The sequence below is a fragment of the Ectobacillus sp. OTK genome (genome assembly GCF_059698935.1).
Genome location: NZ_AP048547.1, coordinates 1,017,501 through 1,132,843, shown reverse-complemented (window position 1 = coordinate 1,132,843; position 115,343 = coordinate 1,017,501). Strand labels below are relative to the sequence as shown.

Sequence of the window (115,343 nt, the reverse complement as noted above, 5' to 3'; positions counted from 1 at the left end):
ATGCAAATCCCTTATTTTTGAAGCGGTTTTGTAGCACATGGAGCGCCTGCACAGACTGTTGATAACTCATGTAATAATCCTGAATCGATTCTGTTTTCCCTCCAATCCCAAGTTTAACCTGGCACTTTACAGAAACTTTTTCGGTACACTTCTTAATAAAGCTATAAAAATTCTCCCAAAATTCCTTTGTCTTATCTCGTTCGTAATCTATCGGCACGATTAAGACATATGTATCCTGAAACGAAGCAGATAAAATCGATTTATCCTTTTCCGTAATCCTTGATTTTATGTAATCCCAAAGAACTGCTTTTTTTGCCTGCTGCTCAAGAAGGTTACAGCCATGCAGCTCCCTTTCCGACAGTATCATTGATAGCACGACGAGCCGGTGATGGCGAAACGGATTCCATTGAAATAAATTCGCATATTGGAGAACACTTTCTTCATTTTCTACCCTTTCAACAAGCAGTTTACTAATAAAGCTGTCTTTCATTTGCTCCTTTGCATCAAGAACAAGCTTTTGCTTAATAAATTGAATGGAGCAAATATTACGTGCCAACTCAATCGTTAGCTGGTCAAATTCATCCATTTCACGACCTGATGCATGGATGGCAAGATAGCCAAGCAGATGGTCTCCTCCGCTAACCGGCCATACATAAAAACATTTTCCATCCTCCTCCAATACAGTGAAGACGTTTATTTTCTGTCTATACTTAGAAAGCACAGCTGCTGCTTCCTCAAGCTTTTCTATTATTTCTTCCTGATGTATTTTATAAGAAATCGGCCGTATGAACCGGTCAAATAAGATAACTGAATCTTTGAATAAATCACTAAGCATAGCTGTGATACTATCAAAATCATTATGCCGAACCGTCTCTTTTACTAATGCCTGCTGGTAATCTAGCAAAAAGTGAAGACGTTGCTTATGCTCTTTTTCATTATTATATAGTCTCGCATTTTCAAGCATTGTTGCAATATGCTCGCTAAGCAGACCGAGCATTCGTAAGTCGTCTTCTGTAAATTGTCTATCTTTTTTATTTTCTACATGCAAAACACCAATCGGTTTTAAATCAATGACAATTGGGATCGTTAATTGCTTTCCTCCTGATATCTCCAAAAAAGGAAAGTATTCTCTCAATACATAGTTCTCTTCAATCATTATTGTATGCGGTTGTTCCATCTCCCCGTATGAAGGCAGCTGAAGGACAAAATTATTTTCCTTTTCATTATAAAGATAAATACAAGCAAAATCGGCATTCGTTCCTTTAGCCGCTCGTAAAGTTAACTCCATAATATTCTCTTCAAGTGATGAATCAAGAGAGAGATTTTTACTGATCCATTCAATTCCTTCGATTTTTTTTAATTGTGTTTCCTTTTGGCGGACCATTGCTATTGATACGGCAATATCTTTTCCAAACTCTTCAAAGCTTGTTTCCATATCAAACAGTGGAACATAGCTTAAAAAGCCAATGATACAAAAGCCAAAATAATGAGTTTCATCTTTAATTGGCACAGTAAACCACGTTTTAACGCTCACTTTCTGTAGAACGTAGGAAAGGCGACATACATTTGGGCTATCTGCTTTTTCATATGTCAAACTCTGATGCAGAATTTTTGGTGAACATTCTTTTAATAGCAGTGGAAATAATGTATCTACTACAGCAACATCTCCACTCCATGCCTTTGGAATGAGTTGTCCATCTTCATGCAAAATAACGCCAACAAAATCACAATAGAGCCTGGAACGGAATGAGTCGGTTAAATATTGAAGCGCTTCCTCTTCTGTGTCTATTTTAATTAACTGTCTTGACGTAATTCTCAAGTGATTTTCCACTTTTTTCATTAATTTTTCTCTTTGACCATCAGCCATCAGCTCTCACACCCCTTCTTGTTCTATTATACTTGGATCAAAGGTGAAACCCGAAAAGAAACTCTTTTCGGGTTTTTGTTTATTATTCAGCTGCAATAGTACGAGACTCAGCATTTTCTAGCTTCGTTTCTTCCTGCTGATTATAGCTCGCATATTTTTCTTGAACAAAGAACATAGCAAGCCCTCCAAGCAAAGCTGCTGTTCCGATTACACTAAAGTTAAACTGCGGCTGTAAATTCATAGTCAATAAGATTCCTACAAATGTTGGTGCGATAATCCCTCCGATACGGCCGAAAGCCATTGTACTCCCCAATGCTGTTGAACGCATTTGTGTCGGATAATATTGCGACACAAATGCTTGAGACAGATTTTGAACGCCAACTGAAGCTGCTCCGATGATGAAAATAAGAGCAAAGACAACTATGGTATTTTTCGCAAATCCAATTAACGATAAAGCAAGGGCACCAGCAAGAAACAAGGGGACAATCACTTTTTTAAATCCAATTCTATCTACAAGGCGACCAAAAACTATGGTTCCGATAATTGCACCTAGCTGCATAACAGCCGTAAACATCAAACTTGAGCTTAAATCATATCCTGCCTTCATCAGCAATCGAGGCAGCCATGTATTCATCGAATAAATTAATACAAAGGCACTGAAGCAGGCAATCCAGAACATGAGCGTACTAAACGCCCGCTTGTTCCCAAATAGTTGAACTACCGGAGACCCAACAACTTCTGTTACATCTGATTTTTGCAGTTCGAAATTATCTATTGATGTTAAAGAAGGATCGATTTTCTTCAGTACTTTTTTTGCTTCTTCAATCTCTCCTTTTTTAAGAAGAAATCCCAATGATTCTGGAACACTTTTCATGATAAATGGAATTGTGAATAGTGGAATGGCCGCTATCCAAAATATCGGCTCCCAACCAGCTGTTGGCAACAGTGATCGGCTTGTTAATGCTGCTGTAATTGCTCCGATTGAATAGCCTGTAAACACAAAAGATATAAGCGCAGAACGTACTCTTTTTGGAGCATACTCGGTTGTTAATGCAGTTACGTTCGGCATAACTCCACCAAGACCAAGTCCAGCAATGAAGCGGAGGGCAATAAACATTGTTGGACCATTCGCAAAACCAGCTAAAAACGTAAAGAGACTGAACAGAACAGTTGAAAGAATAATGACTTTCTTCCGGCCAATTTTATCCGCTAGTATTCCAAATGAAACTGCTCCAATCGCTGTACCGATTACTGTGTAGCTACCGATTGCCCCGGCCATCACATCAGAAATTCCCCACTCTCGAATAAGTGACGGAACCGCAGATCCATAAATGACCACATCATACCCATCAAAAAGGATGATAAAAAAGAGCCACATAACGAGGAGAACATGAAAGGAATGAATACGACTCTCATTAATAGTATTCATTGGATTAACGGTTTTCATAGTTTATAGCCTCCCTAATTAAAGTTTTAAAACAGAAAACGCTTTCAATAAACACTACAATCCTTCTGTCTCTATCTAAATGTTCTTAGCCTCATTATAATAGCTCGATATTCTTTATATTAGGGACTTTATGTAGGAAAACAAAAACGAGTTTTCCTTTATTATGTTGGTTTTCTCGTGAATGACCCCTCCTTACCCTTGGCCTCCTTACCCTTGGGCTTCGCCCTTCACGGGATTGAAGAAGGGGAATTCTTTCGGAAGTCTGTTAAAACACTCGCCATATCTAGTTAATCTGAGACTCTTTCTTCGTGATATTATACTCGGCACTAAATTAAATAGTCATCTTCATGCCTCCTAGAATTTATTTATTTTCTATCAACTTAAGCAGCAAACGGAAGTTATGACTTTAAGCAAATGATCCCAGAAGTAATGCCACAGCTACTGACGTATTAGGAAGCTATAAACTAACAGAGACCTTATTGGTCTTTTAGATGCTCAAATATTAAAAAGAATACATAGAGAATATAAACAGTATCTATACTGTCTAAGAAAGTAAGATCTAAGCTCCTGTTGTAACCTTCATACCAAGAACAAAGTAAAATAATTGTAAAAGAAGCGATTTTACAATTATTTTACTTTTACTGTTACTAAATTTATAAAGAATACCTAGATACACTAAAAAACCAATGCTTCTGTAAGCATCGGTTGAAGAATTTTGTATCTTTTGGTTTCATTATTCCATAGTTCTTGTAATATGTTTTTCTAAAAATTCTTCAGCTTGATTTGCTGGTAACGGTCGACTAAAGTAATAGCCTTGCGCCCCATCACACTGTTGCAGGCGAAGGAATTCCAGCTGCTCCTTTGTTTCCACTCCCTCTGCAATAACAAGCTTGTCTAAGGTATGCGCTACCTGAATAATAGCTTTCACAACATCCTTACTGTGCTCATATTTATTGAAATCCTGGACAAACGATTTATCTATTTTCACAAGATCCACAGGCAATTTAACCAGATGGCTAAGTGAGGAAAATCCTGTTCCGAAGTCATCTAAAGCCAAACAAACCCCAAGCAATTTTAATGTATTTAATATTTCTATAGATTCTTCAATATTAAATAGGGCTAAGGTCTCTGTTATTTCAAGTTCTAAGTATTTTGGCTCCAGATTTGTTCCTTTTAATACTGAACTAACAGTACTGATGAAATGCTTATCTCTTAGTTGACGGGCTGATATATTTACACATATCCCAACAGATGGGTACCCAGCATCTTGCCAAGCCTTATTCTGTTTACAGGCTTCCTGCAGGATCCAATTCCCGATAGGAATAATTAAATCTGTTTCTTCTGCTATGGGGATAAATTCAGCTGGTGAAATGATTCCCAGCTCTGGGTCATTCCAACGGATTAAAGCTTCGAATCCCATAATATCACTCGTATGTATCCCAATTTTAGGTTGGTAAAACACTTGAAGCTCTTGGTTCTGCAGGGCTTTTCTTAACTTTGTTTCTAGCTGTCCTTTCCTAATATTGTTTTCATCCATCTGGGGCGAATAAAATTGATAATTGTTTTTCCCTTTGCTTTTAGCATCGTACATAGCCATATCAGCATTTTTAATTAAGCATTCCACATTAAGCCCATCTTGAGGATACAAACTGACTCCGATGCTTGGGGTAATATACACTTCATTGCCAGACAAATTAAAGGGATAGGATAAGATTCTAAGTATTCTATCTGCTATCAGTTTCGTCTCCTCTTTGGATATACCATGATCTAATAAAATAATGAATTCGTCTCCCCCTTGACGTGCGACTATATCTGTCTTACGAACACAATTCACAAGTCTCACTGCTACTTGTTTCAGTAAAAGATCACCTGCACTATGTCCCCATGTATCATTAACCACCTTAAACCGATCTAAATCGATAAATAAGATGGCTATGATTAGATTATTTTTTTGAGCATTACATATCAACCCTTGAAAAGAATCCCACAAAAAATTTCTATTTGGCAGTCCTGTTAATTCGTCATGATAAGCCATATACTTTATTGCTTCTTCAGATCTTTGTTGCTCTGTAATATCAATGACTATCCCGTTAACCTTTACAATCCTTCCAGAGGGATCTGCTATAGGAGTTACGCTATTTTGGAGCCACCTAATTTGGTCATCAGGTTGAATAATACGATATTTGTACCTTTTCGTTGCATGCAATCCACCCTTGATTTGGTTAATTACTTTATTGATTATTTCTCTATCATCTGGGTGAATATTTTCTTGCCAAATACTTAGAATCTTATCTAAATCATCCCCAAAATGACCATATATATTTTGAAAACTTTCTGACAGTGTTACAGTTTTTGTTTTTAAGTCAATAGACCAAAGCGCAGCATCTACATTGTTAAAGATATGCCGCAGATCCTCCTTCTTTTTCTTGAGCTCTTCACTGAAAAACTTCGCGCGATCATATTGTGTACCTGCAAACCATAAAAAAGACAATCCTATCAGCGCACCTATACTATCCGCTAAAAGTAATGCAAATTTAGAATGGCCTTCACGTGCATGAAAAGCAATAAAAAATAAGGTAAAAATTATGACAAAAACCATTGATATGATTCTTCCTGTATACTTCACCTGTGTTCCTCCTGAAACAAAACTCCTTCAATTAGAGAGAATAAATCCAGCCTGCATTTTATATATAAGCAATATTAAAAGTATTCCCTAATCTGGAAGAAAAAAGACATTGTGATATAACAGGTGATTTTGTGTAGTAGCATACTGATCATAGCTCTTTTAATGGACGTAAATCACACCAAAGCATATAATATTTCCCGTGAAAAACCACGTTATGCCCATTTGTCACGATCAACGATGGCACAAAGAAAGAGCGCCATTCTCCTGGCGCTCTTTTTATCTTCTCAAATTCACTTTTGGACTGCCAGCATACTCTGCCGAAATGCTGCTCGATTGCTCCAAATAAAATCTACAACCTCTTTTTCACTTAAGAAAGTTTCTTCCTCGTCACAGTACTGAGCTCCTTTACCATGTACACTCCATTGCCCTTCCTTCAGCATCAGCGTCCATAGTCCTTGCCTTTTCCGATCTTCAAACACAATATAATGCTTTCGCAGTACTTCATCAAATGAAGCAAACTGAGCGAATTTAGAAAGCACAGCCGCGATATCTTTTTTCGTCTTCATCTCCCGTCAGCTCCCTTAAATAAATTTTGCAAGTTGGGCAAGCAACTTCATCCATAAAGAAATCATTTAGACAATGATAGAGCAGATTCCTGCTTGCTGCATACTTCACAATTCATTGCTAATAACCCCGTTCTTCGCTCTCTGGCTTGACGGAGTGGCTTTGTTCGTTTATCGCACGCAGACAAGACGATTTTTTTATATGCAAAAGAGCTGCCCGCACGTCAGTTTATACCGACCTGCAGGGCAGCCCCGAGGAAATTAATTTTCCCATTTTGCCTTATAAGGGTAAAGCGGCTCAGAAGCAAGCTGAGGTATATCCTGTTTACTCACCGTACGAGACACTTGCACAAGCTTACGATTTTTTCGGCCTTCCGACTCAGACCGAAGATGCGCAGTTCGATACAGCAATGTCTCAAAGCTTGTCTTTGAAATGCCTGCTTCAAAACTTTGAGCGTTTGTGAATGTAATAAGAACATTGTTGTGAGGAATTGCTTTCATACCAGCAACATGAAAATGGGAAATCCAAGCACATTCTTTGCGGGTGTAGGAAAATGTAGAGAAAAAATAAAGGCTTTCTGTGGTGCTGATCGCAATGGGTGGTTTATGGGTAATTCCTGTTAATTCCCTCGTTCCTTCTTTGCGGCCTTCGAAGCTCGAGCCGTAAAATTTGCAGCTGTTCTCAATAACCTCTTGTGGTTTTAGAAGCGCAATAATGCTATCCTCTTCCTCCAAAATACCGGATACAATGCGATTATCCTCCGTCGGCACAGGTACAATTGCCATCGTTTTTCGATTTACGACGTAATCATACACATTTCGTGATGCTTTAAAATAATTCATACAAATTCTCCACCTTTCTACATTAAGAGTCAGGAAAAATATCCATATGGAGAATTATATCACCCTTTTATAAAAAAATGGAGGATTTTTTCTTTTTTGTTTTTAAAAATAAAATTCATTTTTCATTTAGGGAAAGTGGAAACCAACTACTTTTTTAAAGCCTCGATAGCTAACATAAAAAAGATAATGTTATAAAAATCAAATACAGGTATAGAAAATGATTTCATACAACCTGGTTTGTTCTATTTTCTTCGTAAAAAATAAAAAGCTAAAGACGATAGCATAATAGGAATACTACTTATTATAAGATCTAATGTATTCTTCCAGTTGCTCAAGCGCTTTGCAATATTCTCTTTTTTTAAGTATCATAGCAATTTTCCTTATTTATTTAGTAACTCATACAACAAAAACGAACCAACAGATCATATAAGCTTGTCCTACAGAGATAGAATAAGCTTATATACCTTCGCGAAATAAAAACTCTAATATAGCCGCAATAAGGGCACCTATGACAAAACGGAGAATCCACGTGGTATTACTTTTGATTCCTTGGAGATCTTCCTTAATCTCATTGATGTCTCTTTCATCAAGAAGTATTTTTGTTTCTAAAGAGCGAACATCCTGAGATAGTTTCCTTTGTTCTTCCTTAATCTGTTTCATCTCTTCTTTGGCACATTCCCTTTCCTCCATCTCCTCCCCTCCTAACACTATCAGCTTGTCTTATTATTAATATGTAAGGGAAGCCTTACAGATGATAAGGGATGTCCTGGGATTTCCAATACTTTTATATGATCCCTTTCATAAGTAGCCCAAGTAAGCCAGCTACTATAGCACCAATGATAATACGCAAAATCCATGTTGTATTGGCGTTGATTTTCTCCAGCTGCTTGTTCATATTTGCGATATCCTTCTCGTTTCCGATAGTTCTCATTTCTAGGCTGCGGATATCTCGCTGCATATCTTTTTGCTCCTACTTTATAGTTTTGGAGCTCTTGTTTCAACTCTTTGATTTCTTCTACTTTCTCAATCCCTTTCTCAAAAGAAAAAAAGAGCTATGCAGCTCCCTTAAAAAAGTATTTATGCACTAAAAAAGAGCGACATAAATCGCCCTCTGAATCAATATGAAAAGGTGTTGCAGTCTTTGGTTGTTCCTATTCAATTAAAGCCCCCGATAGCGGAATAAACTATAAGTAAATATATGTTTCATCAACAAAATACCACCCTCGATGTGACAGCATTTAAAGTAAATCATCCTTGGATTTGATTTTGCCTTTTCTTCTTAATCACCATTGTGGTGACGACGATTGAACTGATTAAAAGTAAAAGAGTCCCAAGATTATAAAGAATATTTGAATAGATATAACGTCCAACCCCGTCTTCTACAATCCTTGGAATATGATCAGCTAACATATGATTGCCTTCTAAGAGGAAGAAAAAAAACAACAATCCTGCTTTAATCCAACCATTCATCCATCGCCACAAAGCTAAGATAAGAACGTAAGGGATTAAAGTAATAATGGCAAAGGGATCAAATCCATCAAGAATGATGTTATCAATATTATGACTTGTGATCAAAAAGATTGAAAGTAGAAACAATTTTAATTCGAGACTCATAGAAAACCTCCCTTCCATATAACTTAAATTTATGCTTTTAATTTGCCGTATATATCCAATGAAAAAATGCTTTTTCCATCGCTACTGCCATATAGCCTCGCCCCTTTCCGCCTTCTTAAATTCGACAAAATAGAAGGAATTTCCTTTTATCTATCGAAATATAACGATTACAATTCAGAGGAGGGGATACCTATGATTATGAATCGTGTAAATTCATCTAAATTGGTCGCTGTAGGTTATGATACATCAGCGATGATTTTACGTGTTGAATTAAAAAACGCTACCTACGATTATTACAATGTGCCTGAGCATATCTATAAAGGACTTATGAGTGCTCCTTCTCATGGGCGTTATCATTCAGCATATATCAAGGATGCATATCGCCACCAAAGAGTTCGCTAATCAACAAAAGGAAAACATACCCTTATTTAACCGCCTGAACGGATGGCAGGCGATAAATAGGGAATAAATATGCTGTATTCGTTTTTGATAAACTTATCTGGCAGAGAAAAGTTCATATTGTTACAGCTACATTTGATATAGAACAATTACATATTCAGGATGCAGCAAGGTGGCTTAAAAATACTACCGGGGATACAAATTACCGTTGGACTCCAATAGTTAATGGATTAATAGATGGTAAACCGTATCATTGCAAACTTAATCATACAACCTATTATTATAAGACAACAGAAGAATCGCCAATACATGATAGAAATACGAAAAAACCGTAAAAACAATCGTGGTATGAAACAAGGTAAGGACACTGCTCAACAGGTAGAAAAATAGAACAATCGCCCTGCAAAGAGCGATATTTTTTCTGCAAAAACACTGTAAGATAATCTCACAATAAATTGGTTGAGAAGTTAAACTAGCCCTATAATGAAACTATCCCAACTCAAAGTGCTTCTCTTTTTACCACTCAGCATTGCTGTTGAGTGATCTGTTTTGTTGCAAACGCCAAAAAACAAAAAGCCGCCTCCAATAAGGAAGCGGTTTTTTGTTTTACATAAAAAGAAAACGCCCTAGCTGACAGCTAGAGCACTCTTCTTCAAACGATTGGAGACCGCCAATATTTGAAGATTTGATCTGTTTTAATTATATCACCATCTCCATTTTACCGCAGCATTGCCTTATGTGCTTCTTGGATGTATTTATCCCGACTACGAAGCATTTCATCAAATTCTAAGCATGTCCGAAAATTTTGTGTGAACGAGGAAAGTTGAGCCTTCATTTCAATCATAGGCTGCGTTAGGTTCTCTAGTTGTACTTCAAGCTTTGCTAATTGTTCATAGTTCACCTCTCCCTCCCCTCTCGCAAACGAAAAAGAGAGCTATGCAGCACTCTTCAAAACACTAATATGAAAATTACTCTACACGGCCTTTCCTAGACGCTTCAGACTCCCGCCCTGCTTCTTGTAATAGTACCTTCCGTCTTCCTGATCCTTAAAAACAGATATACCCATCCACTCTAGAGGTGTCCAAACCCGTTTCAAGTACATGGTTGGCACTTTCATCACCACCTAATTGAAAAGTTTTAATAAATATATAAAGCTATTGTATGAGACTAAAATGAAAATACTATGAAATTTTTATCATATATTCCTGTATATCCATTCTTTGTTTAAGGCTGCCTTCGCAGATATTGTTGCTTTTGCATCTCCCTAGCAGCACGTATACCGCACTGTGAGAGGAGATGGGAAATTAGAAATGAGAGGTCGGTTGCAAGAGCCGAATAGCCTCTTGCTTGTATCGAAACACGTTCTTTGATTCCTACTGCAACAATTGTTTAGAAAAGAGCCTTGTTTAAAAGAAAAAGGGAGCTGTATATGTGCTCCTTTACGACAATTGTTTAATTGGGATGTCTTGAGCACCAGAACCATCCAAATAGAATGGAACCCATTAAAAAAATCCACCTACTATCATCGTTATAATCACAACTGCATCAATTCGTTCGATAAAATTTCCAACGGAATAAAAATGGAACATTTTATTCCTTTATGGTGTATGATTTATTTTTCCACTTCTTCTGTATAATCGAGATAAATAGCAACACGATCGGAATGAGCGTAAAAATAGATGATTCCAAAACGGGAATGACGGTTTCAATAAATTTGGACAGTTCCTGCATGTTAGGAGATGTCCATATGCCGAATAAAACCATCAAAAAACCGATTGGAAATACAAGGGGGCGGTAATCAGACAGATGTAACCATTGGGCCGTTCCCAGAACAAGTACATAATAAAAAATTGAAAGTTTAATGAATACTCCCATTACCCAAATCACGATTACGAGTGACTCAAGATGTTCAAAAAAAGTAGAGATGCTAATGTATCGGAAAGCAGTAAACACTGGATGGGTATAAATGGTTACTGATTCTCCAAACAACAAAAGGCTAACGATATTGATATAAATCATGACCAACATACTGAAAACCACCGAAATCACACTCCATTTCCTTCCTTTTTCACGATCTGTCAAAAAAGGAAGCAGCATGGAGGTAAGAAAAACTTGACCGAACCAAAGCGATGGCTGAATTGCTCCTCTGATCGAAGGGCCTATACCATGCTCCATGATCGGAAACATATTCTCTAGTTTTAAGTTAGGCAGGAGCAGTACAAATAGTACCAGTGTAAGCATATAGATTGGAACAAATATTTGGGCAGTCCTTCCCAGCACTTCCACACCGCCTCGTACAGCGAAGCCGCAAACAAGGACCATGCTCCCAATGACTACGATCATCGGGGTTTTGGGGAGAAAGGAAGTCATAATAAAATCTGCATATTCCCTATTGATCAAGCTGGATACATACAGGAAATAGAATAAGAAGATGAAGCCAAGTACTTTTCCTATAATCCGTCCTACAATGTGTCGGCTGTATTGAATGATGGTTTCCTTTGGGTATATTTTATGTAGCTGATATACAACAAACGCTGTCAAAAATCCATTAAAGGACGCCCAAATTGGCGAAATCCACATATCACGAAGCGCATGCTTGCCCGTAACAGTCGGAATGGTAAGAATAGCGGTTGATATCATTGGCGGTAATATGAGAAATGCCATCTGTAATGCAGAAATTTTCCCTTTTTCGATCATGTTCTTTTTACCCCATTACATTATTCTTTTATTATCTTTATGAAGTATTTTAATGTATAAAATACTATATATTTCATTGATTTATAAGCGTATGATTTCGTTTTTCCTTCCGATTCTTTTTCCGTATGATTGCGATGAGCAGCAGCATCATCGGAATGAACGTCATAATAAATGGTATATAAAAAGGGTCAATTGTTCCCAAAAAATGGGCCAGTTCCTGCAGATTAGGAGCTGCCCATATACCAAATAGAAGCACAAGAAGACCAAGTGGAAGTACAATGGGCCGGTAGTCAGACAGATGCAGCCATTGGGCAGTTCCTAGAACAAGTGTATAATAGAACACGGAAAGTTTGACGAATAGTCCCATTAACCAAAGAGTAATTACGAATGATTCAAGATGTTCAAAAAAAGTAGAGACGCTAATGTATCGAAAAGCAGTAAACACTGGATAGGTATAAGTGGTTACTGATTCTCCAAACAAGAGAATACCCACCATATTTCCAATAATCAGGAATGACATAGCAGCAACCACTGAGATTATCCCCCATTTTCTTCCTTTCTCACGATCTGCTACAAAAGGAAGCAGCATAGAGATAAGAGAAACTTCGCTGAACCAAGCCTGCGGTACAGCTGATCCGAGGAGCGAGGGCATCACACCATGTCCCATAATCGGAAACATATTCTTTGGTTGTAAGTCAGGCAGGAGCAAAATGAACAGGAACAGCGGAAGTATAGATAGCGGGAATAACAGCTGGGCGGCTCTTCCCAATGCTTCCACACCACCCCGTACTGCAAAAGCACAGACCAGAACCATGCCTCCGATGATAACGATCATCGGGGTTTTAGGCAAAAAAGAAGCAATAACAAAATCCGCATACTGCCTAGCTATAAGGCCGCATGCATGCAATAAGAAGAACAGATAGACAAATCCAACGATTTTTCCTGGAATCCGGCCGACAATATGTCCGCTGTATTGAATAATCGATTCCTTCGGGTAGCGCTTATGTAATTGATACACGATAAACACTGTAAAAAGTCCAGTGAGGGCACCCCAAGCGGGCGAGATCCACGCATCGCGTCCTGCGTACTTGCCTGTAATGGCCGGAACGACAAGAAGAGCAGTTGCGATGATCGTTGGTATGATCATAAGCGCCATCTGTAATGCAGAAATTTTCCCTTTTTCGATCATTCTCTTGTCTCCTTCTTTTTGACTCATATTCCACGACCTTACTGTTTCTCAAACATCTTCCCAAGCGGTTTGAATAGCTTTTCAATCATCTGCGTAGGACCCGGCATATCCGGAAAGAACAGAAGGAGGATGGCAAGCAGCCATCCCGTCATTGTTAAGATTACAAAGGCCGATTTTTCCTTTTTCTGATTCCGATCCATTTTCGGCCATTCATACAAAGTGATAAGAACCACACATACTGTTATCCCTATTATCATTATCCATTTCATTTCTTTTCTACCTCTTCTTCTTTCAAACCCGCCGGTGTGGTAGATAAACCAGGTCGGCGTATATGTGTTTTAACATCTATTTTCACGTCTACTTTTGGAAGGACCGTATCCCAATGCTCTTTGACTTTCTCCCATTCTTTAGGATATTTGCGGTGAAACGCATCTGCGAAACCGAACGGGTCTACATTCATCTCCTCCTTTACTTTTTTCAGAGACAGATTAATGCGTTGTGTGATGTCTTTTTCTAAGTCCTTTTCTACCCTCTTCGTAATTTGTGGACTCATAATGTCAAGACTGGTTCCATTTTGCACAATCGTACCTTCCGCTGTGATCTTCGCTAAGATCCTCCATTTTCCATTCTTAATGGCAGGGACGAGCTTCGTCGTTTGCTGAATAGGATCCAATGATATGGATCCCTCTTTCTTCGATTTTACTGTAACTGCAGTCGCTTGGATTTCATTTCGCAACCACAACAATCCCCTTGTTAATTTAACATCAATTTGACCAACCATTTTATCCTTCTTAAAAATAGCAGTCCCGACTATGTAAGCAATCGTTTCTTCTTTTTTTCCACGCAGTGGCGGTAAAACTTTAATGAAAGGCAGGAGAGCTGCTCCTGCATCACCTGTTAACATCTGTTCGAAATCTTTCACGGTTATATCTACACCAATCTGCATCTCAGATAGCTTTCGGAGCGCTTCTCCCACGTACCGCTCTAAAGGCGGTTTTAATGCTAGAATATTGGCGGCCATCCCATCACTGACAAACAAATAAGCGCGTTCCCGAGGCTCTGGATGGCGAAGTAAATAGTCAATTTGCTGATGAACACCTCCTTCTTTCGCGAGCTTCTCTCCGATAATGTACATTTTGCAGTGCCCCCAAAAGATTTTACGTGGAAACTTTGTCTGGAGCTTCGACGTAGCATCTGCCATATTTTCTCCGATCGCCGATCTTACCAGGACATGAGTGTCTCCCCCTCCCCCTCCCAGCGGCCCGCCGCTCACAGCCCGAGGAATCAAAATTTGAGCGGTAAGCCTGATATTTTTCCCCTTTTCCTTGTCAATGGCAGCCCCTAACACCAGTGCTGTGTCATTCGTTTCTCTTCTATCCCAGCAGCCGGCAAGCAGAAAGCTAGCTGAAAACAAGAGAAGAACGGTAAATATTTTTATGATGTTTTGAGATAGAAAGAGCTTCATCCTTTTTCACAGCCTTCCCGTAATGCCTCCACTCTACTGTTCATCTCCTTTACTCGGATTCGGTTTTTGTCCGGGGGCCTGTCGATATTGGTTGAATTCTCCAGTTAAATGGGGACGCGTGTTCATCATCCACCACGGAGCCCGAATCAAGGTATCTTTCAACTCACGCCCCTTCATGGGAGCGAAGGGTTGAAGGTATGGAACCCCAAAAGAACGCAGCGTGCATAGATGGACAACGATCGCAATCACTCCAAGCATAACCCCAAGCAAACCCAGCGAACCGGCAAGAAACATAATAGGAAAGCGCAGCATCCGTAATGCAATCCCTTGCGTATAATGCGGCACCATAAAGGACGAAACGCCTGTAATCGCAACAACGATGACCATCGGAGCGGAAACCAGACCGGCTTGAACGGCAGCTTGACCGATGATCAAGGCGCCAACAATACTAACCGCAGCACCGACCTGTCTCGGAAGCCGAACCCCAGCTTCACGCAGTGCTTCAAATGTAATCTCCATCATTAATGCTTCCACAAGCGCCGGAAAGGGAACGGTTTCCCGTGAAGATGCCGCACTAATCAACAAGGCCGTTGGCACCATCTCCTGATGGAAGGAAAGGACCGCTACATAGAGAGAAGGTAAAACGAGAGAAAACACCATAAAGATAAAACGCAACAAGCGGATGGCTGAGCTGATTAGGTAGCGCTGGTAATAGTCTTCTGCCGACTGCAGTAAGGAAAAAAAGCTAATCGGAGCAATTAAAACAAAAGGAGTGCCATCCACTAGAATCACCACACGCCCCTCTAGGAGATTAGCAGCAGCTGCATCCGGCCGTTCCGTATTGATGAGCTGCGGAAAAGGCGAATAGGGATTATCCTCAATCAGTTCCTCAATATACCCGCTTTCCAGTACACTTCCTATGTCGATGCGCTGCAATCTGTTTTCGACTTCCTCAATAAGGGTTTGATCCGCAAGTCCTTCTATATAAGCGATCACAACATGGGTATCAGTATAGCGCCCGATTGTCATCGATTTCATTTTAAGATTAGGACTTTTGATTTTTCGCCGGAGCAGGGAGGTGTTGACTCCTAATGTTTCTACAAAACCTTCCCGCGGTCCCCGTACAACGTTCTCTGCCGCCGGCTCTGCAATCGAACGCTTTTCCCACTTAGCCAACCCCAAGGCGAGTCCGGACATTTCTTGTTGCATGAAAAGCACGGCATTCCCAATGGAGATATTCTCTATACAATCCGCGAACGTCTTGACTTCTTTCACCTTTGAAACGTGTATCTTTTTCTCTAACATTTCCCGTGGACTGCGAATCATTCCTTCTGTTTCCGACGTAAGCGGGGCGAGCACATGATTATCAATCTCCTCCGTATTAGATAGACCCTCTACATAAATAAGAACGGCTTTCGTTTGTCCGCCAATCAAAAACTCCCGGAAAACCACGTCAAAGCAATCCTGATACACAGAGCGAAGAACCTGCAGATTTTCATCCAAGTCTGCAGAAAGCGGTACTTGTTGCCTGGTATCTTGTTGTTGCATATAGATTTGTTTTGGCTTATGGAATCGTTTTTGACCCTTTCGAAACAACATGAACCGCTCCTTTCTCCGTCTGAAAAGCGTGATGAGACCTATTCTTTTCTTATCTTGTGACATATCTATCAAGCCTATTCTATCTAATTGGGAATTTCATTAACTGTTTCATAATGTTAGTTTCAGATTATCTTGTGCATATGAGGGGCGAGTTAAATCTGTTTTCTTGTTTTGAACATTGAGACAGTCAAAAGTAACAGTGGAATCAGGATTTGAAATGGGATTGAATACCATTGCCACACTTTAGTTGCAAAGTAGACCATCTCCGCTAAATTAGCATAAACCCACTGGGACAGCTCGATCATTAGAATAGCGAGGGGTATCAGGTGAATTTTGTAATTTTTTGTCCCTAATGTTTGAGTAAGGCATACAGCGCTAACGTACAAGCAAATACTGATTTTGATAAATAAGCATATTAGCCACACGATGAATATTACAGAATCAATACCAGAAAGGAAGTGACCTATCTCAATATATTTAACTGCCGTATAGGTAGGATGAGTAGCAGTGGATGCACGAGCGCCTAAAACTAAAATATTTTGAATGTCGGCAATTAAAAGAAATACTCCTCCTCCTCCAATCGCCTGTAAAAGCGTTTTTTTAGTTTGGGCAACATTGTTTATATGAGGAATGACCATACTAAATAGAATAGTCTCTCCGAAAGGAAAGCCGACTAATTCAGTCATCCCCTGTACTACAGGTACCCACCCTTTATCCAATATAGGAAGCAAGTTAGTAAATTTCATATCTGGAATCAGAAGAAAGAAGGTGATTAAAATTGATATAATCACACTTCCGAACCAAAATTGTCCGAATCGTCCTAGCGCTTCGATTCCTCCGTGAACTGCCCATACAACAATGGCAATCAGTAATGAATCAATCACTATAGACGGAGTTTTGGGCAGTGCAACCGTCACGCTAAACTCCGAAAAGTTTCTTAAAACGAGCGCACCAAGGTGTAAACTATACCAAGCATATAATATCCCGATGATTTTTCCGGCCCATTTCCCCAGTAATAATTCGCTAATCTCAATAATGGATTTACTTGGATGTAACTGGCATAGGTATCCATAAATCCAAACAATTCCCCCTCCTATAACTACAGCACCTATGATTGAAATCCAAGAATCGTGTCCAGCACCAGCAGCCAAAGGTAATACTATGGAACTTCCAATAATATACAGGATCATCAAAATTTGCAGCTGTGCGTTAGATATTTTTGTTTTTGCACTCATGCCATTTCTCCTTTGGATAGAAGATCCTATTCATTGAAAGTTATATTACCCTGAAAAAGGGGGACCTAAACGGAAAATACCCTTATATGTTTGACATACTACACCACCAATGGCCGGCTTCTGAATTTGGTCACATATTTTTATCACCCCTTTTAAACAAAAGGAGCAGCCAGAGGCTACTCTTGAAATACATCTATATAAAAATGACAACTGATAGCTACCCTCCAAATCACTAAAAAATGGTGGTTTAGCAAAAAATGTTCTTAAATACGTATCTAAAGAAGATTATTTTATACCCTGAAATGATACTTCCAATGCTAATGTTTGCCTAGATTTATAGAAAAAACCCCTTCCTCAGAAGGGGCTCATCGCTTTCTTTATTTCGCAAACTGCTCTTCCTCTGTAGATCCCTTTAATGCCGTTGTTGAGGATGTTCCGCCTGTAATTACCTGTGCTACTTGGTCAAAGTAGCCTGTTCCAACCTCACGCTGGTGGCGGGTTGCGCTGTAGCCATATTCTTCAGCAGCAAATTCAGCCTGCTGCAGCTCGGAGTATGCTGCCATACCGCGCTCCTTATAGCCGCGCGCCAATTCAAACATACCGTAGTTTAGGGAGTGGAAGCCAGCTAATGTTACGAATTGGAATTTGTATCCGTATGTCGCAATTTCGCGCTGGAAGTTCGCGATTGTTTCATCATCCAATTTCTTCTTCCAGTTGAAGGAAGGCGAACAGTTATACGCTAATAGCTTACCTGGGAATTTCGCGTGAATAGCATCTGCAAAGCGCTTCGCATCCTCTAAATTCGGCTCGGATGTTTCACACCAAATAAGATCGGCATATGGCGCATAGGCAAGACCGCGAGCAATCGCTTGATCGAGACCTGCACGAGTACGGAAGAAGCCTTCTGTTGTTCTTTCACCTGTAATGAACGGCTTGTCGTTGTCGTCGATATCACTTGTGATTAGATCCGCTGCGTCAGCATCTGTACGGGCAATGATAATTGTTGGAACGCCCATCACATCGGCTGCAAGGCGTGCAGAGATTAAATTACGTACTGCTGTTTGCGTCGGAAGTAACACTTTTCCGCCCAAATGACCGCATTTTTTCTCCGAGGATAATTGGTCTTCAAAATGTACACCGGCAGCGCCCGCTTCGATCATGCCCTTCATCAGCTCAAAGACGTTTAGTTGACCTCCAAAGCCGGCTTCTGCGTCAGCTACAATTGGTACGAAGTAGTCAATCTCGCCGTTTCCCTCCATGTGCTGAATTTGGTCAGCGCGCTGAAGCGTCTGGTTAATACGTTTTACGACAGCTGGAACGCTGTTTGCCGGATATAAGCTTTGATCTGGATACATTTGACCAGCAAGATTGGCATCTGCAGCTACCTGCCAACCACTCAAATAAATTGCTTTCAAACCAGCCTTTACTTGCTGCATCGCTTGGTTACCAGTTAGTGCACCGAGGGCATTGATGTAATCCTCTGTATGAAGGCCTCTCCAAAGCTTTTCTGCACCGCGTCGAGCAAGCGTGTACTCAATATCGATGGAACCGCGCAGGCGAATTACATCTTCAGCAGTATATGGGCGTGTAATGCCTTTCCAACGAGAGTCCATTTCCCAGCTTTCTTGTAATTGTTGAATTCTTGCATGTTTCATTATCATTCATCCCCTTTAATAGTTTAAAAGATTAATTGTTCGTAAATGGCTTTCTTATAGAATGTCGTAAGCCGGCAGCGTTAAGAAGTCTACGAATTCATCGTCACGCACGAGTTTCGCGAATAGCTCTGCCGCCTCCTCGAAGCGTCCGTTCGCAAAATTGCCGCTTCCGATCTCCTGCTGAATTTTCCGCATTTCTTCCTCCTGCAGCTGCTCTACAAGTTCCAATGTAATTTGTGTACCATCTTCAAGCTTGCCATCTTCATGGCGTACCCATTGCCATACCTGAGCCCGGGAAATTTCTGCTGTCGCAGCATCCTCCATCAAGTTATGAATGGGTGCAGCACCTCTACCGCATAGCCATGATGCAATATATTGAATCCCGACATTAATATTGGTACGCAATCCTTGTTCTGTAATCGTTCCAACAGGCACCTCGATTAGCTGCTCCTCTGTCACATGAACATCATCGCGTTTTACATGAATTTGGTTTGGCGTTGTCATAATCCGGTTAAATACTTCAAGCGCCACCGGTACAAGTCCCGGATGGGCAACCCATGTCCCATCATGCCCCTCCGCAGCCTCGCGTTCTTTATCGGCACGCACCTTTTGGAACGCTTGCTCATTCGCCGCAGGATCATTCTTAATCGGAATTTGTGCTGCCATGCCTCCCATCGCTGGTGCATTGCGGCGATGACAAGTTTGAATCACCTTTAGACAATATGCTTTCATAAATGGAACTGTCATTGTCACCTGAGCTCTGTCTGGAATCAGGAACTGTGGCAGCTTGCGAAATGTTTTCAAGAAGCTGAAAATATAATCCCATCTGCCGCAATTTAGTCCTGCAGAATGATCACGCAGCTCGTACAGAATTTCATCCATTTCAAATGCAGCATGAATGGTCTCTATAAGTACAGTTGCTTTAATCGTACCGTTCGGAATACCGATGTACTCTTGCGAATAGACAAACACATCATTCCAAAGTCTTGCTTCTAGATGGCTTTGCAGCTTTGGAAGATAAAAATACGGACCGCTGCCTCTTTCAAGCAAGTTCTTCGCATTATGGAAGAAATATAATCCGAAGTCGAACAAACTTCCTGAGATTTCTTCCCCGTCTATGAGAATATGTTTCTCGTTTAAATGCCATCCTCTTGGTCTTACAAGAAGAACAGCTGTTGTTTCGTTAAGCTTATATTTCTTTCCATTTGGGTGGCTGAGTGAGATTGTTCGATTGACGGCATCGCGTAAGTTGATTTGGCCTTCGAGGTTGTTGTGCCATGTAGGAGAGTTAGCGTCTTCAAAATCCGCCATAAACATTTTTGCGCCTGAGTTTAAAGCATTGATGACCATTTTACGATCAACCGGACCGGTAATTTCTACACGGCGGTCTTGCAGATCCGCTGGCAATGGCGCGATTGTCCAATCACTGTTTCGTATGTGCTCTGTTTCCTTCAAAAACCTAGGAAGCTCCCCATTATGGATTCGCTCCTGTTTTTCTTTGCGAAGCGCAAGTAATTCTTTTCTCCGTTCATTAAATCTCACATGCAGAGACTTAATAAACGTTAGTGCTTCAGGTGTTAAAATTTCGGAAACGGCAGCTGCTGTGTCTTCAGTAATTGTAACCCCAGACGTTTGTGTTGGCATATAACCAACTCCTTTCCATACCGACTGTATTATAACACATCTGTTTTATAACATATTCCCTTTACCTGTTTTATATTATATAACAGATTCCCGGAAATGGAAGATATTTTTTGAAATTTTCGGTAATTTTTTATGTAAAAGTTGAAAATCAAGGAAAAATAAGCCTAAAGCAAGAGAGAAAGGTCACTTTAGAGAAGAGAACACCAACATCTGTATTAACACAGAATAAGAATTAGAACACCCCTGCTTATCTGCTGCATTCTATACTCTTTCCCCCTAAAAACAAAAGTGACCCGAAAAGGGAATATGCCCCCCCCTTTTTCAGGTCATTGTTGGATAACAATTAACTGTTCCAGCTCCCATACACGAAGGAAAATTTCCGAAAACTTATATACTCCAATCAAAATTCCTTTCTCTCTTTATCTTTTCCATACTCTTCCAAATAAGTAATCCTCTCAAGCATCGTTGGATGTGTATATAAGAAAAGCTTTACAAGCTCCGGTGGATTTACCTGACTTAAGCTTGTTTTGGAAAGGTCTTGAAAGGTCTTCACAGCCGCTTCACTATCCTCCGTCATTTCCATTGCGTACCGATCAGATACTCGTTCCTCTATACGAGATACGTAATTTTCCACCGGACTGAATGCAAAGGAAAGCACTGAGGAGATAAGGAAAAATAATGGAAGCACCGAAAAGCTGGCAAGGGTTCGAATGTTCAGTACGCCTCCCCACTTTGCAATCATAAACTGCAAGATGCGGTTGATGAGATATAATCCAACAAAGGATACGGCGATAGAGCTGGCTACAGCCCAATAAATATGCTTTTTCACGTAATGCGCCATTTCATGAGCCATAATAAATAAAATCTCGTTCTCGCCTAACTGCTTAAGAGTCGTATCCCATAGTACAATACGGGAATTCGATCCGATACCTGTTACATATGCGTTTAAAGACTTCGTTTTTTCGGACATATTTACTTCATACACATTATCAGCAGGAATGTCTGCTTCACTGGCGAGAGATAAAATTTTCTGCTTCAATTCCTGGTTCTGCAGCGGCTGGAAGTCATTATAAAGCGGGTCCAACACAACAGGCTGGATAAACGTTAGAAAAATTGTAAACGGTACAGACAAAGCCCAAGCATAGAACCACCATCTTTTTTCGTTTTTTCGGATCAGCCAAAGCAGAGTAGTAACAACAAGCAGCATAATACCGAAGCTGACCCAAAAATCAATTACAATATCCTTCATCCAGCTTGCAGGTGTTTGTGTTGAGATGCCATACGACTTTGACACCTGATAGCCCATCCATTTAAACGGAAGCGCCAAAGCTGTCGTTAACAGTGATAAGTAAAAGAAATAAATAGCAGCCTGCCCAATGCGCAGCTTTGTAATCTGTTTAGACCAATTCTCAAATCGTTTGGAGATACCAAGAACAAGAATAAGGAATAAAACGAGCCATTCAAACGGCGTCGACAAAAAGAACAGCAAATATTTCGTTCGAGAAAACTCCTCACTTAGCATAAGCTCTCGGGCATTCATAAACGTTGCTGGATCAGCGCTTGTTCCTTTATATGCTTCTGGAATAGCTGTGCTTGTTCCATAAAACAAATACCAATATATAAATAGCCCGAAACATACATACATAAAAAGAGACCAACTCACCGCTTTGCGCATCTGTTCCCCTCCCTTTGATGTACAAACTAGTGCACGTACTATTATTGTAGCGCGCAGCAAGAAAATTAGAACAAGCAATGCCAGATTGTTCACGCAATCTTCAATCTCCTCTTTTCTATTTCTTCTTCATCTCTTGTAAGATAAAGATCGGAGGAGATGGCATATCAAAAAGCTGTACATAACCCTTGTCGTTCTTTTAGCATCTACAATCGGCGCAGTATTTTTTATTTCACTAAATATCGAAACATGATGTGGGAGCTTCCTATACCATGATCCTGGCGACGGAAAGTATAACACATACTTGCTAGGCAAAAAGAATTGCTTAATTGAAGTATTTGGTATGGGTGAAAAAGAGTTTAATAGAGAAAAAGTGTTGAAGAAAATTGAAGGTACGATATAAGCTGGATGAGATGTGTCCGGTTTTTTTATATTATTTTTAATTTCGTTGAAACTTTTTTTATTTTTATCCGTTGATATACATGAAGGGAGGGGGAGAATGACAAACATTGAAGCAATGTACGAAGCATATGGGAAGGATGTATTTCACTATTTACTCTCCCTTACTGGTAAACGGGAAGTCGTGGTAATATAATTTGCTCCTTGAGGCCTAAAAGCTATTACAATCACAACTATGTATGGTGTGGAGAAAGCGCAAAAGCAAGGCCGGAGTCGGCCTTGCTTTTCCTTACGCCTTCATAAACTGTTGCCTCAACGCTCTTCGCAAAATCTTGCCCGTCGTATTTTTTGGCAGCTCCTCTAAAAATTCAATGGAAGCTGGGACCTTGTATTTCGCCAGGTGAATCAAGCAATATTGAATTAGCTCTTCTTCAGTAATAGCTGTATCCTTCCGTACAACAAACGCCTTCACAACTTCTCCCTGCTCCTCATCAGGTATGCCGATCACAACTGCTTCCGTAATGGAAGAATGAGCGTATAATACCTCCTCCACTTCGCGAGGATAGACATTATAGCCTCCAACAATAATTGTATCCTTTTTCCGATCCACAATATAGAAATAGCCGTCGTTATCCATGCGTGCCAAATCTCCCGTATACAGCCAGCCATTTCGGATAGTCGCCGCTGTGTCCTCCGGCATTTTGTAATAGCCCTTCATAACATTTGAACCACGGACAATAAGCTCACCTATCTCCCCCGGGGGCACTTCTTCTCCCAGTTCATTCACTACCTTGTTTTCCACGTTGGAAATGTTTGTCCCAATTGATCCCGGCTTACGAGGACGATCAAGCGGATTAAAGCATGTGACTGGTGACGCTTCCGATAGACCATACCCCTCTGAAATCATTACATTAAACTTCTTTTCAAAGTTTTCAAGCAGCGCCAATGGCATCGAGGCTCCCCCAGAAGCACAAAGACGAAGCGTTTGTAAGTCTTCAGCATTTCCTTCAGGATACTGGTAGAGAAAATTATACATAGTCGGCACACCGGCAAATACAGTTGCTTCATATTCTCTGGCAATACGGAATACCTCTGCCGGGCTGAACCTTTGGACAATCAGCATAGTCGCACCACTTACAATTGGCGCATTGAGCACAACCGTTAAACAAAATACATGGAACATTGGCAAAGCCGCTATTACTTTATCATTCTCTGTATAGCGCAAATAGGTAGTCGTATCCTTTGCATTGCTGTATAGATTTCTGTGTGTCAGCATAGCTCCCTTTGGCTTGCCCGTCGTACCAGAAGTATACAAAATAACCGCTGTATCATCATCTTCGAGGCTTGGCATTGCGGTCGGAGCATCACCTAATTGCAATATATTTGAAAACGGTTTCATTTTCTCGGTATAAGCAATCTCTTGATTTGCGGAGGTTGGACAAATGATAATTTGTTCCAAGGAAGGAAGTGTTGGAAAAATGGTATGAATGGTTGGGAGGAGCAAATCTAGCATAATAATAGCCTTTACGTCACCATTGTGCAGAATATACTGTATTTCACCTGCCGTATAAATTGGATTGATAGGGATAACGGTTGCACCGATGCGCATCGCTCCATACAAACCGATAATAAAATGTGGAGAATTGCCGACAATAAGCGCAACATGATCCCCCTGCTTCACGCCGAGCTTTGATAAACCGCTTGCAAATCTCTCAACTGCAGCGGCTAGCTCTGCATAGGACGTTTTCTCATCCTGAAATATGTAAGCCGTTTTCTCACCCTTTGTTTTTGCCGTCTGTAGTAACGATTGAACGAGATTCACAATAAGCTCCTCCTTTTTGAACAATTCAAAAAATTCTAAATCTATTATACTTGGAAGAAAATAACTAATGCAAGAGGAATATTTTGCACCACGATTTAGAAGAAAAATGGACTGCCATGCAAAACCTAGCAAAATCAAAGGTTTGTGTGACAGTCCATTTCGCATTTCCTCTTATAGGCATGCTTGTTTTCGTTAGCCTTTTCTACCTCTCAAACAATCGACATTGTACTTTAGAGCTGATTATTTCGTACGCAGACGATCTAACAAAACAGCTAGAATGATAACTGCCCCTTTAATGACAAGCTGCCAATAGTAGCTCACATTCAGCAAAGTAAGCCCGTTACTAAGGACTCCCATAATCAGTGCTCCGATAATCGTTCCGCGAATGGTTCCAACCCCGCCGGTAAAGCTCGTTCCGCCGAGAATAACAGCGGCAATCGCATCAAGCTCGAAACCATTACCGGCTGTTGGCTGCCCGGAGTACAGTCTGCCCGCCAGTACTACACCCGCAAGCCCTGATAAAAGACCGCTGATTACATATACCTTAATGAGCGTGGCTCCTACTTTAATCCCAGTCAGACTGGCAGCTTCTTCATTTCCGCCGATAGCATAGACATGACGTCCAAACATCGTATATTTTAAAACAAAGAAAGTAATTACATAAATGAAGGCCATAATGAAAATCGGTGTAGGAATGCCTATAATATCACCCGCACCAAAAAACTTAAATAACGGATCTGCCAATACGATTGGATATCCTCCGCTAATTACGTAAGCAAGTCCTCTGATATATGTAAAGCTTCCTAACGTTACAATAAATGCCGGAAGTTTTACTTTAGCCGTTAAATAGCCATTCACAAATCCAGCCGCCACACCAATTGCCACACCGGCTGCCATGGCAACGATAGCATTGACTCCCTGCTGAGAAAGCATAACAGCTATAACACCGGACAATGCAACCGTAGATCCTACTGATAAGTCGATACCGCCAGTCAAAATAACAAATGTCATTCCTGCTGCTAAAATAGCGATAATAGAAATTTGCTTTAATACATTAAGAAGATTATTCACTTCTAAAAAATTTGGCGTAAGAATTGACAGAACAATGCACATTAACACAAGAATCACGATCGTGCTATACTGATTCCATAGCTCTTTAACATTTAATTTTCCCTTTGCACGATTAGTCTGTAAAACCGGCATGTCTGTTTTCATGCTATCTCTCCTGTCGCATAATACATAATTTTTTCCTGCGTCGCTTCAGCTCTTGGCAAGTTCGCTCTGATTTTTCCTTCATGCATAACTAGAACCCGATCACTTACACTCAATATTTCTGGAAGCTCGGAAGAGATCATAAGAATAGCCATTCCCGACTTCGCCAATTCATCAATAATTTTATAAATCTCAGCTTTGGCCCCTATGTCAACACCGCGAGTCGGCTCATCCAGAAGCAGCACTTTGGGCTGGATAAGAAGCCATTTCGCCAACACAACCTTTTGTTGATTGCCGCCGCTTAAATTGATTACCTTTTGTTCAGGAGATGAAACTTTAATACGTAACTTCTGAATATAATCCGTTGCCTCTTGATGAATTTCTTTCCAATTTAAAATTCCTGCATTGCTGTACTTTTGCATCATTGTCATTGCTATATTTTCCTTAACAGACAAATCGAGAAACAAGCCTTGTTCTTTTCTGCTTTCTGGTACAAGAGCAATACCATTCTCAATTGCATCCCGATGACAAGCAATTTCTGTCTGTTTCCCATTAATCCAAATTTCACCTGATTTATTGGCAACAGATCCAAAGATGGTTCGAACGAGCTCCGTTCGTCCCGCCCCGACTAACCCGGCAAGTCCTACTACTTCCCCGGGATATACCTGCAGGTTAATCTTATCTATCACTTTATTATCAGATAACCCCTTCACTTCAAGAACAGGAACCTTCTCTGCTACCTCTACACTGCCATTCAGTTTTCGTTGGAATATATCCTTCGGTTCACGTCCTACCATTAATTTCACTAAATGATCTGGATTCGTCTCTTCAATCGGCATACTGCTGACCCATTGGCCATCCCGAAATACAGTACAGCGGTCGGAAATTTTGAAAATCTCATCCATTCTGTGCGAAATATACACAATCGCGACACCTTTGGCTTTTAACTGATCAATAATAACAAATAGCTTATCAATTTCTTTATCTGTAAGCGTTGCTGTTGGTTCATCCATGATTAATACTTCCGCTTGAAACGACAGTGCACGCGCAATTTCAACCATCTGCTGCTCTGCAATACTCAAGGATGACACGAGCGTTTTGGAATCTAACGTTGAACCGATAGATTCCAAAACCACAGCCGCTTTCTCATACACTTCCGCCCATTTCACCATGCCAAATTTATTTTTCGGCAAAACGGTTCCCATGAAAATGTTTTCAGCAATTGTTAAGTTAGGAGATAACTTTAATTCCTGATGGACAACACTAATTCCATTCAATTTCGCCTCTAAAGGATCTTTCCATGTCACATTTTGATTCTTATACTCTATCATTCCGGAATCCGGCTGATACACGCCACATAAAATTTTCATCAAAGTAGATTTTCCTGCGCCATTTTCCCCCATAAGCGCATGCACTTCCCCTTTATACAGCTCCAGCTGCACATTATCAAGCGCTTTCACTCCAGGGAATGCTTTGCTTATACCCGACATTTTAAGAATAGAATTACCTTTCGTCAGAGGACGATCTGTCATCTTAGAATGTTTCACAGTATCCCTCCTTCTATGTATCATTGCAGTACGAACACTCGGTAACCGCTAATACAACCCCCTGATCTTACCAGCCTTTATAGCTGTCAACTGTATCTTGTGTGACTAGTTCTACCGGCACCTTAATCTCAGACTCTACTTTTTCGCCTTTAATAATTTTCATACCAATATCAACAGCTTTTTTCACAATTTCGTCAGGATGCTGCGCAGATGTTGCCACAAAGCTCTTTTTCTCCTTAAGAGCGTCTACTGCTTCCGGAGCACCGTCAACTCCCACAATAAAGAACTCCTTATCACGTTTAGCTTGCTCAGCAGCAATCTTTACTCCAAGTGCTTCAGGGTCATTAATTGCAAATACCGCATCAATTTTCCCTGATGAATTCGCTTGCAAAATATTTTCCATTACTGTTAACGCTTTTTCTCTGTTACCTTCACCGTTTTGCTTTGCTACAACTTTCACATCTGTTCCTTTGATCGCATCTTCGAATCCTTTAATACGATCTGTTACAGCAGTTACTGGAGGTCCATCAATAATTGCAATATTCCCTTTGTTTTGTAAACGCTTTAGAAGATATTCGCCAGCAAGCTTCCCTGCTAAGTAATTATCAGAAGCTACAGTTGCATCTACTCCGCCGTCTGCACCAACATCAACTGCAATAACCGGAATACCTGCTGCCTTCGCCTGTTGTACAGCAGCTGCAATTCCTTTTGAATCTACTGCATTTAAAAGAATCATATCTACCTTTTTCGTAATAAAATCTTCCACTTGTGCCATTTGCTTCGATAAATCATAGTCAGCGCTTACAACAATCGCCTCACCGCCAAGTTCCTTAGCAGCCTCTTTAGCCCCTTTTGACATAGAAACAAAGAATGGATTACTTAATGTACCCACTGTTAGGCCAATTTTAATCTTTTTGTCCTTTGAATCTGAAGCGGATGAGCTAGCTGTGTTACTGCTTCCATTACTGCAGGCTGCCATCATAAGCAGCAATAAAACCATGAAAGGTGCCAACACTTTGTACATAGCTTTTTTCATTTTTCTTTCTCCCCTTTTTTCTTTTAATAGTTCCCCTTGCCTCTTCTTCCTCAACCCCCGATATTTACTGGTAACGCTTTCACTCCTTTGCTCATTTTTAATCATTTTTCACCATATAAATCTCTCTCGGTGCTCAAATATGATTATTTATGATTATAATTTACACATTCATAAATTACAATCATTTTCTATGAACTTTTTACCATAACGTATAATTAATTCCATTGTTGGTTTATTTAACAAAAAAAAAACCACATAAGGCCGACTCGGCCTTATGTGGTTTAAAAATAGCTATCATGTACTACGGACAAACAATATACACATCAATTCCAGTTTCTTTGAGCTTCTCCACAAACGACTCAGGAACACCGTCATCGATAATACATTTATCTACTTCATGAATATCGGCAAATTTTGCAAAGGCCGATTTCCCAGCTTTGCTGTGATCTGCCAACAAGATAACTTGCTTTGATATTTGAATCATCTTTCGTTTCGTTCCCGCCTCGATAAGATTAGGAGTTGTTAACCCATCTTCGGCTTCAAGCCCATTCGTTGCGATAAATGCCTTATCTACTCTCATCATTGATAATCCAGCTTCGGCAATCGGACCTACTAGCGCACATGTCTCTTTTCGTAAGTTTCCTCCTATTGTCACGACATCAATTCCGGGCACATCCTGTAACTCCTGCACAAAAATAAGCGAATTTGTTACTACTGTTAACCTCGAAAAAGCCCGCAGCTCCTTTACAAGCTGGAAGGTTGTTGTTCCAGCATCAAGCAAAATTGTATCGCCTTCTTCAATAAATTCCAACGCTTTTCTTGCGATTGCTTTCTTCTCCTCCTGAAACTTATCTTCCTTCTCATTAAAAGTTGGTTCAAAGTTGACGTTCTGAAGTGCAATAGCTCCTCCATGCGTTCTTCTCAATAATTTTTCTTCCTCCAGCTCCGTTAAATCCCTGCGAACTGTGGATTCAGATACTTGAAAAAATTGACTTAGTTCTTGAACAGAAGCCCTTAAATTTTCTTGTACATATTGAAAAATTTTCATTTTTCGTTCTTCGCCATACAACATAGAAATACTCCACTCCCTATATAATCTCTCTCTTTTACTCTCCCCACATATAGCCGCTGCTCGCCAATTCAACTGGTCCGTCAAAGATGGCCTTTGCCTGCTGAACTAAATTAGCAATGTTCCCAGCATGAGGAAGGTGCGTTAATAACAGTTGCCCTACAGCAGCTTCTTTTGCAATAATCCCCGCTTCCGTGCTGTTCATGTGCCCAGCTTGCGTTCCGTCCTGGTCCGCATACATATTGCACTCGCAAATAAACAAATCCGCCTCCCTTGCAAACTCCATAAACTCCGATACATAGCTCGAATCTGCTGTATACACAATCGTTTTTCCTCCAGCCGTGATTCGCATCGCAAAGCACGGAACAGGATGCTTCGTTTGCAGAAATGAAATCGTAAATGGGCCAATTTCAAGTGTTTTCGTTGGATCATATGCTACACCCTTCGTATATGGCTTATGTGTTAATGAAGCAAAGCCTCTCTCATCCAACATATGACCGTAAATTGGCATCTCCGGCACATTGCCGACTGTTAAGCTCTTAATTAGACGTCCATATTGAAGCACCCCGATATCTGCCACATGATCATGATGATAATGAGACAAAATGACTGCATCAAGTTCTTCAACCTTTATATACTTTTGCAGCTGTGATAATACAGCACTCCCGCAATCAACAAGAAGACGAAAGCCATCATGCTCAAACAAATAACCGGAAGTAGCCTCTCCTCCCTCTGGATAGCCCCCCCAAAATCCAATTACCGTCATTTTCATACCATTCACCCTCTCTTATTCTTTCCATTCGTTAGTTTTATCACTATCTTCCACTATAACCGGTAAATTGAGCGTTTTCATTATTTTTTATTTTGTTATAAAACAGTTGTTGACTTTTTCTAGTTGTGTTAATACAATGATAATAACAAAAGAACATTAAGGGGGAACACACATGTTACAAAAACCATTGGAATTCTTCAGAAATTTACCAGCAAAAAAATGCTGTGAGTGCGGAAGAGAAATTGAGGAGCTGCACGAAGTGTATCAAAATAAATGCGACGACTGTACACATACAGCGGAATAAAAAAAGCCCAGCATATTTGCTAGGCTAATACAGTCCTATGTTTCATGGTAGAACCTTTAATCATTAATTCCAATTCAAACTCGTATACTTCTTGTCTTCTATAGTTTTTTGTTCGAATTTTCTCCATCATTAATTCAATTACTTTCTTTGCCATCTGATCAACGGGTTGACATACTGTTGTAATTGTCGGCTCCATAATTTCTGATAACAGCTGATTATCAAAGCCGACAACAGCAAGCTGCTCGGGAACGCTCCACCGATGGCACTTGGCTTCCAATATAATTCCTGCTGCTACTTCGTCCCCACCGGCGAAGATAGCAGTAGGATTTCCTTTTGCATCAAGAAGATCCCGAAATACTCTGCGGCCATCCTCCATATTATAAGCGTCCTCTACAAATTCAACAGAATCCACCTGCTCTTTATACTCTGATACAGCACGTAAAAAACCTGTTTTTCGATGCTGCACAACCATACTCTTATCACTGCCGCTGCAAAACAGCAGACGGCGATGTCCCTGTTCCAGTAAATGCTTCGTTGCTGCATATGCACCTTCCGCTTGATTAAACTTCACCATCGGAATATGCGCTTCATCTGTATACTCATTGCACATTACAATCGGCCCATGCTGCAAATACGGCTCCACAATAGACCAATCATTTTGCAGCGAACATAAAATAATACCATCGACTTGCTTCGTTGACAATAACTCCAAATATTCTAATTCCTTTTCAGGTAAATACCTCGTTTGACAAATGATTAGCTTGTACTTATGCTCTGAAGCGAAAATTTCCAATGATTCTATTAATCTACTGAAAAAGGGATTTGTGACACGAGGCACGAGTACGGCAACTGTCTCAGTTCTTTGCTTCCGCAATCTGCGCGCAGCGGAATTCGGCACAAAGCCAAGCGTATTCATCGCAAACTTTACTCGTTTTTTCTTATCCTCAGATACATATGGATGGTTGTTAATCACTCTCGATACAGTCGTTCGTGACAGACCCGCCAACCTCGCAACGTCCTCGATCGTCGACACCACATTCTCCCCCTTTTACTGAAAGCGTTTTCTGTTTTTACATTATATAGGATACGGTAAGAACTTTCAATGGAAAGAGGTATTTTTTGTTACATTGGAAATGTGACATTTTTTTGAACTTCTGTACAAGAAGTATACCTAGAGCACACCTTAGCCCCTCTATGATTGCTGTATGCTATAATGTACAAAGCTACAATAAAAAGAAAGGACTAGAGATATCCTTATATATCAACTCAGGAGGTCATCTTATACATGAAAAAAGCAGCAATAATACTTCTTATCTCTCTATCTGTGTTGCTAATATCAGCCTGCGGATTGTACAAGCTAATGAATTCCCGTACGTTTCAGCTATTTGGAGAGCTTACCTCCAGCATAGATACAGATCAAAAAATTGTGGCACTCACCTTCGATGACGGCCCGAATGATAAGACAGATCACATTCTACATATGCTAGAGCAAGAAAATATAAAAGCAACCTTTTTTCTCATTGGAGAAAACATGGAAAACTATCCGGAGGCACCGAAAAAATTAGTGCAAGCGGGTCATGAGGTCGGAAATCACACCTATTCTCATCAGCGCATGATTTTCAAATCTTCATCCTTCATTGCAAATGAGATTGAAAAGACGGACCAACTCATTCGAGAAGCCGGTTATGACGGTGAAATCTTATTTCGTCCCCCAAATGGAAAAAAGATTTTGGGACTACCTTATTATCTGAGCCAACATAACCGAAAAACGATTATGTGGGATGTTGAGCCCGAATCCTACCCCGAGGCAGCGAAAAGTCCAGAAACGATTGTTCAATATGTGCTTCAACATACAAAGCCTGGTTCTATTATCCTGCTTCATATTTGGCATTACTCTCAAGATGAGCAAAGCTATATTATAGAAGGCGTAGCAAAAGGATTGAAAGAAAAGGGCTATACATTTGAAACAGTTTCACAAATGCTACAATAGAAAGCTTTCCAAAAACAAGAAGAATAAAGCAGAAATAAAGAAAACTCGCCGATTGGCGAGCCGTTAGGTGAAGACAGAAGCATAGTTGCACTGATATTTTATTCCTAAAATTTCCTACTGCGTCGAATTGCTTCCAGCTGGAAATTTATACATTTTGAAATTATAACAAATTAGGGGACACATAGTTCCCCCTTCTCCTAACTCTCCTAATCTTATAACTTCCCAAACACCTATACATTCCATTACAATCAAGGTGCTAGTTGTTGAAAGAAGACACATAGGGGGATGAGAAATGCGATCCAATCATACTGTAAAGCTTAAGCCACTCATTTTGGCGTTTCCAATTCTATACCTCATTCACGATCTAGAAGAAATTTTCACCGTCGAACCATTCCTGCGGCAGCATACAGATCTCATACCATTTCATGTTACAACGCTTCAATTCACTATCGCCTTTCTGCTTTTATGGGCTTTAACGTTCATCGGATGCGTGCAGGCTGTCAAGAACAGACAATTTCTAGGCATGAAGCCTGATACATTCTTTGCATTTTTAGTTCCTGGCATTTTTTTCGCAAATGGCGTCGGCCACTTTCTTCAGTTTCTTTTCTTCCGCAGCTATGTCCCTGGTCTTGTTACAGCTATTTTGGTTATCTATCCGTATTCTCTGGTTGCTTTAAGGCGGCTGTTGAGAGAAGATGTATTGACAATAAGGAGATTTTTCTTGTTTTTTTGCTTGGGATTTCTTTTACAAGCTCCATTTGCAGCAGCTGCACTGTTTCTTGCAAAATTGTTACCTATTTGAACTTCAAAAACATCAGCGCATTACTCTATATGCTTTCAAAAACCAAAAAGGTAAGCAGCTATATTAGATCAACTAATACGTGTGCTTACCTTTCTCTCCAATCTCTTATTCCTGCATCAAATCCGCTTGCACAACTTTTTTGAAATATCGTCTATGCAGTATTGTAAAGCAAGTGATCGTTCCAATTACAGAAGCAATCGCCCATCCTGCCAATACAAAGGAGTTATCCCACATAAACGGAATATTATCAGCCGAAATGATCGCTCGGAATCCGCTAACCGAATACGTCATCGGCACGTATGGAGCTAATCCCTGCAGCGCATCCGCTATAAGCTCGACCGGATACGTTCCGGCACTTGCAACGAGCTGAATAATTAATAACAGAATCGCAGCAAAGCGTCCGACATCGCCAAATGTTGTAACAAGGAATTGAACCAGTGATAAAAACGTGATGCTTGTCAGAAACGTAAACAGCATAAAGTGCGGTACGCTTGTTACATGGATGTCAAGACCGAGCAAGACAACACCATCAACAATTAAGGACTGCATGGTTCCCATAATAAGAATAACCGCATATTTGCTGATAAACCATGAGAATCCGGATTTTGGAATCCCCGCTGCCTCACGCAACGGGTAAATTACCGTTAGCATAATGGAGCCGACATATAAGCCAAGGGACATAAAGTACGGCGCTACACCTGTTGCATAGTTAATGGCTTCTCCGAAGTCTTTTGTCACAAGGTTCACAGGCTTAGCAAACATTTCGTATGTTTCCTTGCTCCCGCTTGCAGCGCTCGTTTCCTTTGCTGCATCGCTCAATTTAGTGGACAGCTCATCTGCTCCGTCTGTGATTTGACTTAAGCCGTCGGTCAGCTTGCCGGAGCCGTCCGCTAACTGCTTCGTACCGTCAGCAAGCTTATCAGAGCCATCCTTTAATTGAGCAACGCCTCCTGTTAATTGAGCCGCTCCGTCCGCTAATTTTTGGGCACCTGTTTCCATTTGCGCAGAGCCTGATGTTAATTGTCCCATACCATGATCCAAATCAGCTGCCCCCGTTGCTAAAAGAGAGGAGCCTTTCGCCGCTTCTGCTAATTTTGTTCCAAATAGCTCAAAGCCCTTCACATATTGTGTTTGACCATTGACTAATGCTGATGTTCCAGTCACTAGCTGTTCCTGCGCCTTGGTTACTGCTTGCAGTCCAGCTTGCAGCTGCGCAAGCCCGTTTTGCAGATCGTTCGCAACCGCCGCAAGTCCGTTTGCCCCTTCGGCAATTTCTCCCGCTTTGGCTGCCAGCGTCTTTGTTCCTTCGGCTACTTGCGCTGTTCCGCCCTTCACATCTTGGCTCTCAGCAAGCAGCTGTTCAACTGTCGGCTGCAGTTGGCTTTTGTACGGCTCCGGCATTGCCTCTACTTGCATTTGCAGCTGCATTAAATCATCCGTTAGTCGGTCTGCTTCTGCTGCTGTCCTATTTGCACCATTACTCACTTGTTCGGTACTATCCTTCCAAACTAAGCTGCCCTCTGCTAATGAGGCTGATCCCGCTGCCAGATTATCTGCTCCTGTCTTTAATGCAGGAAGCTTACCATTAATTTCATTTAACCCAGCAAAAGACTGTCCCAAACCGTTAGAAACATCAGTTGTTCCTTTTTGCAGCTTCAACGCGTTTTCATACAATGTCTCTTGTCCGTCTTGCAGCTGCCCTAAACCGTTAGACAATTGTCCAAGTTTGCCGCTTAATGTATTCAAACCTTCCGCTTCTTGCTTCATTCCTTGCTGAAACTGACCCGATTTTTCTGTTAGTAGGTTTAAGTTTGCCGCAAGCTCCTCAGATCCATTCTTCGCATCGGATAATCCGTTTTGAAACGAGATGGATTTTTCTGCGAGCTCCTGCAAATGTGTATGAAGCTCCTCTGCTCCATCCTTGGCATCACTGCCGCCGTCACGAAGCTTGCCTGCCCCGTCTCCAGCCTCTTGCAATCCCCCAGATACATTTGCAATAGAATTAAACATATCCTCAGCATATGTTTCTGTAATAGTTGCGGAAATCTCTTCCTTCATCTTCTCCACTGCGCTGTTTCCAATTTGTGCTGCCAGGAAATTATATGCCTTATTTGGAATATAATCTAATTCTAAATGCTTCGGATGCTCATCCATAAGTGTTGTTGCATTCTCAGAGAAGTCCTTCGGAATGCGGATTACCATATAATATTTATTATCCTTAAGTCCTTCCTCAGCCTTCTCTTCACTAACGAAGTGCCACTGGAAGCTATCCTTTTCCTTTAATTTCTTAACAAAGTCCGCTCCAATCGTCAGCTCTTCCCCTTCATATGTTGTTCCCTTATCAAGGTTCACAACCGCCACCGGCAGATGGTCAAGCTTTCCGTATGGATCTTTAAATGCATATAAATATGTCCCTGCATACAAAACGGGAATAAACATAATCGCAATAAGAGCAATCACTGTCATCCGTTTTTGAAAAAGCGAGGCGAATTCCGCCCGTAACGTTGTAAATCTTTTCATATTCTCCTCTCCCTCTACGAATGACCATTTTGTTCATTTGGTCATTTTATTTCAAAAAAGCAGGATTATCTACTTAGACAATCCTTCAAGTAAGTATAATTGAAAGAGTTCGGCAATGTGCTGCTCCCCAAGCGGCTCATGATGCCGTTCCCAATCAGAAATCAGTGCAATGTATAAACGAAGCATTACAAATGCAGTAATTTCAGGATCACATTCGCGAATTTCACCTTTTTCAATCGCAAGCTGAAGCTGATGCTTAATAAAAGAGAGAACTGCTTTGTCCATTCTTCGTAATACATCCTGTACAGCCGGTGTTCCAATGTCTCGCTCCTCCTGAAATAGCTTCACAGCAAGCTGATGGTCCTTTCGAAATGCCAATATACTGGAGAGGGCTCGGTGGACATTTTCAAAAAATGGATCCTCCGTGCGAACCGCTTCTTCTGCTGCCTGCTTCATTTCCAGCATTAGGCGTGTCACAATTTCATCCAGCAGCTCTTCTTTGTTTTTAAAAAACGTATAAATCGTTCCTTTACCAACATTGGCCATTTTAGCAATCTGATCCATCGTTGTTGCTTTATAGCCAAACGATGCAAAGGATGCCGTTGCCGCCTCTATAATGGCCCGCCTTCGATCTATTGTCATATTACTTCACTCCCTAAATTGACCAAATGAATATTTTAGTCAATCAGTATAGATGTATCTTATCATATGAATTTAGAGTGAGCAAGTGTGCTCTAGTGCGAGGTAATTCATAACCATCATATTAGTTAGCGGGGACACTGAAAAAACCTTATTTAAAAAGAAAAAGAAGCTAACCATCTACGTATAGATATTTAACTTCTTTTCAATCTCTATATCATGGTAAACATGTAAAACAGGAACAAGTTACAAAACAAATATCCAACCACCTCTATCTTTTTGGTATGTTTCGACAGTAAAGTGTGGCAAATAAATGAGTCTTTGATAAACTGATTAGGTAAGTAAAATTTCCTCCTGTGATTGTCTCGACAACTCTTACAATACTGGGAATTCCACTTTTTTCATGTCTAAAAGATTTTGTCAACTATACGTTTTGGTGATGAACCTTCTAAACTTATAAATCATATATGCTGTGTAAGCGAAAACAGATAGTGCTGATACTCCCATCGATATATATAATATTCTAGGTACATAATCTAAGGAGACTATATGTGTTCCTTTGTTTAGCTTAACTCCTATAAATCCGCCTACTTTTTCATATTCGGCGGAGCCCCCATCTATTTTTAATTTCCAATTTTTGTCATAAGGTATACTTAGAAAGAGCATTTTTTGATTGTATGGGACTGTAATTTCACCCGTTAATTTTGTATCTGAGTAATCTCTAATCTTAAGGGAGCTTTCATTTAGCTTGCTTACTTCTTTTTCTAGCTTGGAGTAATTCAACGTATAAAGTTTGGGCATTTGAAAGCTTTGCATATTATCTTTTAACAAAATTGTGACCGTGACATCCTCATTCTCATACGTGCCCAAATCAAGTAAATTCATATATCCTACCTTTAACGCATGAATAGGAGTGTGATTTACTAAAATTTCAACTTTATCCTCATAATTCTCATATGTTTTGCTATCTAATTGTATATACAGTTCTCTTATATCTGAAATGCTTATAGAGCCTTCTACTGACGAAGCAGCCTTGCCTTGTTGTCTTTGTAATACTTGATTTCCTTCATTATCCGTTCTCTTTTCTAAGTAATGTAAATTAATTTTCAGCTGCTGCTGTTCATAATAACTATCATTGCTAGTTAAGCCATTCATTAAGTTATTTTGAATACTGAAAAAATCTGCTTGGGTATCTATATCCATAAATCCTTCATTAACGATATAACCTAATGGAAGATTAATATTTATCTTATATACCTTTACACGCCCTCTTTCTAATACTTTTGTATAAACTCTTTCGTCCAACTCCTTTGTAGTCACTGCATATTTAAATCCTAAAAGAGCATCACTCAAAAAGATTCCATTGTTCATAGAGACTCCTCTTGTGCTAGCAGAATATCCCATTTTTCCCAAAAACAGATTATTCTCTCCCTGACCAGTAGAGGTATAAATATTCATCCCCTTGTATTTATACCTTAAAGAATCATTTGGAAATAAAGTTAAGTCAGGATCAACCTTCATTCGATAAAATGATGGGTCTAATGTTTGTGTCTCAGCTACGGCTCTCTCATAAAAAGGGCTGTTCATACTATACCAATTATAAGGACCAGATGAAGCAGCATAGTTTCGCAAAATACATTGACTGTTCAGCAACATATCTCCTAAAACAAGAAGACATAATCCTATCTTGGAAAAGGTATGGACTTTTATTAGGAATTGCTTTCTCATTAAAAAGAAAAGACATAACGTATAGCACGAAAGAATGAAAATATTCTTGTTCATAAGTGCTGGTGTAAAGATCGCTCGATTCAATAACTTGGTTGAAATATATAGCAGTATGAAATTAAATACAACTATTCCTAACAATTGCTTAGGCATATTCTCTTCCAACTTATTTAACGCCTTCACCGACAAAATAATCATAAGGAAGGATACCGTAAAGGCATACCTGTAAAATGCACCATTTGGCACTTCAAAAACATGCCATACCATGTTTAGGAAGGTATTTGTCATGGAAAATAAAATAAATCCTAATAGCAGTCCATAAGCAATACGTTCCTTAATATGGTATTTTTTATTCAAAAAATATAAAGGCACTAAAAGAATCGTTCCTAATCCTGTATATATACTTAAATTTTGTACTTCAGTCGAACCATTAAAGAAATGACTGTACAAAGCTAACGGATTAAGCAGTGGAGCAAATAAGTCTATAGCTTCTGACGTATATTTGTTTTCTTTCAACTCTAAATACGTAGGTATCGTTACAAAGGATGTAAATAAGAAGGCTAAAAAGACACTTTTAAAAAACAGAATACCTCTCTTTATTAGATTCTTTGTTGTAAACTGATTTATATAGCACTCCACCAAAAAGTAAAGAAAGACAAATATTCCAACTGCATAGGAAATATAGAAGTTGGCAAAAAATAAGATAGTTAAACTAATCAAAAACAGGTGGTACTTTTCTGATTTTAAAATGTCATGAATACCTGCAATGATAATCGGTAATAAATAAACAGCATCCAACCACATAGGCAGGAAATAATAAGTGATGGAAAATGACATTAAAGCATAGCTCACAGAAGAAATAAAAATTGTAGCCTGATTTTGTGTAAAGTGCTTTTTCAATAAGTAAGACATGGCTATCGCACTTAAACCAATTTTTACCATCCATATAATTAGTATGGCAGAAGGAATAAAAGACCTAGGGAATAGAAGTATTAAAATAGATACGGGCGATGTTAAATAGTAGCAGATTGTTGCCCAGAACGGTGTCCCCATTCCATAATTCCATGTATAAATGGCGCTGCTGCTCCCTCTAAAGACATCATATAAATGATGATAAAACATGGTTATCTGGGCTGGTAGATCGATATACCAGATTGATCCTGTTCCGAATGGAGATATTTTGAGCCTCATAAATACAATGGCTAAAATTATGATGGGGGTCGAAAATAAGCTAAAATATCTCAATGAGTTTTTCACTTTCTCCATATATTAGAACTCCTTTCTTATTATCACTTACATATTTAGAATGTATAACTCAATCCTCTAGACACTAAGGGTTCATTTTAGCAAACCCTCATATTATAAACTATGTACGAAACCATATACATAAAATCAATTTCATAACCCTCAGCCCTTACGTGCCAAGGGTTTCTAGAACATAAAAAAGGAGTACCTCCCCACATTCTTGTATACTGTTAGTGACCAAACCAACAAGAATAGAGGTTGACTCCCTATGTTCGTTATACGACAGGAAAGTCTGTTTGACATGCGAGATTTATATGAATTAGAACCAACCAAGCGATTTGAAGCTATTTTTTCCACGCTCCGTATCGAACCGTTGTTGTTCACTGTATCCAAGAAAACAGTGTATAGTGCTCCGGCTGAATTGAATTATCCAGCGATGATCTATGCCCTCGTGGTTTGAACTGTGGAATGAATCCCGACAATTAAAGATCTCGTGAAACGATTACGTCATGATTTTATCTTTCATTTAGAGTGTGGTTTTTTTATTTTCTGACCGTATCGCGATTGAAAAATGAGATAAAACAGTTTTATCAAAATTTACCGAAAGAACACCCTTCCCCAAGGAGCGTGAAGGGCAAAACCTAGTGAGTAGTAGGGAGGGGATGAATTTCAGTTTTTGCGTAGCAAAACATTTGTTTGTATGGTGTAATCTTCCTGTACAGGATGTTCTTTGAAAACTGAAGATATGAGGTTGGTTGCAGGAAGTCGTTGCAACCGTAAAATCTTCAACGTTCTATCTCCCACGCCTACCGAAGTAGAGCGAAGACCAAGCCGAGTAGGAGGCGTGCGAGTCCAACGTACAAACTATAATTTTCAGGGACGGTTCGTAGAGCCTGCTAAAATAACTGAGCGTTAGCTTGGTGTTCGCAGGAAGAATCTCCTTCTTCAAGCGAAGCTAAGGAGGGGTAGTTCAAACCGTAGCCTAGAGTAACAAAAAAATGGAGTTACCCATCTGAAGTGGTCTAGATTCATAGAAAGTTCTAAAAATGCATTTCTTTTCCTTAGTTAAAAACTTCTCATAAACATACCTCATTAAAGTTTGTATTCTATGGATTGGAAGCTTTATCGCTCGCTTCAAGTTCAGTCCGTCCCTCATTGAGAAAATCCTTTTTCTTTACCTAGCCTCTACATAGCTTGTGAATAGATTAGTAAACTCAATACTATTCATAACTAACCTTCTTTTTAAAAATTACATATTTACTTATAAAATAGTTCACAAGAACCACTAGTACATTTGCCACACATTTCGCAATAAAATCATCGATGTGCATCTGCGCGACTAGTAATAGCATGGTTCCAATATCCAGGCCATACGAGAATAAGCGCGCAATAAAGAAAAGAAACATTTCCTTTAGCACGAACTGCACACTATATCCACTACTCTGAAATACGTACAGCTTATTCGTGACAAAAGCGAATAAAACAGATATGATCCAAGCAATCGTAGTTGCCAGCTTATACTCTATCTGCAGTAGTTTTGTGCAAAGAAGATAGGTAACAATATTAATGACTGTTGTCAGCACACCAAACACGACGTATAAAACAAATTCCCTTCTGCTACTCATCTGCCCTGCCTACCCCTACACCTGTTCTTCTCTCCAGCCTTCTTCCCTCATTTGTAACCTTTTGACCATTATATTCATCTACAAAGTATAGCGGTCTTTTTTTCGTCTCATTGAAAATTCTTCCTAAGTATTCGCCTATAATTCCTAATGAAAGAAGCTGAATTCCCCCTAAGAATAAAATAACAGCCATGAGAGAAGGATAACCTTGAACAGTTTCACCAAACAAAATTGTTTTTGTTACAATAATAATTAAATAACAAAAAGCAACAAAAGAAACAATAAAACCACTTATAGCCGATAAACGCAATGGAGCTGTAGTAAATGAAGTAATTCCTTCAATAGCTAAATTGAATAGCTTAAGGTAATTCCATTTTGTTTCACCGGCCGCTCTCGGTTCCCGATCAAATAAAATTTCCTTCTTATTATAGCCTATCCAGCTAAACATTCCTTTTGTATACCTTTGTGACTCACGCAGCAGCTTCAGTGCATTAATACAACGTCTATCCAATAAGCGGAAATCCCCTGTATTCTTTTGAATGGGTACATTCGTAATTTTATTTAGGATGTTATAAAAGCTGTTTGCGGTCCACTTTTTTAGCCACGTTTCACCCGCTCGACTGCTGCGCTTCGCATACACGTCATCGTATCCTTGTTCCCAATAATAAATCATTTCCGGGATTAATTCTGGCGGGTCTTGCAGATCCGCATCAATGATAATAACAGCATCTCCCGTTGTATAGTCTAGTCCCGCGATCATCGCCGTCTCTTTACCAAAATTTCGCGACAAGTCTACATATGATATTCTATGATCAAATTCCTTTAATTCTTTAATAATGTGAAGTGTATGATCTTTACTACCGTCGTTAACAAATAATATCTCGAATTCATAGGAACGAATTGTATTTAGTACATTGCTTAAACGGTCATGCAGCTGATATAACACTTCTTCTTCATTATAAGCTGGTACAAGAATGGTAATTTTCTTCACATGTACCCCTCCTCAATTCTAAACAAATAGCAAAATCTGATTCTTATATACATTTAAGAAAGGAAACAGAACAACTATTATATTGTATCGTTCCTAGGTTCTCTATTTTCCACGAGTAAACTAGGATATGCCCATCATCTTATGATTGTTTATAGATAATGGATAATCGGTATGTAGTTATATAAAATAAAAAAATAGAACTTGCTATGGACAGTATCATTTTCAACCGATATACAACAATCACTAGAGATTATAAACCGTCATTTTACTCTTACTCCTAAAACCTGAGTTCCTAACTTACAAATCATATATGAGAAGAGGAGAATAACTCATGTAGCGATAATTGCTTGCAAACTGACTATCCTAAAAATTCTTTTTCTTTTTTCTGAATAATAATATATAAAGAATTAACATTGTAACGAACCCGCCATGTACATGATAGTTAAGCGTGCATTTCTGATTTATACTTAATACATCACAAAAAAGCAAGCTTATATCACATCCTGTAACTGCATTTGCAATCACCATATCTAATTCAAATAAACGTATTAGTAATGATAAAAAACGAAAAAGTTTCACTTCTAATAAATATAATAAGCGAAGTTAATCTTTCCATATCTATATGTTTTCAGTCTAACCACCGTATTATAGCACTTAACCCATATATTAACAAGGTCCAATTTAAAATCCATATTGGAATATTAAGAAAAAAAACAAACATAAGCCTCTCCCTTTTAGAAATACAGATTTAACATCAGGAGAGACTTACATTTTTCAATTGAAAACTGAATATGTTTCGTAATCATTTAGAACCGAAAAATAAACTTGTTTCATGCATTAATCACTATATGAGAGAATGTCTTGCCCCCTTACATATTATGCTATAACGAAACCACAAGATCCCTTTGGATACCAACAAGAATTTTCTCCACTACCGCCTCTGCTTGATCAATGCAATCCGGCATTCCCGCACCGGCATAAGAGCTGCCTGCCAAATACACTCCCGGCAATTCTCGTTCCATAAACCCATACAAACTTGCCATCCGCTCCCTATGACCGACCGTATATTGCGGCATTGCTTCCTTCCAACGGCTAATAACGGTAAATTCTGGCTCCGCATCAATATCCATCGTTTTCTTTAAATCTGTTAGGACAGCTTGGATAATCTCTTCGTCCGATTGGGAGACGATTTCTTCATCTCCCGGACGACCGACATAGCATCGCAGCAGCACCTTTCCTTTTGGCGTTGTGTGCGGCCACTTCTTATGCGTCCACGTACAGGCTGTAATTGTGAAGTCACTGTTCCGGGACACGACAAACCCAGTTCCATCAAGATCCTTTTGAATCGCATCCTCGGAAAAGGCAAGGGCAACGTTCGCAACAGATGTAGAGGGAATGTTGCGAAAGAACTGAAATTCTCGATATTGTGAAAACATCGCCGGCAGCATCTTATGCGGCGCTGCTATAATCACCGCAGCCGCTTCGATTTCTTTTCCATTGCTTAGTATAAGACGATAGCCCAGCTCTGTTTTGTTGATTTTCTCAACACGCGTAGATTTCATAACCGTTCCTGCTTCAAGGCGCTCCTCCACTGCTTCTACGAGCGATTCTAGTCCTGTTTCCAATGTTAAGAAAATTCCTTTTTTCTTCCCTGCCCCCGACGGCATGTTTGGTGCAAGCGTCCGCATACCGCGGACGATACTGCCGTGCTTTTGCTCCACCTGATAAAATTGCGGAAACGTCGCCATTAGGCTCATTTGGTCAATATCACCTGCATAAATGCCTGATAATAACGGTTCAATTAAATTTTCAACCACTTCATTTCCGAGACGTCTACGGAAAAACTGTCCAAGTGATTGATCTGGAACCTCCTTAGAACGTGGTAAAACAAAATCAAAGCCGGCACGCAGCTTGCCGAGAGGAGAAAACAATCCAGATGTAACAAAAGGAGTGATCTGCGTCGGAATTCCCATCATGGAACCGCTTGGAATACCGTGAAGCTTGCCATTTACAAGAACGTATGATTTTCCTGTTGCATTGTTTACAAGCTCGTCGCCTAAGCCAACTTCCCTTGCCAAACGGGATGCGCTTGTTTTTCGCTCTAAAAACGAGTCGGGTCCGCGTTCAATGATGAAGCCGTCGCGGCGAACGGTCTGAATTTTTCCGCCCAGTCTGCCGGAGGCTTCAATCAGCAATGTTTCAATTGGGAGCTGCTGCTCTCGTATATGTTTTTGCAAGTAATATGCAGCGGTTAATCCAGCAATCCCGCCGCCGATAATCACTACCCTTTGTCCCATATTTGTTTCCTCCTTGTTGCTAAGACAAAACGCTGTTCAATTTCTTCAACACAACATCCGCTAAACATTCCATAAACTCATTCTGCGCATTCGGCATCGCCGGACGATAGTAGCTGGCACCGATTCTATCGGTTACCGCTTTACATTCAATATCGTTATCGTATAAAACCTCGAGATGATCCGCTATAAATCCAGCTGGAACATAAACAAATGCCTTATACCCATGCTTATCATACAACTCCTGCGTCAAATCCTGCACATCTGGTCCAATCCATGGCTCCGGCGTATTACCAGCGCTTTGCCAGCCAACCTCATACCGTGCAATTCCCGCTTCCTTCGCGATAAGATCTGCCGTCTCCTGCAGCTGCTGAGGATATGGGTCTCCTGCTTCAATAATTTTCTCTGGAAGGCTATGTGCTGATACAATCAAAACGGCATGATTTCGTTCCTCTTCCGTCATGCTCGCATACGTCTCTCTTACCTGCTTTGCCCAGTAAGAAATAAATTTCGGCTCTGCATACCAGCTCTCAATATCATAAATGACAGGGCCGCCAAGCTTTGCTGCCTCTTCCTTTGCGCGGCCGTTATAGGACTTCACGCTAAAGGTAGAATAGTGCGGAGCAAGAACGATGCTAACAGCCTCTTCAATACCATCAGCATGCATTTGCCGCACTGCATCCTCTACAAACGGCTCGATATGCTTTAACCCAAGATACATTTTAATTTGCACCTCATCTTGGATCGTATTTAATTTTTCCTCTAGCTTTTCCGCTTGCTCAAGCGTAATTTTCGCAAGCGGGGAAATACCTCCGATTGCGCGGTAACGTTCTGTCAATTCTTCAAGAGCCGCCTCGCTCGGTTTGCGTCCTCTGCGAATATGTGTATAATACCGCTCAATATCCTCCTCTTTATAAGGAGTGCCGTATGCCATTACAAGTAAACCGATAACCTTTTTCATACGTATGATTTCGTCTCCTCTGTACCTTTACTTGGAAATAAAAAATCTAGATATCTAGCTGCCAAGGCCTGCTTCCTTTGGGTGAAGACCCTTCTCCTGCAGGAGCAAGCCAATCTATGTCCAGTTTTTTCTTTAGGATAACTGCTGCCTGGAATATTCGTGTACAAATTTGGTTAGAAGCTGCAGTGTTTCTGGCTTTACCTCTGGGAATACGCCGTGACCCAAGTTAAATACATAGCCTGGCTGCTTCATACCTTGATCTAAAATAGCTTTTACGCGCTCTTCAATTACATCCCACGGACAGAGAAGAATCGCAGGCTCTAAATTTCCTTGAACTGCCTTTTGAATGCCGCGCGCCCGTGCCTCTTCAATTGGCAAGCGCCAGTCTAGCCCTACAACATCAAGCGGCAGATCATTCCATTCGTTAGCTAAGTGGCTTGCCCCTACGCCGAACATGATAAGCGGCACGTTCGTAGCGCGAAGCTCTGCAAAAATACGCTCCATCGTTGGCTTAATGTATACGCGATAATCCGCCACGTTTAATGCTCCTACCCACGAATCAAAAATTTGGACAGCCTTCGCTCCTGCTTGTACCTGTGATTTCACGTATGTAATTGTCATATCCGCAAGCTTCTCCATCAGCGCAAACCATGCTTTTGGTTCTGCGTACATAAATGCCTTTGTTTTATTATAATTGCGGGATGGTCCGCCTTCAATCATGTAGCTGGCTAGTGTGAAAGGCGCCCCTGCAAAGCCAATTAGCGGCACATCAAGCATCTCTGCCGTTAACAAACGAATCGTTTCCAATACATATGGCACATCCTGCTCTGGGTGGATTTCACCGAGCTTTTCAACGTCCTGCAAGGAACGAACTGGGTTAGAGATTACCGGCCCAATGCCTGATTTAATATCGACATCAACACCAATAGCTGGAAGCGGTGACATAATATCTTTATATAAAATGGCTGCATCTACGTTGTATTGATCAACGGGAAGCTTTGTCACGTAGGCACATAACTCAGGCTGATGCGTAATTTCAAACAGTGAATATTTCTCCTTTAGCTTGCGGTATTCCGGCTGCGAGCGACCAGCCTGTCTCATATACCATACCGGAACATAATCTGTTTTCTCTCCCCTGCAAGCCTTTATAAATGTATCGTTAATATTTCGTACCAAAACTCCTGTCTCCCTTCCTCAACAACCACCATGTTGTCATCTTTTCTTACTATACCTTTTTACAAAGCAAAATGCATAAGAAATGGTCATCTGTTCAATAAATTGACATTTTTCAATGGATTACACAATTTTCATTATAGCATAAGGGCTATGAACGGGGCTTCTGTTACGGATGTACGTTTTCTGTTTTTTCTCCCTCCTGCTTCGTCTGCGGGTTGAACGGCACCACATAAAATTCAGGGACAGAAAAAATGTTAATATATTTCGCCTTAAATTCCCCTTTACCCGTAACTGTACCAATAAGAGAAGATGAACTTCCTTCTTTTTTATAGATACGGTATTGAACCCTTTTATCCTGAAGAGGCGTCCATGTAACCTTAGCTGTAAACAATCCAAATGGTGTAAAGATAAGCTTCACATGCACATTCTCCAGCTTACCAAGCCGAATAGGCTCTTCCACGTTTTCTACACCTTTCGGCTGCGGGAACTTTACAAATACTTCCGCATGAGCATCCGTTAAAATTTTTTTGAATAATCTTGTCGGATAATTGCTTCCCCCTACTAAGTAATGATCCGAATCCGTGCGATCATACCCCATCCATAATGCACCTACAAGCGATGGTGTATACCCTGCAAACCATACATCTCTTGCACCCTTGTTATTACCCGGAAGCGACGTTGTACCCGTTTTTCCGGCTAACGCTCCTTCATAATGACCAGCTTGTGCTGTTCCTTCTTTTACTGCCCCTTCAAGCATGCGCGTTATATACCAAGCTGTTTGCTTTGAGAAAATTTGTGTTTCTTTTGGCGCAGCTGTCGCAATCGTATCGCCATTTCGATTTACAATCTGTCTTATGACATGCGGTTCAATCACTTTGCCGCCCGCAGAAAACGAACGATATAGCTTCACTATATCTAACGGAGATGTCCCCTCCTTTAATCCGCCTAAAGCTGCGCTAAGTCCCTCTTCTTCAATGAAAATACCCGCTTTCTCTAATGGCTGCTTCGCTGTTTCCAGACCGATATGATCAAGCAGCCATACGGCAGGAATATTGGCAGACTCTTTGACGGCGTCGTACATCGTAATTTCCTTTGAATAATGGTCATCATAGTTTCGCGGCGCATAGCCATCAAATGATTGGCGTTCGTTTGTAAGAAGAGAGTACGGCTTATATTTCTTCGTCTCAAGCGCAGGGGCATAGACAAGAAGAGGCTTAAGAACGGAGCCGGGCTGCCGCTTTACAAATACCCGATTCCAGCCTCTTGGTACATAATTTCGCCCCCCGATTGCCGCGCGTATGCCGCCTGTTCTGCTGTCCATCAGCACCAATGCACCTTCTGCACCTGCATCCTTCCCCGGAAAGCTGCTTTCGTCCTGAAACAGCTTGTATGCTGTTTTTTGCATGTCCGGATCCATGGAAACAACAAATGTATATCCTCCGCGCAGCACTTCTTCATAAGATAGTCCGTACACAGCCTCGGCTTCCTGAAATACCATATCAATGTAGGAAAGATACGCTTGCTCACGCTCAGTTTTTGTTACATGAAGAGACAATGTTTTCCCTTGGTATCTTACAGCATCCTCAGCCGATATATAGCCTTCCTCATGCATAAGGGACAAAACAGTATCACGGCGCTCCTTGCTTTTTTCTGGATGCAGCACAGGAGAGTACGCATTCGGCCCCTTGGGAAGGGCGGCAAGCAAAGCTCCCTCTTCGATTGTGAGCGCCTGTACATTTTTGCTAAAGTAAAATTTCGCAGCTGCTTCAATCCCATACACGCCGTGTCCAAAATAAATTTGGTTTAAATACATTTCTAACAGCTGCTGCTTCGTGTAGCGGCGTTCTAGGTTTAATGCAATAATCAGCTCTTTCGTTTTTCGCAGCAGCGTCTTTTCATTTGTCAAAAAAACGTTTTTTGCCAGCTGCTGTGTAATTGTGCTTCCACCCTCTACTTTTCCTCGCGCCAGTATATCTCTGTAGAGCGCACGAAACACGGACGGAAAATCAATGCCGTGATGCTCGTAAAAACGGGAATCCTCTGTCGCTAAGAATGCTTGCTGCACATGAAGCGGAACTTTTGAAATGGAGATAAGCTCGCGGTTTTCTGTATAGAGCTTTGAAATTTCGTTACCCTTTTCATCTACAATGCGTGAGGCAGAGTTAAGCACAAGCTTTTTTTCATCTATGACATAATCTCCGAGAGAGATGATGAGAATATATCCAAGGATGGCTGTAAATAGAACGAGCGCCATTCCGAGAAGCCATAATTTTTTCTGTTTCAACGGAGTGTGACACCCCTTCCAAATAGTGGTTATTTTAGTATTTGAGAAATGCAATGCTTTATGTACTATATTTCGTGTTTTTTGGTGAATTTTGTTATCGATGAAGCGATTGGTAAATAAGCAGAACAATGGAGTTAGCCAATAGGGAAGTGGAATTGACCTCCCTTTGCTCCTGCAGAAGAATCCGTGCACAAGGTGCTTTTGCCTTTTGCGCGGGAGTTATTCTAAAGACAGGAGCAAGCCGGTGAAGCTAGGCAATTCCGCAAAAGGAATGCTTTCTTACAAAATAAAGAAAGCTCGACGATTAGGCGGAGCTGCACCTATGCTTTATCCCTTTTCCCTATGCGTTGAATTAGCTCGTAGCGGGAAATTTATATTTTCTTTCTTAAAAGTATAAGAAAGCAGGAGCGGTCATAGCCGCTCCTGCCTCTCTCGAAGCCATCGCATCCGATAGCAATTCATTGTAATTTCTCCAAGACGATTCATAAGCTGATAATTCGCATACGCTCCGACCGGCGCTCCGATGACCGGTACAAGCTGCAGCATCTTTGCTAAATCAATATAATCACGGTACTCCTGCTGCAGCTTTCTCCAATCCACCTGCTTATTGACACTACCCCAATTCTCAATGGTTTCAAAAATTTCGCGGCGGTGATCATCGCTGGAAAACGCCAGCTGAAACACATGCAAGATAAAGAGCCGCTCTTCTTCCTTGCTTGTATCATAGCCGTAGAGCGTTGCAGCATCAAACAAAAACTTAATTTTGATGGTTAAAAGAAGCGGAAAATCAGCTAATCCAAGTAAAATGCCCCCGGCTCCCGTACCCGCCCCTTCTACTGCCGCAATTTTTTTATAATCCTCAATCTTTTTAGCAGTGCGTTCATCCCGTTCCTGCAGTGTTAAGCTTGTGTCCTTTAGCTTAGGTTTAATAAAATCAGACCCCACCACAATCGCTTGCAGCATCTTTTTAATTGTTTCCGTCAGCATAGCATGCGCCTTTTCCGGAATCAACTCCTGCACCTTCGTTTGCACCTGCTTGGACATGCGCGCCATAAAAGAAGATGGTTTTGTCATATCCTTTTTCCAGCTATCGAGCTGCCGTTCGATCATTTGTTCATATTGTGTCATTCATATCTTCCCTCCGCTCTATATGAGAGCTTCCAGCTTTTTTGAGCAATATACATACGTAAATCCGTAGCTGAATATTATATTCAACACAAGCGCAAGCAGAAAAGCTGACCACTCTGCTGCAGCTGCACCAACAGCTATCGCCATGATGAAGCTGCTAGCTCCAAGCAATGCAACAAGAAGCGACAGAAATGCTTTTTTCTTATTTAACTCTGGGACAGGGTATAAACTAAGCCAAACTTTTGAGCGATGATGTTTCCATAGGCTAAGCAGCTGATATCCGATTAAATAAAGAGAGAATATACTCACCAAGAAGCGGCCGTATACAAATGGCAAAATGTAAACAACGACTCCGCCGATGATAAGGAGTCGCAATACAAGTCCGAAATAATCACCAGAGCGCAGCAATGTTCTTATATATAAATAGAAATAAGCATCATACCGCTCGCGCGGAACCAATGCGGTCATCCAATCAAGCCATCTTCTTCGATGAACCCGTCCTTTTAATGCCGGAACATCCGTAAACAAATTCGCGATTCGATAAAATAGCATAAGCTTTTTTCCTTCCTCGGCAATGAGACGTTCCCAATGCAGGCTTTGCTTCTTTGCTTTCCCATGCAATAAAAGCAAATAAACAATCATTACACCAACAACACTCCCTGTATAAAGGAAAGAAAGCCTCGCAAGTAAAAAATACGCAAATAAAAAATTGACCCCAAGACGAAGCACGCGATCATATATGATAACAGCATCGTCCGTCATATATAGAGCTTCCCAAGAAGCAAATAAATTCCAAAGCTTTGCAAGCGCAAATAGAAGTAAAATAAGCAAATATGAGGAAACTGCCGGCTTCATCTGCTGAAAATATAAAGGGGCAGCGGCAGCTCCAGCGATAGCTATTATATATAATGAAATAATGTAAGTAAAACGCAAGCCTTTTGCAAAATAAGGCCTCATTTTCGTTTCAACCGGGAGCAAAAATACGAGGTCTGCCGGCTTTAAGAGCGTTTGCACCGATCCTACCGTTAGAATGACCGCAAACAGCGCAGCAATCACGACAGCTGTAGGAAAAGACGGCGTTAACGTCGCAAGCCATTGCTGGTAATAATACGCTCCAACACCGATTGCAAAGATGAGCACAAATTTCAGGTGATCATTAAATATATATTTCCCGTACGTGCGGACTTCCTTCCAAAACAGCTGAAATCGCTGCCTCCATAGTTCATTTATATTCATCATCTTCTTCCTTCGTCAACTCAATATAAATATCATCAAGCGTTGCATTCGGCATGGAAAACTGCTGCTGCAGCTCCTTAAGCGTACCGCTCGCGCGTACCTGCCCATGATGCAAAATTACAAACGAATCGCAATAGCGTTCAGCCGTTGCCAAAATATGTGTACTCATTAAAATACCGGCTCCGTTATGCTTCATATTCTCCATCAACTGCAGCAAGGATTGAATACCAAGGGGATCTAAACCGACAAATGGTTCATCCACAATATAAAGGGACGGCTGTACTAAAAAGGCACACATAATCATTACCTTTTGCTTCATCCCCTTGGAAAAGTGAGAAGGAAACCACTTCAGTCTGTTCCCCATTCGAAACTCCTTTAGCAGCCGTGCTGCTCTTTCTTCATATATATGTTCCTCTACACCGTAAGCCATCGCTGTCAGCTTTAAATGCTCCTCAAGCGTCAGCTCTTCATATAAAACAGGTGTTTCTGGTATAAAGGTAAAGCTTGCCCGATATGCTTCCGGATTCTCACGAAATAGCTTCCCGTTAATGGTAATTGTCCCTTGCTTCGGCTCCATTAACCCGATAATATGCTTAATGGTTGTACTTTTTCCAGCTCCATTTAAACCGATTAAGCCGACAAGCTCCCCAGATCGCACCGAAAATGAAACATCCTGAAGAACGGGGCGTTTCGTGTAGCCTCCTGTTACACCTTGGACTTGTAATAGTTCCCTCATATGTTAATCCTTTCTTACACATTGTTTATACTACCATCTTACCAAAAAATGTAGAAACTACATAGCACATCCGAAATTATATCAAGAAAATATATAGACGATTCTTTTGTATAAGCAGCCGAAAACGGGACATCATAATTGGTGAGGAAGGGAGATGTTGAAAAGCGATAGCCTAGGAAATGATGAATAGCTGTTGTGGTAATTCTTCATCATCGAAACGGGGTGTCGATCAAAGACAAAGTGACCATATAATACGCAGATCATCAAGTCCACGAAACGGGGTGTCTGTAGGAGAGCAGAGATTCGATTAGAGACCATATGTACTCTTTTTGAAACAAGGTATCTCCCAAAAGCTTCGGAGTAAAAAGGACGTAATATGAGGAAACAGCGCCAACTTTAACTGTAAATGAGGTGTCTCGACCAGAGCAGAGAGTAGATATACGCATAATTTCCAAATAAATGAGGTGTCTGTTAAAGATACGACTGTCTGATTAAACAAGACGCATGAATGAGGAAAGTATGGATCAACTTTAACTGCAAATGAGGTGTCTCGAGCAGAGTAGAGAGTGGATATACGCATAATTCCAAATAAATGAGGTGTCTGCTAAAGGTACAGTAGTCCAATAAACTTTTCAACACACCTTTCTCAACCAGCAGGAAGCTGAATTCAGCTTCCTGTTTTTTTTGTACTTAAAAAAGTATAAGTTTTTAGCGAGGAAGTCCTTCGATATAATGGGAAATTTTGAATAACCCCCTAAAAATAAGGTAATATTTTCCTTTCCCTTTCTTACGCTGTTTTTCTCTTGTATGCAAATATGATAAAATACGATTAATAAATATGGAAAGGATGAAAAAAATGACCCACAGATCGGACGATTGCATTTTCTGTAAAATTATAGAAGGAACGATTCCATGCGCTAAAGTATATGAGGATGAGCATGTACTTGCTTTTTTGGATATTAGCCAGTCAACAAAAGGACATACACTCGTCATTCCAAAGGTACATAAACAGGATGTATTTACACTTACGCCAGACATCGCCGCTCACTTATTTTCCGTTGTGCCCAGTATTGCCAACGCGATCAAGGCGGAATATGGAGCAACAGGCTTTAATTTGTTAAACAATAGCGGCGAGCAGGCGGGACAAACCGTTTTTCATTTTCATTTGCACCTGCTTCCGCGCTATGGCAAGAACGATGGCTTTAAAAGTACATTGGTATCATTCCAAAATGAATATACAGCAGATGTTTTACAAGAAATGGCAGGCGCAATTGCCCGTCGCGTAGAATAATGTAGTTAGACGAACAGACGAATCAACAGCATACATAGGAGTATCAAAATGCCGAGACAACCATAGAACAAAGCGTGTTGTTTGATGAGAAGTGCAGGCGGGTATGCACGTTTTTGTCTCAGTGAGAGCAGCAGCAGCGCCGCCCGCATAACGCAAAACATACTGCTTAAGAAAAGCACGAGCGTAAATAGGTTCATCGTTCATCCCTCCTCTTCCTATGGATATGCCTGTTATGTCCCATTCATGAACAGAGCAAAAATGACAAAGCTGACCCGAGAATTATGAGAATCGTCGAAAGCAACGAATCTTGCGGGGGCAGCAAAAATGCGCAAGGAGGATTTTTATGACAAAAACAAAAGCATTTATTACCGGACTGCTTTGTGGAAGCGCTGTTGCGGGTATCGCTGCTTTACTTGCAGCGCCTTCTTCCGGAACAGAATTGCGCCGTAAGCTAAAGGAAAAAAGCGAGGACTTCAAAAAATCATTAACCGATCTAAAAGATGATACAAAGCTGCTCACAGAACAGATCGCAGAAACGGCTTCCGAAGGAAAGAATGTATTTATTGAGCTGACAGGAGATGTTCAAAAAGCATTTTCTTCCTGGAAAAATGAAACAAGTCCAAACCGCGAAAACATCCAACGAGAAATTGAAGAATTGCAGCAATCCATTGATCATTTACAAAAGTCAGTTCCGAATAAAAACTGAAAGCATTACACAATGAAGTTGTAACGCGGTTTCACTGCATAATTCGTCAAGATTAAGCATATATATGCTTAATCTTGACGAAAAATTTTCACAATTCTAACAAAAGTACTTTATTAATTTTTATTTTACTGGCATAATAGATACTAATTAATTCAGATTACGAGGAGAGTAGGTGAGTCGATGAAAAGTGGAGAGAAGCATTATTCGGTCAAAGAAGCTATGATTTTTAGTCAAAGAATCGCTCAACTGTCAAAAGCATTATGGAAATGCGTAGAAAAAGATTGGCAACAGTGGATTAAACCATACGATTTAAATATTAACGAACACCATATTTTGTGGATTGCGTATCATTTAAAGGGTGCTTCCATTTCCGAAATTGCAAAATTTGGTGTTATGCACGTATCCACGGCTTTCAACTTTTCAAAAAAACTGGAAGAGCGGGGGCTTCTTTTATTTTCTAAAAAAGAAGACGATAAACGAAATACGTATATTGAGATTACAGACCAAGGCGAAGAATTGTTGCTCAAGCTTATGGAAGAGTATGACCCGGAGAAAAACTCCATATTTACAGGCGCGCTTCCGCTTCGTGATTTTTACGGAAAATTCCCTGAGAATATGGAGCTAATGGCGATTTTAAGAAATATTTACGGACAAGATTTCATTGACATCTTTGAGAAATCTCTAGAGAATATCGAAGAAAACTTTACAGAGAAAGGCAAAAAGGTCGTGAAGCTGGAAAGCTAAAAGACCCTTTTTTCTTGTAAGAGCTCGATAAATTGCAGCATAAGCGGACGATACATGCCTTGCTGTGCCATTGCTTGTATGGTATCTGCAAGCGGCAGGCTCGCTGGGAGCATTTTCTCAAATTCCGTAAGAAGCGGATGATAGAATAGAAGTCCTTCCGCTTTTTGCAATTCATACTTTTTGTTCAACGATTCACAGAATGCTAAAAACGGTTCAGCTTGCTGCTTTTCTACTCCATTGTGAATAAGCAGACTATAAAACGGATAGCCATTCGTACTTGCTGTCTCTAGGAGAAGCGTAAGATAATATTCTATTTGTTCCAATCGTTTGCTGCAGCTCATTTTGTTTCCTCACTTTCTGTCGATTGTTTATATAGAAACCTTTGTAACACAACCTAGACAATCTATGGTATAATATATAGAATACAGGTGATTTTTTACGCAAAAGGAGGAATCTCCTAGTGAATTTCGTTTTTGCTGCCTTCGCACTTATTGTTCTATTTTATACAAATTTTATGACTCATACGCTTTGCCACCGAAAACAGCTGTCTGATTCTCATAAAACACGCGTGTTTCGGACAATTAACGTATGCATAACGATTTTACTTATTTCCAGTTACGTAGAGGTTATGTATAAATAGAAAAAGCAGACCTGATCCGTTTTTCTCGCAACGTCGGCCAGGCTTAGGCAGTTAGGCAACAGCTCCTAAAATTATAGCTTCTTATCTTTTCAGTAAGGGATGGAGAAAACACTCTCCATCTTTTTTCATTTCTTATTATGCTTATGGCGCTGGAACTCCTATAAAGAGAATTCATGGAATGACTTCCCAACTGGAAATGTATACTTGAAGAAAACATAAAAAAAGTTCGGCTGCTCGCAGCGCAGCCGAACTTTTTTTATAGTTTATTCCGTTTACAATGTGTTAGTACAACCAAGCTGCGCCTACAATGATTAACAAGATAAACAATACAACGATTAGCGCAAAGCCTCCGCCATATCCGTATCCGCCGCTCATGCCCTACACCTCCTTTATGTTATGGAGTAACATATACTATGCATTTCAGGACTGAAAGGAGTAGGCTGTTATCCCGCTTTTGGCAAGAAAGTCGATTAATATACGTAAGCGCATCCTACAATAATTAATAGAATAAACAATACAACAATTAACGCAAAACCATTATAATAACCAGCACTCATTCTATTGACCCCCTTTTCAAACTTCCCTATATTGTATGGACGGTATTGAAATTTGCCTATGCGAATGTCCCGATATAACACGCTGCTGTAAAGATTTGGGCGTTTTTTTTCTTTCGCATAGGAAAAAGAACGAAAGTGTGATATATTAATTGTTGTGTTATTTGACCATACTGAAAAGTAAAAATGCATAGTAGGAGTGTTATAAGATGAAGAAAGCAATTATTGCGCTTGCTGCAACGAGCGTACTCGTCCTTTCAGCATGCGGCAATTCTTCCGAAACGATTGTATCAACAAAAGCGGGAGATGTGACAAAGGAAGAATTTTATGATGCAATGAAGCAGCAAGCTGGACAAAATATTATTAAAAATCTCGTAATTCAAAAGGTATTTACGAAAAATTATAAAGTGGAAGATAAAGATGTTGATGCGGAATACAAAACAACAAAAGAACAGTACGGTGACCAGTTCGAAACGCTTTTAAAGCAAAGCGGTATGACTGAGGAATCACTAAAAGAGCAAATCCGTGCAAGCCTTGCAGTGAAAAAGGCGATTTCTGCTACGATTACAGATGCAGACCTAAAAGCAAAATATAAGCCGGAAATTCGCGCAAGCCATATTCTTGTGAAGGATGAGGAAACGGCGAAGAAGGTAGAAGCTGAACTGGCTGCTGGAAAGTCCTTCGAGGAGCTTGCAAAACAATATTCTGAAGACACAGGCTCGAAGGAAAATGGCGGCGATCTTGACTATTTCGGACCAGGTAAAATGGTGGCTGAATTTGAAGAGGCAGCTTATAAGCTGAAAAAAGGCGAAATCAGCCAACCAGTCAAATCAAGCTACGGCTACCACATTATTAAAGTAACGGATATTAAAGAGCTAAAGCCGTTTGATGAAGTGAAGGATGACTTGAAAAAGCAAATCATTGAAGAAAAAATGGCAGATACTACATTTATGAATGACTTTATTGATAAAGAACTGAAAAAAGCTGACGTAGAAGTAAAGGATAAGGATTTAAAGCCAGCTTTTGAAACGCAAACATCTACAGACAGCACAGGAAGTACAGAGAGCAAGTAACTCTCTTATCTCTTGCTAATATAAAAACAGGACAAGCTTGTCCTGTTTTTATATGCTTATAGCTTCCCCTCCTCCATACGCGGTGTCAAGGCAGGTGCGCCCTAATTTCCCGCTGATCTCTTCAATGCCCGACTGCCAAGCCTGCTTCGGTTATTTCTTACATAACAGGATGCTCGCTATCCACAACTGGTAAATAAGAAAAACGGACACAGTCCGCCCTGCTCCCGAAAGAGACAGTTCTCTGCTCGGTGGGGCGCTTTTTGCCTGGGTGGACAAAGGTCTTTCCCCACAGCAAGCAGGTCATGAGAGCAGGGCGGTGTCCCCTCAAAAAATTATACTCTCTTATCTAAAAAAACCGGCAAGGATGTCCCTGCCGGATCACAGCAAAACAGACTGATCATCTTGCTCCTGTGTACGGCGCTCACGTTCTGCCTTAATGCGCTGCATATACACATTGCCTTCCCGCTCGATGAATTCCTGATCGATGTCTTGTTCTTTCTTTGAAGTGTACAACACCATATAGCCGCTCACAATAATACCAACAATTACAACATATACCCACCAAGGTAATGCTTCCATTCCCATTTTAATCCCTTCCTTCTTAGACAAGCTTTTACTTTCACTGTATGAAGGAAGAATAGAAAGTATGACTATCGATGAAACGACGGCTTGTAAAAAGCTCTTTGATCAAGCGCAAAAATTCGATCCGTGTATTCTCCAGGCTTCACACGGCTTAATGCGCGATCCATCATATTCATTTTCGCATCAAGATTATCAATATAATGAAGTATTTCCGCCTCACGCACAAGCGGCGGCTTCGGGCTTCCCCATTCCGCTTTACCGTGGTGGCTAAGAACCAGATGCTGCAGGATAACAATCTCTTCTCCTTGGACACCAAGCTCCTCCGCTGCCTTTGCGATTTCGCTTACCATAATCGAAATATGACCGAGCAAATTCCCCTCAACTGTATAGGACGTAGAAATAGGACCGGAAAGTTCAATCACCTTCCCAAGATCATGCAAAATAACGCCAGCATACAGTAAATCCTTATCCAGAGATGGGTATAGCGAAGTAATTGCTTTAGCTAAATCAAGCATAGAAACAACATGATACGCAAGTCCAGAAATAAACTCATGGTGATTCTTTGTCGCAGCTGGATAATCAAAAAAAGAGTTTTGATACTTTTTCAGTAAATGTCTCGTAATACGCTGTATACTCGGATTACGCATTTCGAATATGTATTGTGTAACTTTCTCTTGCATTGCATCCTTTGTCAGTGGTGCTTTCTCTACAAAGTCGGAGATATCTGGCGCTTCATGCAGCTGCGCAAGCCGGATTTGCTTTAGCTTTAACTGGATACGCCCTTTATAATTTTGGATATCACCGGCAACCTTCACAACCTTTTCTGCCGTGTAATGTCCTTCATCCTCTTTCGAAACATCCCAAAGCTTTGCTTCAATTTCACCGCTTTGATCCTGCAGCATAAGGGTCAAAAACGGTTTTCCGTTGCTTGCAATTCCTCTTGCCGCCGACTTAATAAGCAAATACATATCAACTTGCTCGCCGACCTCGTACTGTATGAGCTTTTTTTTCATTCATCTTCCTCCAAAATGACTAATTACCTCTAGTATACCACGGAAAAAACTTCCACATGAACAAGAAAAGCTGGAGCGCCCTGTTTAGCCCCGCCCGCGCACAAAATGCACGGTTCGGGCGGAGCCGATTCACAGAAGTATTCCATGTGTTCCTCATCACTAAAGGCGCTTTTTGCCTTTACGCGGAGAGAGGGTATTTGACTGTGAGGGGTTGGCACTGGAGCTAGACAATACGAAAAGCATCAAACTGTCTCCACGCCGTTGTTCAATTGAATTACTGTATCCTCTGAAAAATAAGACAGTAGATGAGCGTGACATGTAAATAAAAGCACCTGCCGTTCCCCGACAATCCCCTTGATTAGCTCAATCGTCCGCTTTGTTCGGTCAGCATCAAAATGCACAAAGCTATCGTCTATAATAAGAGGATAGGATTCCTGCATATCATATGCACAGGCGAGCGCAAGCCGAAGTGATAAATACACCTGTTCAGCTGTTGCTTGACTGAGCTCATGGCAGAAAAAACGCTGGCCATCCTTTCGTTCCACCTGCAATGCTCGCTCTGCAGACGGTGCAAGCAGACGGGTATATTGTCCATTCGTAACATATGCAAAATACCGCTCTGCTTTTTCTAAAATAAGCGGTAATCGCTCCTTATAATATCGCTCTATTGTATTCTGTAACACAGCCTTTGCAACTGCATAAGCGGACCACTTCTTAACAAGCTCGCGCAGCTGCGACCGTTTCGCTTCCCATTCATGGAGTACGTCTCTATAGGCACTTCCGTTTTCAAGAGCAGTCATTTCCGCTGTACACTTAGCCGAGTCATGCTGAAGCTGCTGCTGTAACTCGTGCAAATACTTTTGTTTTTGCACAGCTTCCTGCAGCAGTGCTGTGCAGTCTTCCTTAGTATCCGCTACAGAGATGTCGGCAAGCCGTGTACACAGCAACTTAATTTGCGCATCCAAAAACGAAAGCTGCTTTTGCGCCTCGCGTGCCTCCTCTGCTTCACGCCCGTACATTAAAAACTGCTCCTCATTCTGTGCACCTGCGGCCTTCCAAAGTGTATCACGCTCCTGCTCCAGCTGCGAATATATAATCTGCAGCTCCTGCATTTCTGCATCCCACTCTAGCATCTGTTGCTTTAGCTGCTGCTGCTGCTGAGCTTTCTGCTTTTCTTCCTTCAGTCTCTCGCTCATGGCATGCAGCAGTACAGCGCTGTTTTCATCTAGCATAGCAAATGCAGCACGCAGCCTTCGCAGCTTTTCTTCAAAGGTCTTCGTTTCTTCCTCTAGCAGTCGTATGCGTTCCTTTCTTTTTATTGTTTCATGCTCTGCCTGCTGCAGCTTTTCAAGTCGTTCAAATGCAGGAATGAGCTGCGCTGCAGAGAGCGAAGGCGGCAGACCATTTTGCTCCTTCCAAGCTTCTACATCCTTTTGCAGCACATACATATCCTTCTCCCAATCCTCATATTGAGAAACAATTCGTTCATAGGAGCGCTCTGCTTGCTGCAGCTTAAAGCGTTCCCGCTCCAGCTGCTGCTTTCTTTCATCGTCCATGTGCAGCTTATGCTTTGCCTGCATCGCCTCCTCAGAACGTTCTCTTCCTTGCCTATCAGCCAATTCCTTCTCCAGTTCTATGACAAGAGACTGCTGCTTATTGTTGCCAACCGTAAAAAAAAGAACAATGCAAACAAATACAAACAAACAAGCAAACAACAGCAGCTTTGCATTCAAGAATAAACTGCCCGCTAACACTACGGCATTTACCGATAGCAGGCTATAAAATAAAACATTACGCTTTTTCCGTCTAATTCGGTCTTCCTCCGCCTGCCTTCCTTTTTTTTCCTTCAGCATAGAAAGCATGTGGATGGAAGCTGCCGTCTCCCCAAACACCTCATTCTCCAGCAGCTTTTCGTATTGCATTCGTTCAGCAGTCGGAAGAAGCAAGGCTTCCACATACCCTACCTGTTCCTCCTGCTGTTCTAACAATTCCTTTGCAGCAGCAAACCGTTCGTCAAGCTGCTGCTTTTGTTCAGTTAGCCGTTTAAATGCTTGTGCCGCTTCCATAACACTTTCCTTAGCCGAAAGACTAGTATTGAAAAGCAGAGCATTCCCAGAAAAGCCGGTACTCGTTCGCAGCTCCTGCTTCTCCTCCTCAAGTCTTGCAAGTTCTGTTTGTAAGGAAAGGATGTCCCGCTTCGCCGTTTCATATGACATATAACCAAGTCTGCACGCTTCCACAACTGCTTCCTGCTCCAATATGTGTGGATCAGCAGAAAATGATTCAAGTATTTGCTCCGCATTCTCTATTTTCTGCTTTAGTGCTTGCAGACGGAGACGAATGGATTTCCATTCCTCAGTAAGCCTTTCATAACGGTTTATACCATTGACTGGAAAAGAGGAGGTAGAAATTGAGGATAAGAAGCTCTCATACTTCTTTCTTTCAAGCAGCAGCGGCTGCAGTGTTGTCATTGTTTCATAGTCCTTGATAGCCAAGCGAAGCTGCTCCTGCTCAAGCTGCAGATCTGCCAATCTTTCCTCGCTGCTTCGTTTTTTCGATGCCCAGTCCTTATATGTATCTAGCTTTTGCTGCCAACGCCCGAGCTCCTCCTTCAGCTTGCTTGCTTCCTGTAATGCAGCATTCACTAACGGCTTGCGGCCGTTCGGCTTAAACAGCGCTTCCATTCCACTATCCAGCCTTTTTTCCAGCTGTAAAATTTCATCCGTACCGATTGCACCCGCAGAAAATAAATATGACCCGAGCTCCTCACGGCTGACTGTATGAATATTTTGTAAACCATGTACATCAAAAGAAAAAATAGAATCAAACAACACGCTGTTCATACCTTGAAGGATTGCTCCTAGCAGCTCCTCTCCACCGCGTGTACCATCCTCTAAGTATACAGTTACTTCCCCAGCTGCCGTTTTGGGAAGGCGCTCAATTCTGACTCGCCCATACTGACTTGTTTGCATAGTAAGTGCACCGCCATATTTCCCGCCTGTTCGCGGCTCGTATCGATATTGGCCGCGCGTTGGAAATCCAAATAGCACACTCTTAATGAACGAACGGATTGTAGACTTACCCGCTTCGTTTTCTCCATATAGTACAGATAACTGTGACAGCGTATATTCTCGATTTTCCAGCCTGCCGTAGCCGTAAATATGCAATGCTTCAATTTTCAATGTGCTCCTCCTCCCTTCTTGAACTCTCCCACCAGTTAGCTTCGCTTTTACTAAAGGAACTTCCTTCGACGAAGGAAGGGGCGTTCTCGTCTATTTTTTGATAAATCCTCCCATAAGCAAACGTTTTGCTTCTTCTAATATGTCTTGCTTTTCCTCCTCTGAAAACGACTCTATCACCTTTCTGGCAGCTGAAGCGCTCCAAAACGGCCGAAGCACTGCATCCATCTCCGAAAAGGAATCAGCTGCCTGAAGCAAGTCTGACAGAAACGGACTCTCCTTCAGCGCCTCTTCTGAATATGTCCGGTTAAAGCATGTGATCGGATATACAAAATCTCTCCGTTCCTCTCCCTCAGCTAAAATCGCAACAAGCTCATCCACATTCTGTCCATCCTGTAAATATACTGCAAGCGGCCCGCTTCCGCTTATAGTCAAAACGAGTAATACTCCTTCCGTCTCACGGCGCAGGTTGTTCATCACCTCTTCACAACACTTTAATAATTCATCTATTGTTTGCAGCCCCTCAATTGAAACCTGTGCTTCCTCCCAAACGATACTGGCAGTGGGGACAAACGTATAGGAAGCATGATCCTCCATCAGGGTCACAAGATAACAGCCTTTCTCTCCTGTTTCCTTCCGATGTCTTCCTTGTATATTTCCCGGATAAATAATTGGCGGCTGCTCGTTTAGCACACTTCGTGTATGAATATGGCCGAGCGCCCAATAATCAAATTGCTTTTCCGTAAGCTCAGACAGCAGAAACGGTGCATATCTGCTATGCTCACTATTTCCTTCAAGGCTGCCATGCAGCAGGCCGATATGAAATGGAGCCTCTTCCTTTTTTTCATATCGAGCTGCCATACGTTCTGTTACCGCCCTTTGCCCATAGCTGAAACCATATACATATGCAAGCAGCTGCCCTTTCTTATAAAATGGCTGCTTCGTCACAAATGGCTGACTAAATACATGCACATTGCTTGGAAGCTCTATATCCGCTCTGCTTCCGCCAAGATAATCATGGTTTCCATAACTAATATAGGCTTGAATGCCATAATCCTGCAGCCGACGCATTTGTTCCCGTATAAACAACTGTGCACGAAGGCTTCTTACCTCTCCGTCATATAAATCACCCGGGATGACAATGAAGTCAACTTGTTCCCCAATCGCTTTATCTATAATGCGCCGAAATGATTGAAATGTACTTTCCTTCATCGCTTCAAAAATAAACGGCGGCATAGCTGCCTCCAACCCTTTAAACGGGCTGTCCAAATGTAAATCCGCCGCGTGAATAAACGTAATTTTCATAGCATATGCCTGCCCTTCCTTATATATTACGAGTCTTATTGTATCATGTTTCACTCATTCGCCTAGATAAGGTATCGATGTGTAATCATCCGGCATAGTTATTCTGCATAAAAACCATCTTTTCTCTTTGCGCAATACCTTATGTCATGACAAAATAGAATAGAATGGAATTGGTTATTTTTATAATTGGGAGGATAAAAATGGGAGTTTACATTGTAACCGCATTTGCCAAAGACGGAACAAAGCTGTTGGAGAAATCCTTTGAAGCAATGACAGAATCAGAAGCAAAGCAGCGGGGAGAAGAAATCCTGCAGCGAAATGGTGTTACCAATACGTACCGCTGCACTTCTTCAAGCGGCAAGCTTATTTTATTTCGTGCATAGCTAACAATAAGCATCCTGTTCGAATGGCTTCGAACAGGATGCTTATTTAAAATCAATTCGAAATTTTTACAAACTCTTTTCGATTTCCTTTACCATTTGCGTAACAGACTCAAGCCCGCCGCCAGACAGATACCAATAGTCAGGATTTAAATACACAATGTGGCCTTCCTTAAATGCCTTCGTATTTTTCACAAGGTCATTTTCCACCACTTGCTTTGCAGAAGACTGCCCGCCTACAATTGCTCCTCTGTCAATAACGAACAAATAATCTGGATTTTTTTCAACGATATACTCAAAAGAAATGCTTTGTCCGTGCGTAGAAACCTCAATGTTCTTGTCAACAGGAGTTACGCCTAACACATCATGAATAAGACCAAAACGGGAGCCGGCTCCATATGCGCTTACCTTTCCATCGTTAGCTAATGCGATTAACGCATTTTTATTGCTTGCAGTTGCTTTTTCCTTTACTTCTTCAATAGATTTGTCAACCTTTTCAAGTTCTTCCTTCACAACAGATTCTTTATTAAAGATTTTTCCTAATGTCTCTGCGTTATTTTTAAAAGACTCCATGTATTTTGTTGCATCAAGCCCTAAGTTAATCGTTGGTGCAATTTCTGCAAACTTTTCATAGGAAGCTGCTTGTCTGCCGGAGATAATAATCAAATCAGGTGCCATTTCGCTAATTTTCTCGAAATCAGGCTCCATTAAGCCTCCTGCATTTTTGTATTTATCAGCTTTATATTTTTCCAAATACTTTGGAATGTTGTCTTTTGGAACACCTGTTACCTCAACACCAAGCTTATCTAGTGTATCTAATGTACCAAAATCAAAAACAACGACCCTCTTCGGATTTGTCTTTACCTTTGTCTCTCCTGATAAATGCTTAATCGTCAGCTCCTTCGCTTCGCTGGTCGCAGAAGCGCTCGCTTTTTCCTTGGAGTTGCTAGAGCCGCAGGCAGCCGCTACAACAGCCAATATAAAGGCCATGAAAATTACAGATAACTTCTTAAACATCCTGATACCACCTTTATTTCATTTTGTATTATTTAAAATCATTGGCCGATCCACTTCACTAAAAACGATAATCATTATCAGCATAGAGCATTAAAATTCTCTGCTATTTGCGGAGCAGCCGCTGGAGGCAATACTGCCTCCCTGCGTACGGTTCTAATGATAAAGCTATCTATTCCATGTACCGGTCAAATCCTTCAAACCAAATAGAAAAACTATGAAAAATATACGCAAATCTTATTTTCATTGATATCTTGGATCTGGATGTCCATATCGTAAATATCCTTCAGCACAGGCTCACTGATAATATTGTGAGTAGGGCCTTCCTGCACAATCTCCCCGTCCCGCAGCGCGACGATATGGTCCGAGTAGCAGGAGGCAAAGTTGATATCATGAATAACGATGACAACTGTTTTTCCAAGCTCGTCGACAAGCCGTCTCAATACCTTCATAATTTGAACGGAGTGCTTCATATCCAAATTATTCAGCGGCTCATCTAACAAAATGTACTCTGTATTCTGGGCTATAACCATGGCAATATATGCCCGCTGTCTTTGCCCGCCGCTCAACTGATCCAAATACTTATGCTGCATATCCGTTAGTTCCATATATGCAATCGCCTCATCGACAGATTGCCAATCCTCCTTGGTCAGGTTGCCTTTAGAGTATGGAAAACGCCCGAAGGAGACCAATTCCCGAACGGTGAGACGGATGTTAATATGATTGGATTGCTTCAAGATTGAAATTTTCATAGCAAGATCACTGCTTTTCCATTGACTGATTTCCTTCCCGTCAATCAAGATTTCTCCAGTATCCTTGCCGATGAGTCGGCTGATAATTGAGAGCAGTGTACTCTTTCCTGCACCATTTGGCCCGATAAAGGATGTAATTTTTCCTCTTCCTATTTTGATGGACACATCACGCAATACATATTTGTTTCCGTACTGCTTAGAAACATTTCTTACCTCTACCATGACTTCCGCTCCTTTAACAGAAGATAAATGAAATATACACCGCCGATGAAGTTGATAATTACGGTGATTGTTGTAGAGAAGGTAAACACTCTTTCTACAATTAACAATCCTCCCACTAAAGCAATGATACTAATGCATATCGACCCTAGGATAAGATACACATGCCGGTGCGTACGTAAAAACTCATGGGCAACATTAACAACGAGCAAACCTAAAAACGTGATGGGACCAACTAAAGCTGTGGAAACAGCGGTCATAACTGCTACGACAATTAATAGCCTTTTGGTAATCCCACCATAATCAACTCCTAAATTGATTGCCTGTTCCTTTCCTAAAGACAATACATCTAAGTATGTAATGAATCTCCAGCAATATACGATGACCAACAGCAAAACAATAACCGCAACGAGAAGGATATCTACATTAATATTGTTAAAGCTGGCAAACATCCGGTCCTGCACAATTTGGAATTCATTCGGATCAATCAGCACCTGCAGAAAGGTAGAAATGCTTTGAAAAAAGGTTCCAAATATAATTCCAATCAATAAAAGAAAGTAAATGTTTTGCCCTTCTCTTTTAAAAAGAACCCGATAGAGCAACGAAGCAAATAGCATCATAAGAATAACAGATATGATAAAATTCATATTTTTGTTTGCGATTGTGATATGCGCAGATCCAAACACAAAAATGATGAACGTCTGAATTAACATGTACATAGAGTCCAGACCTAAAATGCTCGGCGTCAAAATTCTGTTATTCGTAACGGTTTGAAAGATGAGCGTTGAAAAAGCAATAGCCCCTCCAATCAAAACAATCACAAGTATTTTCAGCCCCCGCCTCGGAAGAACATAATCCCAATTTGCTCCGACGCCGGTAAACATAAAGATGAGAACTACTGTCAATGCAAGGACTGCCAGTATACCGGTTTTTGCTTTATAATGCATAAGCCTTTCTCCTTATCAATAAGTAAATGAAAATGCCGCTCCCGATCACACCGACCGTCAGGCTGATTGGAATTTCATACGGGTAGATAATGACCCTTCCCAATATGTCGCAAAATAAAACGAAAACGGCTCCTAGCAATACAGTATGAGAAAGACTGTTCTTTAAATGATCCCCCTGATAGAGACTGACAATATTCGGAATAATGAGACCGAGAAACGGAATCATACCGACCGTCAAAATCACAACTGCTGATATTAGCGCAACAATTATTAGTCCTGTATTTACAACCCATCTATAATTAAGCCCCAGGTTGACGGCAAACTCTTCACCCATGCCTGCTACAGTGAATTTGTTAGCAAATAGATAAGCGATGACAAGCATTGGAATACTGACGTAAATAAGCTCATATTGCCCTTTTACAATCATGGAGAAATCCCCTTGCAGCCAGGCAGATATATTTTGAATTAAGTCATACTTGTATGCAAAAAATGTTGTGACTGAGCTAATAATATTGCCAAACATTAACCCGACAAGCGGAATGAAAATTGTATCCTTAAATCGAATCTTCTCTAGTATTCTCATAAAAATAAAGGTTCCAGCCATTGCAAACAAGAAAGCTATCAGCATTTTCTGAAGCGGGCTCGCCGATGTAAAAAGTATAAGCGAAACTAGAATTCCTAACTTAGCCGAATCCATTGTTCCGGCTGTCGTAGGCGAAACAAATTTATTTCGGCTCAGCTGCTGCATAATTAAGCCGCTAATGCTCATTCCGACACCTGCGATGATAATACTAATAAGACGAGGCAGCCTGCTGGTGAGCAAGATATGAATTTGATCATCATTTAGACGGAACAAGTCTAGCGGAGTGATATTCTTTACGCCAATGAATATGGAACTAATTGATAAAATAACTAGTATTAAAAATAAATATCGCTTCTTCATCGTTTTCCCCAATCTTACTTATTCCCACTCCTCATCTAGAAGCAGCAGTATGTAAAGAACCATTCGTTTCAGATAATCCCTTTTAATAGAGAGAATCATTATCAATAACTCTCAAAAAATATATGAATAATACATCCTTATATTTATTTATATTGTAAATGATAATGATTTTCATTATCAAAGTCAATATGAATTAAACAAAAACTTATACATCCTTCATATACCAACCATCGTATTATACTCTTTTCTGAAACATAATCTGCTTAAATTTACTTGTTTAAACAAGTAAATTAACAAAAAAAAGACAAACGTTTACTTCAGATTTTCTCGAATCCGGTCTAGAACATGCAAACAAATCTCCATCTCCTTCGGGTCAATAGCGAAAGAAGCCTCTGCAATGGTTTTTAGGGCTAATGCTTCTAATTGTTCTTGCATGCAGCGCCCTTTTTCTGTTAAATAAATGAGATTTGTGCGGCGATCCGTAGCATGGGGAGCGCGCGCGACCAACCCGCGCTTCACCATATTGTCAATTAGACGCGACACACCAGCTTGATCTCTTTCTACTTTTAACGCCAACTGATTTTGTGTCTGACCATCCTCTTCATAGAGCCGGCTCATAATTTGCCATTGCTCATAGGTGATCGGGAAGCCGTTTATCTTAAAGTTTTGATTTAGTCTGTTTGAGACTAGCCGTGAAGCATGAAATAGCTTATACCCGAGGGAGTCATCTAAACGATACTTATTGCTCATATGCAATCCCCTATTTTCCAACGTTACCACATTTTATATTATAGTATTATATATACTTCGGCAAGTATAATTTTGCCCAATGTTTCTTTTCCTGTAAGCCGGCATGCTATTATGCGTTTGATTGAAGCAGCGAAAACATATTCAAATCATGAAACTCCTCTTCACTGTACATATAGCCTCTTAGCAACCCCTCTTTTTGAAAGCCCGCATTCAGAAGCACGCGTTCAGAAGCCCTGTTATCAGGATGTACGGCCGCGCTAATTCGATAGACACCTAAATAAGAGAACGCAAAGGAAACAATCATGCGAACTGCTTCTGTTGCATAGCCATTGCCCCAATACATCCTATCAATCTCATATCCAATCTCACAGCGGCGATTCCATGGATCCCAAGAATGAAAGCCGCATGTTCCTAGAAATATACCATCCTCTCTCCGAACAATTCCCCAACGAATGTAACGTCCCTCCACAAAGCCTTGCCGAAAATTTTCCCGCATAGCGGCCGCTTGCTCTAATGATTGAAGCGGCGGCATTCCCCAAAAGCGCATCACCTCTTCATCGGACAAACAACGAAACAATGCATATTCATCTGCAGGCAAGATATCCCTAAGCAGCAGTCTGCTTGTCTTTAGTACGGGAAATGAAGAAAGCTGAAAGCATTGTACCATAACGCTGCCTCCCACAACAGAAACATAAAATTCTGCATAATAAGATAAAGACTGCTCTGTATACCAATGCAGCTAGTCTAGAGCATCTATGAAACCAATCTTTTTTATATAATATAAAAAATGGACTCTACCACAGAGGGAGAGTAAATATACAGACTTTAAACAAATCAGCTTCCCATTACAGCAGCCGATCTGTTATTCACTCTCCCTGATATACAGGCGGGCGCTTTTGCAGAAACGCTGCTATACCCTCCTGATGATCCTTGGTTGCACGCATTTTGCTTTGTCCTTCCTTTTCAAGCTGTAGAACATGGAGCAGTGCTGGCTTGTTGCGCTCACAAAGGATGTTCTTCGTCTCAATCATGGCGCGAATCGGCTTCTGCAGCCATTCCTCTGCCTTTTGCTTCACCGCCTGCTGAAAATCAGCTTCTACCGCTTCATCAATAATGCCAAGACCTAACGCTTCATGCGCGTTCATTCTTTGTCCTTCCCAAATAATTTGCTTTGCAAGACTTTCACCGACTCGGTTCTGCAGGAAGAAATGACCGCCGCCATCTGGAATCAGCGCGATGCCAATAAAATTCATCGCTACAATGGAAGAGGCATCCGCCATTACATAATCACCAGCTAGCGCAAGACTCAATCCAAGACCTGCCGTTGGCCCGTGAATGGCGCTAATGACAAGCTTGGGCATTGTATACAGCGTCACGACAAGCTCCGAGATTACATCCATAATCGGTGAAAATTTACTTTCATCATTGTCAGAGAGCAGCGATTTAATATCACCGCCCGCAGAGAAGCCGCGTCCGTTCCCGCATAAAATCACAACATCAACTTTACTCTTCGCTACTTCCTTTATCTTATAAAGCAATTCTCGTAACGTGCTCTCATCGAGGGCATTTAATACTTGCGGACGATTCAGCATAACCGTTGCCGTGCGTCCTTCATACTTGACGATTACAGACTCTGTTTGGCTTGAAACAGTCATTGAGGCATCTCTCCTTCTACTGATTTCCTTATCTATAAAGAATTTGAGTTATATAAAAGGAAATCCTGCTTTTGTAAAGAAAAAACAATGCTATTGCTCATCTCCTGCTTACTAACATTTCTGAAGAAGGGGAAATTTTCTATAAATGAAATAGCTCATCTGTTTCATATCGTTACGCTTTACGTATCGCAAATCCTCTTGTATTTTGGAAAAAAAACAAAAATAAGCTGCCAAAGCAGCAGCTTATTTCACAAATAATTCTTCCAATATTTTCAGCTTATCCTCTGTATATTTCACATAGCTGTCATTATACGATTTCGGGTCCTTCGGGTTGGCAAAATGCGTAATCACCCCTGTTTGCGGATGCACAAACTTACTGGAAGCTCCGCAGCCCAGTCCGATAATAGACTGCACTTCCTCCATAATCACGATATTATAAATGCTCTCCTGCTCTGGAATCGCATAACCAACATTCTCAAGATTTCCGAGAATGTTTTTCTGACGGTACAAGTAATATGGAACATACCCGTGACGCAGCGTCCAATCCTCAGCCATGTGCATCATTTCTGTAATTTCCTCACGTCCTGCTACTTTGTACTTTCGTTTATTTTGCGTCATTTCTGATGCACGCTTAAAGGAAAGCGTATGAACTGTCAAGGATTCTGGCATTAGCTTCTCTGTTTCCGCCAATGTATGCTTGAAAATATCCAGTCCTTCTCCCGGCAGTCCGATAATTAAATCCATATTAATATTATTCATTCCCATAGAGCGTGCAAGATGATATTTCTCGATCGTTTCCTCCACCGTATGATGACGGCCGATTGCTTTTAATGTTTCCTCGTGATACGACTGCGGGTTAATGCTGATTCGGTCGATCTTCCACTTCTTCAACACCTCAAGCTTTTCTGGGGTAATCGTATCTGGCCGTCCAGCTTCGACCGTTACTTCTCGAATGTTTGCCACACCTGGAAACGACTCGTACATTTCCTCATACAGCATATCCATTTCTTCTGCTGTAATACTTGTTGGCGTACCCCCGCCGTAGTAGATAGTCGTAATAGTGATGCCCTTTTCCTTTAAAAACTTCCCGATTTCGCGTATTTCATAATGCAAGCCGCCGAGGAAAGAGTCAACAGAGCCTTGTCTTCCATTAATGGCATATGCCGGGAATGTACAATAGGCACATTTCGTCGGGCAAAACGGAATTCCAATATAAATGCTAACCTCATCCTTTAGCTTATAAAGATCAGGTACAGCGGCAAGCTGACGGTCAACAATGCGCTGCATTAAGTCAATCTTCTCATCGTGAATCAAGTAATCCTCGCGCAGCTCCTTATGTGCTTCTTCCTTCGTCATACCGCTTTGAAGCTTTTTATGAAGCAGCTTTGTCGGACGAACACCAGTTAAAATTCCCCACTTTTGTTCGATTCCTGTTAACTGCTGGAGGACGGATAGGTACACATAAGAAACGATATGCTTAACTTGCTTAAAGCGGTCCTTTTCATTCTCGAAGGCGGCCACATCTTTAGAGAACGTTTCGCTGTACACATTCCCTGTCGCTGCCTCCGTTAAAGCTGCCGATGCTGTAACAACATCGTCTTCTGCAACCGAAATAGCGACAACAACATCGCCTTCCTCGGCAAAAGATACTTCGCTCTCTTCATAAAACAATCCGCTAATCAACTGAAGCGGACGTAAAAATCTATCATCTTGTAAGCCTCGAATTGCAATTTGCAACGTTCATCACCTTTTCATATAAAATGAAACTTCCATCCTTAGATGGTTAGCTGAATCAATCGGACATATATGGACAGTTCACTAAGGGATTTTACTATCCATTCATATGGAATAAAAACTTCCTCTAGTTTACTTGAACGAATCCGAGAGGTCAATATGTGCGAACTTCTGAATTCAGACTTAAATTTACCTATTTCTTCCAAAAAATTAATGAAGCGTATAAATACTTCACTTTTATATACTTAAGAATAGGAATAACTGATGTGTTTTGGACTCGTAGAAGACATAAACCTGTGCAGAAGTTTTTTCACTAGTCCTTAATTCGATACACAATGGCTCCATTACCAGCTAGAATCGGATTCTAATCGTCTCATGAACTCTTCTGCAGCGCTGTATCCTTGCTGCTTCAGAAGCCAGTTATTTGCTGCAGCTTCAATTAACCCCGCTACATCACGGCCAGGTTGAAGCTGAATCTCAATATGGGGAATTTGAACCCCCATATATTCTGTAAATGTAGGTTCATGCTCTAATTCATTATTAAGAGAATTTTTCTGCCATTTTGTCAGTTCAATATCGAGCGCAATCCTTGTTTCATCCTGAAAAGCTTTTCTCCCATATAAGCGGACCACATTCAACAGCCCGACACTGCGCAGGGCGAGAAATTCCTTCGTTTTCCCATCATGAGTACCGAGAATGGTTCGTGGACTGAGCTTTTTCAACACGACGATATCATCAGCCACTAGCCTGTGACCTCTGCCAATCAATGTGTGCGCCGTTTCGCTTTTACCGACGCCTGATTTTCCTCGAAGTAAAATGCCCATTCCATACACATTGACACAAACTCCGTGTATTGCGATTTCTGGAGCTAGTGTTTTTATCATATAAGCATCAAGTTTCGTAATAAACTCAGAGGTTGTTTGGGGTTCGTTTGTACATAACAACGGGATTCCCTCTTCTACACAATATTGAGTCAAATACGTTAGCCCTTCCTGCCCAGCAGTAACGATAAAACAAGGCGGGTGGTATTTAACAATATTACCTATTCGCATCTGACGCTCCTCTATGCTTAACTTATGCAAATAAGTAATTTCTTTTCTTCCAAGTATTTGAACCCGTTCAGTTGGAAAAAAATCAAAGTGACCAACGAATTCCAAACCTGGACGATGAGACTGTGGCTGCGTAATCGTTTGTTGCAGCTGATTTTCCCCAGTCAGTACTTTTAATGAAAACTTTCGCACTAAATTTTCAACAGTTAATACTTTCACGTCTATGACACTCTCCGTCCTTAATAGCTATCTGATTCTTGATTATACTTGAAAAAAGAAGGAATTTCACCTTAATATCTTTTGAGACACCTCTTGTTTTTCTATGTAAAAATAAAAAAGAACCAGCTCTCTTTTATATTAAAAATCATCCAGTTATATTCAAAGCAAGACCAAAAAGAAGGAGGCTGCCCTCAAAAGGTCGCTGAACGCAACCTTTTGGGCCAGCCTCATCCATCACCACTTTTTAATCTTAATATGTGCCTTAAGGAAGTTAAGCGGAAATTGCTTTCGAAAATGCTCTTTAATCATATATGTGACGCCGTGCTCATTATTAGAGCGTGTGACCCAATCCGCTGCTTTCTTCAGTGCAATGGGAGCATTGCCCATCGCTACACCAAGACCGACGTTTTCAATTACCTCTAAGTCATCCATACTGTCACCAATTGCAACCATTTCCCTCGGTTCAATCCCAAGGTGATGGCCAAGCTGCTGTAAGCCCCGCAGCTTCGAAACATCTGCCGGAAGAATTTCAATCTGCTCTCCTTCGTACTCAACGATATTAATATCCTCAAACGCCTCAGCTAAAGTGGCAAGAGCATGTTCTTTATCCTGCCTGCTTGAGAAAAACACATCAATTTTCGGTGAAGCTACCGGCTGATCGCGAAGTGTATCACCAAGTGATTCTACAAACTGAATGGGATAAAACACAGGGTCAGCACTCGACAGTACGGTTTTGGCAATTAAATTAGAAGCAAGGCTGCGGCGATTTCCAAGGGAAAATCGCTCATGACAAATGCGAATATTGCAATCAAAATGCTCCAGCACCTGTACAAGATTGAATGTTTTTTCCTCTGAGATACGCTTTTGGACAAGCGGTTCATCTAATGAAGAGGAAATAAAAGCACCGCTGTGCGTCACGAGAATGGAGTCCAGCTTTAACGCCTTCGCAATCTTTTGTGCAGATTGAAAGTTGCGGTTCGTAAACAATGTAACATAGACACCCTTCTCCCTTACAAAATCAATTGCTTCCTTCGTCCCCTTTTGCAGTCTACCATTTGGGCGAAGCAGTGTTCCATCTATGTTAATAGCTAATAAACGATAAATCATGATGAAGAACCTCCCTTTCTGAGCTGTGGCACTCTACAATTAACGTATGAGGCATGGATGGTAATTAGAACGAACGACGCAGTGTTCATCCTAGCTGCTTCCTGCAAGAGACAATTGGATCTATTTGATGATTACGTAACAACCGGCCCAAGTGGGTAAACTGTAACAGAACCGTGACATCCCGCACTATTAAGCAGAGATTTTTTCACACAGAAAGAAAGCTGAATCTGCATAATAACAGCATCTATCATATCCTATCTTTCGAAAAAGGAGAGTTCCTATGAAATGGCCTTTAAACTGGTATGAAGGTGATACACTTGATGTGGCAAAACGTCTTCTCGGGCATAGGCTTGTGCATGTTGTAGATGGAAAACGAAGAAGCGGCTTAATTGTTGAGACAGAGGCATATAAGGGTCCTGACGATAAAGCTGCTCACAGCTACGGCGGCCGTAGAACAGAGCGAACGGAGATTATGTTCGGCCCTCCTGGACACGCATATGTCTATTTAATCTATGGTATGTACCATTGTTTCAATATTATTACGGCCCCAGAGGGTATTCCACAAGGCGTACTCATTCGTGCGCTCGAACCAGATGAAGGAATAGAAGAAATGGCATCGTCCCGATTTGGAAAATCCAATATCACGAATAAACAATATAAAAACCTCACGAGCGGCCCAGGTAAACTATGCCGTGCGCTTGCTATTACAATAAAGCAAAAGGGATTATCTATGGAAAGTGACGAACTGTTTATGGAGGTTGTACCAACCGAAGTGCATTTATCGCAGCGCTATGAAATCACAGCCGGTCCGCGTATTGGGATTGATTACGCAGAAGAAGCAGTCCATTATCCGTGGCGGTTTTATTTTCAAGGTCATCCGTTTGTTTCAAAATAAAGAAAACTCGCCGATTGGCGAAGACAGAGGCGTAGTTGCACTTACACTTTATTCTTAAAATTTCCCACTACGTCGTTTTCGCTTCCAGCTGGAAATTTATACTTTCTTAAATTGTAAGAAAAGCGGACACGATCCGCCTCTCTTATAGCGAAACAACTCGCGCATAAAACACGCCGTTCGGGCAGAGCTGATTCACAGAAGTATTCCGTATGTTCTTCATTAGGGAAGACACTTTTTCCTTTTATGGTGAAGGTTATTTTGCGAAAAGGGAGCAGGCCGCTGAAGCTAGATAGTACCCAAAAGGTAATATTCCTCTATTCTTAGATAAAAACAAGCGCCTGCTTTCCTTTTGAATGCAGGCACTCGTTTTTTGTGCATTTACGCTAACGAACCATATAAATCCTCAAGCGGTTTTAGGATAATTTTATTTAAATCTCCAATGAGAACGTTGACACGCTGCTCTGCTTGCATGAGTTGTGCAATTTTTTGATTTTGCTGCACCTGCATGACAATTTGCTGAGCCTTCATATTATCCTCATCTGTAATTTGCTGACCCTGCATCATTTTTTGCTGCAATTCAAGCTGTACATTGCGGAATTGCTCAAATAATGCTTTCGCCTGCGGGTCTGCTTGTACGTTTGCGTAGCTTGCCTTTAAAGCTTGAAAATCCGGGTTCTCCATAATTGCTTTTTGCAGCGCGTAAGCTGCATCATACATATTAGTTGCCATGCTTTTTCCTCCTTCAGCCACTTCCGGCACGCTCTTAACTATACCAGACTATGTATCCTATGTGAAAATCTTTTTCCTTATGACATAAAGAGAAAAAGAAGTCCTTGCACCAAACCAATAAGGCCGCCAAGCAGTGCACCGAGGTACGTAATAGCCTTTAGTTCACTTTTAATAATAGATAACACCATCTCCTCCAGCCGCTCCGTCGGAAAGCTAGAAACCTCATTTTGTACAATTTCAGCTAAATGAAGTTTCTTCATGATATCCGACAAATTGGCGATTAAACTATCGAGACCTCTTTCTATCATCCGAGGGACTACCCCCTGCACAATCGCTTCTTGATAAGGAGATACGAGGTCGCGCACCGATTTCGAAAATATACGGTCTACCGTAGCTTCAATACGAAGAGCAGAGAACGTAAACTGACGGACGGCTTCTTCAGAGAGAAACGTTTCCACCTTTCTCTCCTTCACGCTGTTCCAAGCATTTTCAATCACATCGCAAAGCAGCTTCCTTGTGCCGTCTTGCTGTAAAAACTTAATCACCTCAGGTTGTACCCGCTCCGCTAAATTGCTATTGCCAAAAAACATGCCGACGAGGTTTAACAGCGTACCACGCGATGCAAGAAAATCATCAATCATTTTTGCAATGCGCTGCTTCCCCTCCGCACTTTCAAAATATGCAGTTGTTTTCTCCAGTAGAAAATCCGCCATCATCGGAATACCCTCATATACTCTTTCCTTCATAGCTGGAGAAAGTAATTCATTGATAGAAGAGGTTCCATATATTTCCCATGCTTGCGAGATTTTTTGCTCTACAATAGATTGGATCGCCTCTGTTGTTTTCCCCTCCAGCTGCCCGAGTCCAATATGCTGCAGCATTTCTCGTACCGATATATCTGTATGTATCCACCTCTGAGCCGCTTCCGCAGTCCATTCTGTTAACTCCTGCCGAAACTCCTCATTTTTTAGCTTTCGCTCAATTCCTTCCGGAGTAAGCAGATGCTTTACAACCATGCTTCCCATTTGATATGCCATTTCATCTCGCCGCTTTGGAATAATTCCTGGCGTAAACGGGACACGAAACTTTCCAATATAGATCGGATTATGGGGCCGAAACAGCATTTGAATGGCTACGTGATTCGTATATCCGCCAATAATCGCACCAAGACCTATCGTTGTAATCATATTTAACCATACATTCAAGATAATCCAACCTTCCATTTCACCTGTCGTATCATTTCCTCATAAAATACACTACTATCTATATTTCATTATAGAGCTTGGACAAAATGCAAGCAAATGAGGGACTTCTATGTTTTCTACAACAACAGTAAGAATAACCGAAAGCAGCTCGATTGACAACAGCAAGACAATCGCCTTATCGGGACGACTCGCCAAGCTATGGATGATTAAACCAAATGATACAATTACACTTTTTTTTGGTCTAACAAGTGCAACCGTGAATATTACTTCAATAGATGAAAAAGAAAATGCCATTCTCTGCCATGAAGCGCTTCTTGCACTTTTGAAAATCCCTGGGGATTATGCACTCCGCTGCAGTTATCTATCATCTAAAAAAGAACTGCATCTTGGACCTATTATCGCAATTATTACGGAAATTAAAGAACAAAGCTATCCTGTTTCCTTTGGCTCCCTTTCCTCCTTTTGCGAAGAATTTGCCCTTTTAAGCGAACAAAGCGCTTGCTTTTGCTATATCACCTCTCTGTCCCTTTGGAAGGACGAAGAAGTGTGGGGATATCACTACGAGGATGGACGATGGAAAAAGGAGCAGATGCCGTTTCCGAATATTGTCCATAACCGCATTCACTCTCGAAAGACAGAGCAAAGCATTGTATTCTTCAACTGGCTCCAAACCTTGAAACTCTATCATATTCCCCACTTTAACGACCGCTTTTTGAACAAATGGGAGGTATATGAAGCGCTCGAGCAATTCGCTTATTTACAGCCGTATATTCCCCGTACCTTCTTATTTCATAGCAAACAAGTGCTGGAAGAGGCGCTTGCCCTTTATGATTGCATATTTGTAAAACCAGCCTATGGAAGCCAAGGACGAAAAATTTTTAAGGTAACTCGTACCGAACATGAATATACATTAAACTATACGACCTTTTCGGATGACATTCATACTTCGTACACATCAGTCGATAGCTTGTTTGCAGCCCTTAAGCCTCACATCGGACGCCGCCCTTACATTGTTCAGCAGGGTGTAGCGTTGTATACGTATGAAGAGCGGCCTGTTGATTTTCGTATTCTTTGCCACAAAACAGAACAAAACAGATGGAAGCTTACCTCCGCCGTCGCGCGCGTTTCTTCTCCAAATGAATTTGTCTCTAATGTCGCGATGGGCGGAGAAATTTACAAGTTCGATGAAGTGCTGCAGCCTGCCTTCTCCGAGAAACAAATTCGACATTTGAAAAAGCTGTTGTCCGAGCTGGCACTGGAGACCGCTCAGTGCATTGGACAAAGCTATGACGGTCTATACGGAGAGCTCGGGATTGATTTAGGATTGGACAAAGACGGCAATCCTTGGCTCATTGAAGTCAATTCAAAGCCGTCCAAAAACATGCTTCCAAACGCTATACCAACGCCTATTCGACCATCGGTCCGGTCCGTCCTGCAATATTGTTGCTTGGCTGCTCAGCACCCATATAAGGAGGAATCATAATGATACTCGGCTTATTATCTCTTCGATCTGATCAAGAAACAGAGTATTTTACAGAAATCGCGAAACGAGCTCGTCTGCACGACATGCAGGTTGTTCGATTTACGCCTTTTCAAATCATCCCCGCAACAGAGCAGGTTCATGGCTTATTGTTTGATTCTACAGAGGAGCGATGGATACAGCACACCTTCCCCATTCCTCCTTTTATTTATGATCGCTGCTTTTATAATCGCACAGAAGCCTCAAGGAAAGGAAAGCCAATCGTAGAATGGCTGAAAAAACGACCGCAAACCCAATTTTTAGGGTATGGTCTGCCTGATAAGCTGCAAACCTACTCGATTCTCTCCCGTCATCCAGCTACGGCGCCTTATGTCCCCTACACCGTGGAAGCAACGATAGAAAACGTTTGGAAATATGTATGGAAGCATAAACAAGCTGCTTTAAAGCCAGCAAACGGGTCTCAAGGAAACGGATTTTGCTACCTATCCTATGGGCGCCGTTCTATTCAAGCAATCGTACAGCAAGCAAAGCAAACAATAACAGAAAGCTTTATTTCCAAAGAAGATTTTTTATCTTGGCTCGGCCCTATACTGCAATCACAGGTTTACATGCTGCAGCCGTTTTTATCCGTGCAGGATGCACACGGACGTCCATTTGATATTCGCGTTTTGCTGCAAAAAAACGGAAGCGGTGTTTGGGAGGAGGTCGGACGGGGGGTGCGCTGCGGCAACGAACAGGCCTTTGTTTCTAATTTATATGCAGGAAGCCGCACCATCACATATGAGAAGTGGAAACAATCGTATCCGGGCGGGGAGCGCCTGCTGCTCGAGGACAACATCGCTACCCTCCTCAAAGCTGTACCTGCAGCGTTAGAACAAACACTGCCGCCGCTGTTTGAAATCGGTATTGATATTTCTGTCGACCAAAACCGGGCTGTTTGGCTTCTCGATGTTAATTCGAAGCCTGGGCGAAGGGTAATGCTAGAGTGCAAGCCAGAAAGCGCTGACCAACTGTATCATGCGCCGCTTGCCTATTGCAAATACTTAATGCTTGAGGCACAAAAAGGAGCGAATTCAAAATGAAGCTGCATTCTTATATTCTGCAGGAAAGCGGTCTGGAGCCAAACACCGTATATCTCCCATATACATTCCATGATATTAAAACACTGAAATATATTTCATTTGGCACAAAAATTATTGAATGTGACGTACGAACAGATTATTTATCAAATAACACCATTTTCATCGGGCGGGAGATTATAACAGATTTAAAGCTGCCGTTTCTCATACCGATTCATGTATTCGTATACGAAGAAACGATTGTAATTGGTCCACTGATCGGTATTTTTACAGCCGGTTTTACAGAATCCCATCTGCGGCCGATCGGTGAACGCTCGTTGTTTTTTGCCAATCTGCTCACAGCAAAAGAGCATACGAAGGCATACTTGTTTGCATTTGGGTCACATCAAATTAACTGGAAGGAGGGAACCATTACCGCTTATTTTTATAACGAACAGCGCTGGGCGCAGCATGAGATCCCATTTCCACATGTGGTGTACGATCGGCTCCCAAACCGACAAACGGAAAACCACCGTGCGATCGCCCGCGTGAAGGAACGGCTCCAGCATGAATACTTAATTCCTTGGTTTAATCCTGGATTTTTTAATAAGTGGGATATTTACCGTTGCTTACGGAAGGATGAAGCGGCAGTTTCCTACTTGCCGGAAACACATCGCTTTACAAATTTTGATCAAATTGAATATCTTTTATCTAAGTACGGTCATGTGTACATTAAACCTATTAACGGAAGCTTAGGGAGCGGTATTTATCAAGTTCGGTATGCTTTTGAGGAAAATGAGTATTACTGCCGCTATCGTGACGTTGATGGAAATAAGCTGCGTAAATATCATTCCCTTGAATATCTCATCAATCACCTCTTAAGCCGTTATAATTTAGAAACGTTTATCGTACAGCAGGGCATTTCATTACTGCGCATAAACGGGCAGCCTGTCGATTTCCGGATTCATACAAATAAGGATAGACACGGCTATTGGCGAATGAGCGCGATCGCTGCCAAAATCGCTGGGCAGGGAAGCATGACTACGCATATGAATAATGGAGGCGATGTAAAAACTCTAGACGAAATCTTTCCTGACCCGGTCGAAAGAGAAAATGTGCTGCAAAAGCTAACAACAGCTGTCCTTCTGCTCAGTGAAAGCATCGATACGCATCTTGACGGCTGCATTGGGGAAATCGGCTTTGATATCGGCTTAGATAAGGCAGGTAAGGTCTGGCTGTTTGAGGCAAACTCCAAGCCGGGCCGCTCAATTTTTCATCATCCAAAGCTAAAGGAAAGCGATCGGCTGACGAAGGAGCTTTTTTTGGAGTACGCGCTGCATTTAACCGAAAAATCACTATTCTCCCCTGAGGAGCTGTTTCAATGAACCAAATTTTCTATAACCCACAAACAGAACGCTGGCACTATCATGAAGAAGGACGAATGTTTGGCAAATCCCAGCTTGAAGCTGGCACTGAGCATTCCCTCTCCTTTTCCATCCGTCAGCAAGACGAGCGGCTCGGGCCGCTCGTTGGCATTTTAACAAGCGGCACACCAGAAGGAAAGCTTTGCGGGGATTTCACACGATTTGCTGCTATCCAAACAGCCCTTCAAAAACAAGGAGGTATTAGCTTCGTCTTTTCTCCGTACGGATTACAGGAAGGACATATTAGAGGATATGTATGGCTCTCGGAGAAACGATGGTACAAATGTCGTTTTCCCTATCCCGATATCGTATACAATCGTGTGCCATACCGAAAGCATGAGCAAAGACCAGAAACGAAGAAAGTAATTGAACAACTCATACATCACGATATTCCGCTTTTTAATCCTTGCTTTTTTCCAAAATGGGAGAGCTACCAAGCATTTTTCGCAAATGAAGCACTGCGGCCATACTTGCTAGAAACAAGACTGCTGCAAACGATAGAAGATCTGCGGCACATGCTGCACAGCCACAAAGAAATATATGTAAAGCAATCTGAGGCCGCAAAAGGAAAGCATATTTTCTTTTTGCGATTTATTGCTGAAGATACGGTGCTTCAAAAAGACCTACAAGATGAGCGTATGCTGTCCGTTTCAGATATATGGTACTTTATCTCAAAGCAGCAAAAGCCGTATATTGCACAGCGCGCCCTTACTGCAGATATGCAAAATGGAAGAAAATACGATTTGCGCGTCTCTGTACATGCTGGGCCCGGGGCATTTCGCATCAGCGGCATCGGTGTGCGCCTTGCAAAAAAAGGACAGATCGTCACGCATGTTCCGCACGGCGGAGATATTATATTAGCGGAAGAGCTAGAGCGCCCTGTTCACTATCCTACTATCGAGATGCTGGCCGAGCAGTGCGGTCAAAGCCTGTGCAGCCGCTTTGGCCGCGTTCGGGAGTTTTCATTAGATATTGGCGTAGATGAAGCAGGGAACTATTATGTATTTGAAGCAAACAGCAAGCCGATGATTTTCGACGAGCCTCATATCTATACGGAAACTCTTCAGAACCTGCTGGCCGTATTTACTGCAGAAGCTGGGTTTTCTGAACAAATGGCATAATATTTTTTACTATCCTTAGAAACACTGCAGCTTCTTACACCTTGGCACACCTGTGTTCACTATGATTAGATATGAAACCGATAGGGATTCCTTCTCCCTATCGGTTTGTTGTTCTATACTACTTTTACCTTTCTTTTATCATTGTACTTTTCACGAACAGCTATTTTGAAATAAATAAAAAGCATGCAGATATGCTCCACATGCTTTTATACTTAATTAAAAAAGTATATGCCGCCGTTTTTGCTGTAACGTTAATGTTCATTCATATGCTGCCGTTTTTAGTCTTTTTCCTTGTATACGTTTTTGTTTCTTTTATCCAACTTTTTTGAATTCCATAAGTTTATATCATTAGAAACAGCTTAAAAGGAAAAACCTTTAATTTGTCAACCTAGTAAAAAACCTTTTTTATATTTTGTTGAATATTTTAAGGTATAATAACTTTGTAACAGAATGAATTACATGATAATGACGTGAGGACATATTGTTATGTTAATCGTAAGGAAGGTGACTAAAGATGTCCATCAGCAGCCGATTTGCTGTGGGGATTCATATACTATCGCTTATTGAAATCAATAAAGGCAGAGTAAGCTCATCAGAGTTTATAGCAGGAAGTATAAACACGAATCCAGTCGTGGTAAGAAGAATTATGGGGATGCTAAAACATGCAGGGTTAGTAAAAGTACGACCTGGTATCGCGGGTGCTGAACTAGCCAAAGATTTATCGGAAATCACATTGCTTGACGTCTATAAGGCGGTTAATGCTGTACAGGAGAAGGAATTGTTTAGTATACATGAAAATCCAAATCCAGCTTGTCCTGTGGGAAGGAACATTCAAGATACAATAGTTCCACTATTTTCAATTGCTCAACTAGCATTGGAGAAGACTCTAGAAAATGTAACCATGAAAGATGTTGTAAAGGATATTATAGAAAAAGAAAAATTAAATAATAGTATAGAATAGAGTTAAATAAAGGGCCGATCTAAAAGGCGCATAATGTGCCTTTTGAGGCCAAGCTCTTTTTTCGTCTTCTGAAAAAACAAAATAATGGATTTGAGAGCACTTCTTTTATGGCAAATTGTTCTTGAAGGCTATTTGCTTCGAAAGAAGGTCTTTTTTTGTGATAAAATACTCTAAAACCATTTTATGTAAGGAGACACCCATGCTAGAGAAACTAAGGCGCTATTATCAAGGACATATTGTAACGGATACAATGCCAGCCAATTATGAGGAATATTGCTGGTATATAGATGAACAAAACAACACCATTGGTATTGAAAAGAAAAAGCTAACAAAAAAAGATGAGGAGCTGCTGTCATTATTTTTAACTCCTGTATCTGGCGAAGAATTCAGCGTTTCTGCGGAACAACACGCCTGGAAGAAGTTTTTGTTTCAATCCGCTGAAGATATGCATCCGCTCCCCCCTCACGGACAAATGAAAACAGCACGATTTCTTCATTTTTCCATGAAAGAATCGTTTTTTGAGAAGCAAGCATTGGAAGAGGCGATGCAAGGGCTGCTCTCCTCTCCGTTCATTATTGTGTGGCAAACAAACAAAAGCGGTATTATTGTAGAGACATATCCCCATCTGAAGCCAGAGACAGAACTCGATTTCGAAGCGTTCGATGCGTTAACAACGGATTTTCTGATTACACCGAGCATTCTCATCGGAAGGCTGCACCCCATGCAACCGTCTCTTTTGCAGCAATTTCAATGGGAGCAAAAATGCTTTCAATTTGCTCAATCACACCTAAAGAAGCGGCATATTTACAAATTAGAGGATGTGCTGCCCTATTTATTTTTAGAAAAGCAGGATGTAACACTGCTTCCATTTCTATTTGGCGAAACACAGAATGATCAAGAGTTGTTAGCAACGGTGCAAACTTACCTAGAATGCAACCTGAATGTATCTCTGGCTGCGAAAAAGCAGTATATGCACCGCAATAGCGTGCAATACCGTGTTGACAAATTCATTGAAAAAACAGGAATTGATATTAAAACGTTCAAAGGTGCTGTTGCCGTGTATATGGCCTTGCTTTTGCAGGATGCCTCCTCCTGACTTTGTAAACGTTGCACAAATGAAAGCGTTTTTTTATTCACTTTTCCCATTTCCAGCTTGGACCATTTGAGATAGACTTAATGATAAGGAAAACGATTTCATTTAAAACAGGGGGTAACAAAAATGGCTGAGTTAAAATTAGATCACATTTATAAAATTTATGATAATAATGTAACGGCAGTAACAGACTTCAATCTTCACATTGCAGATAAAGAATTTATCGTATTCGTAGGTCCTTCTGGCTGCGGTAAATCTACAACACTTCGCATGATCGCAGGACTAGAAGAAATCTCTAAAGGTGATTTCCTTATCGATGGCAAACGCGTGAACGATGTAGCACCAAAGGATCGCGACATCGCGATGGTATTCCAAAACTACGCATTATATCCTCACATGAGCGTGTATGACAACATGGCATTCGGCTTAAAGCTTCGTAAATTTGACAAAGCGGAAATTGACAAGCGAGTAAAAGAAGCAGCTCGTATCCTTGGACTTGAGCAATACTTAGATCGTAAGCCAAAAGCTCTTTCCGGCGGTCAACGTCAGCGTGTGGCCTTAGGACGTGCGATCGTTCGTGACGCAAAAGTATTCTTAATGGACGAGCCTTTATCTAACCTTGATGCAAAGCTTCGCGTATCGATGCGTGCGGAAATTTCTAAGCTTCACCAACGCTTAGGTACAACAACTATTTATGTAACGCATGACCAAACAGAAGCAATGACAATGGCAACTCGCCTCGTAGTTATGAAGGATGGAATTATCCAGCAGGTTGGAACGCCAAAAGAGGTATACGAAAAGCCAGAAAACGTATTCGTAGGCGGCTTTATCGGTTCTCCTGCGATGAACTTCTTCCGCGGTGCATTAACAGACAAGGGCTTCAAAGTGGACAATGTGACACTGTCTGTTCCAGAAGGAAAAATGAAAATGCTTCGTGAACAAGGCTATGTAGGAAAAGAAGTAATCATGGGAATTCGTCCAGAGGATATTCATGATGAGCCTGTATTCATTAACGCATCAAAAGGCTCAACTGTAAACGCAAAAATTGAAGTATCCGAATTGCTAGGCGCAGAGTCTATGCTTTACTCTCAAATCGGCGGCCAAGATTTCGTAGCGCGTGTTGATGCACGTACGGATTTCAAACCTGGTCAAACAGTAACACTTGGCTTTGACATGAACAAGGTTCACTTCTTTGACTCTAACAACGAGCAGCGCATTCGATAAAGAAAACTCGCTGATTGGCGAGCCGTTAGGCGAAGACAGAAGCGTAGTTGCACTTACACTGTACTCCTAAAATTTCCGACTATGTCGAATTGGCTTCCCGCTGAAAATTTATACTTCCTTACAGTGTACAAACAACCATAACCCGTCTCCGAGCATGAAGAGACGGGTTATTTATATTTGCTGCACCTTAATAGAAAAGTCTCGTTCACAGCTGGGACAATGGTATAAGTGCAAGCAATACTGGTTCGATTCCTCATGAGATAAGCCATCAACCTTCTCTAGCAGCTGTTGGTCCATATATGCACTGTAAGGACCTAAATAATCTACTGTTTTTCCGCAATCCTCCATGCTGGCAGAGCAGTTTGGACATGGATGCGGAATCTCGGTGAATCCGTTGCAGACAGGACACATTGACATACATATACCCCCAAAAAAGGACGGGATCCCCCGCCCTTATAGCCATTATTTATCGTTGAAAACCGCCTAATTGCTGTTCAGCCATTGCTACAAGACGTTTTGTAATCTCGCCGCCGACAGAGCCGTTAGAACGAGAAGTTGCTTCTGCACCAAGTTGAACGCCGAACTCTTGAGCAATTTCATATTTCATTTGATCAAGTGCAGATTGAGCACCTTGAACAAGAAGCTGATTGCTGTTATTGTTGTTCGCCATGCTGTTTCACCTCCTTAAGTGGTGTAAGCATAGTATACGGAGAACTTTTGTTCATATGTATAGCATTTATGTGTAAATTTTGGAATATCTTTTCGTTTAAATATTGGAAAAAATTACAATATATTCTACTGCATATATATATCTTCTCCATCCATACTAGTACTACAGCAGCGCAAAGCAAGACAATCACAACACCGATGGATTAGAGCCGATAAGGCGGCCAAACTGGTTCAACTCCAGCTAATCCAACCAAAAAATTAAACATTCATCAAGGAGGAACTAACATGGCTTCTAATAGCAGCAGAAATCAATTACTTGTATCTGGCGCTGAGTCTGCCCTAGATCAAATGAAGTACGAAATTGCACAAGAATTTGGTGTACAGCTTGGAGCTGACACAACAGCACGTGCAAATGGTTCCGTAGGTGGCGAAATTACAAAACGTCTTGTAGCAATGGCAGAACAACAACTTGGCGGATTCCAACGCTAATTTCATAACATGGCTAAAAAGGTCTCGGCATGATGTCGGGACCTTTCTGATGCAATGTAACTTTCCCTTCTTTTGTTTTTAGACAAAGCAGGAGATACATAAGGTACAAAGAACTAATAACTGAAACGACTAAGATACAAGGGGGAGATTCCAATGGATGGACATCAGCTTTGGTCAGAACGGTTTCAGCACCATATACAAAGGAATGCAAAGTATCTCTCGCTCATTGCGGGAAGCTTATTCTATGCATTCCTTTGTTTGTTTGGTATATGCGGCTACTATTATGCAAAGCTACTTCAAGCCCCTCCATCTAAAGAGACTTCCATCCTCTGTATCACTCTGCCACTCTCCTTTATCTTAACACGGGTTCGCCTTCGCACGTTTTTAAAGGATGCCGATCTTGTATTTCTATTAGCGGCAGAGCATCGGCTGGGTTCCTATTTTAAAAATAGTCTTCTTTACAGCTTTTCGATACAATGGCTATCCCTCTGTATCACAGCACTACTAGCAGTTCCTCTTTATAGGAAAGTCGGTACGACAGACCCGCTCTTTTTCTGGAACGCTTTATTCCTGCTTTCTGTCGTAAAAGGATGGAATGTATCTATACACTGGCTTTGGCATCATCATGCAGAAGAAAGCAAAATAAGATACATCCTGCGTTTCATTCTAAACATAGCTTTTTCTTACTTGCTCCTGCAGCGATCATCCCTTTATTTGCTTATCGCCATCCTGCTGCTTATGCTGCTTATTTTTATATATTCTATACGAACAAAATCGTCAGCAATCCATTGGGAACGACTCATTCAGCAAGAACACGAACAAGATCTCGTTTTTTACCGCTTCCTCAATATTTTTACAGACATTCCGCAAATTATACGGAAAGTAAAGCCGCGTGCGGTTTTGACAGCTTTTATCAAAAATCCGATTGAACGAACAAAGCTTCCGTTTTTATATGTCTATAGTCTCGCCTTTATAAGAGCGAATGACTACCTGGGACTATACGTGCGTTTTTTACTTGTCACAGCTATTTTTTTATTTTACATACAAGGCTTTCTGGGAAAGTATGCAGCTTCTGTCGTATTCCTATATTTGTCTAACCTACAAATGCTGGCCCTTTGGAAGCATTTCTATGGGCATGCCATATTAGAGCTATATCCACTTACACATGAAAGCAGAAAGCGAGCGTTCTTCACCCTGCTGCTTATGCTCACCCTGTTTAGCAATACGATATTCTCCATCATAATCGCAGCGACAATTCCAAACCCTTACTTTATTCTTCTTTCCTTTTGCAGCGGAATTTTGATTACACCATTGCTTCTGCATCGTCGCGTGAAACAGCTGTCATAATCCTAGCCATCTAAATGTGTATTGTACCACATGACTGCAAGCGTTCCTTCTCCCGCATGAACGCTTAACGTAGAGGTGATAGGAACAATATCCACACGCAGGCGCGGGTGCATCTCTAGAAGCATCTCTTTCCATCGAAGTGCATCCTCCTCGCGATTGCCGTGAATGACAGCCATTCTTGTTACATCATGCTTGGTAAAAGCTTCACGGCACTTTTCCATAATCAGCTTAGCAGCCTTCTTCTCAGAGCGTACCTTTTCAAATACATCCACAATACCATCACGAATTTGTAAAATCGGTTTAATGTTTAATAAAGTACCTAGAACAAACTGCGCGTTGCTTAAACGGCCACCTTTATGAAGCTGAGTCAAATTCCCGATTAAAATGTAGTTTTCCAATGCAGGAACGATCTCTTCTAGACGACTGGTAATCTCGGCAATTGTTTTCCCTTGCTTCTCCATATGTAAGCCTTCTTCAAGCAAATAAGTCATCCCTGCTGTCGTTACCCTCGTATCAATTAGATGATAGGAAATGCCCGCTATGTCAGCTCCCTGTTTACTGGCTGAATAGGTACCGCTTAGCTTCTCAGATATATGAAGTATCATAAAATGCTCGTATGTTTCTTTTAGCTGCTCATACAGCTGCACAAATTTGCCGATGGACGGCTGAGAGGTTGTCGGAACAGCGTTATGCTGCTTCATCTTTTCATAAATTTGCTGCTCATCAATTGTTACGCCGTCCTCATACGTTTCTTCTCCAAACATAATGACCAATGGAACAACGTATACATCTGGATGCTGCCGCAATTCCTCTGATAAGTATGCTGTGCTATCCGTAATCCAAGCGATTTTCTTTTTCACGCTTGCTCCTCCTCTATTGTAAAACCTCATCTTAATGGCTACTATCATACTATACAGCAAATTCATCCTTATGCTCAAATGCTGGCCGAAACAAACGAATTAAGGCAAAAATTTGAGAAAATCATAAACCAATACATGGGACTGTATAGATGAGATACAGCATCAGATCAACGAACTTGCTCGAACTTATGATCACTGCATATAAAAACGCAACAGAAAAACTCATTCTGTTGCGTTCATATGTTGATACCATTTTATTTTTTATTGAACACTGCTTTTTGGCTGCGCAACTACAATACCTGTTGTTTCTTGAAAATCATACAGATTTACAGGAATATCTGTAAAGCGCTCCAAGTCGTTGTAAGCCGGGATACCGTGAAGAGACATATCAAGACCTTCCTCTTCTTCCTCTTCAGTCACACGAAGACCAACTGTTTTCTCCGCCAGCTTCGCAATGAAAGCACCGCCTGCAAAGCCCCAAACCGCAACGACAACAGCACCAAGTAATTGAACAAGCAATAAGGATGTATGACCTGTTGTCAATAATCCTTCCTGTACATCAAACAAGCCAACTGCAATTGTTCCGAACACACCGTTTGCACCGTGCACCGCAACCGCACCAACAGGATCATCAATTTTCATATTATCGACGAGCAGCGTTGCATAAATGACAATCACGCCGCTAATTGCACCAATTAGAATTGCACTCCATTGTGACACGAACGCACAGCCTGCCGTCACCGCGACAAGTCCGGACAAAATACCATTAATCGTCATACTAGGGTCTGCCTTGCCGTATTTCTTCATCGTAACAAACAATGCGACTGTACCGCCGCTCGCCCCCGCAAGCATTGTATTTAAAGCAACAGGTGCAAGAGCAGCATTGGACGCATCAAGCGTACTTCCTGCATTAAACGCAAACCAGCCAAACCATAAAATAAATGCACCAGAAGACGCTAACGGAATATTACTTGGCGCAAATACGTTTGCGCTGCCGTCTGAATTAAAGCGTCCTTTTCTTGCCCCAAGCAGCTTTGCCATCGCTAAAGCCGCAAAGCCTCCCATCGCGTGAATTACAGCAGAGCCGGCAAAATCCTTCATGCCAAGCTTTGCAAGCCATCCATCACTGCTCCAAATCCAGTAACCAGATAGCGGATAAATAATAAGAGTCATAAGTGCAGCTGTTAAAATATAAGCTTTAAAATTCATACGTTCCGCTACTGCTCCAGAAATAATGGAAATACATGCAATGGCAAAGCCAATTTGAAATAGCACATACGCTGCGCTTGGTAAGGGAAGCTCACCAAGATCAATGCTTTCCGGGCTTCCGAACAAGCTTGTGCCGATGAAACCAAACGCATCTTTACCAAACATAATACCGAAGCCGACCAACCAGAAAGCAAGGGCACCAATTGTTAAATCAACAAAGATTTTCATAGTTACATTGACTGCATTTTTTGTCCGTACTAAACCTGCCTCCAGCAAGCTAAAGCCGCCCTCCATAAAGAGAACCATTGCCGCTGCAAGTACAATCCATACCGTATTTAAATACATAAGCTCCATCTTTTCATCATCCCTCCTGCTGTGCCAAATCATCAATATCAAAATCAACTAAACCTGTTCGGATATTGTAAGCTTCAAAAATAGGATACACATATATCTTTCCGTCTCCATCCGTTCCTGTTTGAGCTGCTTCAATAACCGCTTGAATTGTCCGCTCTACCATATAATCAGACAAAACAATTTCTAGCTTCACTTTCGGATGTAATGTTACTGTATAATTTTTACCACGATACACACCCTTTGCATCCTTTTGCTTTCCTCTACCAACTACTTGTGAAACAGTAAAACCCGTTATTCCAATTGCTTTTAAAGCACGTATTGTTTCGGTTAAGCGCTGCGGTCTAATAATAGCTTCAATTTTCTTCATTGCGACAATCTCCTTACGTGTAAGATTTTCTAACACCGGATGATACAAATTATAACTTATTAAAAAAGAAAGTCAATGCTTTCTTACAACGTAATTTTTGGTATTTAAACTCTGCAATTATAATCATCTCTCGCTAGCGCCGCCTTTCTATATAAGCACTTTCCTGGTTATAAACAAAACATTGCTGTAAGCTAAAAAGTTCACTGCAAGTGGAAACATGTAGAACTATCCTCATTAAAATTGGACTTTTGAAAAGCAAAAAAGCCTTGCTTATTAGCAAGGCTAGTTGAACTACATTGATGCTCTCTCTGCTGTATGTTCATTTTTGTGATCATTTTTCTTTTTTATTGTTCCTGCAACAACAACAGCAGCAACGACAAGAAGTTCAAATCCATACTTGATAATAGGATTTACAAAATACGGTTTCAGGAACGGTTCGTCTACGATCATTTTAGACGCTGTCCAAGCAAGAACGGCGGCACCGATTGTAATGATAATAGGAAAACGCTCCACAAACTTCAGGATAAGTGTGCTTCCCCATACAACGATCGGAACAGAAACAACCAGCCCGAGAATTACAAGCAGGAAGCTTCCATGTGCAGCTCCCGCAACTGCAAGCACATTATCTAATCCCATCAATGCATCAGCAATAATAATGGTACGAATTGCTTCCCAAAAATTATTTCCCTCTTTTACATCATGTCCCTTCTCATCTATAAGCAGCTTATATGCAATCCAGATAAGCAGGATGCCCCCAACAAGCAGCAATCCTGGAATTTTCAATAACCACACTACAACCAATGTTGCTAAAGCACGGATACCAATAGCACCGACCGTGCCCCAAATAATAACCTTTTTTTGTTGATCCTTTGGCAGCTTTCTTGCTGCAAGGCCAATTACAATTGCGTTATCCCCTGCCAGCACTAAGTCAATGACGATGATCGCTAACAACGCCGATAAAAATTCTGCCGAAAATAGATCCATTTTAAAATCCCCCCGTTAATTATGATAAACTAAATCCCCAAAGTTATTTGTAATTTGTATTTCCAAATCAGAAAAGCGGACACGGCTCATTAAGTCCTGCTCAACCACAAGAAACAAACGAAAATCCAACCTAAAATCTTATTATTAATTAAGCTGAAATGTCATAGCGCTCTCGCATAGAAGCTGGTGCCATCTTTACAATTTGCCGGATCAATAGCATAAAAATGGCAATGTCATCAACAACACCAAAAAACGAGAGAAAGTCGGGCACTAAATCAAACGGAAGCATCCAATACCCAATAATAATCGCAGCAGAGAATACCTTCTTTCCAACAGGTACTTCACTCGATAAAAAGAACTCCTTCAAGAAAGGAACAAAGCGTCGCACACGCAACATTAAACGAAGTCGACTCCAGATTTTCTTCATACCCATCTCTCCCTTCATAATTAAGATAGGAACAGCAGACACTGCTCTCGAAAGCTGCACCTTCTGAGGTCTTTGCATAAAAAATGACCTGTCCATGCGCGGACAGGTCATTTTTGCACACAAAAGACCTTTACCGCTCTTGGTAAAGGTCTTGCTAACAACGTTATAGTTGCCAACAAAGCCGAGGGTTTCCCCTGTAATGACGACTTTGCTGTAAAAGCTACTCCCCTTTAGGAATATCCTATACATTTCTTATAAAGTTATCTTAAGGCTTTTTTGGAAAACAGTCAACATAAAAACTTCCTCTAAATTGAATTCCCATACTTTATTTTATGCACTTTATTTATAATGATGACAATCTGCTGCGAGCGATTCCTTCGTTTTAGATAGAATGTAAATACCGGCTGCAATACAACAAAAGAAGAATCCCTTTTTATAGATACTTTCGATGTAATACCTTTCCATCGAACGAAAATAGCACCGCTTTATTTTCAATCACTGTTTCTAAATGTGTGGATCGTCCCCAAAGTTGATGCACATATGGCATGACCTTTTCTAAATACTTTACATCGAGTTCAATTCCTTCATACCAATGCTTTAAGTACAGCTCACCATTCTTCATGTAATCTCCATCATTTACTGTAATATACGGAAAACCTCCGTTCACACGCATATTAACGAGCTGATCTCGGACTTGCTCCCATCCCTTATCAACAATTTTATATTCCTTTCCTTGCTTTTGGAATAAATACATATCCTCACGCATGACAAGATCCTTATTCAAATAATTGCGTAAAAAGGAAATATCGGATTCAATTTCTCGTACTTCAAACATTTTCTCGCGTCCCGAACCTGGCAAAATCCCATCACGCTTCATGCTTTCAGTCGGATTATTGTAGCGCTCCTCAATATCCTCAAAAATTTTAAGACCGAGATAATATGGGTTGATGCTGGTGCGGGACGGCTGTACAACCCCCGCGTTCAGCTTCGCAAATTCAACAGCCTCATCGCTTGTTAAATCCATTTCCCGTAAAATACGCTGATGCCAGTAGCTTGCCCAGCCTTCATTCATGATTTTCGTTTCAAGCTGCGGCCAAAAATAAAGCATTTCTTCTCGCATCATCGTTAAAATATCACGTTGCCATTCCTCAAGTTCACGGCTGTACTCTTCAATAAATAATAAAATATCCTTCTCTGGCTGCGGCGGAAACTTCTTTTTCTTCTGAAAGCCCGGCATATCCTTCTGTTTATTTCGATTTTCTAAGTCCCACAAATCATCATAAGGAGAAGACGGCTTTACTCCTTCACTCTCCTCCTCCATCTCATCTAAGTTCCATGCAAGCTTCGGCCGCATTAAAGATGGGTCGATGTGCTCTTGAATAGCGAGCACAGCATCCAAGAAGGTTTCTACCTGCTGCTTACCATATTTATGCTCATATGCTTTAATGCGCTCAGCGGTAGCAGCCATACTTTCGACCATATCTCGCTTTGTATTACTAAAGCGTGCATTATTTTTAAAGAAATCGCAGTGTGCGAGTACGTGAGCGACAATTAATTTGTTTTGGATTAATGAATTTGTTTCTAACAAGAAGGCATAGCACGGGTCGGAATTAATAACAAGTTCGTAAATTTTGCTCAATCCTAAGTCGTAATGCAGCTTCATTTTGAAAAATTGCTTTCCAAAACTCCAATGTGAAAAACGAGTCGGCATCCCATATGCTCCAAATGTGTAAATAATGTCAGCAGGACAAATCTCATACCGCATCGGATAAAAATCCAATCCAAATCCTTGCGCAATTTCGGTAATCTCATCAATCGCATATTCTAACGCTTTTTGGTCCTCTGCTCTCACTGTCGCTCCCCCTTTTCTTCCTATTACCACAATGTATGAAGAAACTGAGCATTTCATGAAGGACTTGTAACACGCTATGCGCATTTCTCCATTTTCAGCTAATAAACGCTTGGATACATTTTTTCATTTTCATGAATATGTGCTTGGAGAAAAAATCTTTTTATCAGAAGCAAAGGAAAATGAAGTATGGTATGAATGATGCCACAAGCTACATCAATGCTTATACATAACTTACATCACCCATATAAGTCCTATCGGCGGATAAAGCAGCTTCTTAACAAATTCTTTCATGCTTAATCATCCGTTCTCTGTCACACACTATTTATAACTCCTCAGCAAGGAGGGATAACATGTACGACGCGTACACAGATTATGACAAAGCATTATATTACACCTATTGCTGTAATTGGGATGAGTTGCTCATTTTGATGGTACAAACGCAGGATGAGGTGTTTTCTAAACGTATTGAGCATTTTCTTCATGCATATAAATATGCAAGAGATTTGTCAGAAGTGGATAAACAGCTTCAGCTCATGTTTCAATACATCGACCATGCTTCTCAAAAGGCATATTCTGAACATGTAAATGAAACTGTTACAATATAGAAAAGCGTAATAGAGCTATAAAAGTCTATACTGTAAATGAAGGCATTCGCACCTAAAGCGAGTGCCTTTCTGCATAAATGAAGGATCTCTGTCTATACTATACATACATAACATGAACGTAAAGGTGTGATAGGCTTGAAGCGGTTAGCCATCATTGTTTTTTGTCTATTCTTCTTTCTTATCGGCTGTAATAGTAATATAAATAAAATACACCCGCCTTCTGATCCGTCCGCCGATCGCATAGCGCCTCAGCAGTATAGTCCATTTCAAGGTGTAAAGGATGAACAAGGACGGCTGAATGTTCTTATATTAGGAATTGATTCACGCGGCGAAGAACAAGCACGCTCGGATTCAATTATGATTGCCCAATACGATCCAAAAGCAAAAAAGGTAAGAGTCGCTTCTATTATGCGCGATAGCTATGTTACTATTCCAAATTACAGTATGAATTCCAACAAAATTAATATGGCGTACTATCTTGGCGGTCCTGAACTGCTTCGCAAAACCATTCAGCAAAACTTCGGAATTGATGTCGAACACTTTGTTGCAATTGATTTTGAAGGCTTTGTACATATTGTAGACACCGTCGCTCCAGAAGGAATCGAAGTAAACATCAAACAACAAATCATCGACGATATGGGACTGCAGCTGCAGCCCGGGCGACAACGACTCCACGGAAAGGATTTACTCGCATATGCCCGCTTTCGTCATGATGCAGAAAGTGATTTCGGTCGTGTTAAACGGCAGCAAGAAGTACTGCACGCACTTAAGGATGCCTTTGCAAATAAATTAAGCTCACTCGATGGCATGTTCCAGCTTCCAGGAATCGGACAAGAATTGCTGAAGTACATAGATACAGATATGGATATACAAACGATGCTAACAATCGGCGGAAGCTTGCTGCTCAATCCCATTGAAAATATTGAAACAATGCGCATTCCTGTAGATACCGGCTACGAGGATAAGTTTTATCAACACGCCGGTGCAGTTTTACAATTGGATTTTGAAAAAAATAAAGAGGCATTAAAAGAATTTTTTATCCATGATCCAAAACCAGTGAATGACTAAGAAAAGCTGAGCGCCCTACTTAGCCTCGATAGGCAAACAACCCTCGCACAAAACGCGCGATTCGGGCGAAGCCGATTCTCGGAAGCTTTTCAGGTGTTTACCACGGAAGACGCTTTTTACCTTTTGTAGGAAAGATTATTTAAGCGCGAGGGGGCGGGTACTGGAGCTAGACATCACCCAAAATGTTATACTTTCTAACAAAAAAACAAGGTCGAATGACCTTGTTTTTTATGCTTTCTTTAACAAACTATCGTTTACCTTCTCCATAAAGGCATCTGACACTTGCTCTAGCTTTTGCTCGCTGTCAGCAAGACTCGTACCTTTTACGCCAAAATAAAACTTTACCTTAGGCTCTGTACCTGATGGACGCAAGCACACCCAAGAGCCATCCTCAAGGTAATATTTTAAAACATTTGATTTTGGCAATAAAATGCTTTCTGTCTTTCCGTTTTCTGTTTTGATGCTTGTTTTGTAATCCTCTGAGATAACAACTGCATATTTACCAAAGGCAGCTGGCGGATTGTTACGGAATGATGTAAGCAGCGCCGCAATTTGCTCTGCTCCGTCTTTTCCTTTTAACGTTAAGGATTTCAACCCTTCTCGATAGAAGCCGTATTTCTCGAAAACTTCAAGCAGCCCTTCATACAGTGTCATTCCGCGCTTCTTGTAATAAGCAGCTACCTCTACTCCGAAAATGGAAGCCTGTACAGCGTCCTTATCGCGTACAAAATCACCGATTAAATAGCCGTAGCTTTCTTCATAGCCAAATTGGAATACATATTGACCCGTTGTTTCATATTCCTTAATTTTTTCCCCAATAAACTTAAAGCCCGTTAGTGTATCAATCGTGTCTAATCCATAAGCTTTGGCGATTGCTCTGCCAATTTCAGATGTAACAATTGTTTTGAGTACAACCCCATTTGCTGGGAGAACTCCTTTTTCTTTCTTTTGAGAAAGTAAATATTCAAGGAAAAGAGCACCCGTTTGGTTCCCTGTTAATACGGTATACTCGCCCTCTAAGTTCTTAACAGCAATTCCTAAACGGTCAGCATCTGGATCTGTTGCCACAAGCAAGTCAGCATCTATTTCTTTTCCATAACGGATAGCAAGTTCAAATGCTTCATGCTCTTCTGGATTCGGGGATTTTACAGTCGAGAAGTTCGCGTCAGGAAGCTCCTGTTCTGTTACAACTGTAACATTTGTATAGCCTAGTGCTTGTAATGCCTGGCGAACTGGCTTATTAGATGTTCCATGAAGCGGCGAGAATACAATTTTCAACTGCTCGCCCATTTCAGATGCAAGCTCTGGATTCACCGAAATTGTTTTTAGCCGTTCCACATACTTCTCGTCCATTTCTGCGCCAACCATGCGGATGAGTCCCTTTGCTTTGAGTATTTCTTCTGATTCAACAGCAATCTCTAATTCGTTTTCAACCTCATTCACCTTCTCAATCACCATGTCGGCTTCTTTCGGCGGAAGCTGTCCGCCATCTTCGCCATATACCTTATATCCATTATATTCAGGCGGATTATGACTGGCCGTTACGACAATCCCTGAAAAGGCGTTCAGCTCGCGCACCGCAAATGACAGCTCAGGTGTCGGTCTTAGCTCTTCAAATACATAGGTTTGAATTCCGTGCGTCGCAAGCGTTTTTGCTGCTTCCATCGCAAATTCAGGCGATTTGTGACGGGAATCGTATGCAATAGCTACACCGCGTTTCTTTGCATCTTCTCCGTACAGCTCAATAAAACGTGCTAGTCCTTCTGATGCTTTACGGACTGTGTACACGTTCATACGGTTTGTACCGGCACCAATCTCGCCGCGCATACCGCCTGTACCGAATTCTAAGTTTTTATAAAAGCAATCCTCGAGCTCTTTTTCATTACCTTCCATTTTGCTCAATAATTCCTTTAGCTCCTCATCTAAAAAGGGAGCATTTACCCAGCGTTCATAAGTTTGTTTCCAACTCATTTTATCCTCTCCTGCATAAAAAATTTCTGGATGTCTAAAATAAAAATTTTTCTTAGACAATATTCTTTACGTTTATACATGTTTCCTGCCGATAATCTCCATAATTCTACTATATTTTCGTTAGAAAATTCTACTATATTTTTGTTAGAAATATGTAAATTATACCCTTATCCTATCATGTTTTACGCTCTGCTCCAACCATTTACATCATACTATTCTCTATATTTTACAATACATACAAGCTCGTACTATAATTTAAGATGGATTGAACTGAAAGAGGGATTGAACAATGAACAAAGAAAAAAAGCTTGAGTACTCTCTATTCATCGCTTGGGCTGCCTCATTGACAGCTATGCTCGGCAGCTTGTATTTTTCAGAAATCATGAAGTACGAGCCTTGTACCCTTTGCTGGTACCAACGTATTCTGATGTACCCGTTTGTTGTGCTGCTCGGGATTGCTGTCGTCCGTAAAGACTACTTCATAGCCCGTTACAGCCTGCCTTTAGCTGTAATTGGTGCAGCTATCTCGTTATACCATTATTCCATGCAAAAAATCCCCGCTTTATCGGGCAGTGGGGCTTCTTGCGGAAGAATTCCCTGCACAGGACAGTATATTAATTGGCTTGGATTTATTACTATTCCTTTTCTTGCACTAACTGCTTTTACGATTATTATCATCTGCAGTATCATTCTCATTCGTAATTTTAAGGGGGCGAAATAATGTATGAAAAAAATGCTTATCTTTGCGGCAATTCTTATCGTTCTTTTTGGTGCTATTGCGTTCGTCAATCAAGCGGAAACAACGGAGGGCATTACAGACAATCAGCTTTCCACTGAAGAACAAAAAAAGCAGGAAACGTATTATACGAATAAAATTTCTTCTGACGAACTAGGGAAGCAGCTCGATGCTAAAAATGATGCAACTGTTTACTTTTATCAAACATCATGTACGCACTGCATGAAGGTCTCTCCCATCGTAGTACCGCTAGCAAATGAGCTGGGAATTGATATGAAGGTTCTGGATTTGCAAACAGATCAGAACGGCTGGGATGCATTTGAAATTGAAGGAACCCCAACTATTGTTCGTTACAAAGAAGGCAAGGAAGTAAGCCGTATTGTTGGTGAACAATCTGAGGACGAGTTTAAAAAATGGTTTGAAAGCAATAAATAGCATACCTAAAATAAGGAACAACCTCTCATACATGAATACCGCCCATAGTGCCTAAAATAGGATAGAAGGGGGGTTTTTCAATGCCAGAGGTAAGATGTTCTGTCTCAAACTGCTCATTCTGGGGGCAAGGGAACTTCTGTCAAGCACAGGCAATTGTTGTTCAGCCTGATGGAAAGGCGTATACGAACCTGCAGGACGATGGACACTTTACTGCCGTGCTAGAAGGCCAGACAATGGAAAGTAACGTTGGACAAAGTGAGGAAACATGCTGTCAAACGTTTCGGCCAGCATACTGAATATATACAAGAAGCCCTTTTCCAGGGCTTCTTTTTTTACAAGATAAGAAAGTATAACTTCCAGGTGTTGTCCAGCTCCCACAGTCTGCTCCCGTCTCTAGAATAACCTTTGCTAAAGCTGAACGGTTGTGCATAGGTTGTTTTACTGCGAGAGTAAAGACAGGCCGGAACAGCTTTTCCTATTCTCAAACTTTTACGGCATATTATGCTTTCGCTTGTATTGATTAACAATAATATGGCTGGGAACTTGCTCATAACGTGTACTTTTGCCCGCTTGATCAACAATGTAGAAATTGTTCCCGAGATCGTAAAGTCCTTCTCCATTATGTGAGAATACAGGAAACTTTTGATTTGGCAGCACCTCTTGAACAGGTATAAGCTGTCCATGCGGCTCTTGCCAGTACATTGAAGTTTTATCAATAGTCAACAATCTCCCAACCTGATTCTTCTGTACAGGCTGGCCATTCCAGCTAGTAATGCGATAACCATAACGGTGCGCTGCATACTCGGGAGATTCGTAAAACTTAGCAATGATAACCTTTGTCCGCAGCGGAACCCGTTCGTATAACCATTGTACATCTCGGTTATGCATACGAATACAGCCGTTCGATTCATATGTGCCAATCGACCATTCTTTGCTCGTTCCATGAATTGCATATTCCTTTTTATTTAGTCCTAACCAACGCGCGCCAAGCGGATTGTTCGGCGCCCCTCCTGGTATATTTTTCTTATGATACTTTTTATTTTTATATTTGTTAATTACACAAAATGTACCCTCAGGAGTAGGTGTTTTTGGCTTTCCGCTTGAAATCGGGAACGTACGGATATAATGACCATTTTCGAAAAAAGAAAGCTGATTTACCGAGAGATTAATTAAAATAAGCTGGTCTGATTCAGCCGCTGCTTTTGCATGCGGAACAGCTAAAAACGAGAAACAAAATAAACAAACCATAATAATACCCTTCATGCGATCCCCCCGCAAAAGATAAAATATAATTTTATCTTTTGTAAGAGTGCCAAAAGTATTAGTGGAACTTTTATTTTGTTATGATACCCAGTTTATATGATACGAAATAAAGAGCCTTGCCCATCAGTTGACTGAAGCACCGCCGTTTACATGCAGCATTTGCCCTGTGACATATGTGGAATCATTTGATGCTAAGTATACATATGAGGCTGCCAATTCCCATGGCTGTCCAGGGCGCCCCATCGGTACGTTGGAACCGAACTCTGCGACCTGCTGGCTGTCAAATGTCGAAGGAATAAGAGGCGTCCAAATCGGGCCAGGCGCCACACCATTGACGCGAATGCCTCTTTTTACAAGCGACTTTGCCAATGAACGGGTAAACGCTACAATTGCTCCCTTTGTAGCAGAATAATCAAGCAGCTGTTCATTCCCTTCATACGCAACAACTGACGCTGTGTTAATAATACAATCCCCCTCCTTTAAATGAGGGAGAGCCGCCTTCGTAACATAAAAATACGAAAAAATATTCATACGAAACGTCCGCTCCCATTGCTCTGCTGTAATATCCTCCAAACGCTGCTGCGGATATTGCTGTGCGATATTATTGACTACGATATGTAAGCCGCCAAGCTGCTTTACCGTTTCTTCTACTACATGCTTGGCATGCTCTTCTTGCCCTAAATCTCCAGCAAGCAGCAGGCATTTGGCGCCGTACCGCTCTACAAGCTGCTTCGTCTCATTTGCATCCTCATGTTCATCCAAATAAGCAATTGCCACATGCGCCCCTTCCTTTGCAAACGCAATAGCCGCTGCTTTTCCAATTCCGCTGTCTCCTCCGGTAATGATTGCAACTTTCCCTTGCAGCTTTCCGCTTCCTTTATATGAATCATCTTCAAATACGGGCTTTGGATTCATAAGGGATTCCAATCCCGGCTGTTTCTCCTGATGCTGCGCAGGCACCCTCTTAGGCTGTTGTTGAGTCATTGGTACATCCCTCCTATGTTCTATCACCTTTAGGATGTACGAAATTCCTAAAAATAAGCGAAATAACCGTTACTCAACCGCATTGCGGCATCGTTGCCCCCCTCATTCAAGGAAATATATCAAGTCCTCATATTGCCTTTGTGCATCCCAATAACCCTGCTTGTACAGATGCTCTAGCTTTTGCTGGTTTTTCTCCATTCTTCCTACTTGAAGCGGGGTCTTCTTTCGGAAAATAATAAAAAAAGACCAGCTTCGCACTGGTCAAAAAATCGTCATAAATCACAGCTCACCTATGCCTCGCTATCCAAAATAGCGGTGATACAAAGACTTTGCCTCTGCAACATGCTTTGTGCCATGCACGAGCACACGCCCGTCCCGGAATAAGACAAGACGCTTCTCATCCGCCGTAAACGATAGTAAATACGGATTTACAAACAACTTCTCTACCTTGTCCTCAAGCAGCTTCGCATGCTCCTCTGTCCGTATTTCTCCAGAAAACGGCATACGAATTTGTACTGTGTCCCGGCCGCACAAAACAGCTGTTTTCGTTTGGTTTTCCTGCTGTAAATACGGATAAACCGCTTCTTCTCCGCAGGATGGACAGCGCGGCTTTTTAAGCGGCTGCACGTTCATGGTAGAATATTCATTTTGCCAAACATCAAAGGAAATGAGCCTTTTTTGAAGAGATTCCTTGTTATCAGTCAGTAGCTTTAACGCCTCAGTCACTTGATGTGAAACTACCATACTCACTGCAGGAGAAATAATGCCAGCGGTATCGCACGTAGCTATGCCAAGTGGAATCGACTCCAGCAAGCAGGACAAGCAAGGCGTTTCTCCCGGCAGAATTGTATATGTTAAGCCGTAGCTGCCGACACATGCTCCATAGATCCACGGAATGTTATACTTTTGAGCTACATCGTTCATAAGAAAACGTGTTTCAAAATTATCAGTTGCATCAATCATCAAATCCACATCATGAACAAGCTGCTCTAGCTCTAAAACTGTTACATCCTGTATGCGGGCAATAACCTCAATCTCCTTATTTATAGAACGTAATCGCTTTTGAGCCGCAATTGCTTTAGGCAGATGTTCCTCTACATCTTGTTCAGAGTACAATTGCTGTCTTTGCAAATTGCTCCAATCCACATAGTCACGGTCCACAATCGTAATCCGGCCAATACCGGCACGAGCGAGCATTTCAGCGCTCCCGCTGCCGAGCGCGCCCGCACCGATGATAAGGACATGCTTCTCCTGTAGCTTCTTCTGGCCCTTCGCACCAATCGGTGAAAACAATATTTGACGGGAATAGCGACTATTCAAGAACACTCATTCCTTCGATTGGACTGCTTGCTGTGGCATATCGCTTCCGAGCAATGCGGCCCGCCTCATAGCCAAGTCGACCAGCCTCAATCGCGAGTTTCATCGCCTCAGCCATCTTCACTGGATCCTTCGCGCCGGAAACAGCAGTGTTTAGCAGTACACCATCCGCCCCTAGCTCCATTGCCAGCGCAGCATCAGCCGGTCCGCCAATACCCGCATCAACAATGACAGGTACCGTTGCTTGCTCAATGATAAAGCTTAAATTCAATGGATTTACAATTCCAAGACCGGAGCCAATCGGTGAAGCACCTGGCATAATCGCATGTACACCAAGCTCCTGAAGCTTTCTAGCCAGTACAACATCATCTGATGTATAAGGAAGCACTGTAAATCCTTCCTTCAGCAGCTCTTCACTCGCCTTTAACGTCTCAACCGGATCAGGAAGAAGTGTCTTCCAATCACCGATTACCTCAACCTTTACCATATCGCAAAGGCCAGAGGCCTTCGCAAGCTTAGCAATTCGAACTGCCTCTTCTGCCGTTTTTGCGCCAGCCGTATTTGGCAGAAGCGTATACTTTGTAACATCAATTTTCTCTAGCAAATTTGGTTGGCTTGCATCAAAAATATCCATGCGTCGCACTGCAAAGGTTAAAATTTCTGCTTCTGATACTTCGATTGCTTGTCGCTGCACATCATAATCACTAAATTTTCCTGTACCTAATAATAAACGTGATTGAAATGAAAATGATCCAATTTTTAGCATGTTCAGCCGCCTCCTACAAATGTCACGATTTCGATTTGGTCTCCGTCAAACACTGATGCATCCTTGTGCATTGACTTTTCTAAAATCTCACTATTCTTCTCGACAACAACAATCTTGCCTGCTAACCCTAAATGGGACAGCAATTGCTCAACTGTGGCAACATGTTCGGGTACATCCACTTTTCGCCCGTTAATTTGTAAAATCAAACAATCCCCTCCTTACTCAAAAGAGACTCCAACAAGCTTTGCACGGGCTTGCCTTCTATCAAATCAGCCATGTACTCACCGGTAATTGGACTTAGCAAAATCCCGTTTCGATAATGCCCTGCGCAGGCATATAAGCCAGCTACATCCGGATGCTCTCCCATATACGGCATACAGTGGTTTGATTGCGGACGCAGACCGGCCCATGCTGTATCCCACTCCGCTTCCTGCAGAGCTGGTACAAGGCGGAACGCACGCTCCATCAAATAGGCGATACTCTTGGCACATACCGTTTTGTTGTATGTATGCGGTTTGACAGTGGCGCCGATTAAATACTGACCGCCCCGCTTTGGTACAATGTAAAAGCCATCTTGAAAAATCGGCGCCTTCAGCAGGGGCTTATAGCTCTTTACGGAAACCATCTCTCCCATTACCGGATACGTTCCCCATGTAGAGTGAAAATCCTGTAAAAGGTTTGTGCTCCATGCCCCAGATGCGATAATAACCTTGCTGCATGAGAAGATTCCTTCTGTTGTCACAACGCCCGTTACTCGATTTTGCTCCTGCAAAATTTCAATAACCTTTGTTCCCTCGTAAATTGCCGCGCCTGACAAAGCAGCTGAATGTGCCAAAGCACGTGTTAACTCAGGAGCAATGACATGTCCATCCTTTGGACAATACAAAGCGCTTACGATATGAAGTGAAAGCTCTGGTTCTTGTTCACGCAGCTGTTCACCGCTTAACAAATGCGTCTCTTCACCTGTTTGCTGCTGCCATGTCATAATGTGCTCTAAGCGTTTTGCTTCCTCTTCGTTTTCAGCAACCCGATAAATCCCCTTCTCTTCATAGGCAATGTCAATGCCCGTTTTCTCGCGCAGCCGGTCAGCCAGCTTAGGAAATAAAGCGCGGCTTTTTCTGGCAAGTTCAAACAATGGATCATATTCATCCCACTCTGCTTGTACACCAAGAAGTCCAGCTGCCGCTTTGGATGCCTCCCCGGAAATCGTTCCTTTCTCCAATACCGCTACGCTATGTCCTCTTTCAGAAAGAGAATGCGCAACGGAACAGCCGATTACTCCACCGCCAATAATAATGATGTCATAGCCTTTGCTCATTGCCTTTCTCCCCACCTTTGGATTTGTTCTCCATACTGCTTCACTGCCTCTAAGGGATTGTCTGCATCCCAAATACTTGACATCACTGCGACTCCACTCACACCAGCGTCAAACACCGCTTTCACATGAGCTGGCACAATTCCTCCGATTGCCGTCACAGGAATCGTAAGCGTTCTTGCAATCTCTTGTATCTCTGCCAATCCTCTCGGCGGAACTCCATCCTTAGAACGTGTTGCAAATATATGACCATATAATACAGAATCAGCTCCCTCCTGCTGCTTAAGCAGAGCCTCCTCCAAGGAGTGCACAGAGCAGCCGACATGAAGCTGCGGAAACCGGTCCTTTATAATTCGAACGTCAACGCTTGTATATCCTAACTGTACGCGGTTCACACCAGTTAATAAAGCAATGTCTATTCGATCGTTTATAATAAGCTTAGAAGGTGCGATGCCTCTTTGAATAAGAAGCATCACTCCTTCATATAATTCTTTTGTAGTTTTATGGCGTTCGCGAATATGAATGTAATCTGTGTAATCAATAATCTCACATGCTATATCAGCCATTTGTACAAAGGAAAGCTTTCCATTTGAAATAACGTGGAATTCCTGTTTCATCCCCAGCACCCTATTTTAAAAGATCCTCAAATAATTCCTCTGGAGCAACCTCTTTTTGTGCCATTCCTTTTTCTTTTAACCATTTGCTTTGCTCTTCCCATGATTTTGCTGTTTGCGATAAGAACGGCTCATCCTGCGCTTCCATTTTGCTTAATAAAATTTCCATGCTCTGCTTTTCAACCGCAGGAATAAGAGGGAAGCTTTCCTTCTCCTCGTGGCTTAATAAAATCTGCAAAGCCTCATCTGGATTTTTCTTCATAAATTCATAGCCTTTTTGTGCACCGCGAAGAAAAGCCTGCAGCGTTTCTTTATCTTCCTTAATTGTTTTCTCTCCCGCTACAAATACAAGCTCATAATAATTTGGAACACCGTAATCAGCAGGACTGAAGTAAGATGGTTCATAGCCCTTATCTCTCAATACTGGAACCTCATGATTAATATAAGCACCCGTCACTGCATCCGTTTTCTTCGTAATCAAGGCTGGAACAAGGTCAAAACCAACATCAACAATTTTCACCTTACTTGGATCTCCACCGTCTGCCTTCACCATTGTTTTTACATATTCTTCGCTAAGCGGCGTACCTGGGAACCCGATTGTCTTTCCTTCCAAATCCTTTGGTGACTTAATATTTGAGTCTTTCAAAGCCACAACATGATTTAACGGAGAACGTACAACTGCCCCAATCGATTTCACTGGAATACCTTCGTTTGCTTTCGCAATGACAACATCCGGTTGATAGTAGAGACCTACTGTTGCTTTTCCAGCAGCTGTTAACGTGAGTGGATCTGTTGGATTAGATGGAAATTGTACCTTCACGTTAATGCCCTCTTCCTTGAAATATCCTTTTTCAATCGCCGTATAAATAAAGCTGTGCACTGCATTTGGGTACCAATCAAGCATCACGGTTACTTCTTTTGTTTCTTTTTTCTCAGTTTTCTTAGCGCTGTCCGTTCCTTGTGAACAGCCTGCCATTACTGTTACCAGCAAGGCAGCAACAACCAAACGAATAAACCATTTCATAAGTATTTCCTCCAGTTGATAAATTTCTTTTCTAGCAGCGATACGATAACTACAAACAAAATTGCTAGCAAAGATAAAAGAAAAATAGGAGCGAACACGCCGGCCCCGTCTAGCTGCGTCATCATTCTTTTACTAAAATAGCCAAGTCCTGCCTGTGCTCCGAGCCATTCTCCAATCGCCGCACCTATAACGCTCATCGGTACTGCGACCTTGAGAGCTGAAAAAAAGTACGGAAGCGATGCAGGGATGCGCAGCTTTAAGAAAATATCTCGTTTGCTTGCTCCGTATGTGAATAGCAGCTCTTCCCATTCCTTCTTCGCAGATCGAAAGCCATCATACGTATTCACCGCAATCGGAAAGAAGGCAATGAGAACTGTGACAACGACCTTACTCCAAATGGAATAGCCAAACCAAAGCACAAATAACGGTGCCAGAGCGGTGGTCGGAATCGTTTGCGACGCAACAAGCAACGGGTAGAAAGCCTTCTCCGCGAATGGACTTACACTCATCATGACAGCAAGTCCCACCCCAAGCACAATGGAAATCGCAAGGCCGATTAGGACGATAAGAAGCGTAGCGGGAAGATGAACCGTAAATAAAATATCTCGCAAATCCCATATCTTCTGCACAATTGCACTTGGAGACGGCAAAATATACATTTCATTTACAATACGTGCTCCAACTTCCCAGCCGGCTAGAAGAACAATAGCAACGAAAAATGCCGGTAAATAAGAGAACTGCTTCATACCTGCACCTTCCCTTTTAACATGCCGATGAGTTCTTCTCTTAGCTCTAGCAATTCAGGTCTCGCCAAATCACGACGTGTTCTCTCTTTTCCAAGAGGAACAGTCAGTTCGGTAAGAGAGCAAATCGGCTGTTCCGTAACAACGAGCACACGATTGGAAAGGAACAAAGCTTCCTCTACGTCATGGGTAATAAACATAATGGTTTTTTCCCATTTCCTCCATTGCTCATACAGCCATTCCTGCATGTTCACCTTGGTAATTGCATCGAGCGCACTGAACGGTTCATCAAGTAGAAGTACATCCGCCCCGGTTAAGAAGGTTCGCAGAAAGGAAACTCGCTGACGCATCCCTCCCGACAGATCCTTTGGATGCTTTCGCTCATAGCCATCTAGCCCGAAAACAGGAAGATACTCCCGCACCTTTGCATACGCCTCTTTTCGCTTCATTCCGCGGCATTCTAATGGAATAGCGGCATTTTCTTCAATTGTCCGCCAAGGCAGCAGCAAATCCTGCTGCGGCATATAGCCGACCGCTCCGTCTCTCGGCTGAATGCTTTTCCCATTCACAACGACTTTTCCCTGCTGTACTTCCTCGAGTCCGGTAACAAGGCGTAAAATGGTACTCTTCCCAGAGCCGCTCGGTCCAACTAAACTAATGAACTCACCTTTTTGAATCGTAAGATCTAATTCTTTTAAAACAGTTTTTCCGTCTCCTGGATAAGAAAACGAAACGTTATGAAATTGTAGAACACTGTTCATCGAAGCTCCACATCTCCTTGCGGTAAGCCATATCCCAGAATAAATATTCAAAACGGCTTGTTGTCATAAAAATCTCTTCTAGATGCGCCAATTCCTTCTCTGACTTTCCTTCCGCCAGTTCATTCATTAAATCAATAACCCAGATGCAAAGCTCCGCATACTCCTCCGAGCTATAGCCGCGAATCCATTCTCCATAAAACTCATGATCGCTCGCCCCTGGCACATCGTTAAGGCGCTTTCCAATCTCCCAATAGCTCCACATGCAAGGTAACAGCGCAGCAACAAGCTCAGCAAGCGTCCCGTTTTGTGATACAGACAGCATATAATTCGTATAAGCAAGATTCATTGATGCCGGCTTTGCCTGTTCCATGTCCTCTATTGAAATACCGAGACGCTTTGCATATTCCTTATGGATGTTCATCTCACCGTTTAATATCCCGTCAATTTGCCAAGCAAATTTGCTCATTACCTGCAAATCCTGAGCCTTCACAACACCTAAAGCATATACCTTTGCATATTCAATTAAGTACAAATAATCTTGTATAATATAAAACTGAAACTTATCTAATTCCAGTTCTCCATTTCCAATCCCCTTCACAAACGGATGCTGATGACTTTTCTCCCAAATTGGCTGCACGTTTTGAAATAATCTATCACAAAACTTCATTCTTGCTCCTCCTTTAAATGTCGAACTGAAATTCAATTAAAAAACCGCTTCTAACAAGAAACGGCCACATACAATCATTTAAAATGGTTGCTGCTTGCCACTTCCTTACGCTGGGATTATCCAGGTCAAGTAATAAGGGTTAAGGTTTATACCTTTCTCAGCTTCATTGCACCCCTAGTGGAAGTATAAAAATATAAAAATATATCAAAAAACCCGATTTCCAGGTAAGGGGAAATCGGGCTAGTACGTTCATCATCCGTTTTCGCTTTCCTACGCTGGAATTATCCAGATCAGGTAAAAGGGTAAAAGACTATCGGTCTTACTCTCAGCCGGCCATACCAGCTCCCCTAGCACAATTTATTATTAACAGTGCTAGTATAGCACTGGGTTACACAATACAGCAAGAGGTTTACTAGAAATATTAAAAATACATTATTCATGTAAAGTATGTAATTGTGTGAAAAGCAGATGGATCCAACCCTTTTTCTACAAAAAATGAACCGTTGCCATAACCCTTATTTTTACTAGGTTTATGATAACGGTTCATCGCATAGGGTGACCCAAAAAGGATATCTCTTCTACTCAAGCCACCTTATATTTTCTTACTCATGATGCTCTGAAATTTCACTCAACGCATAACCAGCTTGATCATCTGCATATTTTTCAATAGCTAAATCTCCAAGCGAAAGCATTCCCACTAACTGTCCGTTCTCTACAACTGGAAGACGACGAATTTGATGACGAGCCATTAATTCAGTCGCCTTTTCGACTGGATCTGATGGAGACACACTAATAATGTCTGTTGTCATTACTTCTGTAATCTTGTTAGAGCCAGGATTTTTATCCGCAATACCGCGAATTACAAGGTCACGGTCGGTAACAACCCCAACTAAGCGATTGTTTTCTACAATTGGGATAATCCCAACGTCCTCTTGCTTCATTTTTACAGCTGCCTCATACACATTATCCACTGGAGTGCAGTATGAAATATCTGTACTCATTAGGTCTCTTACTGTTGTCATTGCAATCCCTCCTTGCAACTACTATTATAACCAAATTCACTGCTTTCATTTATTTATTGAGCAGGAAGAAGACGGAGGATACTCCCAGATTTCTCAGTGAGCGATGTTGTATGATACGTCCCGATCACCCAATCCTTCATTTGATCATGGTACCACTCGCTCTGAGTATGGCCTGACTGCCCAGGAGCAACGATATGATGGCCTGTTGTTACATCATTTAGATCTATCACAAAATGTGAAGATGCTCCACGATCAGCAAAACCTTCAGCATTCGAGCCCGATGACTGCACCGTAACACTGCTTCCTCCAATCGGAATAGGCGTTTCCAGGTTAAACAAATAATTAAAAGGTCTTATGTGAGACAATGGATGCGTAAAGACAAGACGGTGAAAGCCACCCCATTGCCAGTCTCTGACACTTGGCCCTTGCGTCTTCTCAATGCTCTGTACCGCCCTTGTTAGGGATTTTTTTAGTACCTTATCCAGACCACCTTGTTCTTGTATCCACGGTCCAGGCTGGCCATTTTGCGCTTTTCGAAGCAGTTCATCAATAACTTGTTCCTTTTCTTCAAACAATCTCTGCATATCCTCTGAAATATCCTTTTCAAATAAGACATTTCCAATCTCCTGCATCCATGTATGAAACAGGAGCGGTGCCCCTAAGCTTCGATCATCCGTAAAGTCCCACTTCTTTAAGAGAGAAATCGCTTCCTTCTCTTGCTTCGTTAGCTCCTCCTCTTTTATATGCTGCAGAAAAAGAGGAACAAATTCGCGTGCCTTGAGATTCATTTGATCCATCTGCAGCTTTTCCATATCCTCAACTGTAAACGTGTTTTTTTGCTGTAGTACCTCTTGAATACGAGAAGCTTGATATGTCTGTGTCCATGTATTACTTATATGATACGGATAAGAACGATCTTTTATCTGATTGCTGGTAGTTGTAATAAATCCTTCTTGCGGATTTACAACTGTTGGAAGCTCTTCCCAAGGAATATAACCAGTCCATTCATATTCATCATTCCATCCAGGTACTGGAAGAAGACTGTCCCCTTTTTTCCGAATCGGGATTTTTCCATTTGCCCGATATGCAATTGTTCCATCCTTTGCAGCAAACACAAAATTTTGTGCCGGTGCATGAAAATATGTAAGTGCCTCCTTAAATGAGTTCCAATCCCTTGCCCTATTCATACGAATAATCGCTTCAAGCTCTGCAGACGGCTCAGATGCTGTCCATTTGAGAGCCAGTGCAATTTCTTCTTTATTCTCAAGCCCAGAAATAATCGGTCCATGTCTTGTAATGACAGTCTTAGCATCCACTGCCGGTTTGTCCTTCACACGAATAGCATCTGTAATGACCTGAGCCTTCTCCCATGTATCGTTATGTAAAAATTCATACGGATTATTTGGATTTCGCTTTTCTATATATAAATCCTGCACATCAGAACCGACATTGGTAATCCCCCATGCAACAAATTCATTATGACCGACAACAATACCTGGTATACCTGCCAATACCTCTCCGCTTACATTTACCTCAGGAGACTGCAAATGCGTTTCATACCAAGTAGACGGTGTAGTAAGAGGCACAGACAAATTATTGGCTAAAATAGGCTTTCCAGACTTTGTCTTACTTCCGCTTACAACCCAATTGCTGCTGCCATTTAGTTCATGCGGAACTACTTCCTCTGTAAAAAGCTTTGATAGATCTAAATGTGTTTGCTTTACTGCAGCTATAATCTCAGCTGCGTCCTTCGGATAAGCCGGGAACAAATCAAGCGCCTTTTCCTCTGACACCGTATTTAATAAATATTGACGAAATGCTTGCCCCTTCCACTGTCCCCCTAAATCAAAAGCCATATACTTTCCAATTGTTAAAGAGTCTACTGGTGTCCATGGCTTTGGCTCATAACCAAGAAATGTAAATTCAATCGGCCACTTATTTGCTTTTCGTGCCTCATTTATGTATAAATTCACACCTTCCGCATACCACTTTAACACCTGTTTAGCTTCATTCGAATATACATTATAGGACGCTTCGGCTGCTCTTCGTAAACCAAGCGTCAGAAAAAATCGATCTTGTTCTATTGTTTGTTCACCGATTACTTCACTCAACTCGCCAGATGCCTGCCGACGACTTAAATCCATTTGAAATAATCTATCCTGTGCTGTTACGTACCCTTGAGACACATATAAATCATGCAGATTTTTTGCTTCAATATGCGGTACTCCATTTTGGTCTCTCGTGACCGTTACCAAGTCCTGCAATCCTCTTAAGGAAATTTCCCCCTTAATAACGGGCAAACTTCTTTTTACATATAATGTCCCACCTGTATAGGCAACTGTAAGGAGTAGTAAAATAGAAACGGTAAATATAACAAGAAATCGAACCCATCTTCTTTGTTTTGACTGCTGCTGAGTGACTGTATCCTGCATCATGCCCACACTCCTTTATGAGATTGGAAAAGCTCTATTTAGTAATAGGATTGAAATAAATTATCCATTTGCCTCACTTATAATTCACTGTTTTAAATTTCCTAAGTTCTCCCTCTTCATCTTCTTAAACCTCCGATTTAGCGGTCCACGTCTTTGTCCATATTAGTTCCATTATATGTCTCCCTTTAGAGAAAATCTTATATAATATTCTTTTTTTTACTCTATTTCCCTTTTTCTATATAAAAAGAATCGATAAAATATCAGTTCCTTAAATTATTTATTCTTTATATGAACAAAAAAAGAGCCAGCAAATATTGCTGACTCTTTTTTAATGACCCGTACGGGATTCGAACCCGTGTTACCGCCGTGAAAGGGCGGTGTCTTAACCACTTGACCAACGGGCCATATGGCTCCGCAAGTAGGATTCGAACCTACGACCTATCGGTTAACAGCCGATTGCTCTACCGCTGAGCTATTGCGGAATAATTCAATTTAAATAATTGAAACAATGGGCCTAAATGGACTCGAACCATCGACCTCACGCTTATCAGGCGTGCGCTCTAACCAGCTGAGCTATAGGCCCTCTTTGGCAGGGGCAGTAGGAATCGAACCCACACTGGAGGTTTTGGAGACCTCAGTTCTACCTTTAAACTATACCCCTAAAGGTATGCCGGCTAGAGGACTTGAACCCCCAACCTACTGATTACAAGTCAGTTGCTCTGCCAATTGAGCTAAGCCGGCGTAATATATTTTTTATAACCAGAAAGTTTAACAAATGGTGGCTCGGGACGGAATCGAACCGCCGACACGAGGATTTTCAGTCCTCTGCTCTACCGACTGAGCTACCGAGCCAAATGGCGGTCCCGACGGGGATCGAACCCGCGATCTCCTGCGTGACAGGCAGGCATGTTAACCACTACACCACGGAACCATTTTGGTTGCGGGGACAGGATTTGAACCTGCGACCTTCGGGTTATGAGCCCGACGAGCTACCAGACTGCTCCACCCCGCGACGATAATATACTAAATATAAAATGGAGGAGGGTGTGGGATTTGAACCCACGGACGTGTTACCGTCTCCGGTTTTCAAGACCGGTGTATTAAGCCGCTCTACCAACCCTCCATAAAAGTGGAGCCTAGCGGGATCGAACCGCTGACCTCCTGCGTGCAAAGCAGGCGCTCTCCCAGCTGAGCTAAGGCCCCATAAAGCGCGCCCGAAAGGACTCGAACCCATAACCTTCTGATCCGTAGTCAGACGCTCTATCCAATTGAGCTACGGGCGCATATGTTGAACATATTTTGTATGAAGCAGTGCCGAGGGCCGGGCTCGAACCGGCACGGTAGTCACCTACCGCAGGATTTTAAGTCCTGTGCGTCTGCCAATTCCGCCACCCCGGCATGAAAGCGGAAGACGGGATTCGAACCCGCGACCCCAACCTTGGCAAGGTTGTATTCTACCACTGAACTACTTCCGCATGACAAACACTGCAATCCTATACAATTGTAAATGGTGCGGGTGAAGGGACTCGAACCCCCACGCCAAAGGCGCCAGATCCTAAGTCTGGTGCGTCTGCCAATTCCGCCACACCCGCAAATGTGAGCCATGAAGGACTCGAACCTTCGACCCTCTGATTAAAAGTCAGATGCTCTACCGACTGAGCTAATGGCTCATAATGGCTGGGCTAGCTGGATTCGAACCAACGAATGACGGAGTCAAAGTCCGTTGCCTTACCGCTTGGCTATAGCCCATTGATTTAACTTCATGTTATACATCTTTGAATTCACTACGTGAATCCTCACCGCAAGATTGTTTTCTTTTACTTCAAGCCTTACCTCTTCGAATTACTTCGTAGAAGTAAAGGTAAACAATCCGATATTTCTTAGATGCTCGCTTGTTCCAATTTTGCTTCACTAGAATGATCTGCATAAAGCAAAGATAAATCAAACGATATCTCCTACTATTTTTTCACAATATTCCAAATTTTATACACGAAATAATGGTGGAGGGGGACGGATTCGAACCGCCGAACCCCGAGGGAGCGGATTTACAGTCCGCCGCGTTTAGCCACTTCGCTACCCCTCCAATTATATGGTGGAGGATGACGGGCTCGAACCGCCGACCCTCTGCTTGTAAGGCAGATGCTCTCCCAGCTGAGCTAATCCTCCACATCGCCTAGCGACGTCCTACTCTCACAGGGGGAAACCCCCAACTACCATCGGCGCTGAAGAGCTTAACTTCCGTGTTCGGTATGGGAACGGGTGTGGCCTCTTCGCCATCATCACTAGACCTATTTGCTTGACTCATATTAGAGACAATGATCATTATATCATGCTCTTTTATAAAGTCAACAGGAATTTTGCTATTCCTTCAAAACTAGATAACACGCTGCGCTTTGTAATGTTTTTATATCCAGCTCCAGTTCGCAGCTCTCTCTGGTCAAATAACCTCATGCAACGAAGTCTATCGGCTTCTTTTGCCTGAGAACATTTGCCCTACGGAGCTAACCGCTCACGTCCGCTTTTAGTTTATGATTAAGCCCTCGATCGATTAGTATCTGTCAGCTGCACGTGTCGCCACGCTTACACCTCAGACCTATCAACCTGATCATCTTTCAGGGATCTTACTAGCTTGACGCTATGGGAAATCTCATCTTGAGGGGGGCTTCATGCTTAGATGCTTTCAGCACTTATCCCGTCCGCACATAGCTACCCAGCGATGCCCTTGGCAGAACAACTGGTACACCAGCGGTGCGTCCATCCCGGTCCTCTCGTACTAAGGACAGCTCCTCTCAAATTTCCTGCGCCCGCGACGGATAGGGACCGAACTGTCTCACGACGTTCTGAACCCAGCTCGCGTACCGCTTTAATGGGCGAACAGCCCAACCCTTGGGACCGACTACAGCCCCAGGATGCGATGAGCCGACATCGAGGTGCCAAACCTCCCCGTCGATGTGGACTCTTGGGGGAGATAAGCCTGTTATCCCCGGGGTAGCTTTTATCCGTTGAGCGATGGCCCTTCCATGCGGAACCACCGGATCACTAAGCCCGACTTTCGTCCCTGCTCGACTTGTAGGTCTCGCAGTCAAGCTCCCTTATGCCTTTACACTCTTCGAATGATTTCCAACCATTCTGAGGGAACCTTTGGGCGCCTCCGTTACACTTTAGGAGGCGACCGCCCCAGTCAAACTGCCCACCTGACACTGTCTCCCGCCCCGATAAGGGGCGCGGGTTAGAACTTCAATACAGCCAGAGCGGTATCCCACAGGCGCCTCCACCGAAGCTGGCGCTCCGGCTTCCCAGGCTCCCGCCTATTCTGTACAAGCTGTACCAAAATTCAATATCAGGCTACAGTAAAGCTCCACGGGGTCTTTCCGTCCTGTCGCGGGTAACCTGCATCTTCACAGGTACTATAATTTCACCGAGTCTCTGGTTGAGACAGTGCCCAAGTCGTTACACCTTTCGTGCGGGTCGGAACTTACCCGACAAGGAATTTCGCTACCTTAGGACCGTTATAGTTACGGCCGCCGTTTACTGGGGCTTCGATTCAAAGCTTCGCCTGGAGCTAACCTCTCCTCTTAACCTTCCAGCACCGGGCAGGTGTCAGCCCCTATACTTCGCCTTGCGGCTTCGCAGAGACCTGTGTTTTTGCTAAACAGTCGCTTGGGCCTATTCACTGCGGCTCTCCTTACGAAGAGCACCCCTTCTCCCGAAGTTACGGGGTCATTTTGCCGAGTTCCTTAACCAGAGTTCTCTCGCTCACCTTAGGATTCTCTCCTCGCCTACCTGTGTCGGTTTGCGGTACGGGCACCATTTACCATCGCTAGAAGCTTTTCTTGGCAGCGTAGAATCAGGGAGTTCGCCCATAAAGGGCTTCCCCATTACAGCTCAGCCTTTACGGTAAGCGGATTTGCCTGCTTACCAGCCTAACTGCTTAGACATGCACAACCAGCGGCATGCATCCCCTATCTTTCTGCGTCCCTCCATCGCTCAA

At 41.6% G+C, this 115,343-nt stretch carries 104 protein-coding genes, 18 tRNA genes, 2 rRNA genes, 2 pseudogenes and 2 riboswitches (2 of these 128 cut by a window edge); of the genes and pseudogenes, 26 read left to right on the top strand and 100 right to left on the bottom strand.

The window, feature by feature from the left end; translation table 11 throughout:
- The 8 genes and pseudogenes from AC6HZ4_RS05625 to AC6HZ4_RS05590 all read right to left on the bottom strand — a co-directional run.
- Positions 1-1,867: the 5' portion of a helix-turn-helix domain-containing protein gene (locus AC6HZ4_RS05625; protein ID WP_497494000.1), read on the bottom strand. It extends 332 nt beyond the left edge of the window; only the first 1,867 of its 2,199 coding nucleotides appear in the window; it begins with the start codon at positions 1,865-1,867; its stop codon lies off the left edge, out of view.
- 82 nt (positions 1,868-1,949) lie between these two features.
- The gene (locus tag AC6HZ4_RS05620; protein WP_497493999.1) at positions 1,950-3,314 is read right to left on the bottom strand and encodes an MFS transporter; all 1,365 of its coding nucleotides are present in this window, start codon (positions 3,312-3,314) and stop codon (positions 1,950-1,952) included.
- A 733-nt stretch (positions 3,315-4,047) separates the two neighbouring features.
- On the bottom strand, positions 4,048-5,940 hold the full coding sequence (locus tag AC6HZ4_RS05615; protein WP_497493998.1) for a putative bifunctional diguanylate cyclase/phosphodiesterase: 1,893 nt from the start codon (positions 5,938-5,940) through the stop codon (positions 4,048-4,050).
- A gap of 290 nt (positions 5,941-6,230) precedes the next feature.
- Positions 6,231-6,506, bottom strand: a complete 276-nt coding sequence (locus AC6HZ4_RS05610) for a hypothetical protein (RefSeq protein ID WP_497493997.1) — start codon at positions 6,504-6,506, stop codon at positions 6,231-6,233.
- 258 nt (positions 6,507-6,764) lie between these two features.
- Positions 6,765-7,346: a competence protein ComK gene (locus tag AC6HZ4_RS05605; RefSeq protein WP_497493996.1), complete on the bottom strand. Its 582-nt coding sequence runs from the start codon at positions 7,344-7,346 to the stop codon at positions 6,765-6,767.
- Positions 7,347-7,802: 456 nt separating this feature from the next.
- Positions 7,803-8,036: a hemolysin XhlA family protein gene (locus AC6HZ4_RS05600; protein ID WP_497493995.1), complete on the bottom strand. Its 234-nt coding sequence runs from the start codon at positions 8,034-8,036 to the stop codon at positions 7,803-7,805.
- Positions 8,037-8,130: 94 nt separating this feature from the next.
- Positions 8,131-8,374, bottom strand: a pseudogene (locus AC6HZ4_RS05595) (hemolysin XhlA family protein).
- Between the two features lie 220 nt (positions 8,375-8,594).
- Entirely contained in the window at positions 8,595-8,960 is a 366-nt protein-coding gene (locus tag AC6HZ4_RS05590; RefSeq protein ID WP_497493994.1) for a hypothetical protein, read from the bottom strand.
- A 192-nt stretch (positions 8,961-9,152) separates the two neighbouring features.
- Between AC6HZ4_RS05590 and AC6HZ4_RS05585 the strand changes: the two genes are divergently transcribed.
- On the top strand, positions 9,153-9,362 hold the full coding sequence (locus AC6HZ4_RS05585) for a KTSC domain-containing protein (RefSeq protein ID WP_497493993.1): 210 nt from the start codon (positions 9,153-9,155) through the stop codon (positions 9,360-9,362).
- A 715-nt stretch (positions 9,363-10,077) separates the two neighbouring features.
- Here AC6HZ4_RS05585 and AC6HZ4_RS05580 read toward each other — a convergent pair.
- The 16 genes from AC6HZ4_RS05580 to AC6HZ4_RS05505 form a co-directional block, all read right to left on the bottom strand.
- The gene (locus AC6HZ4_RS05580) at positions 10,078-10,260 is read right to left on the bottom strand and encodes a hypothetical protein (RefSeq protein WP_497493992.1); all 183 of its coding nucleotides are present in this window, start codon (positions 10,258-10,260) and stop codon (positions 10,078-10,080) included.
- Positions 10,261-10,949: 689 nt separating this feature from the next.
- A complete protein-coding gene (locus tag AC6HZ4_RS05575) occupies positions 10,950-12,056 on the bottom strand; it encodes a GerAB/ArcD/ProY family transporter (RefSeq protein WP_497493991.1) in 1,107 nt (368 codons plus the stop codon).
- A 73-nt stretch (positions 12,057-12,129) separates the two neighbouring features.
- Positions 12,130-13,245, bottom strand: coding sequence for a GerAB/ArcD/ProY family transporter (locus AC6HZ4_RS05570; protein WP_497493990.1), 1,116 nt, complete (start codon positions 13,243-13,245; stop codon positions 12,130-12,132).
- A gap of 38 nt (positions 13,246-13,283) precedes the next feature.
- A complete protein-coding gene (locus tag AC6HZ4_RS05565; RefSeq protein WP_497493989.1) occupies positions 13,284-13,514 on the bottom strand; it encodes a hypothetical protein in 231 nt (76 codons plus the stop codon).
- On the bottom strand, positions 13,511-14,710 hold the full coding sequence (locus tag AC6HZ4_RS05560) for a Ger(x)C family spore germination protein (RefSeq protein WP_497493988.1): 1,200 nt from the start codon (positions 14,708-14,710) through the stop codon (positions 13,511-13,513). The genes AC6HZ4_RS05565 and AC6HZ4_RS05560 overlap by 4 nt, the downstream gene beginning before the upstream one ends.
- Before the next feature lie 33 nt (positions 14,711-14,743).
- Entirely contained in the window at positions 14,744-16,309 is a 1,566-nt protein-coding gene (locus AC6HZ4_RS05555) for a spore germination protein (RefSeq protein WP_497493987.1), read from the bottom strand.
- Positions 16,310-16,461: 152 nt separating this feature from the next.
- Positions 16,462-17,544, bottom strand: coding sequence for a GerAB/ArcD/ProY family transporter (locus AC6HZ4_RS05550; protein WP_497493986.1), 1,083 nt, complete (start codon positions 17,542-17,544; stop codon positions 16,462-16,464).
- Between the two features lie 377 nt (positions 17,545-17,921).
- Positions 17,922-19,199, bottom strand: coding sequence for an isocitrate lyase (gene aceA, locus AC6HZ4_RS05545; protein ID WP_497493985.1), 1,278 nt, complete (start codon positions 19,197-19,199; stop codon positions 17,922-17,924).
- A 54-nt stretch (positions 19,200-19,253) separates the two neighbouring features.
- Positions 19,254-20,843: a malate synthase A gene (gene aceB, locus AC6HZ4_RS05540; protein WP_497493984.1), complete on the bottom strand. Its 1,590-nt coding sequence runs from the start codon at positions 20,841-20,843 to the stop codon at positions 19,254-19,256.
- Between the two features lie 400 nt (positions 20,844-21,243).
- On the bottom strand, positions 21,244-22,518 hold the full coding sequence (locus AC6HZ4_RS05535) for a M48 family metallopeptidase (protein WP_497493983.1): 1,275 nt from the start codon (positions 22,516-22,518) through the stop codon (positions 21,244-21,246).
- A gap of 685 nt (positions 22,519-23,203) precedes the next feature.
- A complete protein-coding gene (locus tag AC6HZ4_RS05530; protein ID WP_497493982.1) occupies positions 23,204-24,736 on the bottom strand; it encodes a fatty acid--CoA ligase family protein in 1,533 nt (510 codons plus the stop codon).
- 240 nt (positions 24,737-24,976) lie between these two features.
- Positions 24,977-25,951, bottom strand: coding sequence for an ABC transporter permease (locus tag AC6HZ4_RS05525; protein ID WP_497493981.1), 975 nt, complete (start codon positions 25,949-25,951; stop codon positions 24,977-24,979).
- Positions 25,948-27,495 (bottom strand): sugar ABC transporter ATP-binding protein, encoded by a 1,548-nt coding sequence (locus AC6HZ4_RS05520; protein ID WP_497493980.1) that lies wholly within the window; start codon positions 27,493-27,495, stop codon positions 25,948-25,950. Before AC6HZ4_RS05520 ends, AC6HZ4_RS05525 begins: the two co-directional genes overlap by 4 nt.
- A gap of 67 nt (positions 27,496-27,562) precedes the next feature.
- The gene (locus tag AC6HZ4_RS05515; RefSeq protein ID WP_497493979.1) at positions 27,563-28,531 is read right to left on the bottom strand and encodes an ABC transporter substrate-binding protein; all 969 of its coding nucleotides are present in this window, start codon (positions 28,529-28,531) and stop codon (positions 27,563-27,565) included.
- Positions 28,532-28,832: 301 nt separating this feature from the next.
- Entirely contained in the window at positions 28,833-29,603 is a 771-nt protein-coding gene (locus AC6HZ4_RS05510) for a DeoR/GlpR family DNA-binding transcription regulator (protein ID WP_497493978.1), read from the bottom strand.
- 34 nt (positions 29,604-29,637) lie between these two features.
- Entirely contained in the window at positions 29,638-30,372 is a 735-nt protein-coding gene (locus AC6HZ4_RS05505) for an MBL fold metallo-hydrolase (protein WP_497493977.1), read from the bottom strand.
- A gap of 172 nt (positions 30,373-30,544) precedes the next feature.
- Between AC6HZ4_RS05505 and yhfH the strand changes: the two genes are divergently transcribed.
- Positions 30,545-30,676, top strand: a complete 132-nt coding sequence (gene yhfH / locus AC6HZ4_RS05500; RefSeq protein WP_497493976.1) for a protein YhfH — start codon at positions 30,545-30,547, stop codon at positions 30,674-30,676.
- Positions 30,677-30,695: 19 nt separating this feature from the next.
- Here yhfH and AC6HZ4_RS05495 read toward each other — a convergent pair whose 3' ends face one another.
- Positions 30,696-31,709 (bottom strand): LacI family DNA-binding transcriptional regulator, encoded by a 1,014-nt coding sequence (locus tag AC6HZ4_RS05495; RefSeq protein WP_497493975.1) that lies wholly within the window; start codon positions 31,707-31,709, stop codon positions 30,696-30,698.
- Positions 31,710-31,961: 252 nt separating this feature from the next.
- Between AC6HZ4_RS05495 and AC6HZ4_RS05490 the strand changes: the two genes are divergently transcribed.
- Complete coding sequence (locus AC6HZ4_RS05490) at positions 31,962-32,666, top strand: polysaccharide deacetylase family protein (RefSeq protein WP_497493974.1); 705 nt, start codon at positions 31,962-31,964, stop codon at positions 32,664-32,666.
- Between the two features lie 292 nt (positions 32,667-32,958).
- Positions 32,959-33,468: an HXXEE domain-containing protein gene (locus AC6HZ4_RS05485; RefSeq protein ID WP_497493973.1), complete on the top strand. Its 510-nt coding sequence runs from the start codon at positions 32,959-32,961 to the stop codon at positions 33,466-33,468.
- A 105-nt stretch (positions 33,469-33,573) separates the two neighbouring features.
- Here the strand turns inward: AC6HZ4_RS05485 and AC6HZ4_RS05480 are convergent, their stop codons facing one another.
- The 3 genes from AC6HZ4_RS05480 to AC6HZ4_RS05470 all read right to left on the bottom strand — a co-directional run bounded on the left by AC6HZ4_RS05480 (position 33,574) and on the right by AC6HZ4_RS05470 (position 39,618).
- On the bottom strand, positions 33,574-35,988 hold the full coding sequence (locus AC6HZ4_RS05480) for a YhgE/Pip family protein (protein ID WP_497493972.1): 2,415 nt from the start codon (positions 35,986-35,988) through the stop codon (positions 33,574-33,576).
- 69 nt (positions 35,989-36,057) lie between these two features.
- Positions 36,058-36,630, bottom strand: a complete 573-nt coding sequence (locus tag AC6HZ4_RS05475) for a TetR/AcrR family transcriptional regulator (RefSeq protein ID WP_497493971.1) — start codon at positions 36,628-36,630, stop codon at positions 36,058-36,060.
- 417 nt (positions 36,631-37,047) lie between these two features.
- Positions 37,048-39,618, bottom strand: coding sequence for a YfhO family protein (locus tag AC6HZ4_RS05470; RefSeq protein ID WP_497493970.1), 2,571 nt, complete (start codon positions 39,616-39,618; stop codon positions 37,048-37,050).
- 247 nt (positions 39,619-39,865) lie between these two features.
- On the opposite strand from AC6HZ4_RS05470, the pseudogene AC6HZ4_RS05465 reads away from it, so the two are divergent.
- Positions 39,866-40,144 (top strand): annotated as a pseudogene (locus AC6HZ4_RS05465) (IS5/IS1182 family transposase); the annotation flags it as partial.
- 673 nt (positions 40,145-40,817) lie between these two features.
- Here the strand turns inward: AC6HZ4_RS05465 and AC6HZ4_RS05460 are convergent.
- From AC6HZ4_RS05460 to AC6HZ4_RS05420, 9 genes are all read right to left on the bottom strand, one after another.
- On the bottom strand, positions 40,818-41,222 hold the full coding sequence (locus AC6HZ4_RS05460; RefSeq protein ID WP_497493969.1) for a GtrA family protein: 405 nt from the start codon (positions 41,220-41,222) through the stop codon (positions 40,818-40,820).
- Positions 41,215-42,210, bottom strand: a complete 996-nt coding sequence (locus tag AC6HZ4_RS05455; RefSeq protein ID WP_497493968.1) for a glycosyltransferase family 2 protein — start codon at positions 42,208-42,210, stop codon at positions 41,215-41,217. The genes AC6HZ4_RS05460 and AC6HZ4_RS05455 overlap by 8 nt, the downstream gene beginning before the upstream one ends.
- Before the next feature lie 881 nt (positions 42,211-43,091).
- Positions 43,092-44,507 carry a protoporphyrinogen oxidase gene (hemY, locus tag AC6HZ4_RS05450; RefSeq protein ID WP_497493967.1) on the bottom strand — a complete coding sequence of 472 codons (1,416 nt, stop codon included), beginning with the start codon at positions 44,505-44,507 and terminating at the stop codon, positions 43,092-43,094.
- A gap of 19 nt (positions 44,508-44,526) precedes the next feature.
- Positions 44,527-45,465, bottom strand: a complete 939-nt coding sequence (gene hemH, locus AC6HZ4_RS05445) for a ferrochelatase (protein ID WP_497493966.1) — start codon at positions 45,463-45,465, stop codon at positions 44,527-44,529.
- Between the two features lie 132 nt (positions 45,466-45,597).
- Entirely contained in the window at positions 45,598-46,641 is a 1,044-nt protein-coding gene (hemE, locus tag AC6HZ4_RS05440) for a uroporphyrinogen decarboxylase (protein ID WP_497493965.1), read from the bottom strand.
- Between the two features lie 166 nt (positions 46,642-46,807).
- Complete coding sequence (locus AC6HZ4_RS05435; protein WP_497493964.1) at positions 46,808-48,925, bottom strand: transglycosylase domain-containing protein; 2,118 nt, start codon at positions 48,923-48,925, stop codon at positions 46,808-46,810.
- A 411-nt stretch (positions 48,926-49,336) separates the two neighbouring features.
- Positions 49,337-50,053, bottom strand: coding sequence for an EcsC family protein (locus AC6HZ4_RS05430; protein ID WP_497493963.1), 717 nt, complete (start codon positions 50,051-50,053; stop codon positions 49,337-49,339).
- 18 nt (positions 50,054-50,071) lie between these two features.
- A complete protein-coding gene (locus AC6HZ4_RS05425; RefSeq protein WP_497495609.1) occupies positions 50,072-51,289 on the bottom strand; it encodes an ABC transporter permease in 1,218 nt (405 codons plus the stop codon).
- The gene (locus AC6HZ4_RS05420; RefSeq protein ID WP_497493962.1) at positions 51,276-52,025 is read right to left on the bottom strand and encodes an ABC transporter ATP-binding protein; all 750 of its coding nucleotides are present in this window, start codon (positions 52,023-52,025) and stop codon (positions 51,276-51,278) included. The genes AC6HZ4_RS05425 and AC6HZ4_RS05420 overlap by 14 nt, the downstream gene beginning before the upstream one ends.
- An 856-nt stretch (positions 52,026-52,881) precedes the next feature.
- On the opposite strand from AC6HZ4_RS05420, the gene AC6HZ4_RS05415 reads away from it, so the two are divergent.
- Positions 52,882-53,316, top strand: a complete 435-nt coding sequence (locus AC6HZ4_RS05415; RefSeq protein ID WP_497493961.1) for an HIT family protein — start codon at positions 52,882-52,884, stop codon at positions 53,314-53,316.
- A gap of 5 nt (positions 53,317-53,321) precedes the next feature.
- Here the strand turns inward: AC6HZ4_RS05415 and yhzF are convergent, their stop codons facing one another.
- The gene (gene yhzF / locus AC6HZ4_RS05410) at positions 53,322-53,513 is read right to left on the bottom strand and encodes a membrane protein YhzF (RefSeq protein ID WP_497493960.1); all 192 of its coding nucleotides are present in this window, start codon (positions 53,511-53,513) and stop codon (positions 53,322-53,324) included.
- 146 nt (positions 53,514-53,659) lie between these two features.
- On the opposite strand from yhzF, the gene AC6HZ4_RS05405 reads away from it, so the two are divergent.
- Entirely contained in the window at positions 53,660-54,022 is a 363-nt protein-coding gene (locus AC6HZ4_RS05405) for a YtxH domain-containing protein (RefSeq protein WP_497493959.1), read from the top strand.
- 180 nt (positions 54,023-54,202) lie between these two features.
- On the top strand, positions 54,203-54,766 hold the full coding sequence (locus AC6HZ4_RS05400) for an HTH-type transcriptional regulator Hpr (protein WP_497493958.1): 564 nt from the start codon (positions 54,203-54,205) through the stop codon (positions 54,764-54,766).
- On the opposite strand, the gene AC6HZ4_RS05395 is transcribed toward AC6HZ4_RS05400, so the two are convergent.
- Positions 54,763-55,107, bottom strand: coding sequence for a DUF1878 family protein (locus AC6HZ4_RS05395; RefSeq protein WP_497493957.1), 345 nt, complete (start codon positions 55,105-55,107; stop codon positions 54,763-54,765). The two genes, AC6HZ4_RS05400 and AC6HZ4_RS05395, sit on opposite strands and share 4 nt — an antisense overlap.
- Positions 55,108-55,226: 119 nt before the next feature.
- Here AC6HZ4_RS05395 and AC6HZ4_RS05390 point away from each other — a divergent pair, with 119 nt between their 5' ends.
- On the top strand, positions 55,227-55,406 hold the full coding sequence (locus tag AC6HZ4_RS05390) for a hypothetical protein (protein ID WP_497493956.1): 180 nt from the start codon (positions 55,227-55,229) through the stop codon (positions 55,404-55,406).
- Between the two features lie 282 nt (positions 55,407-55,688).
- Here AC6HZ4_RS05390 and AC6HZ4_RS05385 read toward each other — a convergent pair whose 3' ends face one another.
- Together AC6HZ4_RS05385 and AC6HZ4_RS05380 are read right to left on the bottom strand one after the other, a co-directional pair.
- The gene (locus tag AC6HZ4_RS05385; RefSeq protein WP_497493955.1) at positions 55,689-55,781 is read right to left on the bottom strand and encodes a YjcZ family sporulation protein; all 93 of its coding nucleotides are present in this window, start codon (positions 55,779-55,781) and stop codon (positions 55,689-55,691) included.
- Between the two features lie 95 nt (positions 55,782-55,876).
- The gene (locus AC6HZ4_RS05380; RefSeq protein ID WP_497495608.1) at positions 55,877-55,963 is read right to left on the bottom strand and encodes a YjcZ family sporulation protein; all 87 of its coding nucleotides are present in this window, start codon (positions 55,961-55,963) and stop codon (positions 55,877-55,879) included.
- 206 nt (positions 55,964-56,169) lie between these two features.
- Between AC6HZ4_RS05380 and prsA the strand changes: the two genes are divergently transcribed.
- Complete coding sequence (gene prsA, locus AC6HZ4_RS05375) at positions 56,170-57,033, top strand: peptidylprolyl isomerase PrsA (protein WP_497493954.1); 864 nt, start codon at positions 56,170-56,172, stop codon at positions 57,031-57,033.
- A gap of 378 nt (positions 57,034-57,411) precedes the next feature.
- Here prsA and AC6HZ4_RS05370 read toward each other — a convergent pair whose 3' ends face one another.
- From AC6HZ4_RS05370 to AC6HZ4_RS05355, 4 genes are all read right to left on the bottom strand, one after another.
- Entirely contained in the window at positions 57,412-57,612 is a 201-nt protein-coding gene (locus AC6HZ4_RS05370; RefSeq protein WP_497495607.1) for a sporulation YhaL family protein, read from the bottom strand.
- A 71-nt stretch (positions 57,613-57,683) separates the two neighbouring features.
- Entirely contained in the window at positions 57,684-58,628 is a 945-nt protein-coding gene (gene yhaM / locus AC6HZ4_RS05365) for a 3'-5' exoribonuclease YhaM (RefSeq protein WP_497493953.1), read from the bottom strand.
- Positions 58,629-58,870: 242 nt separating this feature from the next.
- A complete protein-coding gene (locus AC6HZ4_RS05360) occupies positions 58,871-61,804 on the bottom strand; it encodes an AAA family ATPase (RefSeq protein WP_497495606.1) in 2,934 nt (977 codons plus the stop codon).
- A gap of 96 nt (positions 61,805-61,900) precedes the next feature.
- Positions 61,901-63,112, bottom strand: coding sequence for a metallophosphoesterase family protein (locus tag AC6HZ4_RS05355; RefSeq protein ID WP_497493952.1), 1,212 nt, complete (start codon positions 63,110-63,112; stop codon positions 61,901-61,903).
- A 200-nt stretch (positions 63,113-63,312) separates the two neighbouring features.
- Between AC6HZ4_RS05355 and AC6HZ4_RS05350 the strand changes: the two genes are divergently transcribed.
- Positions 63,313-63,495 (top strand): YhzD family protein, encoded by a 183-nt coding sequence (locus tag AC6HZ4_RS05350; RefSeq protein ID WP_497493951.1) that lies wholly within the window; start codon positions 63,313-63,315, stop codon positions 63,493-63,495.
- 66 nt (positions 63,496-63,561) lie between these two features.
- On the opposite strand, the gene AC6HZ4_RS05345 is transcribed toward AC6HZ4_RS05350, so the two are convergent.
- From AC6HZ4_RS05345 to AC6HZ4_RS05300, 10 genes are all read right to left on the bottom strand, one after another.
- Positions 63,562-64,509: a siderophore ABC transporter substrate-binding protein gene (locus AC6HZ4_RS05345; protein ID WP_497493950.1), complete on the bottom strand. Its 948-nt coding sequence runs from the start codon at positions 64,507-64,509 to the stop codon at positions 63,562-63,564.
- Between the two features lie 212 nt (positions 64,510-64,721).
- Positions 64,722-65,480 carry an iron ABC transporter ATP-binding protein gene (locus AC6HZ4_RS05340; protein WP_497493949.1) on the bottom strand — a complete coding sequence of 253 codons (759 nt, stop codon included), beginning with the start codon at positions 65,478-65,480 and terminating at the stop codon, positions 64,722-64,724.
- Positions 65,474-66,424: an iron chelate uptake ABC transporter family permease subunit gene (locus AC6HZ4_RS05335; protein WP_497493948.1), complete on the bottom strand. Its 951-nt coding sequence runs from the start codon at positions 66,422-66,424 to the stop codon at positions 65,474-65,476. Before AC6HZ4_RS05335 ends, AC6HZ4_RS05340 begins: the two co-directional genes overlap by 7 nt.
- Complete coding sequence (locus AC6HZ4_RS05330; RefSeq protein ID WP_497493946.1) at positions 66,414-67,367, bottom strand: ABC transporter permease; 954 nt, start codon at positions 67,365-67,367, stop codon at positions 66,414-66,416. The genes AC6HZ4_RS05335 and AC6HZ4_RS05330 overlap by 11 nt, the downstream gene beginning before the upstream one ends.
- 312 nt (positions 67,368-67,679) lie before the next feature.
- A complete protein-coding gene (locus tag AC6HZ4_RS05325; protein WP_497493945.1) occupies positions 67,680-68,117 on the bottom strand; it encodes a MarR family winged helix-turn-helix transcriptional regulator in 438 nt (145 codons plus the stop codon).
- Between the two features lie 109 nt (positions 68,118-68,226).
- Positions 68,227-68,784 carry a GNAT family N-acetyltransferase gene (locus AC6HZ4_RS05320; RefSeq protein ID WP_497493944.1) on the bottom strand — a complete coding sequence of 186 codons (558 nt, stop codon included), beginning with the start codon at positions 68,782-68,784 and terminating at the stop codon, positions 68,227-68,229.
- 199 nt (positions 68,785-68,983) lie between these two features.
- On the bottom strand, positions 68,984-69,772 hold the full coding sequence (locus AC6HZ4_RS05315; protein WP_497493943.1) for an enoyl-CoA hydratase: 789 nt from the start codon (positions 69,770-69,772) through the stop codon (positions 68,984-68,986).
- A 243-nt stretch (positions 69,773-70,015) separates the two neighbouring features.
- Positions 70,016-71,509: a coproporphyrinogen III oxidase gene (locus AC6HZ4_RS05310; protein WP_497493942.1), complete on the bottom strand. Its 1,494-nt coding sequence runs from the start codon at positions 71,507-71,509 to the stop codon at positions 70,016-70,018.
- 341 nt (positions 71,510-71,850) lie between these two features.
- Positions 71,851-72,774, bottom strand: coding sequence for an HPr(Ser) kinase/phosphatase (hprK, locus tag AC6HZ4_RS05305; protein ID WP_497493941.1), 924 nt, complete (start codon positions 72,772-72,774; stop codon positions 71,851-71,853).
- A gap of 234 nt (positions 72,775-73,008) precedes the next feature.
- Entirely contained in the window at positions 73,009-73,881 is an 873-nt protein-coding gene (locus AC6HZ4_RS05300) for a Cof-type HAD-IIB family hydrolase (RefSeq protein WP_497493940.1), read from the bottom strand.
- Between the two features lie 280 nt (positions 73,882-74,161).
- On the opposite strand from AC6HZ4_RS05300, the gene AC6HZ4_RS05295 reads away from it, so the two are divergent.
- On the top strand, positions 74,162-74,776 hold the full coding sequence (locus tag AC6HZ4_RS05295) for a DNA-3-methyladenine glycosylase (protein ID WP_497493939.1): 615 nt from the start codon (positions 74,162-74,164) through the stop codon (positions 74,774-74,776).
- Between the two features lie 378 nt (positions 74,777-75,154).
- Here AC6HZ4_RS05295 and AC6HZ4_RS05290 read toward each other — a convergent pair whose 3' ends face one another.
- Positions 75,155-75,505, bottom strand: a complete 351-nt coding sequence (locus AC6HZ4_RS05290) for a YlbF/YmcA family competence regulator (RefSeq protein WP_497493938.1) — start codon at positions 75,503-75,505, stop codon at positions 75,155-75,157.
- 77 nt (positions 75,506-75,582) lie between these two features.
- A complete protein-coding gene (locus tag AC6HZ4_RS05285) occupies positions 75,583-76,728 on the bottom strand; it encodes a DUF445 domain-containing protein (RefSeq protein ID WP_497493937.1) in 1,146 nt (381 codons plus the stop codon).
- A gap of 91 nt (positions 76,729-76,819) precedes the next feature.
- On the opposite strand from AC6HZ4_RS05285, the gene AC6HZ4_RS05280 reads away from it, so the two are divergent.
- The 7 genes from AC6HZ4_RS05280 (at position 76,820) to AC6HZ4_RS05250 (ending at position 85,071) form a co-directional block, all read left to right on the top strand.
- A complete protein-coding gene (locus AC6HZ4_RS05280) occupies positions 76,820-78,193 on the top strand; it encodes a YheC/YheD family endospore coat-associated protein (RefSeq protein ID WP_497493936.1) in 1,374 nt (457 codons plus the stop codon).
- Entirely contained in the window at positions 78,193-79,272 is a 1,080-nt protein-coding gene (locus tag AC6HZ4_RS05275; RefSeq protein WP_497493935.1) for a YheC/YheD family endospore coat-associated protein, read from the top strand. Before AC6HZ4_RS05280 ends, AC6HZ4_RS05275 begins: the two co-directional genes overlap by 1 nt.
- The gene (locus tag AC6HZ4_RS05270; RefSeq protein ID WP_497493934.1) at positions 79,269-80,633 is read left to right on the top strand and encodes a YheC/YheD family endospore coat-associated protein; all 1,365 of its coding nucleotides are present in this window, start codon (positions 79,269-79,271) and stop codon (positions 80,631-80,633) included. Before AC6HZ4_RS05275 ends, AC6HZ4_RS05270 begins: the two co-directional genes overlap by 4 nt.
- Positions 80,630-81,793, top strand: coding sequence for a YheC/YheD family endospore coat-associated protein (locus AC6HZ4_RS05265; RefSeq protein WP_497493933.1), 1,164 nt, complete (start codon positions 80,630-80,632; stop codon positions 81,791-81,793). Before AC6HZ4_RS05270 ends, AC6HZ4_RS05265 begins: the two co-directional genes overlap by 4 nt.
- Before the next feature lie 514 nt (positions 81,794-82,307).
- The gene (locus AC6HZ4_RS05260; protein ID WP_497493932.1) at positions 82,308-82,754 is read left to right on the top strand and encodes an Rrf2 family transcriptional regulator; all 447 of its coding nucleotides are present in this window, start codon (positions 82,308-82,310) and stop codon (positions 82,752-82,754) included.
- Positions 82,755-82,953: 199 nt separating this feature from the next.
- The gene (locus AC6HZ4_RS05255) at positions 82,954-83,850 is read left to right on the top strand and encodes a PucR family transcriptional regulator (RefSeq protein ID WP_497493931.1); all 897 of its coding nucleotides are present in this window, start codon (positions 82,954-82,956) and stop codon (positions 83,848-83,850) included.
- A 123-nt stretch (positions 83,851-83,973) separates the two neighbouring features.
- Positions 83,974-85,071, top strand: coding sequence for an ABC transporter ATP-binding protein (locus AC6HZ4_RS05250; RefSeq protein WP_497493930.1), 1,098 nt, complete (start codon positions 83,974-83,976; stop codon positions 85,069-85,071).
- A gap of 171 nt (positions 85,072-85,242) precedes the next feature.
- Here the strand turns inward: AC6HZ4_RS05250 and AC6HZ4_RS05245 are convergent, their stop codons facing one another.
- The gene (locus AC6HZ4_RS05245; protein ID WP_497493929.1) at positions 85,243-85,488 is read right to left on the bottom strand and encodes a hypothetical protein; all 246 of its coding nucleotides are present in this window, start codon (positions 85,486-85,488) and stop codon (positions 85,243-85,245) included.
- A gap of 49 nt (positions 85,489-85,537) precedes the next feature.
- Positions 85,538-85,741, bottom strand: a complete 204-nt coding sequence (locus tag AC6HZ4_RS05240) for an alpha/beta-type small acid-soluble spore protein (RefSeq protein ID WP_497493927.1) — start codon at positions 85,739-85,741, stop codon at positions 85,538-85,540.
- A 284-nt stretch (positions 85,742-86,025) separates the two neighbouring features.
- On the opposite strand from AC6HZ4_RS05240, the gene AC6HZ4_RS05235 reads away from it, so the two are divergent.
- Both AC6HZ4_RS05235 and AC6HZ4_RS05230 read left to right on the top strand, forming a co-directional pair.
- Positions 86,026-86,229, top strand: coding sequence for an alpha/beta-type small acid-soluble spore protein (locus AC6HZ4_RS05235; RefSeq protein WP_497493926.1), 204 nt, complete (start codon positions 86,026-86,028; stop codon positions 86,227-86,229).
- Between the two features lie 153 nt (positions 86,230-86,382).
- Positions 86,383-87,576 carry an ABC transporter permease gene (locus AC6HZ4_RS05230; protein ID WP_497493925.1) on the top strand — a complete coding sequence of 398 codons (1,194 nt, stop codon included), beginning with the start codon at positions 86,383-86,385 and terminating at the stop codon, positions 87,574-87,576.
- Positions 87,577-87,578: 2 nt separating this feature from the next.
- Here the strand turns inward: AC6HZ4_RS05230 and AC6HZ4_RS05225 are convergent, their stop codons facing one another.
- The 6 genes from AC6HZ4_RS05225 to AC6HZ4_RS05200 form a co-directional block, all read right to left on the bottom strand.
- Positions 87,579-88,436, bottom strand: coding sequence for a DegV family protein (locus tag AC6HZ4_RS05225; protein ID WP_497493924.1), 858 nt, complete (start codon positions 88,434-88,436; stop codon positions 87,579-87,581).
- A gap of 261 nt (positions 88,437-88,697) precedes the next feature.
- Positions 88,698-89,999, bottom strand: a complete 1,302-nt coding sequence (locus AC6HZ4_RS05220) for an ammonium transporter (RefSeq protein ID WP_497493923.1) — start codon at positions 89,997-89,999, stop codon at positions 88,698-88,700.
- Positions 90,000-90,006: 7 nt separating this feature from the next.
- Positions 90,007-90,366 carry a P-II family nitrogen regulator gene (locus AC6HZ4_RS05215; protein ID WP_497493922.1) on the bottom strand — a complete coding sequence of 120 codons (360 nt, stop codon included), beginning with the start codon at positions 90,364-90,366 and terminating at the stop codon, positions 90,007-90,009.
- Between the two features lie 291 nt (positions 90,367-90,657).
- Positions 90,658-91,350 (bottom strand): TerC family protein, encoded by a 693-nt coding sequence (locus AC6HZ4_RS05210; RefSeq protein ID WP_497493921.1) that lies wholly within the window; start codon positions 91,348-91,350, stop codon positions 90,658-90,660.
- A gap of 148 nt (positions 91,351-91,498) precedes the next feature.
- Positions 91,499-91,777 carry a YkvA family protein gene (locus tag AC6HZ4_RS05205; RefSeq protein WP_497493920.1) on the bottom strand — a complete coding sequence of 93 codons (279 nt, stop codon included), beginning with the start codon at positions 91,775-91,777 and terminating at the stop codon, positions 91,499-91,501.
- 433 nt (positions 91,778-92,210) lie between these two features.
- Entirely contained in the window at positions 92,211-93,629 is a 1,419-nt protein-coding gene (locus tag AC6HZ4_RS05200; protein ID WP_497493919.1) for a SpoVR family protein, read from the bottom strand.
- Positions 93,630-93,979: 350 nt separating this feature from the next.
- On the opposite strand from AC6HZ4_RS05200, the gene AC6HZ4_RS05195 reads away from it, so the two are divergent.
- Both AC6HZ4_RS05195 and AC6HZ4_RS05190 read left to right on the top strand, forming a co-directional pair.
- Entirely contained in the window at positions 93,980-94,234 is a 255-nt protein-coding gene (locus AC6HZ4_RS05195) for a YhdB family protein (RefSeq protein WP_497493918.1), read from the top strand.
- Between the two features lie 126 nt (positions 94,235-94,360).
- Positions 94,361-95,302, top strand: coding sequence for an LCP family protein (locus AC6HZ4_RS05190; protein WP_497493917.1), 942 nt, complete (start codon positions 94,361-94,363; stop codon positions 95,300-95,302).
- Positions 95,303-95,530: 228 nt separating this feature from the next.
- Here the strand turns inward: AC6HZ4_RS05190 and AC6HZ4_RS05185 are convergent, their stop codons facing one another.
- Positions 95,531-97,273: a phospho-sugar mutase gene (locus tag AC6HZ4_RS05185; RefSeq protein ID WP_497493916.1), complete on the bottom strand. Its 1,743-nt coding sequence runs from the start codon at positions 97,271-97,273 to the stop codon at positions 95,531-95,533.
- 289 nt (positions 97,274-97,562) lie between these two features.
- Between AC6HZ4_RS05185 and AC6HZ4_RS05180 the strand changes: the two genes are divergently transcribed.
- The 3 genes from AC6HZ4_RS05180 to AC6HZ4_RS05170 all read left to right on the top strand — a co-directional run bounded on the left by AC6HZ4_RS05180 (position 97,563) and on the right by AC6HZ4_RS05170 (position 98,740).
- Positions 97,563-97,994: a disulfide formation protein C gene (locus AC6HZ4_RS05180; protein ID WP_497493915.1), complete on the top strand. Its 432-nt coding sequence runs from the start codon at positions 97,563-97,565 to the stop codon at positions 97,992-97,994.
- Between the two features lie 3 nt (positions 97,995-97,997).
- Positions 97,998-98,444, top strand: coding sequence for a DUF6568 family protein (locus AC6HZ4_RS05175; protein ID WP_497493914.1), 447 nt, complete (start codon positions 97,998-98,000; stop codon positions 98,442-98,444).
- Positions 98,445-98,524: 80 nt separating this feature from the next.
- Positions 98,525-98,740, top strand: a complete 216-nt coding sequence (locus AC6HZ4_RS05170; protein ID WP_497493913.1) for a DUF1540 domain-containing protein — start codon at positions 98,525-98,527, stop codon at positions 98,738-98,740.
- Positions 98,741-98,933: 193 nt separating this feature from the next.
- Here the strand turns inward: AC6HZ4_RS05170 and AC6HZ4_RS05165 are convergent, their stop codons facing one another.
- The 34 genes from AC6HZ4_RS05165 to AC6HZ4_RS05000 all read right to left on the bottom strand — a co-directional run.
- Positions 98,934-99,707: a L,D-transpeptidase gene (locus tag AC6HZ4_RS05165; protein WP_497493912.1), complete on the bottom strand. Its 774-nt coding sequence runs from the start codon at positions 99,705-99,707 to the stop codon at positions 98,934-98,936.
- 123 nt (positions 99,708-99,830) lie between these two features.
- Positions 99,831-100,691 (bottom strand): SDR family oxidoreductase, encoded by an 861-nt coding sequence (locus tag AC6HZ4_RS05160; protein WP_497493911.1) that lies wholly within the window; start codon positions 100,689-100,691, stop codon positions 99,831-99,833.
- A gap of 102 nt (positions 100,692-100,793) precedes the next feature.
- The gene (locus tag AC6HZ4_RS05155) at positions 100,794-100,949 is read right to left on the bottom strand and encodes a DUF6363 domain-containing protein (protein ID WP_497493910.1); all 156 of its coding nucleotides are present in this window, start codon (positions 100,947-100,949) and stop codon (positions 100,794-100,796) included.
- A 42-nt stretch (positions 100,950-100,991) separates the two neighbouring features.
- Positions 100,992-102,011, bottom strand: a complete 1,020-nt coding sequence (locus tag AC6HZ4_RS05150; RefSeq protein WP_497493909.1) for a thiazole biosynthesis adenylyltransferase ThiF — start codon at positions 102,009-102,011, stop codon at positions 100,992-100,994.
- On the bottom strand, positions 102,004-102,774 hold the full coding sequence (locus AC6HZ4_RS05145; RefSeq protein ID WP_129731612.1) for a thiazole synthase: 771 nt from the start codon (positions 102,772-102,774) through the stop codon (positions 102,004-102,006). The genes AC6HZ4_RS05150 and AC6HZ4_RS05145 overlap by 8 nt, the downstream gene beginning before the upstream one ends.
- A gap of 2 nt (positions 102,775-102,776) precedes the next feature.
- The gene (thiS, locus tag AC6HZ4_RS05140; protein WP_497493908.1) at positions 102,777-102,980 is read right to left on the bottom strand and encodes a sulfur carrier protein ThiS; all 204 of its coding nucleotides are present in this window, start codon (positions 102,978-102,980) and stop codon (positions 102,777-102,779) included.
- A complete protein-coding gene (thiO, locus tag AC6HZ4_RS05135; protein WP_497493907.1) occupies positions 102,977-104,092 on the bottom strand; it encodes a glycine oxidase ThiO in 1,116 nt (371 codons plus the stop codon). Before thiO ends, thiS begins: the two co-directional genes overlap by 4 nt.
- Positions 104,089-104,706, bottom strand: coding sequence for a thiazole tautomerase TenI (gene tenI, locus AC6HZ4_RS05130; RefSeq protein WP_497493906.1), 618 nt, complete (start codon positions 104,704-104,706; stop codon positions 104,089-104,091). The genes thiO and tenI overlap by 4 nt, the downstream gene beginning before the upstream one ends.
- A 10-nt stretch (positions 104,707-104,716) precedes the next feature.
- Positions 104,717-105,727: an ABC transporter substrate-binding protein gene (locus AC6HZ4_RS05125; protein WP_497493905.1), complete on the bottom strand. Its 1,011-nt coding sequence runs from the start codon at positions 105,725-105,727 to the stop codon at positions 104,717-104,719.
- Entirely contained in the window at positions 105,724-106,473 is a 750-nt protein-coding gene (locus tag AC6HZ4_RS05120) for an ABC transporter permease (protein WP_497493904.1), read from the bottom strand. Before AC6HZ4_RS05120 ends, AC6HZ4_RS05125 begins: the two co-directional genes overlap by 4 nt.
- Positions 106,470-107,231, bottom strand: a complete 762-nt coding sequence (locus tag AC6HZ4_RS05115; RefSeq protein WP_497493903.1) for an ABC transporter ATP-binding protein — start codon at positions 107,229-107,231, stop codon at positions 106,470-106,472. Before AC6HZ4_RS05115 ends, AC6HZ4_RS05120 begins: the two co-directional genes overlap by 4 nt.
- Entirely contained in the window at positions 107,206-107,898 is a 693-nt protein-coding gene (gene tenA, locus AC6HZ4_RS05110; RefSeq protein WP_497493902.1) for a thiaminase II, read from the bottom strand. Before tenA ends, AC6HZ4_RS05115 begins: the two co-directional genes overlap by 26 nt.
- An 85-nt stretch (positions 107,899-107,983) precedes the next feature.
- Positions 107,984-108,084, bottom strand: a riboswitch (TPP riboswitch).
- Positions 108,085-108,148: 64 nt separating this feature from the next.
- A riboswitch (TPP riboswitch) is annotated at positions 108,149-108,257 on the bottom strand.
- A gap of 243 nt (positions 108,258-108,500) precedes the next feature.
- Positions 108,501-108,920 (bottom strand): CBS domain-containing protein, encoded by a 420-nt coding sequence (locus AC6HZ4_RS05105; RefSeq protein WP_497493901.1) that lies wholly within the window; start codon positions 108,918-108,920, stop codon positions 108,501-108,503.
- A 53-nt stretch (positions 108,921-108,973) separates the two neighbouring features.
- Positions 108,974-111,352, bottom strand: a complete 2,379-nt coding sequence (locus tag AC6HZ4_RS05100) for a penicillin acylase family protein (RefSeq protein WP_497495605.1) — start codon at positions 111,350-111,352, stop codon at positions 108,974-108,976.
- Between the two features lie 332 nt (positions 111,353-111,684).
- A tRNA-Glu gene (locus AC6HZ4_RS05095) sits at positions 111,685-111,756 on the bottom strand.
- A gap of 3 nt (positions 111,757-111,759) precedes the next feature.
- A tRNA-Asn gene (locus AC6HZ4_RS05090) sits at positions 111,760-111,834 on the bottom strand.
- 27 nt (positions 111,835-111,861) lie between these two features.
- Positions 111,862-111,935 (bottom strand) — tRNA-Ile (locus AC6HZ4_RS05085).
- 4 nt (positions 111,936-111,939) lie between these two features.
- Positions 111,940-112,013 (bottom strand) — tRNA-Trp (locus AC6HZ4_RS05080).
- A 7-nt stretch (positions 112,014-112,020) separates the two neighbouring features.
- Positions 112,021-112,093 (bottom strand) — tRNA-Thr (locus AC6HZ4_RS05075).
- A gap of 35 nt (positions 112,094-112,128) precedes the next feature.
- A tRNA-Phe gene (locus tag AC6HZ4_RS05070) sits at positions 112,129-112,204 on the bottom strand.
- Positions 112,205-112,207: 3 nt separating this feature from the next.
- A tRNA-Asp gene (locus AC6HZ4_RS05065) sits at positions 112,208-112,283 on the bottom strand.
- A gap of 4 nt (positions 112,284-112,287) precedes the next feature.
- Positions 112,288-112,364, bottom strand: a tRNA-Met gene (locus AC6HZ4_RS05060).
- A gap of 23 nt (positions 112,365-112,387) precedes the next feature.
- Positions 112,388-112,475: transfer RNA gene (locus tag AC6HZ4_RS05055), tRNA-Ser, on the bottom strand.
- 7 nt (positions 112,476-112,482) lie between these two features.
- A tRNA-Ala gene (locus AC6HZ4_RS05050) sits at positions 112,483-112,555 on the bottom strand.
- A gap of 6 nt (positions 112,556-112,561) precedes the next feature.
- Positions 112,562-112,635 (bottom strand) — tRNA-Arg (locus AC6HZ4_RS05045).
- Between the two features lie 29 nt (positions 112,636-112,664).
- Positions 112,665-112,750, bottom strand: a tRNA-Leu gene (locus AC6HZ4_RS05040).
- Positions 112,751-112,755: 5 nt separating this feature from the next.
- A tRNA-Gly gene (locus AC6HZ4_RS05035) sits at positions 112,756-112,827 on the bottom strand.
- A 33-nt stretch (positions 112,828-112,860) separates the two neighbouring features.
- Positions 112,861-112,944, bottom strand: a tRNA-Leu gene (locus AC6HZ4_RS05030).
- Between the two features lie 5 nt (positions 112,945-112,949).
- Positions 112,950-113,022: transfer RNA gene (locus AC6HZ4_RS05025), tRNA-Lys, on the bottom strand.
- 4 nt (positions 113,023-113,026) lie between these two features.
- A tRNA-Gln gene (locus AC6HZ4_RS05020) sits at positions 113,027-113,101 on the bottom strand.
- 249 nt (positions 113,102-113,350) lie between these two features.
- Positions 113,351-113,435, bottom strand: a tRNA-Tyr gene (locus tag AC6HZ4_RS05015).
- Positions 113,436-113,442: 7 nt separating this feature from the next.
- A tRNA-Val gene (locus AC6HZ4_RS05010) sits at positions 113,443-113,518 on the bottom strand.
- 5 nt (positions 113,519-113,523) lie between these two features.
- A 5S ribosomal RNA gene (gene rrf / locus AC6HZ4_RS05005) occupies positions 113,524-113,639 on the bottom strand.
- Positions 113,640-113,880: 241 nt separating this feature from the next.
- Positions 113,881-115,343: ribosomal RNA gene (locus AC6HZ4_RS05000) — 23S ribosomal RNA — on the bottom strand (it continues 1,463 nt past the right edge of the window).

What these genes read in the sequence shown, in the direction of transcription:
- AC6HZ4_RS05470 (WP_497493970.1), bottom strand. Translation starts at nt 39,618, where the DNA reads ATGGAGAAAGTGAAAAACTCATTGAGATATTTTAGCTTATTTTCGACC.
- AC6HZ4_RS05115 (WP_497493903.1), bottom strand. Translation starts at nt 107,231, where the DNA reads ATGAACAGTGTTCTACAATTTCATAACGTTTCGTTTTCTTATCCAGGA.
- AC6HZ4_RS05290 (WP_497493938.1), bottom strand. Translation starts at nt 75,505, where the DNA reads ATGGCAACTAATATGTATGATGCAGCTTACGCGCTGCAAAAAGCAATT.
- AC6HZ4_RS05100 (WP_497495605.1), bottom strand. Translation starts at nt 111,352, where the DNA reads ATGCAGGATACAGTCACTCAGCAGCAGTCAAAACAAAGAAGATGGGTT.
- AC6HZ4_RS05400 (WP_497493958.1), top strand. Translation starts at nt 54,203, where the DNA reads ATGAAAAGTGGAGAGAAGCATTATTCGGTCAAAGAAGCTATGATTTTT.
- tenI (WP_497493906.1), bottom strand. Translation starts at nt 104,706, where the DNA reads ATGAAACAGGAATTCCACGTTATTTCAAATGGAAAGCTTTCCTTTGTA.
- AC6HZ4_RS05235 (WP_497493926.1), top strand. Translation starts at nt 86,026, where the DNA reads ATGGCTTCTAATAGCAGCAGAAATCAATTACTTGTATCTGGCGCTGAG.
- AC6HZ4_RS05325 (WP_497493945.1), bottom strand. Translation starts at nt 68,117, where the DNA reads ATGAGCAATAAGTATCGTTTAGATGACTCCCTCGGGTATAAGCTATTT.
- AC6HZ4_RS05560 (WP_497493988.1), bottom strand. Translation starts at nt 14,710, where the DNA reads ATGAAGCTCTTTCTATCTCAAAACATCATAAAAATATTTACCGTTCTT.
- AC6HZ4_RS05480 (WP_497493972.1), bottom strand. Translation starts at nt 35,988, where the DNA reads ATGAAAAGATTTACAACGTTACGGGCGGAATTCGCCTCGCTTTTTCAA.
- prsA (WP_497493954.1), top strand. Translation starts at nt 56,170, where the DNA reads ATGAAGAAAGCAATTATTGCGCTTGCTGCAACGAGCGTACTCGTCCTT.
- AC6HZ4_RS05525 (WP_497493981.1), bottom strand. Translation starts at nt 25,951, where the DNA reads ATGAAAACAGACATGCCGGTTTTACAGACTAATCGTGCAAAGGGAAAA.
- AC6HZ4_RS05550 (WP_497493986.1), bottom strand. Translation starts at nt 17,544, where the DNA reads ATGAGTGCAAAAACAAAAATATCTAACGCACAGCTGCAAATTTTGATG.
- aceB (WP_497493984.1), bottom strand. Translation starts at nt 20,843, where the DNA reads ATGCCAACACAAACGTCTGGGGTTACAATTACTGAAGACACAGCAGCT.
- AC6HZ4_RS05475 (WP_497493971.1), bottom strand. Translation starts at nt 36,630, where the DNA reads ATGACAATAGATCGAAGGCGGGCCATTATAGAGGCGGCAACGGCATCC.
- AC6HZ4_RS05605 (WP_497493996.1), bottom strand. Translation starts at nt 7,346, where the DNA reads ATGAATTATTTTAAAGCATCACGAAATGTGTATGATTACGTCGTAAAT.
- AC6HZ4_RS05415 (WP_497493961.1), top strand. Translation starts at nt 52,882, where the DNA reads ATGACCCACAGATCGGACGATTGCATTTTCTGTAAAATTATAGAAGGA.
- AC6HZ4_RS05180 (WP_497493915.1), top strand. Translation starts at nt 97,563, where the DNA reads ATGAACAAAGAAAAAAAGCTTGAGTACTCTCTATTCATCGCTTGGGCT.
- AC6HZ4_RS05120 (WP_497493904.1), bottom strand. Translation starts at nt 106,473, where the DNA reads ATGAAGCAGTTCTCTTATTTACCGGCATTTTTCGTTGCTATTGTTCTT.
- AC6HZ4_RS05385 (WP_497493955.1), bottom strand. Translation starts at nt 55,781, where the DNA reads ATGAGCGGCGGATACGGATATGGCGGAGGCTTTGCGCTAATCGTTGTA.
- AC6HZ4_RS05590 (WP_497493994.1), bottom strand. Translation starts at nt 8,960, where the DNA reads ATGAGTCTCGAATTAAAATTGTTTCTACTTTCAATCTTTTTGATCACA.
- AC6HZ4_RS05600 (WP_497493995.1), bottom strand. Translation starts at nt 8,036, where the DNA reads ATGGAGGAAAGGGAATGTGCCAAAGAAGAGATGAAACAGATTAAGGAA.
- AC6HZ4_RS05220 (WP_497493923.1), bottom strand. Translation starts at nt 89,999, where the DNA reads ATGGAGCTTATGTATTTAAATACGGTATGGATTGTACTTGCAGCGGCA.
- AC6HZ4_RS05215 (WP_497493922.1), bottom strand. Translation starts at nt 90,366, where the DNA reads ATGAAGAAAATTGAAGCTATTATTAGACCGCAGCGCTTAACCGAAACA.
- AC6HZ4_RS05565 (WP_497493989.1), bottom strand. Translation starts at nt 13,514, where the DNA reads ATGAAATGGATAATGATAATAGGGATAACAGTATGTGTGGTTCTTATC.
- AC6HZ4_RS05230 (WP_497493925.1), top strand. Translation starts at nt 86,383, where the DNA reads ATGGATGGACATCAGCTTTGGTCAGAACGGTTTCAGCACCATATACAA.
- AC6HZ4_RS05570 (WP_497493990.1), bottom strand. Translation starts at nt 13,245, where the DNA reads ATGATCGAAAAAGGGAAAATTTCTGCATTACAGATGGCGCTTATGATC.
- AC6HZ4_RS05505 (WP_497493977.1), bottom strand. Translation starts at nt 30,372, where the DNA reads ATGAAAATGACGGTAATTGGATTTTGGGGGGGCTATCCAGAGGGAGGA.
- AC6HZ4_RS05205 (WP_497493920.1), bottom strand. Translation starts at nt 91,777, where the DNA reads ATGAAGAAAATCTGGAGTCGACTTCGTTTAATGTTGCGTGTGCGACGC.
- AC6HZ4_RS05250 (WP_497493930.1), top strand. Translation starts at nt 83,974, where the DNA reads ATGGCTGAGTTAAAATTAGATCACATTTATAAAATTTATGATAATAAT.
- AC6HZ4_RS05320 (WP_497493944.1), bottom strand. Translation starts at nt 68,784, where the DNA reads ATGGTACAATGCTTTCAGCTTTCTTCATTTCCCGTACTAAAGACAAGC.
- AC6HZ4_RS05535 (WP_497493983.1), bottom strand. Translation starts at nt 22,518, where the DNA reads ATGCGCAAAGCGGTGAGTTGGTCTCTTTTTATGTATGTATGTTTCGGG.
- AC6HZ4_RS05275 (WP_497493935.1), top strand. Translation starts at nt 78,193, where the DNA reads ATGATACTCGGCTTATTATCTCTTCGATCTGATCAAGAAACAGAGTAT.
- AC6HZ4_RS05405 (WP_497493959.1), top strand. Translation starts at nt 53,660, where the DNA reads ATGACAAAAACAAAAGCATTTATTACCGGACTGCTTTGTGGAAGCGCT.
- AC6HZ4_RS05280 (WP_497493936.1), top strand. Translation starts at nt 76,820, where the DNA reads ATGTTTTCTACAACAACAGTAAGAATAACCGAAAGCAGCTCGATTGAC.
- AC6HZ4_RS05195 (WP_497493918.1), top strand. Translation starts at nt 93,980, where the DNA reads ATGTACGACGCGTACACAGATTATGACAAAGCATTATATTACACCTAT.
- AC6HZ4_RS05555 (WP_497493987.1), bottom strand. Translation starts at nt 16,309, where the DNA reads ATGTTGTTTCGAAAGGGTCAAAAACGATTCCATAAGCCAAAACAAATC.
- AC6HZ4_RS05620 (WP_497493999.1), bottom strand. Translation starts at nt 3,314, where the DNA reads ATGAAAACCGTTAATCCAATGAATACTATTAATGAGAGTCGTATTCAT.
- hemH (WP_497493966.1), bottom strand. Translation starts at nt 45,465, where the DNA reads ATGAAAAAGGTTATCGGTTTACTTGTAATGGCATACGGCACTCCTTAT.
- AC6HZ4_RS05510 (WP_497493978.1), bottom strand. Translation starts at nt 29,603, where the DNA reads ATGTTGTATGGCGAAGAACGAAAAATGAAAATTTTTCAATATGTACAA.
- AC6HZ4_RS05430 (WP_497493963.1), bottom strand. Translation starts at nt 50,053, where the DNA reads ATGACACAATATGAACAAATGATCGAACGGCAGCTCGATAGCTGGAAA.
- AC6HZ4_RS05420 (WP_497493962.1), bottom strand. Translation starts at nt 52,025, where the DNA reads ATGAGGGAACTATTACAAGTCCAAGGTGTAACAGGAGGCTACACGAAA.
- AC6HZ4_RS05610 (WP_497493997.1), bottom strand. Translation starts at nt 6,506, where the DNA reads ATGAAGACGAAAAAAGATATCGCGGCTGTGCTTTCTAAATTCGCTCAG.
- AC6HZ4_RS05160 (WP_497493911.1), bottom strand. Translation starts at nt 100,691, where the DNA reads ATGACTCAACAACAGCCTAAGAGGGTGCCTGCGCAGCATCAGGAGAAA.
- AC6HZ4_RS05425 (WP_497495609.1), bottom strand. Translation starts at nt 51,289, where the DNA reads ATGAATATAAATGAACTATGGAGGCAGCGATTTCAGCTGTTTTGGAAG.
- AC6HZ4_RS05285 (WP_497493937.1), bottom strand. Translation starts at nt 76,728, where the DNA reads ATGGAAGGTTGGATTATCTTGAATGTATGGTTAAATATGATTACAACG.
- AC6HZ4_RS05295 (WP_497493939.1), top strand. Translation starts at nt 74,162, where the DNA reads ATGAAATGGCCTTTAAACTGGTATGAAGGTGATACACTTGATGTGGCA.
- AC6HZ4_RS05340 (WP_497493949.1), bottom strand. Translation starts at nt 65,480, where the DNA reads ATGGTAGAGGTAAGAAATGTTTCTAAGCAGTACGGAAACAAATATGTA.
- AC6HZ4_RS05270 (WP_497493934.1), top strand. Translation starts at nt 79,269, where the DNA reads ATGAAGCTGCATTCTTATATTCTGCAGGAAAGCGGTCTGGAGCCAAAC.
- AC6HZ4_RS05210 (WP_497493921.1), bottom strand. Translation starts at nt 91,350, where the DNA reads ATGGATCTATTTTCGGCAGAATTTTTATCGGCGTTGTTAGCGATCATC.
- AC6HZ4_RS05315 (WP_497493943.1), bottom strand. Translation starts at nt 69,772, where the DNA reads ATGACTGTTTCAAGCCAAACAGAGTCTGTAATCGTCAAGTATGAAGGA.
- AC6HZ4_RS05185 (WP_497493916.1), bottom strand. Translation starts at nt 97,273, where the DNA reads ATGAGTTGGAAACAAACTTATGAACGCTGGGTAAATGCTCCCTTTTTA.
- AC6HZ4_RS05245 (WP_497493929.1), bottom strand. Translation starts at nt 85,488, where the DNA reads ATGTCAATGTGTCCTGTCTGCAACGGATTCACCGAGATTCCGCATCCA.
- AC6HZ4_RS05255 (WP_497493931.1), top strand. Translation starts at nt 82,954, where the DNA reads ATGCTAGAGAAACTAAGGCGCTATTATCAAGGACATATTGTAACGGAT.
- AC6HZ4_RS05265 (WP_497493933.1), top strand. Translation starts at nt 80,630, where the DNA reads ATGAACCAAATTTTCTATAACCCACAAACAGAACGCTGGCACTATCAT.
- AC6HZ4_RS05175 (WP_497493914.1), top strand. Translation starts at nt 97,998, where the DNA reads ATGAAAAAAATGCTTATCTTTGCGGCAATTCTTATCGTTCTTTTTGGT.
- AC6HZ4_RS05395 (WP_497493957.1), bottom strand. Translation starts at nt 55,107, where the DNA reads ATGAGCTGCAGCAAACGATTGGAACAAATAGAATATTATCTTACGCTT.
- yhaM (WP_497493953.1), bottom strand. Translation starts at nt 58,628, where the DNA reads ATGAAAAAAAAGCTCATACAGTACGAGGTCGGCGAGCAAGTTGATATG.
- AC6HZ4_RS05300 (WP_497493940.1), bottom strand. Translation starts at nt 73,881, where the DNA reads ATGATTTATCGTTTATTAGCTATTAACATAGATGGAACACTGCTTCGC.
- AC6HZ4_RS05170 (WP_497493913.1), top strand. Translation starts at nt 98,525, where the DNA reads ATGCCAGAGGTAAGATGTTCTGTCTCAAACTGCTCATTCTGGGGGCAA.
- AC6HZ4_RS05165 (WP_497493912.1), bottom strand. Translation starts at nt 99,707, where the DNA reads ATGAAGGGTATTATTATGGTTTGTTTATTTTGTTTCTCGTTTTTAGCT.
- AC6HZ4_RS05370 (WP_497495607.1), bottom strand. Translation starts at nt 57,612, where the DNA reads ATGGAAGCATTACCTTGGTGGGTATATGTTGTAATTGTTGGTATTATT.
- AC6HZ4_RS05330 (WP_497493946.1), bottom strand. Translation starts at nt 67,367, where the DNA reads ATGAAGAAGCGATATTTATTTTTAATACTAGTTATTTTATCAATTAGT.
- AC6HZ4_RS05355 (WP_497493952.1), bottom strand. Translation starts at nt 63,112, where the DNA reads ATGAAAATTACGTTTATTCACGCGGCGGATTTACATTTGGACAGCCCG.
- AC6HZ4_RS05240 (WP_497493927.1), bottom strand. Translation starts at nt 85,741, where the DNA reads ATGGCGAACAACAATAACAGCAATCAGCTTCTTGTTCAAGGTGCTCAA.
- AC6HZ4_RS05105 (WP_497493901.1), bottom strand. Translation starts at nt 108,920, where the DNA reads ATGACAACAGTAAGAGACCTAATGAGTACAGATATTTCATACTGCACT.
- AC6HZ4_RS05345 (WP_497493950.1), bottom strand. Translation starts at nt 64,509, where the DNA reads ATGTTTAAGAAGTTATCTGTAATTTTCATGGCCTTTATATTGGCTGTT.
- AC6HZ4_RS05515 (WP_497493979.1), bottom strand. Translation starts at nt 28,531, where the DNA reads ATGAAAAAAGCTATGTACAAAGTGTTGGCACCTTTCATGGTTTTATTG.
- AC6HZ4_RS05350 (WP_497493951.1), top strand. Translation starts at nt 63,313, where the DNA reads ATGGGAGTTTACATTGTAACCGCATTTGCCAAAGACGGAACAAAGCTG.
- yhzF (WP_497493960.1), bottom strand. Translation starts at nt 53,513, where the DNA reads ATGAACCTATTTACGCTCGTGCTTTTCTTAAGCAGTATGTTTTGCGTT.
- AC6HZ4_RS05460 (WP_497493969.1), bottom strand. Translation starts at nt 41,222, where the DNA reads ATGAGTAGCAGAAGGGAATTTGTTTTATACGTCGTGTTTGGTGTGCTG.
- thiO (WP_497493907.1), bottom strand. Translation starts at nt 104,092, where the DNA reads ATGAGCAAAGGCTATGACATCATTATTATTGGCGGTGGAGTAATCGGC.
- hemY (WP_497493967.1), bottom strand. Translation starts at nt 44,507, where the DNA reads ATGGGACAAAGGGTAGTGATTATCGGCGGCGGGATTGCTGGATTAACC.
- AC6HZ4_RS05575 (WP_497493991.1), bottom strand. Translation starts at nt 12,056, where the DNA reads ATGATCGAAAAAGGGAAAATTTCTGCATTACAGATGGCATTTCTCATA.
- aceA (WP_497493985.1), bottom strand. Translation starts at nt 19,199, where the DNA reads ATGAAACATGCAAGAATTCAACAATTACAAGAAAGCTGGGAAATGGAC.
- AC6HZ4_RS05380 (WP_497495608.1), bottom strand. Translation starts at nt 55,963, where the DNA reads ATGAGTGCTGGTTATTATAATGGTTTTGCGTTAATTGTTGTATTGTTT.
- AC6HZ4_RS05260 (WP_497493932.1), top strand. Translation starts at nt 82,308, where the DNA reads ATGTCCATCAGCAGCCGATTTGCTGTGGGGATTCATATACTATCGCTT.
- tenA (WP_497493902.1), bottom strand. Translation starts at nt 107,898, where the DNA reads ATGAAGTTTTGTGATAGATTATTTCAAAACGTGCAGCCAATTTGGGAG.
- yhfH (WP_497493976.1), top strand. Translation starts at nt 30,545, where the DNA reads ATGTTACAAAAACCATTGGAATTCTTCAGAAATTTACCAGCAAAAAAA.
- AC6HZ4_RS05585 (WP_497493993.1), top strand. Translation starts at nt 9,153, where the DNA reads ATGATTATGAATCGTGTAAATTCATCTAAATTGGTCGCTGTAGGTTAT.
- AC6HZ4_RS05490 (WP_497493974.1), top strand. Translation starts at nt 31,962, where the DNA reads ATGAAAAAAGCAGCAATAATACTTCTTATCTCTCTATCTGTGTTGCTA.
- AC6HZ4_RS05485 (WP_497493973.1), top strand. Translation starts at nt 32,959, where the DNA reads ATGCGATCCAATCATACTGTAAAGCTTAAGCCACTCATTTTGGCGTTT.
- AC6HZ4_RS05125 (WP_497493905.1), bottom strand. Translation starts at nt 105,727, where the DNA reads ATGAAATGGTTTATTCGTTTGGTTGTTGCTGCCTTGCTGGTAACAGTA.
- AC6HZ4_RS05335 (WP_497493948.1), bottom strand. Translation starts at nt 66,424, where the DNA reads ATGCATTATAAAGCAAAAACCGGTATACTGGCAGTCCTTGCATTGACA.
- AC6HZ4_RS05145 (WP_129731612.1), bottom strand. Translation starts at nt 102,774, where the DNA reads ATGCTAAAAATTGGATCATTTTCATTTCAATCACGTTTATTATTAGGT.